This window comes from Mesorhizobium sp. Root102 (assembly GCF_001425625.1).
Taxonomy (GTDB): domain Bacteria; phylum Pseudomonadota; class Alphaproteobacteria; order Rhizobiales; family Rhizobiaceae; genus Mesorhizobium.
Map to the genome: position 1 here is coordinate 1 of NZ_LMCP01000048.1, position 112,637 is coordinate 112,637.

The 112,637-nt window shown below is 63.0% G+C and carries 108 protein-coding genes and 2 pseudogenes (1 of these 110 running past the window's edge); 59 read left to right on the forward strand and 51 right to left on the reverse strand.

Annotated features, from left to right (window positions below):
- Positions 1–573: 573 nt before the first annotated feature.
- Positions 574–819 (reverse strand): hypothetical protein, encoded by a 246-nt coding sequence (locus ASD12_RS31160; RefSeq protein WP_056596034.1) that lies wholly within the window; start codon positions 817–819, stop codon positions 574–576.
- Between the two features lie 221 nt (positions 820–1,040).
- Between ASD12_RS31160 and ASD12_RS31165 the strand changes: the two genes are divergently transcribed.
- Positions 1,041–1,472, forward strand: coding sequence for a cupin domain-containing protein (locus ASD12_RS31165; protein WP_056596036.1), 432 nt, complete (start codon positions 1,041–1,043; stop codon positions 1,470–1,472).
- 91 nt (positions 1,473–1,563) lie between these two features.
- Here ASD12_RS31165 and ASD12_RS31170 read toward each other — a convergent pair whose 3' ends face one another.
- The gene (locus ASD12_RS31170; RefSeq protein WP_056596039.1) at positions 1,564–2,019 is read right to left on the reverse strand and encodes a carboxymuconolactone decarboxylase family protein; all 456 of its coding nucleotides are present in this window, start codon (positions 2,017–2,019) and stop codon (positions 1,564–1,566) included.
- Positions 2,020–2,274: 255 nt separating this feature from the next.
- Between ASD12_RS31170 and ASD12_RS31175 the strand changes: the two genes are divergently transcribed.
- The gene (locus ASD12_RS31175) at positions 2,275–3,033 is read left to right on the forward strand and encodes a copper homeostasis protein CutC (RefSeq protein ID WP_056596042.1); all 759 of its coding nucleotides are present in this window, start codon (positions 2,275–2,277) and stop codon (positions 3,031–3,033) included.
- Positions 3,030–3,527 carry a GNAT family N-acetyltransferase gene (locus ASD12_RS31180; protein ID WP_056596045.1) on the forward strand — a complete coding sequence of 166 codons (498 nt, stop codon included), beginning with the start codon at positions 3,030–3,032 and terminating at the stop codon, positions 3,525–3,527. Before ASD12_RS31175 ends, ASD12_RS31180 begins: the two co-directional genes overlap by 4 nt.
- A 43-nt stretch (positions 3,528–3,570) precedes the next feature.
- Here the strand turns inward: ASD12_RS31180 and ASD12_RS31185 are convergent, their stop codons facing one another.
- From ASD12_RS31185 to ASD12_RS31200, 4 genes are all read right to left on the reverse strand, one after another.
- Positions 3,571–4,593, reverse strand: a complete 1,023-nt coding sequence (locus tag ASD12_RS31185) for an acyltransferase (protein ID WP_056596048.1) — start codon at positions 4,591–4,593, stop codon at positions 3,571–3,573.
- A 392-nt stretch (positions 4,594–4,985) separates the two neighbouring features.
- A complete protein-coding gene (locus ASD12_RS31190) occupies positions 4,986–5,783 on the reverse strand; it encodes a xanthine dehydrogenase family protein subunit M (protein ID WP_056596051.1) in 798 nt (265 codons plus the stop codon).
- Between the two features lie 11 nt (positions 5,784–5,794).
- Complete coding sequence (locus ASD12_RS31195) at positions 5,795–8,146, reverse strand: xanthine dehydrogenase family protein molybdopterin-binding subunit (RefSeq protein WP_056596055.1); 2,352 nt, start codon at positions 8,144–8,146, stop codon at positions 5,795–5,797.
- 129 nt (positions 8,147–8,275) lie between these two features.
- Positions 8,276–8,776, reverse strand: coding sequence for a (2Fe-2S)-binding protein (locus tag ASD12_RS31200; protein ID WP_056596058.1), 501 nt, complete (start codon positions 8,774–8,776; stop codon positions 8,276–8,278).
- 264 nt (positions 8,777–9,040) lie between these two features.
- Between ASD12_RS31200 and ASD12_RS31205 the strand changes: the two genes are divergently transcribed.
- Positions 9,041–10,225 (forward strand): FIST signal transduction protein, encoded by a 1,185-nt coding sequence (locus ASD12_RS31205; protein ID WP_156398686.1) that lies wholly within the window; start codon positions 9,041–9,043, stop codon positions 10,223–10,225.
- Positions 10,226–10,239: 14 nt separating this feature from the next.
- Entirely contained in the window at positions 10,240–11,580 is a 1,341-nt protein-coding gene (locus ASD12_RS31210; RefSeq protein WP_056596061.1) for a hybrid sensor histidine kinase/response regulator, read from the forward strand.
- A gap of 33 nt (positions 11,581–11,613) precedes the next feature.
- Here the strand turns inward: ASD12_RS31210 and ASD12_RS31215 are convergent, their stop codons facing one another.
- A complete protein-coding gene (locus ASD12_RS31215; protein ID WP_056596065.1) occupies positions 11,614–12,297 on the reverse strand; it encodes a response regulator transcription factor in 684 nt (227 codons plus the stop codon).
- A 174-nt stretch (positions 12,298–12,471) separates the two neighbouring features.
- Between ASD12_RS31215 and ASD12_RS31220 the strand changes: the two genes are divergently transcribed.
- From ASD12_RS31220 to ASD12_RS31230, 3 genes are all read left to right on the forward strand, one after another.
- Entirely contained in the window at positions 12,472–13,167 is a 696-nt protein-coding gene (locus ASD12_RS31220; protein ID WP_056596068.1) for a fumarylacetoacetate hydrolase family protein, read from the forward strand.
- Positions 13,168–13,171: 4 nt separating this feature from the next.
- A complete protein-coding gene (maiA, locus tag ASD12_RS31225) occupies positions 13,172–13,822 on the forward strand; it encodes a maleylacetoacetate isomerase (RefSeq protein WP_056596070.1) in 651 nt (216 codons plus the stop codon).
- Between the two features lie 120 nt (positions 13,823–13,942).
- Complete coding sequence (locus ASD12_RS31230) at positions 13,943–14,983, forward strand: zinc-dependent alcohol dehydrogenase family protein (RefSeq protein ID WP_056596073.1); 1,041 nt, start codon at positions 13,943–13,945, stop codon at positions 14,981–14,983.
- Between the two features lie 27 nt (positions 14,984–15,010).
- Here ASD12_RS31230 and ASD12_RS31235 read toward each other — a convergent pair whose 3' ends face one another.
- On the reverse strand, positions 15,011–15,874 hold the full coding sequence (locus tag ASD12_RS31235; protein ID WP_056596076.1) for a DMT family transporter: 864 nt from the start codon (positions 15,872–15,874) through the stop codon (positions 15,011–15,013).
- A gap of 105 nt (positions 15,875–15,979) precedes the next feature.
- On the opposite strand from ASD12_RS31235, the pseudogene ASD12_RS31240 reads away from it, so the two are divergent.
- A pseudogene (locus ASD12_RS31240) lies at positions 15,980–17,382 on the forward strand (PLP-dependent aminotransferase family protein).
- Here ASD12_RS31240 and ASD12_RS31245 read toward each other — a convergent pair.
- Positions 17,351–18,280 (reverse strand): LysR family transcriptional regulator, encoded by a 930-nt coding sequence (locus tag ASD12_RS31245; protein WP_056596871.1) that lies wholly within the window; start codon positions 18,278–18,280, stop codon positions 17,351–17,353. The pseudogene ASD12_RS31240 and the gene ASD12_RS31245 overlap by 32 nt on opposite strands.
- A gap of 128 nt (positions 18,281–18,408) precedes the next feature.
- Between ASD12_RS31245 and ASD12_RS31250 the strand changes: the two genes are divergently transcribed.
- On the forward strand, positions 18,409–19,863 hold the full coding sequence (locus ASD12_RS31250; RefSeq protein ID WP_056596079.1) for an MFS transporter: 1,455 nt from the start codon (positions 18,409–18,411) through the stop codon (positions 19,861–19,863).
- Positions 19,864–20,050: 187 nt separating this feature from the next.
- Here the strand turns inward: ASD12_RS31250 and ASD12_RS31255 are convergent, their stop codons facing one another.
- From ASD12_RS31255 to ASD12_RS31265, 3 genes are all read right to left on the reverse strand, one after another.
- Positions 20,051–20,548, reverse strand: a complete 498-nt coding sequence (locus ASD12_RS31255) for a MaoC family dehydratase (RefSeq protein ID WP_056596087.1) — start codon at positions 20,546–20,548, stop codon at positions 20,051–20,053.
- 190 nt (positions 20,549–20,738) lie between these two features.
- A complete protein-coding gene (locus ASD12_RS31260; protein ID WP_056596091.1) occupies positions 20,739–21,167 on the reverse strand; it encodes a phasin family protein in 429 nt (142 codons plus the stop codon).
- Positions 21,168–21,277: 110 nt separating this feature from the next.
- The gene (locus tag ASD12_RS31265) at positions 21,278–22,549 is read right to left on the reverse strand and encodes a DUF445 domain-containing protein (RefSeq protein WP_162252308.1); all 1,272 of its coding nucleotides are present in this window, start codon (positions 22,547–22,549) and stop codon (positions 21,278–21,280) included.
- Between the two features lie 223 nt (positions 22,550–22,772).
- Between ASD12_RS31265 and rirA the strand changes: the two genes are divergently transcribed.
- Positions 22,773–23,237 (forward strand): iron-responsive transcriptional regulator RirA, encoded by a 465-nt coding sequence (gene rirA, locus ASD12_RS31270; protein ID WP_056596097.1) that lies wholly within the window; start codon positions 22,773–22,775, stop codon positions 23,235–23,237.
- Between the two features lie 41 nt (positions 23,238–23,278).
- Here rirA and ASD12_RS31275 read toward each other — a convergent pair whose 3' ends face one another.
- The 5 genes from ASD12_RS31275 to hemP form a co-directional block, all read right to left on the reverse strand.
- Positions 23,279–24,067, reverse strand: coding sequence for a heme ABC transporter ATP-binding protein (locus ASD12_RS31275; protein WP_056596101.1), 789 nt, complete (start codon positions 24,065–24,067; stop codon positions 23,279–23,281).
- Positions 24,068–24,074: 7 nt separating this feature from the next.
- Positions 24,075–25,172: an iron ABC transporter permease gene (locus ASD12_RS31280; RefSeq protein WP_056596106.1), complete on the reverse strand. Its 1,098-nt coding sequence runs from the start codon at positions 25,170–25,172 to the stop codon at positions 24,075–24,077.
- Positions 25,173–25,183: 11 nt separating this feature from the next.
- Positions 25,184–26,050 (reverse strand): hemin ABC transporter substrate-binding protein, encoded by an 867-nt coding sequence (locus ASD12_RS31285; protein WP_156398687.1) that lies wholly within the window; start codon positions 26,048–26,050, stop codon positions 25,184–25,186.
- Positions 26,051–26,121: 71 nt separating this feature from the next.
- Positions 26,122–27,183: a hemin-degrading factor gene (locus ASD12_RS31290; protein WP_056596112.1), complete on the reverse strand. Its 1,062-nt coding sequence runs from the start codon at positions 27,181–27,183 to the stop codon at positions 26,122–26,124.
- A gap of 22 nt (positions 27,184–27,205) precedes the next feature.
- Entirely contained in the window at positions 27,206–27,412 is a 207-nt protein-coding gene (hemP, locus tag ASD12_RS31295; RefSeq protein ID WP_056596115.1) for a hemin uptake protein HemP, read from the reverse strand.
- A gap of 197 nt (positions 27,413–27,609) precedes the next feature.
- Between hemP and ASD12_RS31300 the strand changes: the two genes are divergently transcribed.
- From ASD12_RS31300 to ASD12_RS31315, 4 genes are all read left to right on the forward strand, one after another.
- Complete coding sequence (locus tag ASD12_RS31300) at positions 27,610–29,790, forward strand: TonB-dependent hemoglobin/transferrin/lactoferrin family receptor (RefSeq protein WP_082525777.1); 2,181 nt, start codon at positions 27,610–27,612, stop codon at positions 29,788–29,790.
- A gap of 173 nt (positions 29,791–29,963) precedes the next feature.
- On the forward strand, positions 29,964–30,977 hold the full coding sequence (locus tag ASD12_RS31305; RefSeq protein WP_244483029.1) for a TonB family protein: 1,014 nt from the start codon (positions 29,964–29,966) through the stop codon (positions 30,975–30,977).
- A gap of 60 nt (positions 30,978–31,037) precedes the next feature.
- The gene (locus ASD12_RS31310) at positions 31,038–31,352 is read left to right on the forward strand and encodes an antibiotic biosynthesis monooxygenase (RefSeq protein WP_056596121.1); all 315 of its coding nucleotides are present in this window, start codon (positions 31,038–31,040) and stop codon (positions 31,350–31,352) included.
- Between the two features lies 1 nt (position 31,353).
- A complete protein-coding gene (locus ASD12_RS31315) occupies positions 31,354–31,725 on the forward strand; it encodes a VOC family protein (RefSeq protein ID WP_056596124.1) in 372 nt (123 codons plus the stop codon).
- A 114-nt stretch (positions 31,726–31,839) separates the two neighbouring features.
- On the opposite strand, the gene ASD12_RS31320 is transcribed toward ASD12_RS31315, so the two are convergent.
- On the reverse strand, positions 31,840–32,538 hold the full coding sequence (locus ASD12_RS31320; protein ID WP_056596127.1) for a hypothetical protein: 699 nt from the start codon (positions 32,536–32,538) through the stop codon (positions 31,840–31,842).
- Between the two features lie 262 nt (positions 32,539–32,800).
- Between ASD12_RS31320 and ASD12_RS31325 the strand changes: the two genes are divergently transcribed.
- Positions 32,801–33,517, forward strand: a complete 717-nt coding sequence (locus ASD12_RS31325; protein ID WP_056596135.1) for a Crp/Fnr family transcriptional regulator — start codon at positions 32,801–32,803, stop codon at positions 33,515–33,517.
- An 8-nt stretch (positions 33,518–33,525) separates the two neighbouring features.
- Here ASD12_RS31325 and ASD12_RS31330 read toward each other — a convergent pair whose 3' ends face one another.
- The gene (locus tag ASD12_RS31330; RefSeq protein ID WP_056596139.1) at positions 33,526–34,392 is read right to left on the reverse strand and encodes a hypothetical protein; all 867 of its coding nucleotides are present in this window, start codon (positions 34,390–34,392) and stop codon (positions 33,526–33,528) included.
- 239 nt (positions 34,393–34,631) lie between these two features.
- The gene (gene putA, locus ASD12_RS31335; RefSeq protein ID WP_056596142.1) at positions 34,632–38,243 is read right to left on the reverse strand and encodes a bifunctional proline dehydrogenase/L-glutamate gamma-semialdehyde dehydrogenase PutA; all 3,612 of its coding nucleotides are present in this window, start codon (positions 38,241–38,243) and stop codon (positions 34,632–34,634) included.
- 163 nt (positions 38,244–38,406) lie between these two features.
- Between putA and ASD12_RS31340 the strand changes: the two genes are divergently transcribed.
- Complete coding sequence (locus tag ASD12_RS31340; protein ID WP_056596145.1) at positions 38,407–38,859, forward strand: Lrp/AsnC ligand binding domain-containing protein; 453 nt, start codon at positions 38,407–38,409, stop codon at positions 38,857–38,859.
- 1 nt (position 38,860) lies between these two features.
- On the opposite strand, the gene ASD12_RS31345 is transcribed toward ASD12_RS31340, so the two are convergent.
- Together ASD12_RS31345 and ASD12_RS31350 are read right to left on the reverse strand one after the other, a co-directional pair.
- Entirely contained in the window at positions 38,861–40,060 is a 1,200-nt protein-coding gene (locus tag ASD12_RS31345; RefSeq protein WP_056596148.1) for a cytochrome c peroxidase, read from the reverse strand.
- 7 nt (positions 40,061–40,067) lie between these two features.
- Positions 40,068–40,517 carry a FixH family protein gene (locus ASD12_RS31350; RefSeq protein WP_056596152.1) on the reverse strand — a complete coding sequence of 150 codons (450 nt, stop codon included), beginning with the start codon at positions 40,515–40,517 and terminating at the stop codon, positions 40,068–40,070.
- Positions 40,518–40,668: 151 nt separating this feature from the next.
- Between ASD12_RS31350 and ASD12_RS31355 the strand changes: the two genes are divergently transcribed.
- Positions 40,669–41,595, forward strand: coding sequence for a sugar kinase (locus tag ASD12_RS31355; protein WP_056596877.1), 927 nt, complete (start codon positions 40,669–40,671; stop codon positions 41,593–41,595).
- Here the strand turns inward: ASD12_RS31355 and ASD12_RS31360 are convergent.
- From ASD12_RS31360 to ASD12_RS31370, 3 genes are all read right to left on the reverse strand, one after another.
- Complete coding sequence (locus ASD12_RS31360; RefSeq protein WP_056596156.1) at positions 41,592–42,614, reverse strand: aldose epimerase family protein; 1,023 nt, start codon at positions 42,612–42,614, stop codon at positions 41,592–41,594. The two genes, ASD12_RS31355 and ASD12_RS31360, sit on opposite strands and share 4 nt — an antisense overlap.
- Before the next feature lie 92 nt (positions 42,615–42,706).
- A complete protein-coding gene (locus ASD12_RS31365; RefSeq protein ID WP_056596159.1) occupies positions 42,707–44,164 on the reverse strand; it encodes an NAD-dependent succinate-semialdehyde dehydrogenase in 1,458 nt (485 codons plus the stop codon).
- Between the two features lie 225 nt (positions 44,165–44,389).
- Positions 44,390–45,337, reverse strand: a complete 948-nt coding sequence (locus ASD12_RS31370; protein ID WP_056596162.1) for an AEC family transporter — start codon at positions 45,335–45,337, stop codon at positions 44,390–44,392.
- Between the two features lie 130 nt (positions 45,338–45,467).
- On the opposite strand from ASD12_RS31370, the gene ASD12_RS31375 reads away from it, so the two are divergent.
- Positions 45,468–48,488: a caspase domain-containing protein gene (locus tag ASD12_RS31375; protein ID WP_056596166.1), complete on the forward strand. Its 3,021-nt coding sequence runs from the start codon at positions 45,468–45,470 to the stop codon at positions 48,486–48,488.
- A 97-nt stretch (positions 48,489–48,585) separates the two neighbouring features.
- Positions 48,586–49,134, forward strand: coding sequence for a histidine phosphatase family protein (locus tag ASD12_RS31380; RefSeq protein WP_056596175.1), 549 nt, complete (start codon positions 48,586–48,588; stop codon positions 49,132–49,134).
- Here ASD12_RS31380 and ASD12_RS31385 read toward each other — a convergent pair.
- Positions 49,131–49,601: a hypothetical protein gene (locus tag ASD12_RS31385; RefSeq protein ID WP_056596178.1), complete on the reverse strand. Its 471-nt coding sequence runs from the start codon at positions 49,599–49,601 to the stop codon at positions 49,131–49,133. The genes ASD12_RS31380 and ASD12_RS31385 overlap by 4 nt on opposite strands.
- Complete coding sequence (locus ASD12_RS31390; RefSeq protein WP_056596181.1) at positions 49,598–49,846, reverse strand: hypothetical protein; 249 nt, start codon at positions 49,844–49,846, stop codon at positions 49,598–49,600. Before ASD12_RS31390 ends, ASD12_RS31385 begins: the two co-directional genes overlap by 4 nt.
- 71 nt (positions 49,847–49,917) lie before the next feature.
- Here ASD12_RS31390 and ASD12_RS34530 point away from each other — a divergent pair.
- From ASD12_RS34530 to ASD12_RS31415, 6 genes and pseudogenes are all read left to right on the forward strand, one after another.
- Positions 49,918–50,055, forward strand: a pseudogene (locus ASD12_RS34530) (slipin family protein); the annotation flags it as partial.
- Positions 50,056–50,288: 233 nt separating this feature from the next.
- Positions 50,289–50,570 (forward strand): acyl carrier protein, encoded by a 282-nt coding sequence (locus tag ASD12_RS31395; RefSeq protein ID WP_056596184.1) that lies wholly within the window; start codon positions 50,289–50,291, stop codon positions 50,568–50,570.
- A 56-nt stretch (positions 50,571–50,626) separates the two neighbouring features.
- Positions 50,627–51,817: a beta-ketoacyl-ACP synthase gene (locus tag ASD12_RS31400; RefSeq protein WP_056596187.1), complete on the forward strand. Its 1,191-nt coding sequence runs from the start codon at positions 50,627–50,629 to the stop codon at positions 51,815–51,817.
- Positions 51,818–51,869: 52 nt separating this feature from the next.
- The gene (locus ASD12_RS31405) at positions 51,870–53,147 is read left to right on the forward strand and encodes a beta-ketoacyl-ACP synthase (protein WP_056596190.1); all 1,278 of its coding nucleotides are present in this window, start codon (positions 51,870–51,872) and stop codon (positions 53,145–53,147) included.
- Positions 53,148–53,183: 36 nt separating this feature from the next.
- A complete protein-coding gene (locus ASD12_RS31410; protein ID WP_056596193.1) occupies positions 53,184–54,212 on the forward strand; it encodes a zinc-binding dehydrogenase in 1,029 nt (342 codons plus the stop codon).
- Between the two features lie 13 nt (positions 54,213–54,225).
- Positions 54,226–55,212 (forward strand): lipid A biosynthesis lauroyl acyltransferase, encoded by a 987-nt coding sequence (locus ASD12_RS31415; RefSeq protein ID WP_056596881.1) that lies wholly within the window; start codon positions 54,226–54,228, stop codon positions 55,210–55,212.
- A 190-nt stretch (positions 55,213–55,402) separates the two neighbouring features.
- On the opposite strand, the gene ASD12_RS31420 is transcribed toward ASD12_RS31415, so the two are convergent.
- The gene (locus tag ASD12_RS31420) at positions 55,403–56,344 is read right to left on the reverse strand and encodes a hypothetical protein (RefSeq protein WP_156389007.1); all 942 of its coding nucleotides are present in this window, start codon (positions 56,342–56,344) and stop codon (positions 55,403–55,405) included.
- A 110-nt stretch (positions 56,345–56,454) separates the two neighbouring features.
- Complete coding sequence (locus tag ASD12_RS31425; protein ID WP_056596199.1) at positions 56,455–56,883, reverse strand: L,D-transpeptidase; 429 nt, start codon at positions 56,881–56,883, stop codon at positions 56,455–56,457.
- Between the two features lie 222 nt (positions 56,884–57,105).
- Between ASD12_RS31425 and ASD12_RS31430 the strand changes: the two genes are divergently transcribed.
- From ASD12_RS31430 to ASD12_RS31450, 5 genes are all read left to right on the forward strand, one after another.
- Positions 57,106–58,386 (forward strand): acetylornithine deacetylase/succinyl-diaminopimelate desuccinylase family protein, encoded by a 1,281-nt coding sequence (locus ASD12_RS31430; protein WP_056596202.1) that lies wholly within the window; start codon positions 57,106–57,108, stop codon positions 58,384–58,386.
- A 163-nt stretch (positions 58,387–58,549) separates the two neighbouring features.
- Complete coding sequence (locus tag ASD12_RS31435; protein ID WP_056596206.1) at positions 58,550–60,028, forward strand: ABC transporter substrate-binding protein; 1,479 nt, start codon at positions 58,550–58,552, stop codon at positions 60,026–60,028.
- A 13-nt stretch (positions 60,029–60,041) separates the two neighbouring features.
- Complete coding sequence (locus ASD12_RS31440; RefSeq protein WP_056596209.1) at positions 60,042–60,989, forward strand: ABC transporter permease; 948 nt, start codon at positions 60,042–60,044, stop codon at positions 60,987–60,989.
- Complete coding sequence (locus ASD12_RS31445) at positions 60,986–61,855, forward strand: ABC transporter permease (RefSeq protein WP_056596212.1); 870 nt, start codon at positions 60,986–60,988, stop codon at positions 61,853–61,855. Before ASD12_RS31440 ends, ASD12_RS31445 begins: the two co-directional genes overlap by 4 nt.
- Complete coding sequence (locus tag ASD12_RS31450) at positions 61,852–63,474, forward strand: dipeptide ABC transporter ATP-binding protein (RefSeq protein WP_056596215.1); 1,623 nt, start codon at positions 61,852–61,854, stop codon at positions 63,472–63,474. Before ASD12_RS31445 ends, ASD12_RS31450 begins: the two co-directional genes overlap by 4 nt.
- 105 nt (positions 63,475–63,579) lie before the next feature.
- Here ASD12_RS31450 and ASD12_RS31455 read toward each other — a convergent pair whose 3' ends face one another.
- On the reverse strand, positions 63,580–64,011 hold the full coding sequence (locus tag ASD12_RS31455) for a TerB family tellurite resistance protein (RefSeq protein ID WP_056596218.1): 432 nt from the start codon (positions 64,009–64,011) through the stop codon (positions 63,580–63,582).
- Between the two features lie 150 nt (positions 64,012–64,161).
- Here ASD12_RS31455 and ASD12_RS31460 point away from each other — a divergent pair, with 150 nt between their 5' ends.
- From ASD12_RS31460 to ASD12_RS31470, 4 genes are all read left to right on the forward strand, one after another.
- The gene (locus ASD12_RS31460; protein ID WP_056596221.1) at positions 64,162–64,947 is read left to right on the forward strand and encodes a TSUP family transporter; all 786 of its coding nucleotides are present in this window, start codon (positions 64,162–64,164) and stop codon (positions 64,945–64,947) included.
- Positions 64,948–64,999: 52 nt separating this feature from the next.
- Positions 65,000–65,170, forward strand: coding sequence for a hypothetical protein (locus tag ASD12_RS33855; RefSeq protein WP_023812274.1), 171 nt, complete (start codon positions 65,000–65,002; stop codon positions 65,168–65,170).
- 102 nt (positions 65,171–65,272) lie between these two features.
- On the forward strand, positions 65,273–66,103 hold the full coding sequence (locus ASD12_RS31465; RefSeq protein WP_056596223.1) for an AraC family transcriptional regulator: 831 nt from the start codon (positions 65,273–65,275) through the stop codon (positions 66,101–66,103).
- Between the two features lie 72 nt (positions 66,104–66,175).
- Complete coding sequence (locus tag ASD12_RS31470; RefSeq protein ID WP_056596226.1) at positions 66,176–66,592, forward strand: VOC family protein; 417 nt, start codon at positions 66,176–66,178, stop codon at positions 66,590–66,592.
- A 9-nt stretch (positions 66,593–66,601) separates the two neighbouring features.
- Here ASD12_RS31470 and ASD12_RS31475 read toward each other — a convergent pair whose 3' ends face one another.
- Together ASD12_RS31475 and ASD12_RS31480 are read right to left on the reverse strand one after the other, a co-directional pair.
- On the reverse strand, positions 66,602–68,077 hold the full coding sequence (locus tag ASD12_RS31475) for a cobyric acid synthase (RefSeq protein WP_056596229.1): 1,476 nt from the start codon (positions 68,075–68,077) through the stop codon (positions 66,602–66,604).
- Positions 68,077–68,691, reverse strand: coding sequence for a dimethylsulfonioproprionate lyase family protein (locus ASD12_RS31480; protein ID WP_056596232.1), 615 nt, complete (start codon positions 68,689–68,691; stop codon positions 68,077–68,079). Before ASD12_RS31480 ends, ASD12_RS31475 begins: the two co-directional genes overlap by 1 nt.
- A gap of 149 nt (positions 68,692–68,840) precedes the next feature.
- Between ASD12_RS31480 and ASD12_RS31485 the strand changes: the two genes are divergently transcribed.
- Both ASD12_RS31485 and mmsB read left to right on the forward strand, forming a co-directional pair.
- Positions 68,841–70,007 carry an isobutyryl-CoA dehydrogenase gene (locus ASD12_RS31485; protein WP_056596235.1) on the forward strand — a complete coding sequence of 389 codons (1,167 nt, stop codon included), beginning with the start codon at positions 68,841–68,843 and terminating at the stop codon, positions 70,005–70,007.
- 25 nt (positions 70,008–70,032) lie between these two features.
- Positions 70,033–70,917 carry a 3-hydroxyisobutyrate dehydrogenase gene (gene mmsB, locus ASD12_RS31490; RefSeq protein WP_056596238.1) on the forward strand — a complete coding sequence of 295 codons (885 nt, stop codon included), beginning with the start codon at positions 70,033–70,035 and terminating at the stop codon, positions 70,915–70,917.
- Between the two features lie 314 nt (positions 70,918–71,231).
- Here the strand turns inward: mmsB and ASD12_RS31495 are convergent, their stop codons facing one another.
- From ASD12_RS31495 to ASD12_RS31515, 5 genes are all read right to left on the reverse strand, one after another.
- Positions 71,232–73,667 carry an FAD-dependent oxidoreductase gene (locus tag ASD12_RS31495; RefSeq protein ID WP_056596884.1) on the reverse strand — a complete coding sequence of 812 codons (2,436 nt, stop codon included), beginning with the start codon at positions 73,665–73,667 and terminating at the stop codon, positions 71,232–71,234.
- 192 nt (positions 73,668–73,859) lie between these two features.
- On the reverse strand, positions 73,860–74,504 hold the full coding sequence (locus tag ASD12_RS31500; protein ID WP_056596888.1) for a cytochrome c oxidase assembly factor Coa1 family protein: 645 nt from the start codon (positions 74,502–74,504) through the stop codon (positions 73,860–73,862).
- Positions 74,505–74,586: 82 nt separating this feature from the next.
- Positions 74,587–74,952 (reverse strand): hypothetical protein, encoded by a 366-nt coding sequence (locus ASD12_RS31505; protein WP_056596899.1) that lies wholly within the window; start codon positions 74,950–74,952, stop codon positions 74,587–74,589.
- Positions 74,953–75,093: 141 nt separating this feature from the next.
- Positions 75,094–76,473, reverse strand: coding sequence for an aspartate aminotransferase family protein (locus tag ASD12_RS31510; protein ID WP_056596242.1), 1,380 nt, complete (start codon positions 76,471–76,473; stop codon positions 75,094–75,096).
- A 248-nt stretch (positions 76,474–76,721) separates the two neighbouring features.
- Positions 76,722–78,797, reverse strand: a complete 2,076-nt coding sequence (locus ASD12_RS31515; protein ID WP_056596246.1) for a prolyl oligopeptidase family protein — start codon at positions 78,795–78,797, stop codon at positions 76,722–76,724.
- A gap of 150 nt (positions 78,798–78,947) precedes the next feature.
- On the opposite strand from ASD12_RS31515, the gene ASD12_RS31520 reads away from it, so the two are divergent.
- Positions 78,948–79,517, forward strand: coding sequence for a hypothetical protein (locus tag ASD12_RS31520; protein ID WP_056596249.1), 570 nt, complete (start codon positions 78,948–78,950; stop codon positions 79,515–79,517).
- On the opposite strand, the gene ASD12_RS31525 is transcribed toward ASD12_RS31520, so the two are convergent.
- The 3 genes from ASD12_RS31525 to ASD12_RS31535 form a co-directional block, all read right to left on the reverse strand.
- On the reverse strand, positions 79,509–80,669 hold the full coding sequence (locus tag ASD12_RS31525) for an MFS transporter (RefSeq protein ID WP_056596903.1): 1,161 nt from the start codon (positions 80,667–80,669) through the stop codon (positions 79,509–79,511). The two genes, ASD12_RS31520 and ASD12_RS31525, sit on opposite strands and share 9 nt — an antisense overlap.
- A gap of 111 nt (positions 80,670–80,780) precedes the next feature.
- Positions 80,781–81,956, reverse strand: coding sequence for an MFS transporter (locus tag ASD12_RS31530; protein ID WP_056596907.1), 1,176 nt, complete (start codon positions 81,954–81,956; stop codon positions 80,781–80,783).
- A 181-nt stretch (positions 81,957–82,137) separates the two neighbouring features.
- Positions 82,138–84,045 carry a phospholipase D-like domain-containing protein gene (locus ASD12_RS31535; protein WP_056596253.1) on the reverse strand — a complete coding sequence of 636 codons (1,908 nt, stop codon included), beginning with the start codon at positions 84,043–84,045 and terminating at the stop codon, positions 82,138–82,140.
- Positions 84,046–84,306: 261 nt separating this feature from the next.
- Between ASD12_RS31535 and ASD12_RS31540 the strand changes: the two genes are divergently transcribed.
- From ASD12_RS31540 to ASD12_RS31555, 4 genes are all read left to right on the forward strand, one after another.
- The gene (locus tag ASD12_RS31540; protein ID WP_056596256.1) at positions 84,307–85,884 is read left to right on the forward strand and encodes a trimethylamine methyltransferase family protein; all 1,578 of its coding nucleotides are present in this window, start codon (positions 84,307–84,309) and stop codon (positions 85,882–85,884) included.
- Between the two features lie 189 nt (positions 85,885–86,073).
- Entirely contained in the window at positions 86,074–86,535 is a 462-nt protein-coding gene (locus ASD12_RS31545; protein WP_056596910.1) for a DUF559 domain-containing protein, read from the forward strand.
- On the forward strand, positions 86,532–89,102 hold the full coding sequence (locus ASD12_RS31550; RefSeq protein ID WP_056596260.1) for an FAD-dependent oxidoreductase: 2,571 nt from the start codon (positions 86,532–86,534) through the stop codon (positions 89,100–89,102). The genes ASD12_RS31545 and ASD12_RS31550 overlap by 4 nt, the downstream gene beginning before the upstream one ends.
- Positions 89,103–89,111: 9 nt before the next feature.
- Positions 89,112–90,467 (forward strand): Xaa-Pro peptidase family protein, encoded by a 1,356-nt coding sequence (locus ASD12_RS31555; protein WP_056596263.1) that lies wholly within the window; start codon positions 89,112–89,114, stop codon positions 90,465–90,467.
- Here ASD12_RS31555 and ASD12_RS31560 read toward each other — a convergent pair.
- Together ASD12_RS31560 and ASD12_RS31565 are read right to left on the reverse strand one after the other, a co-directional pair.
- On the reverse strand, positions 90,432–91,259 hold the full coding sequence (locus ASD12_RS31560) for a PhnD/SsuA/transferrin family substrate-binding protein (RefSeq protein WP_056596266.1): 828 nt from the start codon (positions 91,257–91,259) through the stop codon (positions 90,432–90,434). The genes ASD12_RS31555 and ASD12_RS31560 overlap by 36 nt on opposite strands.
- 83 nt (positions 91,260–91,342) lie before the next feature.
- Complete coding sequence (locus ASD12_RS31565; RefSeq protein WP_056596269.1) at positions 91,343–92,353, reverse strand: fatty acid desaturase; 1,011 nt, start codon at positions 92,351–92,353, stop codon at positions 91,343–91,345.
- Between the two features lie 223 nt (positions 92,354–92,576).
- Here ASD12_RS31565 and ASD12_RS31570 point away from each other — a divergent pair, with 223 nt between their 5' ends.
- A complete protein-coding gene (locus tag ASD12_RS31570; protein WP_056596272.1) occupies positions 92,577–93,434 on the forward strand; it encodes a helix-turn-helix transcriptional regulator in 858 nt (285 codons plus the stop codon).
- A 131-nt stretch (positions 93,435–93,565) separates the two neighbouring features.
- Entirely contained in the window at positions 93,566–94,588 is a 1,023-nt protein-coding gene (gene bmt, locus ASD12_RS31575) for a betaine--homocysteine S-methyltransferase (RefSeq protein WP_056596275.1), read from the forward strand.
- Positions 94,589–94,604: 16 nt separating this feature from the next.
- On the opposite strand, the gene ASD12_RS34720 is transcribed toward bmt, so the two are convergent.
- From ASD12_RS34720 to ASD12_RS31590, 3 genes are all read right to left on the reverse strand, one after another.
- Entirely contained in the window at positions 94,605–94,871 is a 267-nt protein-coding gene (locus ASD12_RS34720; protein ID WP_244483032.1) for a hypothetical protein, read from the reverse strand.
- A 212-nt stretch (positions 94,872–95,083) separates the two neighbouring features.
- Positions 95,084–97,192: a VWA domain-containing protein gene (locus ASD12_RS31585; RefSeq protein ID WP_056596278.1), complete on the reverse strand. Its 2,109-nt coding sequence runs from the start codon at positions 97,190–97,192 to the stop codon at positions 95,084–95,086.
- Between the two features lie 2 nt (positions 97,193–97,194).
- Complete coding sequence (locus ASD12_RS31590; protein ID WP_056596281.1) at positions 97,195–97,755, reverse strand: RNA polymerase sigma factor; 561 nt, start codon at positions 97,753–97,755, stop codon at positions 97,195–97,197.
- Positions 97,756–97,911: 156 nt separating this feature from the next.
- Here ASD12_RS31590 and ASD12_RS31595 point away from each other — a divergent pair, with 156 nt between their 5' ends.
- From ASD12_RS31595 to ASD12_RS31620, 6 genes are all read left to right on the forward strand, one after another.
- On the forward strand, positions 97,912–98,235 hold the full coding sequence (locus ASD12_RS31595) for a metalloregulator ArsR/SmtB family transcription factor (protein ID WP_056596284.1): 324 nt from the start codon (positions 97,912–97,914) through the stop codon (positions 98,233–98,235).
- On the forward strand, positions 98,232–98,642 hold the full coding sequence (locus ASD12_RS31600; protein ID WP_056596287.1) for an SRPBCC domain-containing protein: 411 nt from the start codon (positions 98,232–98,234) through the stop codon (positions 98,640–98,642). The genes ASD12_RS31595 and ASD12_RS31600 overlap by 4 nt, the downstream gene beginning before the upstream one ends.
- Before the next feature lie 58 nt (positions 98,643–98,700).
- Positions 98,701–98,922, forward strand: a complete 222-nt coding sequence (locus tag ASD12_RS31605; protein ID WP_056596290.1) for a hypothetical protein — start codon at positions 98,701–98,703, stop codon at positions 98,920–98,922.
- 12 nt (positions 98,923–98,934) lie between these two features.
- Positions 98,935–99,375: a DUF1801 domain-containing protein gene (locus ASD12_RS31610; RefSeq protein WP_082525783.1), complete on the forward strand. Its 441-nt coding sequence runs from the start codon at positions 98,935–98,937 to the stop codon at positions 99,373–99,375.
- An 83-nt stretch (positions 99,376–99,458) separates the two neighbouring features.
- On the forward strand, positions 99,459–99,851 hold the full coding sequence (locus tag ASD12_RS31615) for a VOC family protein (RefSeq protein ID WP_056596293.1): 393 nt from the start codon (positions 99,459–99,461) through the stop codon (positions 99,849–99,851).
- 43 nt (positions 99,852–99,894) lie between these two features.
- Positions 99,895–100,302, forward strand: coding sequence for a DUF1801 domain-containing protein (locus tag ASD12_RS31620; RefSeq protein ID WP_056596296.1), 408 nt, complete (start codon positions 99,895–99,897; stop codon positions 100,300–100,302).
- A 34-nt stretch (positions 100,303–100,336) separates the two neighbouring features.
- Here the strand turns inward: ASD12_RS31620 and ASD12_RS31625 are convergent, their stop codons facing one another.
- From ASD12_RS31625 to ASD12_RS31640, 4 genes are all read right to left on the reverse strand, one after another.
- Positions 100,337–101,515 (reverse strand): NAD(P)/FAD-dependent oxidoreductase, encoded by a 1,179-nt coding sequence (locus ASD12_RS31625; protein WP_056596299.1) that lies wholly within the window; start codon positions 101,513–101,515, stop codon positions 100,337–100,339.
- Positions 101,516–101,615: 100 nt separating this feature from the next.
- Complete coding sequence (locus ASD12_RS31630) at positions 101,616–102,353, reverse strand: dienelactone hydrolase family protein (protein ID WP_056596302.1); 738 nt, start codon at positions 102,351–102,353, stop codon at positions 101,616–101,618.
- 106 nt (positions 102,354–102,459) lie between these two features.
- Positions 102,460–103,149: a 4Fe-4S dicluster domain-containing protein gene (locus tag ASD12_RS31635; protein ID WP_056596305.1), complete on the reverse strand. Its 690-nt coding sequence runs from the start codon at positions 103,147–103,149 to the stop codon at positions 102,460–102,462.
- An 89-nt stretch (positions 103,150–103,238) separates the two neighbouring features.
- Entirely contained in the window at positions 103,239–104,813 is a 1,575-nt protein-coding gene (locus ASD12_RS31640; protein ID WP_056596308.1) for a trimethylamine methyltransferase family protein, read from the reverse strand.
- Positions 104,814–105,088: 275 nt separating this feature from the next.
- Here ASD12_RS31640 and ASD12_RS31645 point away from each other — a divergent pair, with 275 nt between their 5' ends.
- Positions 105,089–105,787 (forward strand): B12-binding domain-containing protein, encoded by a 699-nt coding sequence (locus tag ASD12_RS31645; protein ID WP_027029468.1) that lies wholly within the window; start codon positions 105,089–105,091, stop codon positions 105,785–105,787.
- Between the two features lie 81 nt (positions 105,788–105,868).
- Here ASD12_RS31645 and ASD12_RS31650 read toward each other — a convergent pair whose 3' ends face one another.
- On the reverse strand, positions 105,869–106,009 hold the full coding sequence (locus ASD12_RS31650) for an entericidin A/B family lipoprotein (RefSeq protein ID WP_013531174.1): 141 nt from the start codon (positions 106,007–106,009) through the stop codon (positions 105,869–105,871).
- A 64-nt stretch (positions 106,010–106,073) separates the two neighbouring features.
- Between ASD12_RS31650 and ASD12_RS31655 the strand changes: the two genes are divergently transcribed.
- Complete coding sequence (locus ASD12_RS31655) at positions 106,074–106,706, forward strand: DUF1638 domain-containing protein (protein ID WP_056596311.1); 633 nt, start codon at positions 106,074–106,076, stop codon at positions 106,704–106,706.
- On the opposite strand, the gene ASD12_RS31660 is transcribed toward ASD12_RS31655, so the two are convergent.
- Positions 106,696–107,625 (reverse strand): NAD(P)-dependent oxidoreductase, encoded by a 930-nt coding sequence (locus tag ASD12_RS31660; RefSeq protein ID WP_056596315.1) that lies wholly within the window; start codon positions 107,623–107,625, stop codon positions 106,696–106,698. The two genes, ASD12_RS31655 and ASD12_RS31660, sit on opposite strands and share 11 nt — an antisense overlap.
- 120 nt (positions 107,626–107,745) lie before the next feature.
- Here ASD12_RS31660 and ASD12_RS31665 point away from each other — a divergent pair, with 120 nt between their 5' ends.
- From ASD12_RS31665 to ASD12_RS31695, 7 genes are all read left to right on the forward strand, one after another.
- Positions 107,746–108,321: a DUF4893 domain-containing protein gene (locus tag ASD12_RS31665; RefSeq protein WP_056596318.1), complete on the forward strand. Its 576-nt coding sequence runs from the start codon at positions 107,746–107,748 to the stop codon at positions 108,319–108,321.
- Positions 108,322–108,415: 94 nt separating this feature from the next.
- A complete protein-coding gene (locus ASD12_RS31670) occupies positions 108,416–109,198 on the forward strand; it encodes a formyl transferase (RefSeq protein WP_056596321.1) in 783 nt (260 codons plus the stop codon).
- Positions 109,199–109,401: 203 nt separating this feature from the next.
- Positions 109,402–109,704, forward strand: a complete 303-nt coding sequence (locus ASD12_RS31675; RefSeq protein ID WP_056596324.1) for a virulence factor — start codon at positions 109,402–109,404, stop codon at positions 109,702–109,704.
- Positions 109,697–110,308: a methylenetetrahydrofolate reductase C-terminal domain-containing protein gene (locus ASD12_RS31680; protein WP_056596326.1), complete on the forward strand. Its 612-nt coding sequence runs from the start codon at positions 109,697–109,699 to the stop codon at positions 110,306–110,308. Before ASD12_RS31675 ends, ASD12_RS31680 begins: the two co-directional genes overlap by 8 nt.
- Positions 110,305–111,396 (forward strand): methylenetetrahydrofolate reductase, encoded by a 1,092-nt coding sequence (locus ASD12_RS31685; protein ID WP_056596329.1) that lies wholly within the window; start codon positions 110,305–110,307, stop codon positions 111,394–111,396. The genes ASD12_RS31680 and ASD12_RS31685 overlap by 4 nt, the downstream gene beginning before the upstream one ends.
- A gap of 81 nt (positions 111,397–111,477) precedes the next feature.
- On the forward strand, positions 111,478–112,452 hold the full coding sequence (locus tag ASD12_RS31690) for a methyltetrahydrofolate cobalamin methyltransferase (protein WP_056596333.1): 975 nt from the start codon (positions 111,478–111,480) through the stop codon (positions 112,450–112,452).
- Positions 112,403–112,637 carry the 5' end (the start) of an ASKHA domain-containing protein gene (locus ASD12_RS31695; RefSeq protein WP_056596336.1) on the forward strand. It continues 1,916 nt past the right edge of the window, so the window shows 235 of its 2,151 coding nt (coding positions 1–235); it begins with the start codon at positions 112,403–112,405; its stop codon lies off the right edge, out of view. Before ASD12_RS31690 ends, ASD12_RS31695 begins: the two co-directional genes overlap by 50 nt.

Here is a 112,637-nt window from a genome sequence, read left to right on the forward strand (position 1 = left end):
CGTCGCCCTGCGATGCGAAAAGACCGCACGAAACTTCCGCTCAATCGTAAGCTTCGCCGCAGGCCTATGCTTGATCAAATTCGTCCACACGGCCTAGTGGCGACCGGGCAATAACAAGCACGCCGTTGCACGCGCGGAGCGATCTTGCAAAGCTTGTGCCGCCCAATCAGCCCTTGCCGGTCGACGCCGGCCATCTCCTCTCATCATCAATCCACCCAATTTAAGTCAGGGCGCTGTGCTTGAAAGCGCAATGATTCCTGCTACTTGCGGCGTGGGGACAATGTGTTTGGGCTGGGCAAGAATTGGCAATGACTTCAGTGAATATGGAATGCCTTCGCTGTCATGGCAGCGGCAGGGTTTTCGATTGTTCCAAATGGTATGCGTCAAACGGGCATTGCTGCCCGCAAGGGACCCATCGGACCGGTTGCCCCGGAAAGACGATCGCCTGCTCGGGATGTGCCGGCCTGGGGAAGCTGGCGGAGCCGCTGCTGAGAGCCGTCGCATAGCCCATGATCGGGTCGCATGCCGCTGATGACGAGCGCGGCCCCGACGCGCCCGGCCGGCTGGCTTATCTTACTCCACCGGTGGTTCTTCAGGTGGTGGCGTCAAAACCGTGATGTCCATCCTGGCGATCTTGGATGCCGCGCGACCTTGCGCATCAGCATCCACGTCGCCGGTTGCGGCAACCATAATTTTGGCGAGATGTCCCACGGAGTCTGCGCTGCGACCTGGCGCAAAACCTTCGCCCGTTTCGGGCTTTCCCACTGCTGTTTGTTTTTCCGGCACTTGCCGATGTTGAGTTGCGATCGCGGAAACCATTGAAACCTCCTGTGGTAACGCCTCGAACCTTATATTAGCCATGGCTGTTGCGAGGCTGGCCTGGCGGCCCCTGTGCCAGCAGCCGCACTCATCGCCGACTCGCAATTGGCCGCCAGCCCAACTCTGCCGCACCGCACGAGGTCCACTGAACCCGGCGCTTGGCGCTACCTTGCACGCAACTGGCCGCCGCGCGATGCTTGGTGCCAAGGTTGGAGAGAATCATGCGAAAAAATCTGATGTCGGGGCTGCTGCTCGCGGTCGCCCTTGCCGCACACCCCGCTTGGGCGCTGGACAGCAGCGGCACGCCGGTCGTGGTGACGCCCCTGGCATCACGCACGACGACGGCGTCCGGCCAGCCGATCACCCTGCCGCAGAAGAACGTGCAGGTGCTGGTGTCGACCTACGACGTCGCGCCAGGCGCGACCTTGCCGGTCCACAGACACCCCTTCCCGCGCTACGCCTATGTGCAGGCCGGCACGTTGAAGGTCACCAATGTCGAGACCGGCAACAGCAACACCTACAAGACTGGCGATTTCATCATCGAAATGATCGGCCAGTGGCATCAGGCCACCAATATCGGTGATATCGAGGTCAAGCTGCTGGTGATCGATCAGGTCGAGGAAGGCGCCAAGAACACGGAGTTGCGCCAGTAGCGGCCAAGGCCGGTATCGGTGGCCTGAGGCCGGGAGGAGGCGCTCCGCGCTTCACCACATCGTTGCGTACAACCTACCTGCCCCAGGCGCCTCACCCCCAGGCGCCGACCATCTGCCGTGTCGTGGCGTTCAGCCGGTTGAAGGCATTGATGAGTGCGATCTGGATGACCAGCGCGGCAAGCGCCTTTTCATCATAGTGCCGGGCGGCCTCGTCCCAGACATCGTCCGGCACCGCGTCCGGCCTGTCGGCGAGCCGTGTGCCGGCTTCAGCCAGCGCCAGCGCCGCGCGTTCCGCATCAGTGAAGTAAGGCGTCTCCCGCCATGCCGCCAGCGCAAAGATGCGCTCGTCCTTTTCGCCTGCCTTCTTCAGTTCGCGCGCATGCATGTCAACGCAGACGGCGCAGTTGTTGATCTGGCTGGCGCGCAGATGGATGAGCTTGCGCGTGACATAGGGCACGTCGGCCGCCTCGGTCGATTTGTCCAGCGCCAGCAGCGCCTGCACGGATCCGGGAATGAGCACCACCGGGTTTTTGATCCTTGCTTGCATGGTCTTTATCCTTCGAGTGTTTCATCAGGGGGGTGTTTTGCCGGCTCGGATGCATGCATCCGGACCTGAGAGTTTGAAAAGATCTCTCGGCAGCCAATCTATAACCAATTGGCTATGGATTATTCATAACTATATGGTTATGAGAGTGTCAAGTGGAGAAATGTCGCTTGGCCCAAATGGCGGCGCGCTGTTCATGCTTTCGCGCCAACCGGCCTGATGCTAGGGCTGTCGGCGACATCATGGATCGGGTAGCCCTTGACCAGAGAAACTCGCCTGCCGCTGATCGAAATCTGTGTCGAAGGCATTGACGGCTTTTTGGCCGCGCAAGCTGCCGGCGCCGACCGGGTTGAACTGTGCGCCAGCCTCATCGAAGGCGGCATCACCCCGAGCCTTGGCACGGTGCGCGCCGCGCTCGAGCAGGCAAGCGTGCCGTTTCACGTCATGGTGCGGCCGCGCGGCGGCGATTTTCTCTACAGCGACACCGAATACGCCTCGATGCTGGCCGATGTCTCGGCACTGCGCGATCTCGGCGTGCCCGGCGTGGTGTTCGGCTGCCTGAACGCCGACGGCACCATTGACGAGGTGCGTATGAGCGAACTGACGCACGCCGCCGGCGCCTTGAACGTCACCTGCCACCGCGCCTTCGACATGACGCGCGACCCGTCCAAGGCGCTCGAATCGCTGATCCGCTGCAAGGTCGGCCGCGTCCTGACCAGCGGCCAGCGCGACACGGCAGTCGAAGGCGTTTCACTCCTGGCGCATCTGGTGCGGCAGGCCGGCGACCGCATAGTCATCCTCGGCTGCGGTGGGCTCGATTTGCACAACATCGCCGAAGTGCGCAGCAAAACCGGCCTGTCCGAAATGCATTTCGCCGCCCTCAAGGATGTGCCGAGCGCCATGCACTACCGCAATCCCCATGTCGGCATGGGCGGTTCCGACCTCGACCGCGAGTATCGCAACACGCTGACTGACACCGACCTCGTGGCAGCTACCATCGCGGCGGCCAAGGCATGAGCGCGGCTCCTGCCCCGATAGTCCGCGTATCGGCCGAAGACGAAGCGGCGATCCTGGCGCTCAACAATGAGCACGCCGCCGAACTGTCGTGGCTGGAGGCTGAGCGGCTATCCTTCCTGCTTGGCGAAGCATTTTACGCGCGCCGTATTGGGGACCTCGAAGCCTTCATCATGACCTTCGACCAGGACGCCCGCTACGACAGCCCGAATTTCTTGTGGTTCGGCGAACGCTACGAGCGCTTCGTCTATGTCGACCGTGTGGTGGTGGCGGCGCAAGCGCGTGGCCGCGGCCATGCCCGCCGTCTCTATCAGGACTTGTTCGAACATGTCGTGCGTGCCGGCCACACGCTGGTTACCTGCGAGGTCAACACCGACCCGCCGAACCCCGCCTCGGATGCCTTTCACGCCGCCCTCGGCTTCACCGAGGCCGGTGACGCGGTGATCCATGGCGGTAAGAAAGCGGTGCGCTACTACGTCAGATCGTTGCAGGCATAGAGGGCCGAGCGCGCCGCAAGGTGGCCTGAACGGCCCTAATGCCTCACCAGTTGCGGTTGAGCCATTCGCGCGCCGGGCGCTCGATGAGGTAGTAGCTGCAGAGCGCGCAGGCAAAGACGCCCGCCAGCATCGGGATCGGCGCGCTGCCTTGCTCATGGACGAATTTGTAGAACGGCTGCTGCCACAGATAGAGCGAGTACGACCACAACCCCAGCGTCGCCATCGGCCAGGAGGACAGCAATCCGGAAAAATACCGGAGGCTGAAATCGAGCATATTGACGGCCAGGGCGAGCAGCGGCACAGCGAACAGATAGTGGATCGGCGTCGGCACCGGATCGAAGAACAGCAGAACGGCGCAGATCGATGCCGCCAGGGCCACATGCTTGCCTCGCAAGGCCGCCGGCAGCCTGCCATCGGCCTTGAGCAGGCAGATCGAAGCCGACAGCAGGATCGACGCGATATGCACGTCGGTGCGCCAATAGGTGGTTTCGTAGTCCATCCCGAAGACCCAGTACGAAACCGCGCCGTTGGCCATGGCCAGCAACGCCAGCGCCAGAAGCAGCACGACGACGCGAGAGCGACTTGAAACGATGACGCTGATCAGCGCCAGGATGATATAGGCGTGCTCCTCGATGCAGAGCGACCAGATATGGTCGAGCGCCCCTGCCCGCGTCACGAGAATGCCGGCATAATTGTAGGTGAATGTCAGCGCCGTCAGCGCCGCCTTCCATTTGAAGGCGATGAACGTGCCGGAGAGCGCAATCATCGCGACGACCACGAAGATCAGGAGCGCCGGATAGATGCGGGAAAAGCGGCGCTTGAAGAATTTCTTCAGCGGGTAGCGTTCGATGAACAGGATTTCGCCCATCAGCCGGCCGCTGAGCACGAAGAAGAATTCGACGCCCAGCACGCCGAGATTGATTCCGGGAACGGGAAAGAAATGGCCTATCAGCACCAGGGCGATCGACAGGCCGCGCCAGCCGTCGAGATAGGCCAGTCTTGTTCTGGCCGGTCTGTCGACTGCGGACCGAGATGGAACGGCATGCGTCGCGGAGATGTCGGTCATGCCGATCCTTTTGCATTAGGCATGCGAAAGGGCACGGCGGTACACTCCGAACCCGGCTCGCATTCCCCGCCCCAGCCATATTGCAGTGCAAGATAAATTTGTGCAAGCGCGAGATCGCTGCCGGGCCAGTGCCGGGCGAAGTATCGGGTGGAATTGCTTCAAGGAGACAATTGCTGCACGGCGGCGATTCCATCAGCAACTGGACGGGTACAGGTCACCACACACGAAAAAGGGCCCGAGGGCCCCTTTCCTTGTCTGCAACTCATCGTGTCAGAGAGTCATTTAGTGATGGTTTCGAGAACCGGAGCGCAGCGGACATTTGGGTCCGCGAGCACCGGAAGCGCAGAAAACGCCATCAGATGGCCGCCAGAGTAGAGTTTCCAAACAGTTTCTCAGGCGTTGGCGGCAGCCACCGCGCGCTTGGCCATCACCGCGATCAGATTGGCGCGATAGTCGGCCGAGGCGTGGATGTCGGTCATCAGATTCTTCGCCGGCACTTTCACGCTGTCGAGCGACGAGGCCGCGAAATTCTTAGCCAACGCGGCCTCGATCTCCTTCGAACGGAAGACGCCGTCGTCGCCGGCGCCGGTAACAGCGACGCTGACGCCATCCTTGCCCTTGGCCACGAACACGCCAACGATGGCGTAGCGCGATGCCGGGTTGCGGAACTTTTCATAGGCCGCCTTGGCCGGCGCGGTGAAGGTGACGGCGGTGACGATTTCGCCATCCTTCAACGAGGTCTCGAACAGGCCCTTGAAGAACTTGTCTGCCGCAATCTCGCGCTTGTTGGTGACGATGGTGGCGCCCAACGCCAGCAGCGCCGCCGGATAATCGGCCGCCGGATCGTTGTTGGCGATCGAGCCGCCGATCGTCCCCTTGTGGCGCACCGCCGGATCGCCGATCAGCGATGCCAGATGCGCAATTGCCGGACACGCTTTCTTCAGCTTCTCGTCGTTGGCAACGGCGTGATGCGTGGTGGCAGCGCCGATGGTGACCGTCTTGCCCGACACCTTGACGCCCTGCAGCTCCTTGATCCGCGACAGGTCGACCAGGTCTGAAGGCGCGGCGAGCCGCGTCTTCATCGCCGGGATCAGCGTCATGCCGCCCGAAAGCAGCTTGGCGTCACCTGTCTTGATCAGCTTGGCGGCATCGGCGACCGAGGCGGCGCGGTGATAATTGACCGAATACATGCTCGTCCTCCTCAGTGTTTCGTCGTCGCGCGGATCGCTGCCCACACGGTGGACGGCGAAGCCGGCATGGCAAGATCGTTGCTGCCGATGGCGTCGGTGATGGCGTTGATCACCGCCGGCGGSGAGCCGATGGCGCCGGCCTCGCCGCAGCCCTTGATGCCGAGCGGATTGCCCGGGCACGGCGTGTTCGAGGTCGAGACCTTGAACGACGGCAGGTCGCTGGCACGCGGCATGGTGTAGTCCATGTAGCTCGCGGTCAGCAATTGGCCGCTATCGTCATAGTGGGCGCCTTCGAGCAGCGCCTGGCCGATGCCTTGCGCCAGCCCGCCATGCACTTGGCCCTCAACGATCATCGGGTTGATGATGTTGCCGAAATCATCGGCGGCGACGAACTGGATGATCTCGGTCATGCCGGTTTCCGGGTCGACCTCGACCTCGCAAATGTAGCAGCCGGCCGGGAAGGTGAAATTCGATGGATCATAGAACGCCGTCTCCTTCAGCCCCGGCTCCATGCCGCCCGGCAGATTATGGGCGGTATAGGCGGCGAGCGCCATCTGGAACCACGGAACGTTCTTGTCGGTGCCGGCGACTTTCAACGCGCCGTTCTCGATAATGATGTCGCCCTCGTCAGCCTCAAGCAGATGTGCCGCGATCTTCTTGGCCTTGGCCTCGACCTTGTCGAGCGCCTTGACGATGGCCGACATGCCGACCGCGCCGGAACGAGAGCCATAGGTGCCCATGCCCATCTGCACCTTGTCGGTGTCGCCATGGACGATCGAGACGGAATCAAGCGGCACGCCGAAGCGCTCGTTGACCAATTGCGCGAAGGTCGTCTCATGACCCTGGCCGTGGCTGTGCGAGCCGGTCAGCACCTCGATCGTGCCGACGGCATTGACGCGCACCTCGGCACTTTCCCAAAGGCCGACACCGGCGCCCAGCGACCCAACCGCCGCGGACGGCGCGATGCCGCAGGCCTCGATGTAGCAGCTCATGCCGATGCCGCGCAGCAAGCCCTTCTTGGCGGCCGCCGCCTTGCGCTTGGCGAAGCCGGCATAGTCCGACGCCTTCATCGCCGCGTCGAGCGAAGCCGCGTAGTCGCCGGCGTCATAGCACATGATGACCGGCGTCTGATGCGGGAAGGAGGTGACGAAATTCTTGCGCCGCAACTCGGCGGGTGAAACGCCGAACTGGCGCGCAGCGGTCTCCATCATGCGTTCCATGACGAAGGTCGCTTCCGGCCGCCCTGCCCCACGATAGGCATCGACGGGCGCGGTGTTGGTGTAGATCGCCTTCACATTGGCGTGGATGGCGGGGATGTTATACTGGCCCGAGAGCAGCGTCGCGTAGAGGTAGGTCGGCGTCGCCGACGAAAACAGCGACATATAGGCGCCGAGATTGGCTTTGGTCTCGACCTTCAGGCCAACAATCTTGTGGTCCTTGTCGAAGGCCATTTCTGCATGGGTGTGATGGTCGCGGCCATGCGCGTCGGTGAGGAAGCTTTCGGTGCGATCGGCCACCCATTTGACCGGCACGCCGGTCTTCTTCGACGCCCACAGGCAGACGATCTCTTCGGGATAGATGTAGATCTTCGAGCCGAAGCCGCCGCCGACATCGGGCGCAATCACGCGCAGCTTGTTTTCCGGCGCGACGTTGTAGAAGGCGCTCATCACCAGCCGCGCCACATGCGGGTTCTGCGAGGTCGTCCAGCAGGTGTAGTGGTCCTCGGCCTTGTCGTAATGGCCAAGAGCCGCACGCGGCTCCATGGCGTTGGGAACCAGCCGGTTATTGATGATGTCCATCTTGACCACATGGGCCGCCGTCTTGAAGGCCGCGGCCGTGTCGTCGGCATTGCCGATGTCCCAGTCGAAGATCAGATTGTTGTCGGCTTCGGGATGGATCTGCGGTGCGCCCTTGTCCATCGCCTTGGAGGCATCGACGACGGCCTTCAACTCCTTGTAGGTGATCTCGACCGCCTCGGCGGCATCGCGCGCCTGCCCCTTGGTCTCGGCCACCACGACCACGACGGCGTCGCCGACATAACGGACCCGGTCGAAAGCCAGTGGCGACCACGCCCCCATCTTCATCGGCGAGCCATCCTTGGAGTGGATCATCCAGCCGCAGATAAGGTTGCCGATACCGTCGGCCTTGAGTTCCTTGCCGGTCAGCACGCCTATGACGCCGGGCATGGCTTGAGCCTTCTTGACGTCGATCTTCTTGATCTGCGCATGCGCGTGGGGGCTGCGCACGAAGGCGGCGTGCTTCATGCCGGGAACCACCATGTCGTCGACATAGCGGCCGGCGCCGGTGATGAATCGTTTGTCTTCCTTGCGCGCGACCCGAGCGCCAACACCTTCAATGCCCATCAGAAATTCCTCCCGAAATGCTGAAATAGCGAATAGTGAGTAGCGAATAGGGAGTAGTGAAAATGGAGAGCCGCGTTCAGTCAGTGGAATACTGACTATTCGCTACTCCTATTCGCTGCTCCCTTCATCTCACGCAGCCTGTTTTGCCTTGCCCTTCGCCACCTTGGACATCGTCTTCGATGCGGCGAGGATCGCCTTGACGATGTTGTGGTAGCCGGTGCAGCGGCAGATGTTGCCTTCGAGTTCGGCGCGCACCGTCGCCTCGTCGAGGCCTTCGGGGTGGCGGTTGATCATGTCGGTCGCCGTCATGATCATGCCCGGCGTGCAGAAACCGCACTGCAGCCCGTGATGTTCCTTGAAGGCGGCCTGCATCGGATGCAGGTCGGCGCCATTGGCCAGGCCCTCGATCGTCACCACGGTCGAGCCGGAGGCCTGCACCGCGAGCATCGTACAGGATTTGACCGCCTTGCCGTCGACATGGACGACGCAGGCACCGCATTGCGAGGTGTCGCAACCGACATGCGTGCCGGTAAGGCCGAGATTTTCCCGCAGGAAGTGAACCAGAAGTGTTCGGTCCTCGGCAGCACCGCTGACCCGTTTTCCGTTCACCATCAACGAAACGTCCGACATGAATCCTCCCTGGGTATCAACCTTGGTCATCACGCTACCGACGCGGTGTCGGCGCGTCAGTCATGCGTTATTCGTACACCGCACAACGCACAAAAAACAGCACGTCGCAAACGCGGCACATTGTACTTTCGGTCATGGCCGAGCCCAAACGCGAAGTCCCGGTCGCCCCATTGCCAAAATACCGATTGAGGGCAACAATGTTGGCCGACGCCCGCGCGCCAGAAGCATGTAAAAGCAGCCGCGCACAAAAAAAGCGTCGGAGGAATGCGGAGAACATCGCTGGCCAGTTCACGGACGCGCTATGCATGCGGCCTGTCGGCGCTCACCACGGATGAGCCCGACATGGATACGTTCGCCAGGGCGATCGCGCTGGAAGCAGCCGCCATCGACGCCGGCTTTGCCCTGCTGTTCTTTTCCCAGAGCCTGGTCGAGGCCGGCGCCCTTTCCCAGGCGCTCATGACCCACGCGCCGGCGCTCCACCACGCAGGCTGCTCGACCGCCGGCGAGATCACGCCACAAGGTCTCGAGGACGGCCACGTGCTCGCCATGCTGCTTCCGTCCGCCGCGTTCACCGCCGTCAGCGTGATGGTCGACAATTTGTCGTCGTCTGGCATGGACAGGATCACCAGCGAGGTCGAGGCCTTGCGGCGATCGCTGCGCATGCGCCTGGGTTGCGATCGGACCCAAGGCACGTTCGCGCTCTGCTTCATCGACGGGCTCTCCTATGCCGAGGAAGCCGTAAGTTCGGCCATCCATTGGGGCCTCGACGACATACCGCTGCTCGGCGGCTCGGCCGGCGACGACCTGAAGTTCGAGACGACGCGCCTGCTCTCGAACGGCAAGGTCACCTCCGACAGCGCCATCATCGTGTTGATCGCCACCGAAATTCCCTTCCATGTCTTCAAGACCGACAATTTCGTCCCCACCGATGAAAAACTGGTGGTGACGGCGTCCGATCCCGATCACCGCATCGTGCGCGAGTTCAACGCCACGAATGCGGCGGAGGAATATGCCGCCTCCGTCGGCATCGTCGCGCAGACGCTGACGCCGCTGAGCTTTGCGTCGCACCCGGTGGTGGTGAAGGTGGGCGGCGAATATTACTGCCGGTCGATCCAGAAGATGCATCCCGATGGCTCGCTGTCGTTCTTCTGCGCCATAGACGATGGCGTCGTGCTGTCGATCGCCCAACCCAAGGACATGGTCGAAGCGACGCGCGCGGCACTGCGCGATGTCGAGGAGAGGCTTGGCAGCATCGACATGATCATCGGCTTCGATTGCGTGCTGCGCCGTCTGGATGCGCGCAACCGGCAGGTGTTTCGCGATATCTCGGAGCTCTACCGGGTCAACAATGTCATTGGCTTCGGCACCTATGGCGAACAGTACCGGTCGATGCATCTGAACCAGACTTTTACCGGCATCGCCTTTGGCGAACGCCAGGCGGCGGAATAGGACGGCGCAACAAGATGCCGCTGAGGGACATAAACGATCTTGAAAAGCTGAAGAAGATCAACGCGGCGCTGGTCAGCCGCGTCGAACGGTCGATGGACCAGCAAGGCAATGCCTTCTCGCTGTTCCAGACCGCGATTTCGCTGGAAAATCGAGTGCGCACACGCACCGAGGAACTGCATTCGACGCTGCGGCGGCTGGAGCAGTCGAACATCGACCTCAGCGCCGCCAAGGAAAATGCCGAACTGGCGAACCTGTCGAAGACCCGCTTCCTCGCCGCCGCCAGCCACGACGTGCTGCAGCCGCTGAACGCGGCCCACCTCTCGGTTTCGGCGCTCGCCGAAGTGCAGACCAGCGACGAGGGCAAGAAGCTGGTGCGGCAGGTCGAGCGCTCGCTGGAGACGATGGAGGACCTGCTGCGCACGCTGCTCGACATCTCCAAGCTCGACGCCGGCGTGGTGCAGCCCGACATAAGCGACGTCAGCCTGGAGGCGCTGTTCTCGTCGCTGCGCTCGGATTTCCTGCCGGTGGCGGAACTGAAGGGGCTGTCGCTGAAATTCCGGCAGGTCAATGCCGTGGTCCGCTCCGACCGCACGCTGCTGCGCCGCATCCTGCAGAACATTCTTTCCAACGCGCTGGGCTATACACGCTCGGGCGGCGTGCTGGTCGGCACCAGGCATCGCGGCGACACCATCCGCATCGACGTCGCCGACACCGGTTGCGGCATTCCCGACGACCAGCGCGAGGCGGTGTTCGAGGAATTCCACCGCGGCACCTCGCCGGCCAATGCAGAGCTGGACGGCGGCGGCCTCGGTCTCGGGCTCGCCATCGTGCGCCGCATGGCCAGCGCGCTCGGCCATCCCGTGACATTTTCATCGAGGGTCGGACGCGGCACGATCTTCCACATCGATGTTCCCGTCGGCATCGGCGCCCCGGCCGACGCCATCGCCAGCCTTGCCGACATGGAACGGCCGCGCGGCTACGGCCTGTTCGGCACCAAGGTGCTGCTGGTCGAGAACGATGTCGAAGTGCTGCAGGCCATGACCTTCCTGCTCGAACGCTGGCAATGCCTGGTGCGGGCCGCGACCTCGACCGACGATGCCCTCGACATGCTTGGCGACACCGACTGGGTGCCCGACATCGTGATTGCCGACCAGCATCTCGACGGCGGCGATCTCGGCACCGCCACCATCGCCGAAGTCCGCGATTATCTCGGCCGCGCCGTGCCGGCGCTGATCGTCACCGCCGACAGTTCCGAAGCCGTCGCCAAGGCGGCGCGCGCCGGCGGCATAGAACTGATGCGCAAGCCGCTGAAGCCGGCGCAACTGCGCGCCCTGCTGGCGCATTTGCTGGCATAGCTTGATACCCTCCCACAACTGGGAATGTCAGCCTCAAAACCCTGCCTGATCCCGAAACAGCTCCGCATTGTCCAGCTTCGAAACCTCGATCACCGCTTGCGTCCGGCTATAGACATTGAGCTTGCGCAGGATTTCCGAGACATGCGCCTTCACGGTGGTCTCCCCCACCTGCAGCTCGTAGGCGATCTGCTTGTTGAGCAGGCCCTGGCGCAGCATCTGCAGCACGCGCAGCTGTTGCGGCGTCAGCGTCGACAGGCGCTGCACCATGTCGGCGCGGTCGACGCTTTCGGCGTCGGGCGTGCGGCCTTCATAGGTTTCCGGCACGTAGATCGCGCCTTCCATCACCGAACGGATGGCGGCGGCCAGGTCGCTCTTGCGCGCCGATTTCGGAATGAAGCCGGCTGCGCCATAGGACAGCGCCTCGGAAATGATCTTCGGCTCCTCATGGCCCGAGACGATCACCACCGGCAGGCGCGGATAGCGGGTTCGCAGCTGCAGCAGTCCTTCGAAGCCGTGCACGTCGGGCATCGAGAGGTCGAGCAGCGCGAGATCGAACGGCTTGGCGCCGGCTAGCAGATCGAGCGCCTCGGTGATCGAGCGCGCCTCCACTGTGTCGACTTCCGGATAGGCCATCTGCACCGCGCTGTGCAGCGCCTCGCGAAACAGCGGGTGGTCGTCGATGATCAGGAACCGGGCGCGATCGTGGATTGCGGTCATGGGGTTCATTTCAGTTCGTGGGCGATTAGAATAACCTCGCCACCATGGCCAGATTATTGCCAAATAGTATATCGCCATCTCCGGCGGAAAGTGCGGCCGGCACTTTCTCGACCAAATCGCCTTGTCCGGGCGCCCAAATCGGTCGAATGTTCCGGCAACCAAGCAGAGACCCACATGACAGACTTCGTCCTTCCCTCGCCCGCGATCGCATCGGTGGCCGTTGCGGGCTCACTCGAGCGTTTCGCGGTGCGCCGCATCTTCTGCGTCGGCCGCAACTACGCGGCGCATGCCCGCGAATTCGGCAATGACGAGCGCGATCCGCCCTTCTTCTTCACCAAGCCGGCCGACGCGGTGGTCGATTCCGGCGCGACGATTCCCTACCCGCCGCTGACGGCCAATCTGCATCACGAGATCGAACTGGTCGCGGCGATCGGCAAGCCCGGTTTTCGCATTCCCCGCGACAAGGCGCTGGACCATGTCTGGGGTTATGGCGTCGGCATTGATCTCACCCGCCGCGATCTGCAGGACGAGGCCAAGAAGGCCGCCCGGCCGTGGGACTGGTCGAAGGCGTTCGACCGGTCCGCGCCTTGCGGCCCGCTGACCCCCGCGGCGAAATCCGGCCACCCGCAAAAGGGCCGCATCTGGCTCGCCGTCAATGGCCAGGTCAGGCAGGACGCCGACCTCGCCGAGCTGATCTGGCCGATATCCGATATCGTGTCGATCTGCAGCGAGGCGATGGAACTGGAAGCCGGCGACTTGATCTTCACCGGCACGCCGGCCGGTGTCGGTGCGGTTCGTGCCGGCGACACGATGACGGGCGGCGTCGACGGCATCGGCACGATCGAAGTGACCATCGGCCAACCGAAGTGAGCGCATGAGCGAACTCGTCCTGCACAACTACTATCGCTCCTCCACCTCCTATCGGGTGCGGATCGCGCTGGAGATGAAGGGGCTGAGCTATGACTATGTCCCGCATCATTTGCGCCATGGCGAGCATCTGGAACCAGCCTATCTCGCGGTCAATCCGCAAGGGCTGGTGCCGGCGCTGATCCTCGGCGACGGCACGCTGCTGACGCAATCGCTGGCGATCATCGAATTCCTCGACGAGACAAGACCGGAACCACCGCTGTTGCCGAAGGATGCGGCCGGCCGGGCACGGGTCAGAATGCTGGCGCAGATGATCGCCTGCGACATCCATCCGGTGAACAATCTGCGCGTGCTGACCTCGCTGCGCACCCTGTTCGGCGCCGGCGATCAGGACATCACCAACTGGTTCCGCCACTGGGTGAACGAAGGCTTTCAGCCGCTTGAAAAGATCCTGGCTTCGTCATCCGAGACCGGAACATTCTGCCATGGCGACGCGCCGGGGTTGGCTGACATCTGCCTGGCCGCGCAGATTGCCAGCAACGCCCGCTTCGGCGTCGACCTGACGCCCTACCCAACAATCGCGCGCATCAATGCTGCCTGCATGGCGCTGCCGGCCTTCCTTAAGGCGGCGCCTCAGAACCAAATCGATGCCGAGTAGGTTTCATCGGCCCACATGTGGCGTCGGCGCCGGAACAGTGTGGTTGGCGGAATCGATTTCCGCTTGAGCGGACAGGGAATCGGCTATCGTTTCCTCAGGTGCAGCAGGGTGGAGTGACCTATGAGAGCCGTCGTCTTCGAGAAATTCGGCGAAGCGCCGACAATCCAAACCGTTCCCGATCCGAAGCCGGCCGCCGACGGCGTCGTCATCAAGGTCGAGGCGACCGGCCTGTGCCGCAGCGACTGGCATGGCTGGATGGGTCATGACGACAGCATTACGCTGCCGCACGTGCCGGGCCACGAACTGGCCGGCATCGTTGTCGCCGCCGGCAGGCAGGTCACCCGCTGGAAGGCCGGCGAGCGCGTCACTGTGCCGTTCGCCGTCGGCTGTGGCCGCTGCTTCGAGTGCAATTCGGGCAATCACCAGGTCTGCGAGCACCAGACCCAGCCTGGCTTCACCGGCTGGGGCTCGTTTGCCGAATATGTCGCCATCGAACACGCCGACACCAATCTCGTGCGCTTGCCCGACGAGATGGAATTCGCCACCGCCGCCAGCCTCGGCTGCCGGTTCGTCACCTCGTTTCGCGCCATTGTCGATCAGGGCCGGGTGAAACCGGGCGAGTGGGTGGCGGTGCATGGTTGCGGCGGCGTCGGCCTGTCGGCGATCATGATCGCCAGTTCCATGGGTGCCAATGTCATCGCCATCGATCTCACCGACGAGAAGCTGGATTTCGCCAAAAAGATCGGTGCCGTCGCCACCATCAATGCGTCCAAGACGCCGAATGTGGTCAAAGCGGTCAAGCAGATCACCAATGGCGGCGCGCAGATGTCGATGGACGCGCTCGGCCACCCCACTACCTCGTTCAACTCGATCGCTAATCTGCGCCGGCGCGGTCGTCACGTGCAGGTCGGCCTGATGCTGGGCGAGCATGCCCGGCCGCAGGTGCCGATGGACAAGGTGATCGCCTTCGAGCTCGAGATCCTCGGCAGCCACGGCATGCAGGCGTACCGCTACCAGGCGATGATGGACATGATCCGCAATGGCAAGCTCAAGCCCGAATTGCTCGTCGGCAAGAAGATCAGCCTCGACGAGGCGCCGGCGGCCTTGATGGCGATGGGCGGCTTCGAAGGCATCGGCATCGGGGTGGTGACGAAGTTTTAGCCGGGAGCCGGCCTCCGCCCGCTGGATCTACCGCGCAAACTTCTTCGCCCCGAACACGCACGCCACCACGCCGAGCGTGACGACGACCATGAGCGAGCTGACCTGCTCGTGCAGCAGCGTCGCCGCCAGGGCGAGGCCGAAGAACGGCTGCAGCAGCTGCAGTTGCCCGACTGCCGCAATACCGCCTTGCGCAAGGCCGCGGTACCAGAACACGAAGCCGATCAGCATGCTGAACAGCGAGACATAGGCAAGCCCGATCCATGCATTGGAGCCGACGCCGGCAAAGGACGACGGCTGCGTCGCAAAGGTCAGCACCAGCATGATCGGCAACGACAGTACCAGCGCCCAGCAGATCACCTGCCAGCCGCCGAGCCTACGCGACAGCGCGGCGCCCTCGGCGTAGCCCAGGCCGCAGGCGATGATGGCAGCCAGCATCAGACCATCGCCCACCGGCGAGGCGGTCACGCCCTGCGCCAGGGCAAAACCCGCGACCAGCGCGCTGCCTATGCATGAAAACAGCCAGAATGCCGGCCTTGGCCGGTCGCCGCCGCGCAATACGCCGAAGATCGCGGTCGCCAGCGGCAGCAGGCCGACAAAGATAATGGAATGAGCCGTGGTGACGTGTTTCAGCGCCAGAGCGGTCAGCAAGGGAAAGCCGACCACCACGCCCAGGGCAACGATCACCAGCGACAGCATATCGCCGCGCTCCGGGCGCTTCTGCCGGAACAGGAGCAGCAGCGCCAGGCCAAGCAGCCCGGCAATCGCCGCTCGGGCCGACGTCAGGAATGTCGGATCGAAATCCTTCACCGCCACACGCGTCGCCGGCAACGAGCCACTGAAGATCAACACCCCGATGAACCCGTTCACCCAGCCGCTCGCGATCTTGTCCATTTTATGCTCCGTTTGTCGGCTCTGTATCGAGCGGAACCCGTTGGCGTCGCCAGAGACAATGCGGTACAGTTAGACAAAACTGTCATGGGCAAGCGAGCAGTACGGATGGACAAGCAGGTCCCTGGAAGCGAGAGCAGCGGAACGCTGGTTGAAGGCGTCATGGCGACGATCCGCCAGCGGATCGTGGCGCGCAGCCTGACGCCGGGAGCACGACTGCCCTCGATCCGCGCCTTCGCCAAATCCATGCAGGTGTCCAAATCCACCGTGGTCGAAGCCTATGAGCGGCTCGCCGCCGAAGGCGCGATCCGCTCGCGGCCGGGCTCCGGTTTCTATGCCGCCGGCTCGCTGGCGCCACTGTCGCTGGCGCAGATTGGGCTCGCCTCGACCGCGCCGTCGATCCGCTCTGGATCTCGCGCCAGTCTCTGGAAGCCGGCGACGACATGCTGAAGCCCGGCTGCGGCTGGCTGCCGGCCCCGTGGATGCCTCAGACAGGATTGCGCCGGGCGCTGCGCACGGCGGCGCGTGCCGACGATATCGCGCTAGCCGACTATGGCACGCCGCTCGGGCTGCCGCCGCTGCGGCAATTGCTGGTGCGACGCATGGCTGGGCACGGCATCGAAGCCTCGCCCGAGCAGATCATACTGACGGAATCGGGCACGCAGGCCATCGACCTGTTGTGCCGGTTCCTGATCGAACCCGGCGATACGGTGCTGGTCGACGACCCCTGCTATTTCAATTTCCATGCTCTGCTGCGCGCCCACCGGGCCAAGGTCGTCAGCGTCCCCTACACGCCGTCGGGGCCGGATATCGAGCTGTTCGCGCAGGCGCTGGCCGAGCATCGGCCGCGCCTCTACATCACCAACTCCGCCATCCACAACCCGACCGGCGCGGTCCTGTCGCCGGTCACCGCGCACCGGCTGCTGAAACTCGCCGACCAATCGGAATTGACCATCGTCGAGGACGACATCTTCGCCGATTTCGAGCATGCGCCCGCCCCCAGGCTGGCGGCGTTCGATGGTCTCAACCGCGTCGTCCATATCGGCAGCTTCTCCAAGACGCTGTCGGCTTCGGTTCGCTGCGGCTTCATCGCGGCACCGCGCGACTGGGTCGAGCCGCTGACCGACCTCAAGATCGCCACGACCTTCGGCGGCGGACGGCTGGCGGCCGAACTGGTGCTGACCCTGCTGAAGGACGGCAGCTACCGCAAGCATATGGATTTGCTGCGCGCGAAGCTTGCGCGCGCCATGGGCGAAACGAGCACCCGCCTGAAGGCAATCGGCGTCACGCCCTGGATCGACCAGCCGGCCGGCCTGTTCCTGTGGTGCAGCCTGCCGGACGGGGTGGATGCGGCCGAAGTGGCCCGCCGCGCGCTGGCCGACAACATCGTGCTGGCGCCCGGCAACGCATTCAGCCTGTCCGGAACGGCCAGCCGCTTCCTGCGCTTCAACGTTGCCCAATGCGCGGACGAGCGGATTTTCAAGGTGCTCGAGGCGGCGATGGCACGTTGATTTCCGGTCGCCGGGCCGCACAGACCTCTCGCACGCAGTCGCGCAGCCAGCATTGCGCCGGATCAGCATCGAGGCGCGGGTGCCACAGCATGGAGATGGTGACCTCCGCGGTGACGACCGGCAGGGGAAAACTGTGCATGCCGGCGCGTGCGCCTTCGGTATGCCGCTCGGGCACGCTGGCGATCAGGTCTGATGTGCGGGCCATGGCAAGGGCTGCCGAGAAACCGGAAACCATGCACACCACTGTCCGCTGCAGCCCCAGCCCGCTCAAAGCCTCGTCGATCGGCCCTTTCTCGCGGCCACGCCGTGAAACGCTGATGTGCCGGCCTGCCGCATAGCGCTCCGGCGTCACCGCGCCCCCACTCAAGGGATGGCCCGTTCGCACGGCGCCGATGAAACGGTCGCGAAGCAATGCCTGAATGCGCACCTCCGGTCCGGTCTCGCCAGCGACGCCTATGTCCAGGTCGATCGCCGCGTCGCGCAGCGACATGACATCCTTGTCGGACTTCGGTGCAAAGCGCAGCCGCACGCCGGGCGCATCGGCCTGGATACGGGCGACGAGACGAGGCGCGAATTCTTCGACGAAACTTTCATTGGTGCGCAGCGTGAAGACCCTGTCCAGGCTCCGGAGATCAAGCAGGGTGGCAGGACGCAGCAAAGCTTCCGCGTCCTGAACGACACGACCAACCTGCCGTCGCAGTTCTTCCGCACGCGGCGTCGCCACCAGGCCGCGACCGGCGCGAACCAGCAGCGGATCGCCCGTCGCCTCGCGCAGCCGCGCCAGCGTCCGGCTCATCGCCGAGGGACTGAGGCGCAGACGGCTGGCGGCGCGCGCCACGCTGCCTTCGGTCAGCAGGACGTCGAGAGCGAACAGCAAGTTGAGATCGGGCGATGTCATCGGCGGATCATGGCATGGTATGGCGCCAAGCGCACGAATAAGATGCAAATGCTGCGCCTTCCGCCACGTCAGCCAAGGGGCTAGATCTCCGATAACTCCGGTTCTGGAGCCGATGGAAGGAGATCGCCGTGGCAATCACAGAGCAAAATCGGGACGGGCGCGCATCGGCGCTGCCACGGATGCAATCCGCCCGCTGGGCGCTGGCAAGCCTATCGCTCGCCACGCTGCTGTCGTCGCTTGGAACCAGCATTGCCAGCGTCGGCCTGCCGTCGCTGATGCAGAATTTCGGCGCGTCGTTCCAGTCCGTGCAATGGGTTGTGCTGGCCTATCTGCTCGCCATCACCACACTGATTGTCAGCGCCGGACGGCTGGCCGACATGTTCGGGCGCCGACCGCTGCTGCTTGGCGGCATCGCGCTGTTCACATCGGCATCGGTGCTCTGCGGCCTGGCGCCGACGCTCTGGCTGCTGATCGCCGCGCGGGCCGTGCAGGGACTTGGCGCGGCACTGATGATGGCGCTGACGCTGGCCTTTGTTGCGGAAACGGTGAGCAAGGACCGGACCGGCAGCGCCATGGGCCTGCTCGGCGCCATGTCCGCGATCGGCACGACGCTTGGTCCCTCGCTCGGCGGCCTGTTGATCGCCAGCTTCGGCTGGCGCGCGATCTTCCTCGTCAATGTCCCGCTGGGCTTGCTCACCTTCGCCCTCGCCTGGCGTGCCTTGCCGGCACGCAACAAAACCGCGCAGGTCGACCGAGGCACGTTCGATGTCATGGGCACTGCCCTGCTGGCCCTGACGCTGGCCGCCTATGCGCTGGCCATGACGCTTGGAAGAGGCAATTTCGGCTCACTCAACATCAGCCTGCTGGTCGCCGCAGGCATCGGCGTTTTTCTTTTCGCCGCCGTGCAGGCGAGAGTAAAAAACCCGTTGATCCAGCTTGCCAGCTTCCGTGATCTCCAGCTCAGCGCCAGCCTCGTCATGAGCCTGATCGTCGCCACGGTGATGATGGCGATCCTGGTGGTGGCCCCGTTCTACCTGTCCCGCGGGCTCGGGCTGGATGCCGCAATGGTTGGCGCAGTGCTGTCGACCGGGCCGCTTGTCTCGACCCTGTCGGCGCTGGTGGCCGGACGCCTGACCGATCGCTTCGGCGCCCACAGGATGGTGATCGCCGGCCTGCTCGGCCTTGCCACGGGCACGTTCCTGCTGTCGCTCGCCATGTTGAGGCTCGGCATTGCCGGCTATGTCGTTCCGATCACCGTCACATGCATCGGCTACGCGCTGTTCCAGACGTCGAACAATGCAGCCGTCATGACCGGTGTTGACGCCGGCCAGCGCGGCGTCGTTTCCGGCCTTCTCAATCTTGCGCGCAATCTCGGCCTCATCACCGGCGCATCGTTGATGGGCGCCATCTTCGCCGTTGCATCGGCCGAAGGGCACTTAGGCATTGGTCTTCTGAGTTCCGAGGCGGCCGCCCGGGGAATGCAGGTCACCTTTCAGACGGCGACCGTGCTGGCGCTGGTCGCGCTGCTCCTCGCACTGGTCTCGACCCGCGCCGTAGGCCGCGCAGAATCCAGGGTTTCGTGACGCGCCACCTGTTTGGCGGCAGGCGATCCTGTCGCACACCGCTTAGAGACTGTCTCGAAATTCGCTCTGGCGATTCATATGGTGGTGGTTTCGAGAACCGGAGCGGAGCGGACATTACGTCCGTGAGCACCGGAAGCGCAGAAAACGCCATCAGATGGCCGCCGGAGTAGAATTTCCAAATAGTCTCTCAGGCGCCTGCCCGCTTGCGACGTTCATAGAGCATGACCAGCGTTTCAGCCATCAGAGCAGGCTTTTCCTCGCCTTCGATCTCGACCGTGTTGGCCGCCTTCATCAGATACTGGCCGGGGCCCCTGTCCTCCATGGACAACAGCGTGGTGCGCAGCCTGATGCGCGCGCCGACCCTGACCGGCGCCAGGAAGCGCACCTTGTCGAAGCCATAGTTGAATGCGGCCTGCGTGTTCTCCGGCACGATTCCCATGCCGAGCGCCAGCGCACCGATGATCGACAGCGTCAGATAGCCATGCGCGATCGTCGTGCGGAACGGGCTTTGCCGCCGCGCCCTTTCAGGATCGACATGAATCCATTGATGGTCGCCGGTGCATTCGGCGAACTGGTCGATGCGGTTCTGGTCGACCGTCGTCCATTCCGACACACCGAGCTCTTGCCCGGCCATCGTCCTCAACTGGTCGAAGGTCGGCGGCGTTTTAGGCCGTATTTCAGTCATTCCTGCTTTCCCGATCGCTTGCAAAGCCTCCGGACCACGAACTGACGGCCTCTGTCAATTCGCCCTGCGCGAATCCGTTCCGCCGAATCCGGCCTCAATCGCGCCATGCCGCGAGCGCAGTCGCAGGTTAAATCGGGATTTCCAGGCTTCAGCGCAGCCGGCAGCAAAGAGCTGGCCTCGGCCACATCTGCTACTTCTTCTCGTAGCCGGCGCGGATTTCCTCCATCGCCTCCTTGATGCGCGTGCGCAGGATGTCGACCGATTCGGTGCCCGATTTCTTGACCAGTTCAGCCACTTCGCCGGCATTCTTCAATGCGACTTCGAAGGACTTTCTGGCAAACTCCGTCTGTTTGGCCATCAGTTCCTGCGGATTGCCCGGCGCCCTGTAGCTTTGCGCCATCTCGGTGACCTCGCGCAGCGTGTCCTGCAGCATCTCGCGCTGCCTGGACAACAGCGAGGACGCGCCGGCCGCACCGGCCCGTGCCGATTTCTCCAGCGCTTCGAGGTTCTTGCGATGATGGGCGAGGATCGCCTCGACATCGACATTGGGCACCTTCAGGTCGCGGCCGAACCTGCCGAACATGTCCATGAAGGAATCGGATTCCGGTTGTTTTGCCATGCTCGTTTGCTCCCTTTGCCGCGGATGCGCGCGCCCTCGGCAGGAGAATAGCACTCGCGTGCCGTGAGTCCATTCGGACGCGGTGGAATGAGCGCCAGCCTCGCCAGGCCTCAATTCACGAGGAACAGCCGCTCAACCACATAGAGCACGATACCGGCAAGCCCCCCGATGATCATGCCGTTGAAGCGGATGTGCTGCAGGTCCCGGCCGATATTCATCTCGATCAGCCGCGTCAGCTGCGCAAGGTCCCAGCGCTTGACCTGGTCGGCGATGAATGTCGACACGCCGCTCTTCTGGCTCTCCACGAAGGACGCGAGCGCCACCACGAACCCCTGGTTCATGTCGGCCCGGATCTGCGCATCGCCGGCAAGATGGCGGCCGACCTCGACGAACATGTTGGCAAGATGCGCGCGGATAACCGAATTCGGCGCCTTGGCGTCCTGCTCGATGAACTGGCTGAGGCTTGTCCACATGTCGCCGGCCAATCCCCTGACCTCCGGCCGAGCCAGGAAATCGCGCTTCAGCTTCTCGGCGCGTTTGGCATATTGCTTCGATGTCCTCAGCTTCTCGATGAAGCCTTGAGCAAAACGGTCGAACTCGGCGCGCATCGGGTGGTCAGGATCGGCCCTCACCTCATCGAGCAGCGAGCCGGCCGAGGCGACGATCTTCTTCAGGAGATAGGCGTCGGCTCTGAACAGGTTGAACAGCGACGGCAGTTCCTCGCGGATTTTCTCGCGCATCGTTGCCAGCGCCTGTTCGTCGTTGAGGAACCGTCCGATCACTTTGGTGAATTCGTCGAACAGTTTCTGGTGGCGGCGGTCGTCGGTCAGGGCTGAGAGCAGCTCGGCGGCCAGCGGCGCGAGCGGGACCTTTTCGATCTGTTCGAGCATGCGGCTGGTGACGAAGCCACGCAGGCCGGATTGCTCTATCGCCGCAAGTGTCTGCGGCACCAGCCGCACGACAAAGCGCGACAGGCCGGCGGCACGCTCGGTATCGGCCAGCCAGTCGGCGACCAGCGCCGAGAAATCGACCTCGGCAAGCTTTTCACGCACCGGTTCAGGGGCCAGGAAGTTGACCTCGATGAAGCGGCCGAGATTGTCGGCGATGCGGTTCTGGTTCTCGGGGATGATGCCGGTGTGCGGGATCGGCAGCCCCAGAGGTCGCCTGAACAGCGCCACCACCGCGTACCAGTCGGCCAGGCCGCCGATGGTCGCGGCCTCGGCAAAGGCAGCGACGAAGCCGAGCCACGGATAGCTGTGCTCGAACGACTTGGCCACGGCGAACACGAGAACGCACAGCGCCAGCGCGGCTGTTGCCGCGAATTTGGTACGCCGCAGCGCCGAAAGCTTGGCGTCCGCATCGGTATCGATTCGCGAGGTCATGGCGTCGGCCGATTGTCCCAATGGTTGAGCTGCTCCTCGTCGGTCTTGCGGGCTAATCTAGTATCTCGCTTGCCCGAATGCCCGCGCCATCCCGCGCGGTCAGGTTTTCCCTGGCCTTGCACATAAAGTTGACGAGAATATTCACCTATTGTGTCGCGCTAGTCTGGAATTATTCCAAGGTATGGGCCATATTCGATTCAACCTATTGCTTTGCGAGGACAAAATGCGGTTAACGCGCCAGACCAATTATGCCATGCGCATCTTGATGTATTGCGCGGCAAACGACGACCGGTTGAGCCGCATCCCCGAGATCGCGGCTGCCTATTCGGTGTCGGAACTGTTCCTGTTCAAGATCCTGCAACCGCTGGTCGAGCACGGCCTTGTCCAGACCGTGCGTGGCAGGAATGGCGGCGTCAAGCTTGGCCGCGCGGCCGAAGCCATCAGCCTATTCGATGTCGTGCGCGTGACGGAAGAAAGCTTCGCAATGGCTGAGTGTTTCGAGAACGACGCCGCCGAGTGCCCGCTGATCGACAGTTGTGCGCTGAATTCGGCGTTGCGTGAGGCACTGAACGCGTTCTTCGCGGTGCTGGCTCGTTACACCATCGCCGATCTCGTGGCGGCACGCCCGAATGTGCGAAACTTGCTCGGCATCGACATGCTGATGGAGCGTCGCGCCCCGGCTGCCTGAACTTGGCCACGTCTTGGTCTGGCTAGACCTACTGCAATAACCTAAGCCGCTGACTGCGGCAGCACGAACGGCATGTTTCTGGCCGGCAGCACACCGACCCTGAGCCGGCAGTCGAACACTTTTTCGATCAGATCATCGCTCAGCACGTCCTGCGGCGACCCGGTTGCGGCCAGCTTGCCACGATGCATGACGAAGATCCGGTCGGCATACATGGCCGTCAGATTGAGGTCATGCAGGATGGCAACCACGCCGCCGCCCCTTCTGGCGAAGTCGCGGGCAATGTCCATGATGATCAGTTGGTGCTTGATGTCGAGGCTGGAAACCGGCTCATCGAGGAAGAGATAGCGCGGCTTGCCGTCGTGCACCGGTGCCCAGACCTGGCACAGCACGCGCGCAAGCTGGACGCGCTGTTGCTCGCCGCCCGAAAGCTCCTGGTAGAAACGTCCGGCAAAGCCGTCGAGATCGACGCGCGCCAGCGCCCGTTCCGGCAGCCGCGTATCATCGCCCGGCAAGACGCCCGAGCGGCCGCCGACAAGGCCAAGCTTGACCACTTCTCGCACCGTGAACGGGAACGACAGCGTCGTCGCCTGCGGCAGTACTGCCCTATGGACCGCGATCTCGGCCGGCTTCATCGCCGAGAGATCGCGGCCGTTGAGCGCGACGCGCCCGGTGTAGGCGAGTTCGCCGGAAAGCGCCTTGAGGAAGGTCGTCTTGCCCGAACCATTGGGGCCGACGATGGCGGCGATCTCGCCGGGGCGTGCGTGGAAATCGACATCGGCGACAATAGGCTTGCCGGCGACATCAACCGAAACGTCCCTTGCCTCGATCATCCAGGCCTCACAGGTCGACTATGCCGCGTTTGCACAGCAGGATCCAAAGGAAGAACGGCGCGCCTGATATCGCGGTGACGATGCCGATCGGCAATTCGGCCGGCGCCACGATGGTGCGTGCGACCGCATCGGCCAGCAACAGCAGCGAGGCGCCGAGCAACGCCGACGCCGGCAGAAGATAGCGATTGTCCGGACCGATCAGCAGGCGCAGCAGATGCGGCACCACGATGCCGACGAAGCCGATGCCGCCACTGACGGCGACGGACGCGCCGACCGCCGCCGAGACGCCGATGATGGCCGTGTATTCCAGCCGCTGCACCGGAATGCCGAGATGGCCGGCGGTCGCCTCGCCCAGCGCCAGCGCGTTGAGGCCGCGTGCCAGGAACGGCATCGCCGCCAGCGCCAGCACGATGATCGGCCCGACGGAAGCAATCTTCGCCCAGGTCGCGCCACCGAGCGATCCGAGCTGCCAGAAGGTCAGGTCGCGCAACTGGCGATCATCGGCCATGAAGATGAGGATGCCGGTCAGCGCCATGGCGAGCGCGGCCAGCGCGATGCCGGCGAGGAGCATGATGGCAACCGAGGTTTGCCCCCGCCGCGTCGCAACCTGGTAAAGCACCAGCGTGGTGGCGAGCCCGCCACAGAAGGCCGCCAGCGGCAGTGCAAGCGTGCCGAGTGAGGCTGTCACCGGAGCCAATATTGTGGCGCCGAGCACGATAACGGCAACCGCGCCAAGGCTCGACCCGGCCGAAACGCCGATCAGGCCGGGGTCGGCCAGCGGATTGCGGAACAGCCCCTGCATGACCGCGCCGGAGACCGCGAGCGCCGCGCCGACCAGCATGCCGAGGATGATGCGCGGCAAACGGATGTCGTAGACGATCAGGCTGTCGCGGGCGCTCAACGCGGCGTTGTCAGGCACTGTGCCGAACAGCCAGCCGCCGATGACGTTGACGGTCGATGCGTCCGACGCCCCCGATGTCAGCGACAGAAAAACGGCAGCCGCGAGCCCCAGGCACAGCAGAAGAATGACGATGCGGGCGCGGCCCGACCGGTCGCCCTCGGATGCGCTCGCCATCACCGGACCTGCGATCGATTGATCGACCATGATCTGCCTGCTCAGTCTGTGACCTGCCCGCCATAAAGCGAGACGGCGAGGTCGTGGATGGCATCAGCCGTGCGTGGCCCGAAGCCGAGCAGATAGCCACCATCGATGCGGATCAGCTTGCGCGCGCTTCCGGCCGGCGTCGAGGCGATCGACGGATTGCCGAACAATTCGTCGTCCGATACCGGAGGCCCGGCATTGCTCATCATCAGGATCACATCCGGCCTGGCGGTGATAACAGCCTCGTCGGACATTTGCTTGTAGCCAGAAAAGCCCTCGACTGCGTTGACGCCGCCAGCCAGCTTGACCATGCCGTCGGCGGCGGTCTCGCTGCCGGCCGCCAGGATCTTGCCGCCCTGTATCGACAGCACGAACAGGATGCGCTTGCGCTCCTTGATCGACGCCGTCTGCTGTTCGGCGGCCGTGAGCTTGGCATCGAGCTCCTTGGCCAGCACTTCGGCCTCGGCGTCGACGCCGAGCGCCTTGCCAACGATGCGGACCTTCTCGAGGATGCCTTCGTGGCTATAGTGCTCGGGCACCTCGATGAACGGGACGCTCGTCTTCTTCAAGACATCGACGGCTTCCTTGGGACCGCTGCCATGCAGCGCCAGGATGCCTGTCGGATTGACCGAGAGCACGCCTTCCGGCGAGAGCGCGCGCATGTAGCCGACATCAGGGAGCTCAAGCGCCGCCTTTGGGTACCGGCTGGTGGAATCGCGCGCCACCAGATGCTTCTCCTGGCCGAGCGCGTAGACGATCTCGGTGATCGAGCCGCCAATGGCGGCAATCTTCGAGGGATCGGCAAATACGGCCGTGTCTTCGGTGGCGCCAGCAGGTTGCAGCGCCACAAAAGCCAGGGAAAGACCGATCGCCGGCCTCATTGCCGCCCTTAGAACGGGCGCCAAGCTGAGGACAGGCGGCAGTCTCGAAAAAGAAACCATTTCTATAGTCCTCAGGCTGCTGTCGGGCTTGGGATGCGCGGCAGGTTTTCCGCCAGGAATCGCCAGTCGCCACGCTCGCTTTCGCCTTCATGACGCTTGCCGAAGAACTGGATGATCATCTTGCCGTCGACGTCATAGATCTCGAGCGAGGTGACATGACCGTCCTTGGTCGGCTTACGCACGGCCCATACCTCGTGGATGTGGTCGGTTCGCAGGGGCAGGTGGAAGGTTTCGTCCAGCACGTTGATCCATGATCCCATCGACTTGATGGATTTGATCGGACCGGAATGGATCTGGATGCAGCCGCGGTTTCCCACAAAGCACATGATCGGCATCTCGCCCTCCGCGGCGTGATGGAACATGGCCCGGACGGCATCATTGTCGAGCAGCCAGGCATAGTCCTGGCCGACCATGCGCACCGCCTGCCGGCGGCTGAGCTTCAGCGTCTTCAGCATGCCGAAGAACTGGTGCACGTCGGTCAGCCGGCTCCAGCGGTCGCGCAGATCGTCGAGATTGGCGTTCGCTTCGTCACCATGGGTGTCGTCATCGGGGAGCGGCCCTGAAATGTCGACCGTCGGCTCCTGATTGGACGATTCGAGCGCGGCGACCAGCTTCTGATAGGCATAGAGACTGGAGGCCGGCCGCAGGTGCACCTTGTGCACGGCCTCGCCTGCCGCGTCGAAGAACTGCAGGCTGCGACGGATCTCTTCGCCTTCGCGCTTTTCCACGGCAAAGCCGTGTGCCCACACCTTCGGGAAGATGCGCAAATCGATGTTTTCGCCAAGCACCATGGCATTGTGGTTGCCGGTGACGACCTTGTCATAGACGCCGATCTTTTCGTGCACCGCGCTTTCATTGCGGGTCAGCGCCATGACCTCGCCGACGGCTTCAAGGCCGGTCAAAAGATCGTTGACGCGTGGCTCGATGCGGACGACGCCGTCGCCGCAATGCGCGGCGACCAGATCGGCCTCCGAAATGCCGAGCTGAGCAGCCAGATCACGCTCGCGCGCCTTCGGATTTTCTGTTCGTGCCCGCCGGATTTCATGCGGGACGGGTTTTACGCGCTGGTCCATGTCTCGTCCCTCCTGCCTTGTCTTACTTGTTGAGAATGAGCTTGCCCTGGCGGGTGATCTTCAGCCGGTAGAGCGCGCCGTGATGCTCGATGCCGATCTCGTGCTCGCCCTGGAACAGGGTGTTGCTGGACAGGGTTCGCACCGCCAGCGGAACCCGGTCGAAACGGGCGGAGGCATCGTCGGAACGGCGGACGCGATAGAGAAAATCGTTGGGATTGTAGGTGTTCATCTGGATCGATCCCTTTCATGTGCCGGGCGTCTGGCTAGGCGTTGCGTAATCCGATTAATTCTTGACTTGAGTAATCATGTTTATTAGTCAGTGCAATACTGGATTAAATGAGTCAAGATTTAAGACTCCGGACACGATCAAAAATGCCAGCCAGCCCCGGGCCAGCCAGCATGAAACCTGGACTTTGGAGTTGGGGCATGGGGTTGGTGAATTGGGAATGGCGCGGCCGGTCGGCCGCGAACGGCGCGGCGGCTTTGCTGGCAACCGTGGCGGCGATCGCCTTGTCGGCGCAACTGGCCAACGCTCAGCAGGCGGCGGACCAGCAGACAGATCAAACGAAGAAGGCTGACGAAGAGAAGGCCGCACCAGCGGGCGCAACGCTGCTCGACAAGATCCTCGTCATCAGCCGCACCGGCGAGACGGCGATCGAATCGCTCGCCTCTGCCAGCCATGTCGATCAGGAACAGCTCGATCGCCGCATGGCGACGACGCCGAACGAGATGCTGCTCGGCGTGCCCGGTGTCGCCGCGCAGGCCGACGCCAGGCGCGTCAGCACCAGCATCAACATCCGCGGTTTGCAGGATTTCGGTCGCGTCGCGGTCATCGTCGACGGCGCCCGTCAGAATTTCCAGCGTTCCGACCACGGCACCCAGTCGACCTTCTATCTCGACCCCGAGCTCGTCGAATCCGTCGACGTGATCCGCGGTCCTGTCGCCAACACCTACGGCTCAGGTGCCATCGGCGGCGTCGTCTTCTTCGACACCAAGGACGCCGAGGATTTCCTCAAGCCGAACGAGACATGGGCCGGTTCCGTCACGGGACGTTATGAGAGCAACGGCAAGGGCTGGACATCAAGCGCATCCGGCGCCTACCGCTTCAACGAGAACTGGGATGCGCTGGGCAACATCGTCTACCGCAACTACGACGACTACAAGGATGGCAGCGGCGACACGGTCAAGGGCACCGGCTTCGACGTGCTCAGCGGCCTGCTCAAGACCACCATCCGCCCAACTGACAACAGCGAACTGAAGCTCGGCTGGGTCGGCTCAAGCGACGGTTGGAACGAGATCAGCGGCGGCGTGCCGGTCAATGACGTCGACCTGAAGTCGAACACCTTCACGGCCCGCTACAACATCACGGATGAGGACAAGAGCTGGCTCGATCTCCACGTCAGCACCTCTTACAACAGGACCAATCTCGATCTGACCAGCCTCGTCCCTCTCAACCGGTTCGATCCAACCACTGGCCTTCCAATCGTGCTGCCGGCAGGCTCAACGTCGACCTTCGACATCGGCACGACCAGCATCGACATCTGGAACACGTCCCGGTTCGAGACTGCCGGCATCGCGCACGAACTGACCTATGGCGGCGACTGGGTTGGCGACAACGTCAAGACCGGCGGCACCGCCGGCGGCGACAGCTTCTACACGCCGTCCGGCAAGCGCAACGTCTCCGGCGCCTATGTCCAGGACAAGCTCACCTGGGAGTGGCTCGAAGTCATCGCCGGGCTGCGCTACGACAATTACAGCCTCAAGGATGACACACACGAAACATCGGGCGACCGGTTGTCGCCGCGCATCACCGTCGGCGTCTCGCCGTTCGAATCGGCAGGCCTTGCCGGCCTTCAGTTCTACGGTACCTATGCGGAAGGCTATCGCTCGCCGTCGATTACCGAGACGCTGATCAGCGGCAATCACCCGGCAGGCGTGAGTTTCCCGTTCCTGCCCAATCCCAATCTGCGGCCTGAGACCGGCAAGACGACCGAATTCGGCTTCAACTACAAGCAGAACGACATTATCGAGGCTGGCGACGCGTTTCGTCTCAAGGCAGCGTATTTCAACAACGATGTCGACGACTATATCGAAGGCGTGACGCTGTCGGCATTCGATCCGACCAGCGGCTGCCCGTTCGGCCCAGGGATCCCGATCTGCTTCCAGTATCAGAACTTCGCCAAGGCCAAGATCAACGGCTTCGAAATGGAAGGCGTTTACGACGCGGCGTGGGGGTATGCCGGACTTTCGGCCTCCATCATCAATGGTCACACCATATCGTATGAAGGCGACCGCGCAGATCTCGCCACCATCCCCTCCTCCCAGGTCACGGCGCAGCTCGGCTTGCGCTTCCTCAAGGACAAACTGACTGTCGGCGGCGAAGTGCAGTACAACGGCAAGCCGAAGGGCAATGCGGTGGCCAAGGACTACACGCTGGTCAATGCCTTCGCGAGCTATCAGGCGACCGATAATCTCAAGATCGATTTCCGCGCCGAGAATCTGTTCGATGTCAAATACGCCAACCCGCTGAACGGCAGCACGACAGTTGCGGTCTATGAGCCGGGCACAACGCTCAAACTGGCGGCAACGATGCGGTTTGGAGGCTGATGACCATGACGAGCTTGACGACATCCCTTCGTCTGCGCAAGCTGAAGACGGACACCAAAACCGGTATCGCTTTCGGCGCCTGAGGTGGGACTGCATCCCGCACTCCGGGAAAACTCCGTGGCGTGGCCGCCGGCCGGTTCTATGCGCTGTCGTTTGGACCAAGCGATCTTGATTTGACAATTCTGCTCTTGTCGCTGCAGGTCTCGCGGCGAGACATGCAGGATATCAACCCCCTCCCGGACGCCAGCGCCGAGCTGGCCATAGAACCAACCGAGCCGCTTGCGCTGCCGCGGCCGTCGGCCTGGAACCGCAAATGGACGGCAGCGATCGTCGTCTCCTGTCTGCTCCATGCCGCGGTGGCAGCGGCTTTTCTGATCTCGCCTTCAGGGACATCCAGTTTGGAGGATGCAATGCAGTCGGAAGGCAGTGATCAGTCGGGCACCAACGTGGTCGGCAGCGCGCTGGATAAGGATCCGGCAGCAATAAATGTTGCTCTGGTGCCGAACCCGCAACCGGCCAAACCACAGCCGGCAACGCCGCCCAAGCCGTCGCCGCCAATGGAGCCTTCTCAGCCAGCCGAGCAAGCGGCAAAGCCGCCGCTCATGCCTTTGCCGGAACCTGTCAGACAGCAGACGGTCACCCCAGACATATTGGTGGCCGGCGCGCCACGATCCGATGACCAGAGCGTGGCTCCCAAGAGCGAAACGCCGGCGCAGCCGACCGTTCAGGCCGAGAGCGCCGAAGTGCCTGTCGCCGTTCCAGAGCAGCCGCCGATCCCCAGCGCCAGGCCAATTCCGGCAGCTGCCCCTTCGAAGGCGGCGGATGAGAAACGCGGCACGGCGGATGGTCAGGACCGGTTGGCGCAGGCCGCCAGCAAGGGCAAAAAACAGAAAGAGGCAGGCAGTGCCGCGGAAGACAGCTACCGCGGCGACGTCATCAGAAAGCTCAGCCGTGTCAATCGCGCCGTCCCGCCTTCTGTGCAATTGACCGCCCGCAACAATGCCGTTGTGACATTCGTCATCGGCAGCCGTGGCGGTATCGATGAGCTGCGCATTCTGCAAAGCTCCGGATCGCCAGATTTCGATCAGGTCGTGCTCGGCATCGTGCGCAAGGCGGCACCCTTCCCACCCATTCCGCCAAAGGTCGGCGACAGTCTTGTCTTCACCGGCGCAATCGGTCCGTTTTAAGAACCTCCGCCGTCCAAGCCAACAATCAACCATAATTCATCAACGCTGAAAGGAACCACCATGTACATCGCCATGAACCGCTTCAAGGTGCAGACTGGCTCGGAGAGCGACTTCGAAGCCGTCTGGAAGAACCGCGACTCCAGCCTCGCGGAGATGAAGGGTTTTCGGGAATTCCACCTGCTGCGCGGCCCAGTCAACGAGACCGAAGGCTACACGCTGTTTGCGTCGCACACGGTGTGGGCGAGCCACGATGATTTCATCGCCTGGACCAAGTCGGAGAATTTTCGTGCCGCCCATAGAAATGTCGGCACGACAAAGGTCCACTATCTCGGCCACCCCCAGTTCGAGGGTTTTTCGGTTGTAGAAGGCGCCTGAAATGGCAACGCCGGCCGAGGACCCTGCGCGCAGCATCCCGATCCTGCCCTCGCCCGACTTTACGGCGACACGCGATTTCTATCGCGATGAACTCGGCTTCGGTGTCGTCGGACCGGAGATGGACGACTATCTGATCGTGCGTCGCGGCGAGATCGAGATCCATTTCTGGAAGAGCGACGACCGCAAGCTGCCCGAGGTTTCATCCTGTTACATCAGGGGCGGCGAGGTTCCGTCGCTGCACGCCGAATTTTCCGCGCGCGGCGTCACGGCGCTCGGTCCGTTCACCGTCCGGCCCTGGAACATGAAGGAATTCTATATCCGGGATCCGCACGGCAATTCGCTGAAGTTCGGCTGCGCACCCGAAGAGGTGTGAAGACAACGCGAGTTCAGCGCAGGACGGACCCCGAGCTGCTGCTCCCCAACCCACAGGCGACGAAGGCCGACCAGAAGCGTCGCCGGCTGGCTGGCCGGCGACGCTTGCGCCATATCAGTTGTCCTGGAACTGGTTCTGTTCGGTGAATACCACCGTACGGTCGGTCACGCCCTGGAAGACCACTTGGTAGGCGTTGGACGAGGTGGCCGTGTCGATAACCTGGCCCTGAACGTACGAGCCGGCAATGATGTAGTAGGTCGGCTTCGGCGTGAACTGGTACAGCAGGTTGGGCAGCGCCTGCACAGCAATCGTCGGCTTGGCATTCATCGCGATACCGACATTGACGCTGACAGACTGGCTCGCCTGAACGATTGCCGTCGGGATTGTGGTATCCGACTGCACGCTGATCAGCCCCGCCTTGCCGTTCGTCGGGCCGACCGGAAAGGCCGGCGCACCATAGGGGAACGGTCCGAGATACGTAACGCCAATCGAATTCTGGGTGTTGATCATCACGTCGGCGTTGGACGCCGTAGTGAAGCGTCGGGGGTTGGTAGTTGTTCCCTGATCCTGGATGTAGCCAGTGTTGACCTGGTAGTTGATTTCCCAGGAAAATACTGACTGGCTCGGGTTGCTGATGCTGCCGGGCGCTGCCCCGCCGAGCATCCACGCCAAAGATACCGGATTGACCGAGGGACCGACGATGTCCGGGATCGTCTGGAAAAGGGCAAACTGCTGGAATTTGCTGTTCTGGTTAAGGACGGTCAGCGAATAAGGCTGCCCAGCCTCTACCTTGGCATTGACCATGGTGCCCATCAAGAATCTCATTCTGGTAGCTCCTCGTTGTTGGGTTTGACCGCGGTGTCACCGGTGGCCGATGCAGCCAGTCCGGTCACTTTGGGTGCAATCCGCCGCAATCAAAGATTGCGCAATATGGTCTGCACAAGAACAAGGTATTAAAATTTATATTATTTAACTGTATCCTAGGTGACACCAAAATATTCTTTTTCAACACTAAAATTCCTATGTATATTTATGTTGTCTAAAGTTAAGTTTCGCTGACATAGGCCGAGCATACATGTCGAATAGTGCGAAGAATGCGGTTCGGATCTCAGGGCTTCTATCGGCCAATATCTTTGGGGACTTCAATCAGAGCCAGCTAACGGAAATCGCGCAAACGGCTCACGAATACCGCTATGAATCGGGCCAGGTGATTTTCCAGCCGGGCGACCCATGTAACCAGCTCTCGATCATCACATCCGGAAGCGTCAATGTTTCCTTCAATTCGGAAGACGGCAAGGAAGTGATAGTTGCCGAATTGCGGGTCGGCGACACGATCGGCGAAATGGAGTTGCTTTCGAATTCGAAGCGGCTGACCAACTGTGTTGCCAGCCGCAAGACGCATCTCCTTGCACTCGACAAGCCGATCTTCGAAGGGCTGCTGACCAATCCGGCCTTTACCAAGGGGCTTCTCGAAACGATCTGCCGCCGACTTCAGCAATCGCTGTTGTTCGCCGAGGGCCTGTCAATCCATTCCCTGGAGACGAGGCTCGCTCGCTTGCTGGTTTCCATGAGCGAAACACATGGCCGACGTGTCGGCGATGGCGTTGTCATCGACCGCGCTATATCTCAAAGCCTGATCGGTCAGATGATCAACGCCAGCCGGCCGAGGATCAACGTTCAACTTCAATCCTGGAAACACGAAAAGCTTATCCGGCTCAGCGGCAACCGTATCACCATTCTCGATGAAGGGGCGATACGAAACATTTCGCGATCGCCGCTGGCCGACAGCTAGAACCTCACTCAGTTGCACCCACCCTTCACGAAGGCGATCATCGCCTCTGTGGTCGCGGTAAGGGCCGGGCCAGTCATCGCCAGCGTCTTGCCCTGCATGATCTGCGCGGACACCACGCTGACGAGGCTGTTGTCAGGCGCGAACCATGCCCCGCCACTGGCCCCCGTTCCGAATTCAGTTGGCGCGGCTAGATAGGTGCCGCCAACCTGCGCTAGCTTCGTCGAGTCCTGCTTGTACATATACTTGCCGTCACCAAAATTGCCGGGGTACCCCATCATGCTGACGGCGGTGAAACTGCCATCCTGGCTGAGCACGAACTTTCCGGCATCTGAATTTGCCGTGGTGCGCAGCGCAGCATAGTCGAGAGCGCTTTTCTCCGCGCTTGGCGGATCGGGACTGACTGGAATCCAATCCGTCAGCACCGCGGCCTGGTCAACGATAAACCTCGTCCCGGCGCCATCTTCATAAGCAGGGTAAAACACGACGTTCACCGCATGCTTATCGCCGCGCCACATGCTGTGCGCCGCGGCCAGCAGAACGTTGTCTTCCGAGACGAATTGCGCGCTGGCCGTATAGTCGACTCCGTCGCGGGTGTAGAAGAGCTTGCCGCCATATTCATAAGGCGGCTGAGTCACGTCGACTCGTGCGGTGGCCGCAAGCCCCTCAGGCTTGGGTGCGGTCACGTTGCCGCCGTCGTTTTCGGAAACGGCCCGGTCACGCCGCTCCTTGGTCCAGTAGCCTTCACCCGCCTCATCGGCGGCCAAGACAGTCTTGTTGGGTTGCCAGCAAGCGAAATCGGCGGCGTCGGCGCCGCTGCAAGAAATCAGCCCGCTCAGCAACGCCAATGAGCCTGATACGATCGATCTTGAAGCCATCTTCGTCTCCTCGTCCTTGCCTCAATCGGATTGGCGCCACCACCACGATTTGGCGATGAGAAAACCCGGTTGGTGTCGGACCATCCGACATCGGCAAGACTACGTGGCACCGAGACGATCGGCAGTTCCGCAGGCTACAGTGGAAACGAATTTCTGATCTTGTGCCCGAATTCACCAAGCCGGCAACGCCTTACGTTTGCCGGCTTCTCCCCTTGCGGCGCCGAATACCCGCCAGCTCTCTAGGCAGCGGCCAGCAGGCTCGCATTGCCGCCAGCGGCCGTGGTGTCGACGCAGACAGCCCGTTCATGTGCATAGGCCGCCGGGTTCAGCACCTCGCTGACCAGCGGCACGATCGGGCCGGAGCGCTCAGCGATAACCTTGCGCACGATGCGCGCGGCCTCGGGCGTGCCCGAGAAGGCAACGACATCGACGCGCAGCGAGCGCGCTTCGACCGGATCCGGCCGGCCGTCTATGGCGGCCAGCGGTAGACCCTTGCCGGTGAGCGCCGAGAGTGCCGACGGCGCACCGGGCGCCACGGCCAGCACCGCATTGCCGGCGGCGAGTGCCTGGATCGTCTGCGCGAGCAGCGTGTCGCCATCAGGACCAAGGCACAGCACCCGTCCGCGCGGCGACAGCGACAGCGTGTTGGCCTCGCCGGTCGGCCCGGGCAGGTCGACCTGGCCGAAGTCGATGCCGGCGGCGGCGCCTATGGCCGCGGCACCCTTGCCGCGCAGATGCTTCCTCAGAATGGCGATCCGGTCCGGACGCGTCGACCAGCCGCCAAGTGTGGGATCAGGCAGATTGTCGGCAAGTTCGGTCGCCGTCACCTTATGGCCATCCTGCAAATGGGTACCGGCCTCCGGCCCCTTGCGGAAGCGCCTGAGATAGTGCGGACCGCCGGCCTTCGGTCCAGTGCCCGACAGCCCCTCGCCGCCAAAGGGCTGCGAACCAACGACGGCGCCGATCTGGTTGCGGTTGACATAGATGTTGCCGGCATGGATGCCGTCGACGAAATGCTGTACGCGGCCCTCGATGCGGGTGTGCAGGCCGAAGGTCAGGCCATAGCCCTTGCGGTTGATGGCGGCGATGACCGCATCGATCTCGTCGGCGTCGAAGGTGGCGACATGCAGCACCGGCCCGAACACTTCGCGCTCCATGTCCTCGATACCCTTGACCCGGAAGACGTGCGGCGCGACGAAGCGACCCTCCTTGGGTGCCTCGAGCTTGGCGATCAGCCGGCCCTGCAGGCCCATCTTCGTGCAGTACTCGCGGATCGAGCTTTGCGCCTCGTCGTCGATGACAGGGCCGACATCGGTCGAAATCCGCCAGGGATCACCAATGCTGAGCGCCTCCATGGCGCCTTTCAGCATCTCCAGCATCTTCTTCTCGACGTCCTTCTGCACGTAGAGCACGCGCAGCGCTGAGCAGCGTTGGCCGGCACTCTGGAAGGCCGAGGCCAGAATGTCGCGCACCGCCTGCTCGGGCAGCGCGGTGGAATCGACGATCATGGCGTTGAGGCCGCCGGTTTCGGCGATCAGCATGGCGTCGGGCGCGGCGGTCTCGGCCAGTTGTTTTTCGATCAGCTTGGCGACCTCGGTCGAGCCGGTGAAGCAGACGCCGGCAATGCGCGGATCGGCGGTGAGTGGCCCGCCGACCGATGGGCCGTCGCCAGGCAGCAACTGAATAACGTCTTCCGGCACGCCGGCCTCGCGCAGCAGTTCGACGGCGCGAAAGGCGATCAGCGGCGTCTGCTCGGCCGGCTTGGCGATGACCGAATTGCCGGTGACAAGTGCTGCCGCGATCTGGCCGGTGAAGATGGCGAGCGGGAAATTCCATGGCGAAATGCAGACGATGGCGCCGCGCGCTTGCGTGCCCGCCTCCGCATTGGCCGCCTCGGTGGCGTAGTAGCGCAGGAAGTCGACGGCTTCGCGCACCTCGGCCACACCGTCGGCCAGCGATTTGCCGGCCTCCCTTGTGGCCAGTGCAAAGAACTCGACGGCATTCGCCTCATACAGATCGGCGGCGCGGTTGAGGATGGCGGCGCGCTCGGCCACGGGACGCTTCGCCCAGGCCGGTTGCGCTTCCACCGCGATGCGCACGGCGGTCGCGACTTGCTTGGCAGCGGCCTCGCTGACCGTGCCGACCACTTCGGAAGGCTTTGCCGGATTGACGATCGGGCGCTGCTTGCCGTAGCCGGCGGCACGGGTGATCGGCTTGGCATGCCAGCGATCCGGCCCGGCGAAAGCGGCCTTGGCCTTGTCGATCGCCGCCAGCGTCACCGTGTCGGTGATATCAAAACCCTTCGAGTTGCGACGGCCGGCGCCAAAAATCTGGGAAGGCCGGGCAATCGCCGGATTGGCGGCCGGACCCTGGCTCTCGACGGTTTCGAGCGGATCGCGGGCGATGTCCTCCGGCTCGACGTCCTCGTCGGTCAGTTGGTGCACGAAAGAGGAGTTGGCGCCGTTCTCCAGCAACCGGCGGACCAGATAGGCAAGCAGATCGGAATGCGCTCCGACCGGTGCATAGATGCGGCAGCGTGTGCCTTCGGCCTGGCGCACCGTCTCGTGCAGGGCCTCGCCCATGCCGTGCAAGCGCTGGAACTCGAAGGCATCGCGATTCGTCGCCATCGACAGGATCGCGGCGACGGTATGCGCGTTGTGAGTGGCGAACTGCGGATAGATGCGGTCGGTCATGCCAAGCAGCTTCTTGGCGCAGGCCATGTAGGAGACGTCGGTGTTGGCCTTGCGGGTGAAGACGGGATAGCCTGACAGTCCCAGCGTTTGCGCCCGCTTGATCTCGGTGTCCCAATAAGCACCCTTGACCAGCCGCACCATGATGTTGCGGTCGTATCTCTTGGCCAGCGCGTAGAGCCAGTCGATGGCGAAGGCCGCGCGTGGCCCATACGCTTGCACCACGACACCAAAGCCGTTCCAGCCGGCAAGCTCCGGCTCGGCCAGCACCCGCTCGATCACGTCGAGCGACAGATCGAGGCGGTCAGCCTCCTCGGCGTCGATGTTGAGGCCCATGCGCGAATGGCGCGCGGCCAGCGCCAGCGACAGCAACCGCTCGGCCATGACAGGCAGCATCTCGTCCCTCTGCGCCACCTCATAACGCGGGTGCAGCGCCGAAAGCTTGACCGAGATGCCGTGGTTCTGCCTGATATCAGGGCCGTTGGAGCCGGCATCGAGCGACGAAATCGCGTCGGCATAGGCCTTGTGATAGCGCAAGGCGTCGGCCTCGGTGCGGGCTGCTTCGCCCAGCATGTCGAAGGAATAGAGATAGCCCTTCTGCGTCATCGGTCGGCCGCGCTTGACAGCCTCGGCGACGGTGCGGCCGAGCACGAACTGCTCGCCCATCTCGCGCATGGCGGCTGCCACCGCCTTGCGGATGACCGGCTCGCCCAGCCGGCGCAGCATCGAGCGCAGCGTGCCCTCGATGCCGCCCTCGCCCTCATCGAGAACGCGGCCGGTCAGCATCAGCGCCCAGGTCGAGGCGTTGACGAAGATGGAGCTCGAGCCGCCGGAATGCGCCGACCAGTCGTGCGGCGCGATCTTGTCGGCGATGAGGTCGTCCATCGTCTCGGTGTCAGGCACGCGCAGCAGCGCCTCGGCCAGGCACATCAGCGCCACGCCTTCCTTGGTGGAGAGGCCGTAGGCCGAGAGGAAGACTTCCATCAGCCGAGGATCCGACGAGCCGCGTACCGCCCGCACCAGATCGGCGGCCCGGGCCGAGATCGCCTTGCGGTCTTTCACTGGAAGGCCCGTCGCCTCGGCAAGCCGCTGCACGGCCTCGTCTTCATCGGGCAGGTAGTTGGCGCGGATCTGCTGGCGGATGGCATCAAGCGCTGGCATGGCGGTCCCATGGATCGAGCAAAGGGGATCGGGCCGGCGGTCACCGGACCGAATGGCGCAAGCTAGCACAGGTGCGAAATTTCGACCGGTCCAAAGAAATCGACATCACAGGCCATTCGGTCTATCTTGGTAGGAAAAACTTATCATACGGACTGTAGACTCGATGACAGAAGACCAATTGGACCGCATCGACAGGAATATCCTCGCCGCGCTGGCAAGCGATGGCCGGCTTTCCATGTCAGAACTGGCGGCAAAGGTCGGCCTGTCGAAGACGCCGGTGCAGGCGCGGGTGAAGCGGCTGGAGAAGGACGGCTACATCAGGGGCTACCAGGCGATCATCGACCGCGAGCGCATGGGCGAAGGCCATGTCGCCTTCGTCCAGGTGAAATTGTCCGACACCCGATCCGCCGCGCTCGACGCCTTCAACCGGTCCGTACAGGCCGTGCCCGAGATCGAACAGTGCCACATGATGGCATCGAGCTTCGATTATCTGCTGAAAGTCCGCACAAGGGATATCGCCGCCTACCGCCGCGTCCTGGGCGAGCGCATCTCGGCGCTCCCCCACGTCGCCCAGACCTCGACCTTCGTGGCGATGGAGACGGTCAAGGATCGGTAATTCACTCCGCCAACGTCTTCAGGAACGCCACCAGCGCTGCACGCTCTCGGTCTGAAAGCTCCAGCGGGTGAACCTCTGACACCCCTTCGACGCTGGGAGCAGCCTTGGCGTAGTGCGCCACCACCTCGTCGAGCGACGAGAACTGCCCGGCATGCATGTAGGGCGGCCGCGTTGCCGCTCCGCGCAGCGACGGCGTCTTGTAGGCGCGGATCAGTTGCGGCGCATCCTTGACCATGAAGCGGAGCTCGCCGCAGGCGCCGGCGTCGCCATCGCGGAAGGCACCAAGGCAGTTGAACGGGTCGGCCTCGACTTGGCGCACGGCATCGATGCGGCCGCGATCCAGCGGCAGAACCGCAACGGGCGGCACACCGGTGTTGTGAAAACCGTTGTCGGTGAAGCGGGGGCCGTCGTGGCAGGTCACGCAATTGGCCTTGCCGATGAACAGTTTCAGCCCAAGGATTTCCTCCTTGGAAAAGACCGCATCGCCTTTCGGCTCGGCGCCGGTGGCGAGATCCAGCGCGAAGCGATCGAAGCGCGTCGGCGCCGGCTCGATCGACCGTTCGAACGCGGCGATCGCCTTGCCGATATTGGCAAAGACGCCGTTGATGGCGTCGCGCTGCGCACCGCTCATCGCGTTCCAGGCAGCCTTCTCGGCATCTGTTCCAAGTGGGCTGGCATTCAACGGCATGTCGGAGAAGTCGGGCAGCGGCCCGAAGATGCGCTCATAGCGCTCGCCGAAGCGCGCCTTGATGTAATGCGCGTAGGCGGCGCGGTTTCCCGCCTGCTCCAGCGGATTTTCGAGCGGCGTCAGCGCTTGCGCCCACAGGCTGTCGCGGCGGCCGTCCCAAAAGAACCAGGGATCGCGCGCCACGCCGGCCAACGGCATGGTGCGCCGGTTGGTGTGGCCGACACCGACCGCTTGCGGCAGGTCGTCCTGGAATTGCCGGTCGATCTTGTGGCAGGTCGAGCACGACACCGTGCCGTCGCGGCTCATGCCCAGATCGAAGAACAGCGTCGAGCCGAGTGCGGCGGCGGCCGGCACGTCGGCAAAGCGGTTGGTGGTGTCGGGCTTCAGCGCCGGCAACCTCGACAGCGCCAGCGAGGCGATGGTCTTCTTCTCGGCGTCGGAAAAATCCGGCTTGCCGCAGCCGACGAGGCTGACGGCGACCACCAGCGCCAGAAAGCAGAAAAGGCGCTTCATCGATCGCTCACAGCACCACGTTGAACAGTACTGTGTCGGAGCCGGCGCCGGACGAGATGGCGAAACGAAGTTGCCACCAGCCGCTCATGGTGAATTTCAGCCCCTCGACTCGGTAACGGCCTTCGCCCAGGTAATCGGTGACCTGCGGGCTGGTCGGCAGGCCGTGATTGTGTTGCGGCATGCCGCCGGAGATGGCGATCGCGGCGCGCTCCACCGAAGCCCCTGTCTTTGTTTTCAGGGTCAGCAGCCAGGATTCCAGTTCGCCCTGCCGCACCACGCCCCGTTCCGGCACGAAGCTCGCCATGTACAGCCCGTTGTCGCTTTTCTTCGTCCGCGCGACATCCGGGCCGGCAGGCTGCGCCGACCGCGGCGCCGTCAGATAGACGACCGCGAGAATGCCGACCAGCAAGGCAGCCAGACCAAGACCTGCTAAGAGATAACGCCATAGTGATGCCAAACCGGTTCCTCTTGTGCAGACAACGCTCTGCCGAACGGATTGCATCCCGCCAGCCTGTGGGAAAACGCTGTGGCGGAAAAAACCCTGCTTGCCAAGCATGGCGCTGCCGATGGCAAAAAGCTACAGCACCGAGATCACAGGAGGACTGTACATGGCGGGAACCGGCGTCGCCTCGATCGGCGAATGCATGCTCGAACTGTCGGGCCAGACGGGACCGAACTGGCGCATGGGCTTTGCCGGCGACACGTTCAACATGCTGTGGGCGCTGCATGCGTTAAGTGCAGACCGGCCGGCAACCTATGTCTCGGCCTTCGGCGACGATCCCTTCTCGCAAGGCCAGATCGATTTCTTCGCCGAGAACGGCATCGGCATCGGCTCCAGCCCGGTCATAGCGGGCGCACGGCCCGGCCTCTATGCCATCACGCTGACCGGGGCCGAGCGTTCCTTCACCTACTGGCGTTCCGACGCTGCTGCCCGGCAGCTCGCCTCGAATCCGGCCGCGCTGTCGAAAAGCCTGGAAAACCAAGCGCTTGTATACTTTTCCGGAATCACTTTGGCAATTCTGGACGATGCCGCTCGCGCCACGTTGCTGGCGGCCGTCGCCAAGGCGCGCTCGGCTGGTTCACTTGTCGCCTTCGACCCCAACTACCGGCCACGGCTCTGGCGCAATCGCGTGGAGGCGCAGGTAGCGATCGTCGAAGCCCTTGCCGTCACCGACATCGCATTGCCGACCTTCCCCGACGAGCAGGTGCTGTTTGGCGATGCAACACCGCAAGCGACCGCGGAGCGGCTCGGGCAACTCGTCGGCGAGATCGTCGTCAAGAATGGCGAAGCGCCGGCGCTGATTGCCCAAGGAAGAATACGGCGCGAGGTCCCGGCGATCCATGTCGCCGCTCCCGTCGACACGACCGGCGCAGGCGATTCCTTCAACGGCGGCTATCTTGCGGCCCGTCTTGCCAGCCATGACCCGCTGGAAGCAGCGCGCCGTGCCCATCGTGTCGCCGCCGCCGTGGTGCAGGTGCGCGGCGCGCTGGCGCCGTTCGACACGCTGCGAGCGGCATTCGCCGGATATCGTTAAGGCAGGCGGAAGCGGTATTCCGTGACGTGGTGGTAGATCGCGCCCGGCCACAGCGTTGCCTGCGGGAAATAGGGCCGGTTCGGCGCATCCGGCCACACCTGCGGCTCGAGGCAGAAACCGCAAAAGGCCTTGTAGTTCCGCCCCTCCAGCCCGGTGCGCGGCGTCACATACTGGCCGGTATAAAGCTGAACGCCGGGCTCGGTTGTCCAGACCTCCATCTCGACGCCGGAACTGGCGCCTTGCGTCCATGCCGCCTGCTTGAGCGGCCCGCGTGTCGAAGCAAGACAGAAATTCTGGTCGTAGGGCAGCTGCTCACCCTCGGTCTCCATGCGCAGCGGCCGCGCCTGGCGGAAATCGAACGGCGTGCCGTCTACCGGCTTGACCACCCCGGTCGGGATCATGTCGCCATCGACCGGCAGATAGGCGCCGGCATTCAGCATCATCCTGTGGTCGAGAATGTCGCCGGCGCCGCCATCATCCAGGTTGAAATAGGAATGCTGGGTGAGATTGCACAGCGTCGGCTCCTCGCAGGTGGCGGTCAGCTCGACGCTGAGCGTGCCGGGGATCTTCAGCCGGTAGGTGCAGGTGACGTCAAGCGCGCCGGGAAAACCCATTGTGCCGTCGGGATCGTGCAGCGTCAGCGTGACGAAATCCCTGCCATGCAGGGAAACCGTCCACGGCCGGCGGGAGTAACCTTGCGAGCCGCCATGCAGCGTATGCTTGTCGAGGAAGTTTTGCTCGGTCTGGTAGCGGTTGCCGCCAATGGTGAAGCGGCCATCGCGGATGCGGTTGGCATAGCGGCCGACGACCGCGCCGAAGAAGCCCGTATCCGTCTCGTAGCCTTCCAGACGATCATAGCCGAGCACCAGCGGCGCATCGTGCCCGGTCAGGCGCAAATCCTGGATGATTGCGCCCAGACCGATGATGTTGGCGGTGATACCGCCGCCCCTGATCGTGAAGCGACGCACCGGTTCGCCTGCCTGCGTCGTACCGAAAACCTCGCCGTCCTTCATCGCCATGCCCGTAAATGCCAGTTGATCCAGAAGACTTCGGCTGGTTTTCCCATGAGAGATGGGCAGGCCATTGGCCTCCCCTTCTCAGAGATAGCCTATCAGAGGCCGAGGCCGCCGATGCAGACATATTTGGTGTCGAGATAGTCCTCGATCCCCTGATGCCCGCCTTCCTTGCCGAGACCCGATTCCTTGACGCCGCCGAACGGCGCCTCCGGCGTGGTGATGAGGCCTTCATTGACACCGACCATGCCGTATTTCAGCCCTTCCATGACGCGGAAGGCGCGGCCGAGATCGCCTGTGTAGAAATAGCAGGCGAGGCCGAATTCAGTGTCGTTGGCGAGCGCGACGGCTTCCTCTTCGGTCTCGAACTTGAACACGGGTGCGACCGGGCCAAAGATCTCTTCCTTCATGAAGCGCATCTTGGGTGTCGCGTTGGCGATGACCGTCGGCTGGAAGAACGAACCGCCGAGCGCATGGCGCTTGCCGCCGGCGACGATCTTGCCGCCCTTGGCGGTGGCGTCGGCGATCAGTTCCTCGACCTTCTCGACCGCCTTCTCGTCGATCAGCGGTCCCTGCTGCACGCCGTCCTCGAGGCCGGAACCGACCTTCAGCCCGTTGCTCGCCGCAGCGAGCTTCTCGACGAACTTGTCATAGACACCAGCCTGGACAAGGAAGCGGTTGGTGCAGACGCAGGTCTGGCCGGAATTGCGATACTTGGCGGTGATAGCGCCGGCGACGGCACGCTCGAGGTCGGCGTCGTCGAAGACGATGAACGGCGCGTTGCCGCCGAGCTCCATCGACACCTTCTTGACGGTGACCGACGACTTCTGGATGAGAAGCTTGCCGACCTCCGTCGATCCGGTGAAGGTGATCTTCGACACCAGCGGATTGGCGCAGATCTCGTCGCCGATCTCGCTGGCTGAACCGGTCAGGATGTTGACGACGCCCTTGGGAAAACCGACTTCCTCGGCAAGCGCGCCCCAGGCGAGGCCGGAGTAAGGCGTCTGCGAGGCCGGCTTGACGACCGCGGTGCAGCCGGCGGCAAGCGCCGGGCCGAGCTTGCGGGCCAGCATCGAGGATGGGAAATTCCACGGCGTGATGGCGGCAATGACGCCGACCGGCTCCTTGGTCACCAGGATGCGGCGGTCCGCCCATGGCGAGGGCACGACGTCACCATAGGTGCGGCGGCCTTCCTCGGCGAACCACAGGATGTAGGCCGCGGCAGAGCCGATCTCGCCCTTCGATTCGAACAGCGACTTGCCCTGCTCGATGGTCAGCAGTTCGGCCAGCACGTCCTGATTGTCCATCATCGCGTCGTGCAGCTTGCGCAGCAGCTTCGAGCGCTCGAGCGCGGTCGTCTTGCGCCACGACTTGAAGGCGGCGGCGGCGGCCTCGATGGCGCGGCGGGTCTCGGCCTTGCCCGACTTCGGCACGGTGCCGATCTTGAGACCGGTGGCCGGGTTGTTGACGTCGACCGTCTGGCCGCTGTCGGCCTGCACCCATTCGCCATTGATGAGATTGGCCTGCCGCATGAAATGGCTGGTTTTCTGAAGCATGGTCTATCCTCCGTTCGGCGCGCTGACGGGCCGGTCTGTGAAGTCTTCGGTGAGCGTGCGCCATGGACTGAAGCCGGCACGCCGGAGCCACTGCTCTTTACCTAGCGCAAGGCCCGCAAGCAATCGCAAGATGGCATATAGGGGTTGGACCAGCCCGCGGCGAGAGCAGGCCGACTATGACACCCCCATCGCGGGCCGGCATCATCTGAATATCGACATACCCCATCAGAAAACGTGCAGCACCACCGTCAGCCAGAACGCGGTGGTGAGGGCGGAGCAGGCCGTGGCGATGGTCATCTGGTTCGACGCCAACGCCTGGCCGGTGTTGAAGTGGACCGCGATCAGATAGGAATTGACGCCGGATGGCATCGCGGCCACCATCACCGCCACCTTGGCCGTCAAGGGCGGCAGGCCGAGCAGCCAGACGAAGGCCAGAACCAGCGCCGGCATCAGCAATAGCTTCAGCACCGAAAGCACCAGCGCCGGCCTAACATTGCCCGAAATGCCGAAGCGGCGCAGGCTGAGTCCCATGGCAAACAGCGCCACAGGACCGGCCGTATCGGCCAGAGCATCGACCAGGCGTATGGCGACATCCGGCAGCGGCGCACCGGTGACGCGCCATGCGAGACCCGCCAGAATGCCGATGATCAGCGGATTGATGAACAGCCGCCTCAGGAACCTACGGATGATGCGCAAGGGATGCACGGGTTCGCCGCCGCTCCGGCCGAACATCTCAAACAACACGATCGAAGCCATAAGCATGATCGGCAGATGCACCGACACCAGCAAGGACAGCACCTCGAAACCATCCGCTCCGAATATGCCGAGGATAAAGGGAGCCCCGAGCAGCACGATATTGGAAAAGGCAGACGAAACCCCGCCGACGACGCCGGCGCGTGCATCCCGTCCGAAGATCCGGGTGGTGACGAGATGGCCGGCGGCCCAGGTGATCGCCACGGCCGCGAAATAGGCGCCCCACAGCGGCCAGGGTGCCACGCCGTGGAAATCGGCATTCACCATGGTTCGGAACAGCAGCAGCGGCATCGCCACTGAGACCGCGAAGTCGGCTATCCCCTCGCCGCTCGCCGGCTTCAAATAGCCGGTCAACCCGGCGAGGTAGCCGAGCGCGACAAGGCTGAAGACGAAAAGAACGGTTTCGGTGAGCGGAGACATTTTTACCGTGACGGGCGAGTTTCCCGTGATAGGCGAGCCACGGCCGCGACGCAATCGCGCCCGAATTTGATCATCGTCGGCTGGCAGCGTTATAGAGGGTTTGGATCATCAGGGCGGGCACGAACGACAAATGGCCTTTGTCGAAGCCACGAAGCGTACTCTTTTGCGGCAGGCGTGGCTGACGGCTTTCGTCGCCGCACTGCTTTGTCTTGCCGCGACCCCGCTTGCAGTTGCCGAGACGAAAAGCCTCAAGGGCGTGGCGCTGATCATCGGCCAGTCGAAATACGAACACATCGCCGCCCTCCCCAACCCCGCCAACGACGCCCGCGACATGGCCAAGATGCTGACCGACCTCGGCTTCGATGCGCGCAGCGTCACCGATCGCGACGCCACCAAGCTGAAGCGCGACCTCGAGCGTTTCACGGAAGATGCCGAAGGCGCCGATGTCGCCTTCATCTATTATTCCGGTCACGGCATCGAGGCCGGCGGCGAGAACTATCTGGTTCCGGTCGATGCCGACGTGTCGTCATTGAAAGATGCCGACCAAGCGCTGGTGCCGATATCCGCCGTCATGGATGCTTTAAAAGCGACCGTGCCGGTGACGATCGTGCTGCTCGACGCCTGCCGCACCAATCCGTTCCCGCAGGATGCCGTGGTGCGACGCGCACCGACCGCTTCCGCCTCGCCGATTGGGGCCGGCGGGCTGGAACCGGTGCGCGGCGCCAAGGCGCTCGGCAATGCGCCGGCGGCCGACGCGAGCCTGGGCACGGTGGTCGGCTTTGCCGCCGAACCGGGTCGTCCCGCGCTCGATGGCGCCGCTGGCGAAAACAGCCCTTACGCGTCCGCCCTGCTGCGCCACCTCGCGGCGATGAAGGGCACCGAGTTCGGCTCGGTCATGCGCATGGTGACCGAAGAAGTCTACCTCGACACCAAGGCAAGGCAGCGCCCCTGGGTCAATGAAAGCCTGCGCCGGCTGCTCTATTTCGGCGTCGCACCAGCGGAGCCGACCGGCGACGACGGGCTGATCACCGGCGAGCGGCGTCAGCTCCTGCTGACGATTTCCGACCTGCCCGACCCGAAACGGGCGCAGGTGGAACTGGCCTCACTGCAGGAAGGCGTGCCGCTCGATGCGCTCTATGGCGTGCTGAAGGCGCTCGGAACGGACAAGATCCCCGAGGATCCGTCCGACCTGCAAAAGGTGCTCGACGCCCAGGCCGAGCGCCTGAAGAAAATGATGTCCGAACGTGCCGCGCTGCGCACCGACGATCCGGAGATCAAACGCCTGGTCGCCTCCGCCGACAAGGCGATCGGCCAGGGCGCCATCGTGACGGCGCGCAAATTCCTCGACGATGCGGTCGGCCGGGTCGAACAGAGCAGCGATGCGGTCGATGAGGCCGAGGATCTCGTCAAGCAGAAGCGCCTTGCCGATGCCGCGATCTACGCCAGACGCGCCGATGCCTCGGGGCTGGTGTTCGATTACAAGTCCGCCGCCGGCGACTACGCCAAGGCGTTTTCGCTGGCCGAAAAATGGGACGACAAGCTACGCTGGAACTACAAGAACCAGGAAGCCGAGGCGCTGAACGCTTACGGCTACGCCACCGGCGATCTGGATGCGCTGCAGCACTCCATCGACGCCTATCGCACCATCCTGAACTTCATCCCCAATGGCGAACAGAATCGCGACTGGGCGATCACCCGCAACAACATGGCGGTGGTGCTGCAGACCATCGGCGAGCGCGAGACGGAGACCGCGCACCTCGAAGAAGCGGCTCAGATCTTTGGCGATTCCCTTGTCGTGTTCGAGCGCGAGAAGGACGATCTCAACTGGGCCGCCGCGCAGAACAATCTGGCCAATGTGCTGTTGAAGATCGGTGAACGCCAGAGCGACCCGAAGCGCCTGAACGAGGCGGTGGTGGCAATGCGCGCGACGTTGAAGAAGCGCCCGCGTGAAAAAGTGCCGCTCGACTGGGCCGCTTCGCAGAACAATCTCGGCCTGGCGCTCTATGCGCTGTCCGAGCGCGAGGCCGCCGGCGAACATCTGACGCAAGCCGAGGCGGCCTACCGGCTGGCACTTGAGGAATACACGCGCGAAAAGGCGCCGGTTGAATGGGCGATGGTTGAGAACAATCTCGGCAACACGCTGGTGTCGCTTGGCATTCAGCTCAACAACAAGGCGAAGATAAACGAGGCGGCCGACGCGTTCCGTGCCGCACTCGAGGTGCGAACCCGTGAAACCTTCCCGGTCTCGTGGGCAACCAGCCGGCTCAACCTCGGCAACGCGCTGAGCGGTGTCGCCCGCTTCGATATGGGCACCGGCGCGCTCGAAGAGGCAGCTGCAGCCTATGACGATGCGCTGACGGTGTTTACCCGGCTGCGTTTCCCGATGGACTGGGCCTCAGTGCAGAACAATCTCGGTTCGATCTACCAGACGCTTGGCCAGCGCACCCGCGACGCGGCCAAGCTGGAGCAGTCGGCCGCGGCGTTCCAGGCCGCCCGGCAGGTCTATGTCAGACGGAAATTCCCGCAGGACTGGGCAATGAGCCACTACAATCTCGGCAACACGCTGCAGCTTCTGGGCGGCGTCACCGACAAGCCGGAACATTACGGTGAGGCCATTGCCGCCTACCGCGATGCATTGCGCGAGTACAAGCGCGAGACGAACCCGCGCCAATGGGCGCTGGCCCAGGCCGGCCTCGGCTCGACGCTGCACTGGCTGAGCATGAGCAATGCCGACCCCAGGACCTTGCTAGAGTCCGTCGCAGCCCGCAGGGCAGCCCTCGAAGTGCTGACCATCGACGCGGCACCGGTCGACTGGGCCAACGCCCAGAACGGCATCGGCATGAGCCTGCTCAACCTCGGCAATCTCGAACGCACCGACAGATATCTCGGCGATGCCGAGGCCGCCTTCACGGCGACACTGAAGGTGTTCACCAGGGAAAGCCTGCCCATGCAATGGGCCTTCGCGCAGAACAATCTCGGCGACGTCCACTGGAACAGAGCCAGCTATGGCGGCGGCAAGGCCGAATATCAAAAGGCGATCGAATTCTTCGAGAACGCCAAGCAGGGCTTTACCGAAGCCGGCTACACGATCCCCATCCCGCTCACCGACCAGAAGATCGATCTGGTGAAGAAGCAGATGGCGAAGAAGTAGTGCTCCACCCTACCGCGCCTTGTCTTTCGGCTGGCTTTGCCGTCCCTATATGTCCCGTCACCGGAACCCATTGCCGGGAACCGGAGAAGGATAGCGGATGATTCGATTTGCCTTGGCGTTGTTCCTGCTTGTTGTTCCCGGCGTGGCTCACGCCACGGATGCAGGCTGGGCGCTGCTGCGCGATGGCGGCCATGTCGTGCTGCTTCGCCATGCCATGGTCACCGGCACGACCGACCCGGCCAATTTCGACGTCGACAGCTGCGCCACCCAGATGAACCTGTCAGCGCGCGGCAAGCAGCAGGCGAGCAAGATCGGTGCTCTGTTTGCCGCCCGGGCGGCACCGATCGAGCGCGTGCTGTCCAGCCGCTATTGCCGCTGCCTCGACACCGCCCGCATCGCCTTCGAGGCCGAGCCGGAACTGTTTGCACCGCTGGATCTCCTGAAGGGCGACGAGACGCAGAAGGCCGCGCAGATCGCCGCGATCATGAAGGAGATCCGCGCCTATTCCGGCTCCGACAATCTGGTCATGGTCACCCATCTGGAAGACATCGTGGCGCTGACCGGTGTTTCGCCGCGCGAAGGCGAGGCTGTGGTCGTCGAACCGCAGGGTGACGGCCTGCGCGTGCTCGGCCGCGTCACCTTTTAGGCGTGGCGATGTCCGGCTGACGCGCCGGTGAGCAGCCACGCATCGATGCGGACTTTCCATGCTTCGATCATGTGCGCGAACGCATCCTGCGTCAGTCCGGACAGATACGACCTTCCCGCCGCGTTCAAGGCCGTGAACGTATAGGCAATCGACGCTTCCGTGCCGCCGTCGGTCGCCTGGCGGCAGGCCACCTCGACAAATCCGAAACACGTATCCGGTGTGACCCTGACATAGCGGACACGATGCCCGGCAGGATCCCAGTCGGCGCAGGCCCAGAGTGTCTTCTCATCACCGTGGACGGTCCGGAAGACCATGCCTTGCTGCGTTTCTCCGCTTTGCGGATGCAAGAACTCCGGCTCCCAGCCATCCACCCACAAGGTCTCGCCAATCGGCGTGAACAGCGGGAAGACGCGATCGATCGGCCCGGAAAGGACAATGCTATGGCTGCGTTCAAGATGGCTCGTCATCCGCCTTCCTTCTCAGTCAGACGGTGGCTGTCCGCCGCACCGAGCTCCAGCCCGTAGATGCGCTTCAACTGGCTGATCGTTTCCAGGGTCGCTGGTGAAAACGGCGTCTGCCCTTCGAAAGCATGCAGCACGATGCCTTCGATTAGATCGCCGAGGCTCATGTCGCGATGCTCGGCCAAGGCCTTGAGCACTTTCACCAGTCGTTTTTCCAGGCGGACCCCGGTCTGCACGCGTTCGATGGTCATAACCTATTGGTATCATGGTACATTGGTACCATCAAGTGTTGCTGAAATGCCGCCATTGAAAGCAGCCGCAAATGGCGGAAAACCCGGTGATGCTGGGGCTGAAGGAGCTCGAGGCTCTGGAAACCATCGCCGGCAAGGTCGAGCGGCTGACCGTCCACAACGGAACGGGCGGGCTGCTGAACGACCTGGTCAAGCTCCGCGACAGCTGATGCATGTCGCCCAAAAGCGGTACCGGTTTTGGGAAAACGACATGCATCGAAACAAAGACTGACGTAACGGTAACGGGAAGGGCCGCCGGGTTGACCGGCGGCCCTTCTTGCGTTTCCTAGGCACGCTTCCCATCTGCGCCCGGACTATCAGGCCTTTTCCTGCCGGGAAAAACCGATTAGACAGCGCCCAAACAAGATGCGGACAGATTCCGCCCGCAAAGAAGGAAAAGCCCTTGTCCACCACGTTCGACAAAGTCGCCAAGATCATTGCCGACACCAGCGAGATCGATATCGACACCATCACGCCCGAGAGCCACACGATCGACGATCTCGGCATCGACAGCCTCGATTTCCTCGACATCGTCTTCGCCATCGACAAGGAATTCGGCATCAAGGTGCCGCTGGAAAAGTGGACCCAGGAGGTCAATGACGGCAAGGCTTCGACCGACGATTACTTCGTCATGAAGAACCTGTGCGCCAAGATCGACGCGCTGGTTGCCACCAAGACCGCCTGACGTCAGTTGAGCGCGCGATCTTGACGCGCTCTGCCGCCTGACCCACAAAGCCGCCCATGAGCAGCCCCCGCGACGTCGTCATCACTGGTATCGGCCTTGTCTCCTCGCTGGGGGAAGGTCCTGATACCCATTGGCAGAAGCTCGCCCAGCCGGGCTTTCAGCCGGTGCTCGAAGCGACGCGCTTTGCACCTTATACCGTCCATCCGCTGCCTGAGATCGACTGGAACCTGCAGATCGCCAAGCGCGGCGATCAGCGCCAGATGGAAACCTGGCAGAGGCTCGGCACCTATGCTGCCGGCCTTGCACTGGACGACGCTGGCATCAAGGGCAATGACGAACTCTGCGCGACCATGGACATGGTAGTGGCCGCAGGCGGTGGCGAGCGCGACGAGGCGGTCGATGCCGCCATTCTCGCCGCTTCGGAAAGCCGCAATGACCGAGATGTGCTGCTCAACGAGAAATTGACCACCGAATTGCGGCCGACACTGTTCCTGGCCCAGCTGTCCAACCTGCTCGCCGGCAACATCTCCATCGTCCACAAGGTCACTGGCTCGTCCAGAACCTTCATGGGCGAGGAAGGTGCCGGCGTCGCCGCCGTCGAAACTGCCGCCGCACGCATCCGCTCGGGCCAGTCGACGCACATCCTGGTCGGCGGTGCCTTCCAGACCGAACATTCCGACATGCTGCTCGGCTATGAACTAGCCGGCTATCTGCATCGCGGCCCGTGGAAGCCGGTCTGGCAAAGACAAGGCGCCGAGGGCGGCGGCGTTGTGACCGGATCCGGCGGCGCCTTCCTGGTGCTGGAGCAGCGCGAACATGCAACGGACCGGGGTCGGAAAATCTATGCCGAACTTGGGCCGGTCGTCTCCGGCCGCGCCAGGCGGTCGCGCGGAGAGCTCGACGCCGAGATCGCCGCATTGCTCAGCCAGGCGGCGCTGCCGAACGGCAAGCTGCTTGCGATGTCAGGCGCCTCGGGCGCGCATGCGGCAACCACTGCCGAGAAAGCCGCGCTCGATGCCAATCCGGCGATCGCCGCGCGCGGTTTCTCGACGCTGACCGGGCACATGAAGGAAGCGCAGTTTCCGTTCGCCGTGGCGCTCGCCGCACTGGCCGTCGACCGCAAGGCCGCCTACCCTGTCTTTGATGCCACAGCCGAGACACCGTTCGAAGGCGTTCCCGCAACCGTCCTTGCAACGGCGATCGGCTATCACCAATTCGAGGGCATGGCGCTGGTCAACGCCGCGTAAGGCGGGCGCTGACTGATCCATGCTGCAACGATAAACGCTCGAGGGCTCCCGGATGGCCAATCTGAATGATCACATGGGCAGGCCGATCGTCGCCGTCACCGGCATCGGCGTGGTGACCTCGCTTGGCGTCGGCAAATCAGACAATTGGGCGGCGCTGACCTCGGGCAAGTCGGGCATTCACCCGATCACCCGCTTTCCAATCGATCAACTGAACACCCGCATCTCCGGCATGGTCGATTTCCTGCCATCGAGCTCGAAAGGTGCCAGCCCACTCACCTATGAGCTTGCCGAGCTTGCGGGCCTCGAAGCGGTGACCGAAGCCGGTCTTGATTCCAGCGATTTCGGCGGACCGCTCTTCCTGGCATCGCCCCCGGTCGAACTTGATTGGACCGAACGCTTCTCGCTCTACAATTCTGGCAAGGACAAGGACGACACCGCCGCCGAAAGACTGCTTCGGGTCGCGCGTAGCTTGAAAGAGCTGGATATTTTCGAGACCACCCAGTTCGGTTCGATCGCCGACCGCCTTGCCGATCGTCTTGGCACACGCGGTCTGCCGATCACGCTGTCGACGGCTTGCGCTTCGGGTGCCACTGCGATCCAGCTCGGAGTCGAGGCGATCCGACGCGGCGAATGCGACCGGGCCCTGTCGATCGGCGCGGACGGGTCTGCCACCGCCGAGGCATTGATCCGTTTCTCATTGCTTTCGGCGCTCTCCACGCACAACGACATTCCCGAAAAGGCATCGAAGCCTTTCTCCAGGGATCGCGACGGCTTCGTGTTGGCCGAGGGATCCGGGGCGCTGGTGTTGGAATCGCTTGAGGCGGCATTGGCTCGTGGCGCGACTATTCTCGGCGTCCTGGGGGGGTGCGGCGAGAAGGCCGACGACTTCCACCGCACCCGCTCGAAGCCGGACGCTTCGCCGGCCATCGCCGCGGTTCGCGCCGCCCTTGCCGATGCCGGCCTGAGTGAAGACGAGATCGACTATGTCAACGCCCACGGCACGTCGACTCCGGAGAACGACAAGATGGAACATCTGGCGCTGTCGACCGTGTTCGGCGAACGGATCAGCTCGATGCCGGTTTCGTCGAACAAGTCGATGATTGGCCACACGCTGTCGGCGGCGGGCGCGGTCGAGGCGGCGTTCTCGCTGATGACAATGCGTGAAAGCGTCATTCCGCCGACCATCAACTACGACAACCCCGATCCGGCGATCGTGCTCGATGTGGTGCCGAACAAGAAGCGCAATGCCGAGGTTCGCACCGTTCTGTCGAACTCCTTCGGCTTCGGCGGCCAGAACACTTGCCTTGTCATGGCGCGGGAACCGGTCTAAGCGAACTTTTTCAGCCAGACTGAACCGACAGGCCCCATGCGCGCATTGCAACTTATCGAGGACCGCCGTCTCGAGACGGTGGACCTGCCGCCTCCCCCACCGCCGGCACTCGGCGAAGTCACGCTACGCATCAAGGCAGTGGCGCTGAACCACATCGACGTCTGGGGCTGGCGCGGTATGGCCTTCGCCAAGCGCAAGCTGCCGCTGGTCGTCGGCGCCGAAGCCTCCGGCGAGGTCGAGGCGGTTGGCCCCGGCGTTTCCAGCCTGCTGCCCGGACAATTGGTGTCGATCTACGGCGCGCGCACCTGCGGCCTTTGCCGCGCCTGCCGCGAAGGCCGCGACAATCTCTGCGAACATGTTTCGGGCGTTCACGGCTTCCATCTCGACGGCTTTGCGCAGGAAAAGATCAACCTGCCGGCCCGCCTGCTGGTTCCTGCCCCGCCCGGCGTGACCGACATCGGTGCGGCGGTGGCGCCCGTTACCTTCGGCACCGTCGAGCATATGCTATTCGACAACGCCAGGCTGCAGCCCGGCGAAACCATTCTCATCCATGCCGGCGGATCCGGCATCGGCTCGGCCGCCATCCAGCTGGCCAAGCGAATGGGTTGCACGATCATCACCACGGTCGGCTCCAACGACAAGATCGACAAGGCCAAGGCGCTCGGCGCCGACCATGTCATCAACTATCGCGACGATCGTTTCGAGGGCGTCGTGCGCAAGCTGACCAAGAAGAAGGGCGTCGATGTCGTCTTCGAACATGTCGGCGCCGACACCTTTGCCGCCTCGATGCTGTGCCTGAAGCGTGGCGGCCGCCTGGTGACGTGCGGTTCGACCTCGGGCGTGTCGACGCAGATCAACCTGATGCAACTGTTCCAGCAGCAATTGAAACTGCTCGGCTCCTTTGGCTGCCGCATGGAGAACATGGCCAACGCCATGCAGAAGATGGCGTTGGGACAGGTCGCACCGGTCATCGACACCGAAGTCGACTTCGATGGTATCGATGGGGCGCTGAAGCGCATGGAAGGCCGCGACGTGTTCGGCAAGATCATCCTGCGCGTCGGCTAGAGCCTTGACCTCTGTGTTCAAGAAGTTCCGCCGGGACCTCAAATTTCGTTACGGCAGGCAGCTGCGCCAGTTGAACTACTGGCTGGTGGCGCGCGCGGCTATGATGATCATCTCGGTTCTGCGTCTGCTGCCGGCCGACAGTGCGCTGAACTTTGCCGACCGCGTCGCGCGCCGCGTTGGCCCCTGGGTGGGACGCCATCAGGTCGCTGTCGACAATTTGCGCAAGGCCTATCCGGAAAAGAGCGAAGCCGAAATCAAGGCAATCGCCTCCGACATGTGGGGCAACATGGCCCGGCTCGCCGCCGAGTACATCTTCCTCGATGCCCTGTTCGACTATGACCCCGCCGCCACCAAGCCCGGCCGCGTCGAGGTCAAGGGAGTAGAGCACTTCACCGAAATCGCGGCCGAAAAGCAGCCGCATATCGTCTTCACCGGCCATCTCGGCAATTTCGAACTGCTGCCGGTCGCGGCGGCGACCTTCGGCATGAACATCACGGCGCTGTTTCGACCGCCCAACAACCCCTACCTTGCCGACTATATCCTGTCGACGCGCCGCTCGACCATGGGAGCGCTGCTGCCGTCGATGGCCGGCGCGTCGTTTGCGTTGGCGGGGGTGCTGGAAAACGGCGGCAACATCGGCGTCCTTGTCGACCAGAAATTCTCCAATGGCCTGGACACGACATTCTTCGGCCGTCCCTGCCAGAGCAACCGGGTGCTGGCTACCCTTGCCCGTCACTACGACTGCGACGTCTATCCGGCGCGCTGTGTCAGGCTGCCCTGCAACCGCTTCCGGCTCGAGATCGAGGACAAGTTGACATTGCCGCGCAACGCTGACGGCAGCGTCGATGTCCACGCCACCACCCAGTTGCTCTGCGACGTGGTCGAACGCTGGGTACGCGAAGACCCCGGCCAGTGGATGTGGTTCCACAAAAGGTGGGAGATCGGCGGCGGGCGGAGAAAGCGGCCCCCACAGGCAAAAGCACCTGCCATCAGCGCCTGAGCTCGTCCATTGGCGAGCGCCCCTGCGCTGACCGCAACTCATGGGTCAGCAATGGCTGGCGACCTTCGAGCAGACAAAACCTTCGCCGGATCCTTTCGCGATCAATTGGAGACAAGGAATAGCCGCAAGGATCGCTCCTCGCGGCTAGGGCAATCGATCTTTCTGTCAGGCCCGGAAAAGCCCGCCAGCGCTACAAAGCCGGTAATGGCAGGATGAAATTGGGCCGATAGGTGTCCATCGTGGCGCCGTTGCGGTCTTCCTCGAGCAGCGTGTTCGAACCGAAGCTCGCCCGCAGGCCGATCACGTATTTGTGGATGTTCAGATCGGTGCTCTCAACCGACATATGATCCAGCTGATAGCGTCCAAACACCGAGAACGGCGTGCCGGAGAACCGGTAGTTGGCCTGCAGCGCCGCGGTAATGGTGTCGAGATGATCGCCGAACCCTGACAGTCTCGCAAAGCCAAGCTCGCCGTCGAAGCGAAGATTATCTTGGGCGAAGTAGCGCACCACGGCGCGCCCGCCCCATTGGTCATAGTGCTCGGATTCGCCGTTGGCCCGCAGCTGGCCGTAGTAGGCCTGGCCGTAGACGGTCACGTTGCCGAAATAGGCCTGGGCTTCGGGGCCAACCGTGAAATTGTAAATCTTCGGACCGCCAATGTCCCCACCGTAGCGTGTGAAGGTCGCGAACCCGCCGAGCGCATGGCTGCTCGGGTCACGCCAGTAGCCGTGGATCGCGCCACCATAACCATAAATGTTGCTGCCCTCGACCCAAAGCGAATCTATGTTCGCATCGGTTTGGATGTTCCAGCGTGCGTCGATCGGGAAATTGACCCGACCGGCACCGCCAGCTGTCGTCGCAGAGAGATGTCCACCATCTGCCGACAGATACAATCCGCCAAGATAAGCTTCGACATAGCCGGAAATATGCGGCTGTGCGAGTTCCTGATCCATGACAATTGGCTCAACCGCATCGGCGGCGAAGGCCGAAGTAGCGGTGACGGCAATCGCCGCCCCAAGAAGAAGTCTGTACATTAAAGCCCCTCGCAAGTTATCTGCTTGAAAGCTAACATAATCGCGTTTTGGCAGAAACCATTCGCCGGGCCCAAGTGACGCTACGACACCGTTTCCCAAGCCAATGCGCTATTCCTGCAACATTTTTAAAGCAAAGCGCCCGAGATTCAGGCAATTGCAGCCGATCCCGCCGCAAAAAACCACGGTGGAATCAACAGCCGGTCTAAGCCCTAATTGGTGACGACAATCCGCGTGTTGCCGAACCCCACTTCCCGCACCATCGAGTAGAAGGCAGCGGCATTTGCCGTATGAAGGCGCACGCAGCCATGCGACGCCGGGCGGCCGAGCTGCCTGACCGCGCCTGTTCCGTGGATGGCATAGCCGCCATGGAAGAACACGGAATAGGGCATCGGCGACATGTCGTATTTGCGCGAATACCACATCCGCGCCGTCCGTTGAGGCCGATAGCTGCCGCGCGGCGTAATGTAGCCTTTGCGCGCGGTGGAGACGCTCCAGCGGTAAACCGCCGCACCATATCTGACCGTCATCGTCTGCGACGACACGTCTATGTTTGCAACGAGGCTGGCTGCCCAGCCCTGCCCCGAAGCACCGAACAGCATCGTGACAAACACGGCTGCCATGAGAACTATCTTTTTCATGCGATCAAACCCCTTTGATTGCCCCTTACTTGCCTGCCATCACGTTGTTTTTCATCTTTTTAATGGCAGGTGAATGAGGTAGCACACACTCCTTGACCAATTCGCCAATCCAAAGCAGCGAATTTGAACGATTTCCCGCGATAGTTGCCGCAACGACACGCCGCACGGGCTTGATCACCAGCGGGCTTGCAAAACCAAGTCGATCGCTGCTCAACTCCGCGCATGAACGAGCGACTCCTCCAGGCAATCGATGACAGGCGCGACGATGTCGTCGCGCTGACCGCCGAGCTGATCCGTTTTCCGACCATCAATCCACCCGGCGAGGCCTACCGGCCATGCGCCGAATATCTCGGCGCGCGGCTGAAGAAGAGCGGTTTCGAGACCGAATTCATCCGCGCCGAAGGCACGCCCGGCGACACCGATCGCTACCCGCGTGTCAATGTCGTTGCTCGTTTCGACGGAAAGTCGCCCGGCGCCTGCGTCCACTTCAACTCGCATATCGACGTGGTCGAAGCCGGTGACGGATGGACCGTCGATCCCTTTGCCGGCATCGTCAGGGACGGCAAGGTCTATGGCCGTGGCGCCTGCGACATGAAGGGCGGTCTTGCCGCCTCGATCATCGCCGCCGAAGCCTTCTTGGAAGTGTTTCCCGACTTTCCCGGCGCTATCGAAATATCTGGCACCGTCGACGAGGAGTCCGGCGGCTTCGGCGGCGTCGCCCATCTGGCCGGGCTCGGCTATTTCTCGAAACCCAGGGTCGACCACGTCATCATTCCCGAGCCGCTGAACAAGGACCGCATCTGTCTCGGTCATCGCGGCGTGTGGTGGGCGGAAATCGAGACCACGGGCGAGATCGCTCATGGCTCGATGCCGTTCCTCGGCGACAATGCGGTGCGCCATATGGGTGCCGTGCTGCGGGCTTTCGAGGACGAACTGTTCCCCGCACTCGACCGCAAGATGACGCGCATGCCGGTCGTGCCCGAAGGAGCAAAGCGCTCGACCATGAACATCAATTCGATCCATGGCGGCCAAACCGAGGATTTCCGGCCCGGCCTGCCCTCGCCCAACGTGCCCGACTCCTGCCGGCTGACCATCGACCGCCGTTTCCTGCTCGAGGAAGATCTCGACACCGTCAAAGGTGAGGTGACCGGCATTCTCGACCGGTTGAAGCGCGAGCGCAAAAAATTCGACTATGAAATCCGCGACCTGATGGAAGTGCTGCCGTTGATGACCGAGCGCAACGCCCCAGTGGTCAAGGCGGTTGCGCAAGGCATCATGGCGATCTTCGACCGCGAACCCGACTACGTCATTTCGCCGGGCACCTATGACCAGAAGCACATTGCCCGCATCGGCCATATCTATGACTGCATCGCCTATGGCCCTGGCATTCTCGACCTCGCCCACCGGCCGGACGAATGGGTCGGGATATCGGACATGGTGGAATCGGCCAAGGTGATGGCGATCGGGCTCAACGTGCTGCTGCGCGGCACAGCCACCGGATAAGGCACGCACTGCGACAAGCTTCGACCTGCTGATGAGGCCGCCAGGACAAAAACATTCCCGGCCACGCTGACGGGCAGAACGAAACGCAATTTACTCCGCGGCGAAATCACGCTTCTATCGCTCGGGTTTGAGCACGTGTCTGAAACGCATGGGGAGTTGCACGATGAGATTGTGGAAAACCATCCTGGCCGCCGCAGTGCTGTCACTGGCCGCCGGCACCTCCGCGTTTGCCGCGCGAACCGACCTGGTCATCGGCATTCCCCTCGAACCCCCGCATCTCGATCCGACCGCCGGTGCCGCCGCGGCGATCGACGAGGTTCTCTACGCCAATGTGTTCGAGGGCCTGACGCGCATCGGGCCGAATGGCGAGGTGCTGCCAGATCTGGCCGTAAGCTGGACCATTTCCGATGACGGCAAGGTCTACACCTTCAAGCTGCACACCGGCGTGAAATTCCACGACGGCACCGATTTCAACGCGGACGACGTGAAATTCTCACTCGATCGCGCTCGCGCCGACAATTCCGTCAACGCGCAAAAGGGCCTGTTCGCCGGTATCGACAAGGTCGAGGTTGTCGATCCGGCGACCGTGAAGGTCACGCTGAAGAACCCGCAAGGCTCCTTCCTCTACAATATGGGCTGGGGCGACGCGGTGATCGTGGCGCCTGAATCGGCCGACACCAACAAGGAAAAGCCAATCGGGACCGGTCCGTTCAAGTTCCAGAGCTGGGCAAAGGGGTCGTCGATCACGCTGGTGAAATCCGACCATTACTGGGGCACGCCGGCGTCTCTCGACAAGGCCGAATTCCGCATCGTGCCCGATGCTGCGGCCGCCGTGCCGGCGCTGCTCTCCGGCGATATCCAGGCCTTTCCCTTCTTTGATCCCGACAGCGTCGCGCAGGTCAAGGACGACCCACGCTTCAAGGTGGTGATCGGCTCGACCGAGGGCGAGACCATCCTGTCGATCAACAACAAGAAGCCGCCCTTCGACAAGCTGCAGGTGAGGCAGGCGATTTCCTACGCGCTCGACCGCAAGGCGATCATCGACGGCGCTTCGGCGGGCCTCGGCCTGCCAATCGGCTCCCACATCTCCCCGGCCAGCAAGGACTGTGTCGACCTCACCGGCCGCTATCCGCATGATGTCGCCAAGGCCAAGGAACTGTTGAAGGAAGCGGGCTTGGAGAGCGGCTTCAAGGCAACACTGAAACTGCCGCCGCCGTCCTATGCACGGCTTGGCGGCGAGATCATCGCTTCGCAACTTCGTGACGTCGGCATCGATCTGGAAATCATTCCGGTCGAATGGGCACAGTGGCTGGATCAGGTGTTCACCAAGAAGGATTACGACCTCACCATCGTCTCCCACACCGAACCCAACGACATCGATATCTATTCGCGCAAGGATTATTACTTCAACTACGACAACCCGGCCTTCGACAAGGTGATCGCCGACCTCAACCTCACCTCCGACGAAGCCAAGCGCAAGGAATTGCTGGGACAGGCGCAGAAGATCTTGGCCGACGATGCCGTGGTCGGCTTCCTCTACGAACTGCCGAAGGTCGGCGTCTGGGACGCCAAGCTGCAGGGGCTATGGGAAAACGCGCCGATCCAGGCCAATGACCTGACCAAGGTGAAGTGGAGCGAGTGATCCCCCGCCTTCCATGACAGCCTATCTCCTAAAACGCCTCGCCATCGCCATCGCCACGCTGGTGCTGGCTTCGATGGTGGTGTTCGCCGTCCTGGAGATCCTGCCCGGCGACCCGGCGCGGCTGATGCTGGGCATGAACGCCAGTGCCGATCAGGTCGAATTGCTGCGCAACCAGATGGGCCTCAACGCGCCGCTGGCTTGGCGCTATCTGCACTGGGCCGGCGGTCTGCTCAGTCTCGATTTGGGCCGCTCCTACACCTATTCCGTGCCGGTCATCGATCTGGTGCGCGAGCGGCTGGCCGTCTCGCTGCCGCTGGCGCTAATTGCGCTTGCGCTCTCCACCATCATCGCGATTCCCGTCGGCCTGTTTTCCGCCAGCCGGCGTGGACGGGTCGGTGATACGATTTCCATGGGCGCCGCACAGCTTGGCGTCGCCGTGCCCAATTTCTGGTTCGCGCTGATGCTGATCTATGTCTTCGCCGTCTGGCTGCGGCTGGTTCCGGCCGGTGGCTTTCCCGGCTGGAGTGCCGGTATCTGGCCAGCCTTGAAATCGCTGCTGCTGCCCGCCGTGGCGCTTGCCTTGCCGCAAGCGGCGATCCTGGCGCGCGTCACCCGCTCGGCGCTGATCGAGGTGCTGAACGAAGACTATATCCGCACCGCCCGCGCCAAGGGCTTGCCCTATCGCGCCGTGCTGTGGCGGCACGCGCTGCGCAACGCCATGATCCCGGTGCTGACCATTCTGGGCCTGCAGTTCGCCTTCCTGCTTGCCGGCACCATCATCATCGAGAATGTCTTTTATCTGCCCGGCCTCGGCCGGCTGGTGTTCCAGGCAATCACCCAGCGCGACCTGATCGTCGTCGAAAGCGTCGTCATGCTGCTGGTCGCGGCCGTCATCGCCGTCAACCTCCTCGTCGACCTCTCCTATGCGATCGTCGATCCGCGCCTGAGAAGCCGGCAATGACGCTGCACGTCGACATCCCCGAGGAGACGTTCAGCAGCATCCTGGCCAAGGCATTCAGGAACACCGCCTTCGTTGCCGGTTTCGTCATCACCTTGCTGATCCTGGCCATGGCGATCGTCTCCTATGCCTGGACGCCTTACGACGTCACCAAACTGGTGATATCGGACAAGACACAAGCCCCCTCGCTGGCGCACTGGTTCGGCACCGACCATTTCGGCCGCGACATACTGTCGATGGTCATGGTCGGCGCCCGCAATTCGATTGCCGTGGCGCTAGTCGCGGTCGGCATCGGCATGGGGGTCGGCGTGCCGCTCGGCACCTTTGCCGCCGCACGCGGCGGCCTCGTCGATGAGATGCTGATGCGGCTGAACGACCTCGTCTTCGCCTTCCCGGCTTTGCTGTCGGCGATCATGATCACCGCCATCTTCGGGCCGGGCGCCGTCAACGCCATCATCGCCATCGGCATCTTCAACATCCCGGTCTTTGCCCGTGTCGCCCGGGCCGGCGCGCTGGCGATCTGGCCGCGCGAGTTCATTCTAGCCGCGCGCGCCGCCGGCAAGAACAGCACGCAGATATCAATCGAACATGTGCTGCCCAACATCGCCACCCTGCTTCTGGTGCAAGGCACCATCCAGTTCGCGCTGGGCATCCTGGCCGAGGCCGGGCTGTCCTATCTGGGCCTCGGCGCCCAGCCGCCGATGCCGAGTTGGGGCCGCATGCTGTTCGACGCGCAGACCCGCATGGTGGTGGCGCCATGGATGGCGATCTTTCCCGGCATGGCGATCGTTGTCGCCGTGCTCGGCTTGAACCTACTGGGCGACGGCATCGCCGACATCCTCGATCCGAAATCGCGGCGGCAGCGATGAGCCTGCTCGACATCCAGAACCTGTCACTGGCCATCGGCGACACGCAGATCCTCAGGGATGTGGAGCTTTCCGTCGCGCCCGGCGAGGTGATGGGGCTGGTCGGCGAATCCGGTTCGGGCAAGTCGATGACCGCGCTGACGGTGATGCGGCTTCTGCCCTATGCCGCGCGCGCCACCGGGCGCGTTGCTTTCGACGGCATCGACATCCTGGCAGCAACCGAGGACCAGATGTGTGCGCTGCGCGGCGACGACATCGGCATGGTGTTCCAGGAGCCGATGACGGCGCTCAATCCGGTCAAGACCATCGGCGAACAGGTCGCCGAAGGCATACGCTGGCACACCAAGGCCAGCCGCGCCGAGGCCGAAGACCGGGCGCGAAAAATGCTCGACCGTGTCGGCTTGCCCGAAGCGAAATTCCCAATGTCGCGCTATCCGCACGAACTGTCCGGCGGCCAGCGCCAGCGCGTCGTCATCGCCATCGCTTGCGCGCTGAAGCCGAAGCTGCTGATCGCCGACGAACCGACGACGGCGCTTGATGTGGTGCTGCAGGCACAGATCCTCGACCTCTTGCGCGACCTCGTCGCCGAAAGCCGCATGGGCCTGCTCCTGATCTCGCACGACCTCGCCGTGGTGACCGAGATGGCGGACCGCATCACCATCCTGCGCCGCGGCGAGGTGATGGAGGCCGGGGACACGGCGCGCACGCTGTCCGAACAGTTCCATCCCTACACGCGCCAGCTGGCGCAGGCCTCGATGCATGTGCCGGCGCGCGCCAGGCCGCATGGCGTCGAGACGGGCCATCCCTTGCTTCGGGTCGAGGGCGTGACCCGCGACTATCCCGGCCGGCGCATGTCGCTGTTCAGGCGCGCGCCTGGTATCCGCGCCGTCGACGATGTCTCGCTGTCGATGGCGCCGGGTCAGTCTGTGGCGCTAGTCGGCCGCTCCGGTTGCGGCAAGTCAACGCTCGCCCGCATGATCCTGGCCCTGGATCGGCCGACATCGGGCACGATCCGGTTTCGCGGCGAGACCATCACCGGCAAGAGCGAAGCCGAGCTGAAGCCGGCGCGGCGTGACATGCAGGTCGTTTTTCAAGATCCCTACGGATCCTTCGATCCTCGCCAGAAGGTTGAAAAACTGGTCGCCGAACCCCTGCATGTACTGGAGAGAAAGCCGACGCGCGCCGGGCGCCGCGAGATGGTGGCGCATGCCCTGCACGAAGTCGGCCTCGACCAGCGCGACATGGACAAATACCCGCACGAATTTTCAGGCGGCCAGCGTCAGCGCCTGTCGATCGCCCGCGCCATCATCACGCGCCCCAAGCTGGTCGTCGCCGACGAGCCGGTCTCGGCGCTCGATGTCTCGATCCGCGCCCAGATCCTCGATTTGTTCGCGGAGCTCAACCAGAAGCTCGGCATCGCCTACCTCTTCATCACCCACGACCTGACCGTCGCCCGCGCCATCACGGACGAGGTGCTGGTCATGCATGACGGCAAGATCGTCGAACGCGGCAAAACCAGCGAGGTGCTCGACCACCCGCAGTCCGAGGCAGCCAAGGCGCTTGTCACCGCCGCCCCTGATTTGCACCGGGCAATCGCTCGGCGAATGCAGGAACAAGGGTGAGCGACCGGTTCGCGAAGCGAATCCGTCGTGCCAGTGGCACGATGGAAGGTCGCGAACGCCGGGGAGTTGCCGCAGGCAGCGAGCCCCGGCCGGCAGCCCGTTATCCTACTTTTCCGGCTCCACCATATCGACCGGGCTGATGTCGAGCAGGTCGAGCGTGCGGCGCAGCAGGCGCACCTCGCTCTCGGCCAGTTGCGAATCCGCCTTGGCGATTTCCGCCATATGGCGGGCCAATTGCTTACGGCGTTCGATGTCGAGATCGCGGAACAATGCAATCGCCTGCGAGCCATTTGTCTCGTAGCCGAACTCGTTGAGATATTCGATGACGCTATCGATGCTGGTTTCGGCAATGCCGAAGGCGTCCTTGCAGATGCGCCGGAAGGCAACCATCTCGCTCTCGCTGACCGAACCGTCGGCCAGGATCATGCGAAACAGCATCAGCAATTCCGCCGACAAGACAGGATCGTCCGCCACCTTGCGCACGCCCGGGTCGCCGTCGAAGATCTGACGTATCTGGTCCAGCAATGCGAATGCCATCAGGAGCCTCTTTTCGGGTTAACGACACACAAACACAAATCCAAGCGCGATGCGCTTGGATAGAGGTAGCGCGGAATCGACCTTGCGCAAACAGGGCGGTCGTGGTCGAACGCCCGTTGTCTCAGCCGGCCGGACTCCTCCATACATCAGATGATCGACCTTAGCATCCAGACCGTCGCCATGCTCGCCTTCGCCGCCTTTGCGGCGGGCTTTGTCGATTCGATCGCCGGCGGCGGCGGGCTGATCACCGTGCCGGCGCTGCTGCTTGCCGGCTTCACGCCGGTCCAGGCGCTCGCCACCAACAAATTGCAAGGCATGTTCGGCTCGGGCTCGGCGACCATCCACTACGCGTCGAAGGGTCATGTCGACCTGCGCCGACAATTGCCGTCGGCGCTTTTGGCCCTTGTCGGCAGCGCCATCGGCGCCTTGCTGGCGACGATCGTGCCGGGTGACATTCTGCGGGCCGCCCTGCCCATCGTGCTGATCGCCACCGCGCTCTACTTCGCGTTCAAGCCGAACATGAACGATGTCGACCGCGCCGAGCGCCTGTCGCCGTTCCTGTTCGGACTGACCCTGGTGCCCGCCATCGGCTTCTATGATGGCCTGTTCGGACCAGGTGCGGGCTCCTTCTACATGCTGGCCTTCGTGGCACTGGCCGGCTACGGCGTGCTCAAGGCGACGGCGCATACCAAACTGCTCAACTTCGCCTCCAACATCGGCGGCTTCATCGTCTTCGCGGGCTTCGGCGTCGTCTACTGGAAGATCGGCCTGATGATGGGCGTTGCCCAGTTCCTCGGCGCCCGTGTCGGCGCCAGCCTGGCCATGCGCATCGGCGCAAAACTGATCAAGCCGCTGCTGGTGATTGTCTGCCTGGCGCTGGCGGTGAAGCTGCTGGCGGACCCGGCGAACCCGCTGCGGGCCTTGATTGGTGTGTGATCACGCGCCCTGATAGAATGCCGCTGTTCGAATCATGTTGGAGGAGCCACACATGAATCTTAGCGCACCTACCCAGATCGTTTTTATCATCTCCGTTGTCATCGCCATCATCGGCGTTCTCGCCGCGCTTGGCGTTCTTGCGTTCATTCCACTCGCATCGGTGTGGATCGTGCTTATTGCTTTCATCGTGCTTGCCGGCGGCTGCTTGATGCGCGGCGCCTGACCATTTCACTTGAAGTGGGGACGAGGAGCGCCCGGCCAAAAGCCGGGCGCTTTTGATTCCGGCCCCGGGTCTGCTAGATTTGACTTGGCGCAAGGATGGCCGATGCCAGTCACGATGCAACCCCAGCAAGAGCAAGACCGATCCGTCGCCGGGCGGTTCGAGATGCGCTGGCGCCTGCCCGATCCTCGACTTCAGGGCATTGTGTCGGACATTTGCGGTTACCGCGAAACAGCGCCCGGCCATCTGCGCAACGTCGAATACGCGTCGCTCACCGTACCGCTGGTCATCAGCTTCGCCGAACCCTTCGCCATCGGCCTCGGCAAGGCGCCTGATGACAATGACCGCTTCGCCAGTTTCGCCGCCGGCCTCTATGCCGGACCGGTGGTGATCGAATCCTTCGGCGGCGCCTGCTGCGTCCAGGTCAACTTCACGCCGCTTGGCGCACGCCGTTTCTTCCACCTGCCGATGAGCGAACTGGCCGACAGCATGGTCGTCCTAGACGACGTGCTTGGCGCGCAAGGCTTGGCGCTGCGTGAACGGCTCGGCAACGCGCCGGACTGGGCAACGCGTTTCGACATGGCCGAAGCCTTCGTCGCCGCCCGTCTCGAGAACGCCGCGGAGACGCCGCTCGAAATCGCCTGGGCCTATGACCGCATCATCACGTCTGGCGGCAGAACCCGCATTGCATCGATCGCCGAAAGACTGGGCTGGAGCCGCAAACATCTCGCCGCCAGTTTTTCCAACGCCATCGGCATCGGCCCCAAGACGCTGTCGCGCATCGTCCGCTTCAACCGCGCGCTCGGCCTGTCGAGGCAGCAAACCGTCGACTGGGCGGATATCGCCGCCGATTGCGGCTATGCCGACCAGGCGCATCTGGTGCGCGAGTTCCGCGACCTTGCCGGCGAGACACCGACCGCGCTCTCTGTCAGGTAACATTTCTTCAAGACGCTGGAACGGCCTTCGACCAGAGTGGGGGTATCGACCAACCCAATTGAAGGAGCTCCCATGCCCACCACCGAAGCACCGCGGCTTTACCCTGCCCTGCGCTACAAGAACGCGGCAAAAATGATCGACTGGCTGGGCGAAGCCTTCGGCTTCAGCATCCGTGCTCGCTATGGCGAAGGCGATGTCGTGCACCATGCCGAACTGGTCTTCGGCTCCTCGATGATCATGCTTGGCACGGTGCGCGACGACGACTACGGCAAGATGGTTGGCGAACCCGGCTCAGGCGGCGGCAAGTCGATCTACATTGCCGTCGATGATGCCGATGCCGCCTATGCCAAGGCCAGGAAGGCCGAAGCCACGATCATCCAGGAATTGACCAACCGTGACTACGGGAGCCGCGAGTTCATCTGCCGCGACCCGGAAGGCAATGTCTGGTCGTTTGGCACCTACTGGCCGGAGGCCGGCGAAAAGGCGTGAACTGGACTTTTAGCGCGCCAAACCAAAGATCGCGTCGCAGTCGAGATGGGTCTCCAACTCGGCTGCGACCTCGTCCAGCGCCCGCTCGACCTCGGCCCGGTAGTCGATGCCCCCGCCCTTGATGCCGAGGCTTTCGAGGAATTTCCCGCGAAAGCCGTCGGCGCCAAACAGGCCGTGCATATAGGTGCCGATCACCTTGCCATCGGCCGATATCGCCCCGTCATCGATACCATTGATGACGGCGGAAGGCCGCAGTGTATCCGGCCCGGTGGTGCGGCCGAGATGGATTTCGTAGCCTTCGAGTGGCAGGTCGAACGGCACCGAACGGGCACTGACATTGCGCACGGTCTTTTCCGGTTCCATCACCGTTTCGATGTCGAGAAGGCCAAGCCCTTCGGCCTCGGTGACGCTGCCTTCGATGCCGTCGGGATCGCGCACGATACGACCAAGCATCTGGAAACCGCCGCAAATGCCGACGACATGGCCACCGCGCTTGCGATGGGCCTGCAAGTCGCGATCCCAGCAGTTTTCGCGGAATTTCAGGAGATCGCCAATCGTCGACTTCGAGCCTGGAATGACCACCAGCCCGGCATCGGCGGGCAGCGGCTTTCCCGGCGGCACGAACACCACCTCGACCCGCGGTTCGGCCTTGAGCGGGTCGAGATCGTCGAAATTGGCGATGCGGCCAAGCACCGGCACCGCCACCTTCAGCGCGCGCGCTTCGCCGGACGCCAGCCGTTCCAGCACCACCGAATCTTCCGAAGGCAGGCGTGCCGCCGCCTTCAGCCACGGTACGACACCGAAGCAGCGCCAGCCCGTGAATGTCTCGATCGACCTGATGCCGTCGTCGAACAGTGAAACGTCACCGCGAAACTTGTTGATGAGGTAGCCGACGATCATCCGCCGGTCCTCTTCCGGCAGGATCAGATGCGTGCCGGCGACCGAAGCGATGACGCCGCCGCGATCGATGTCGCCGACCAGCACCACCGGCACGTCTGCGCGCGTGGCAAAGCCCATATTGGCGATGTCGCGGGTGCGCAGGTTGATCTCGGCCGGCGAGCCGGCGCCCTCGACGATGACCAGATCGGCGCCCTCGCCGACCTTGCCCCAGGAGTCCAGAACGGCATCCATCAGCCGGCCCTTCATCGCCTGGTAGTCGCGCGCCCGCGCTTCGCCGAACACCTTGCCCTGCACGATGACCTGCGCGCCGACATCGGTCTGCGGCTTCAGCAGCACCGGGTTCATGTGGACCGAGGGTGCCACGCCGCAAGCGATCGCCTGCAGCCATTGCGCGCGGCCGATCTCGCCGCCGCCGGCACTGTTGTCGCCCGGAATGTCGGCGACGGCGGCATTGTTCGACATGTTCTGCGGCTTGAATGGCCGGACCTTCAGCCCACGCTTTTTTGCCGCGCGGCAGAGGCCGGCGACCAGCACCGTCTTGCCGACATCCGAACCCGTGCCTTGCAGCATGATCGCTTTGGCCATCAGCCCCTGCCCTGCGCCAAGGTTCCGGTGATATCGGATTTCTGCGCCAGCGGCCCGCCGCGCCAGATGTAGAGCGCCAGCAATGGGTCTTTGCCGGTGCGCATGGCGTGATTGACGTTGGATACGTGGTGGACGACCTCGCCAGCCGTGCGCATGCAAAAGCCGCTCTCGCCCATGCGCCATTCGGTGCCGCCGGTCAGCGGAATGTAGATTTCCTCGGCAACGTGATGGTGGTCGGGATAGACGATATCGGGTCCAAGGATCAGCAGGCCGGCGGCGACCACGTCATTGGCGAAGTGGCCTCGGGTGCCGAACACTTCCAGCCAGCCGTAATTGTCGATGAACTCTTTTCCGAAATCCGCCTCGCTGTAGGTCTGCCCCCAACGAAAATCATTCCGACGCTCGGCAAGCAGTTGCACCAGCGGCTTGGCATCCGGCGGCCCCAGTTCGGCGGCGCGATCGAGATGGCGCAGGCAGGCAAGCGTGTGCGGCTCCAGCGTGCGGGCCGGCATGTTCCAGTCGATCCGGGCCACGGCATCGCGCACCAAAGCGTGATCGACGGACGCAAGGTATGCGCGGAACCGGCCCAGCAGTTCATCGAATTTTGTCGTCACATCTTGCTCCGGACATGCATTGGTGCACAGCCGCTCCCCAAATGGCCGGTGACGGGGTCGGGTTGCGCGGCGGCATCATTGGTCTAGATTGGTGCGCGCGCAAAGCCAAAAACGACAGGCCAGCAGGTCGAAGATATTAGGAGCACGCCATGGACGCCGCGGTCGATGCGAGCACCAGCCAGTTCGAACTCAACGAGGAGCAGCGTGCCATCCAGGAGATGGCGCAGGCCTTCGCCGCCGACCGCGTCGCGCCGAATGCGCTCGATTGGGACCGCAACAAGCATTTCCCGGCCGATGTGATCCGCGAGACCGGACCGCTCGGTCTTGGCGGCATCTATATCAGGGATGATGTCGGCGGCTCGGCGCTTGGCCGGCTCGATGCCGTGCTGATCTTCGAGGCGCTGTCGCACGCCGATCCGGCCTTTTCGTCCTTCATCTCCATCCACAACATGGTGGCGTCGATGATCGACCGTTTCGGCAATGACGAGCAGCGCCAGCGCTTCCTGCCGAAGCTCACCTCGATGGAATGGCTGGCGAGCTATTGCCTGACCGAGCCCGGCTCCGGTTCCGATGCCGCGGCGCTGAAGACGCGCGCGGTCAAGAGCGGCGGCGACTATGTCCTCAATGGCACCAAACAGTTCATCTCCGGCGCCGGCGACAGCGATGTCTATGCCGTCATGGTTCGCACCGGCGCTGACGGGCCGAAAGGCATTTCCACCATCGTCGTGCCGAAGGACGCACCAGGCCTCTCCTTCGGCGCCAACGAGCACAAGATGGGCTGGCACATGCAGTCGACCCGCCAGGTCATTTTCGAGGATTGCAAGGTGCCGGCGGAGAACCTTTTGTCCGGCGAAGGTGCGGGCTTCGGCATTGCCATGGCCGGCCTCGACGGCGGCCGGTTGAACATCGCCGCCTGTTCGCTGGGCGGCGCGCAGTCGGCGCTCGACAAGGCGCTTTCCTACACCGCCGAGCGCAAGGCCTTCGGCTCGAAGATCAACCAGTTCCAGGCTTTGCAGTTCAGGCTGGCCGACATGGAGACCGAGCTGCAGGCAGCGCGCATCTTCCTCTATGCGGCGGCCTCGAAACTGGACCGCAAGGCACCGGATGCCGGCAAATGGTCGGCGATGGCCAAACGTTTCGTCACCGACACCGGCTTCACCGTCGCCAACGACGCGCTGCAACTGCTCGGCGGTTACGGCTACCTGCACGATTACGGCATCGAGAAGCTGGTGCGGGACCTGCGGGTGCACCAGATCCTCGAGGGCACCAACGAGATCATGCGCGTCATCATCGCTCGCGCGCTGATTGGCCGTTGAAGCCAGCAACTCTGGGAGACAGACAATGACGACGATCGCCTTCATCGGCCTCGGCAACATGGGCAATCCAATGGCCGCCAATCTGGTCAAGGCTGGGCACCAAGTGCATGGCTTCGACCTGATGCCGGAAAATTTGACCGTCGCGCGCGAGCACGGCGTCGTCATCATGGCCAACGGGCCGGCCGCGGTGAAGGATGCCGACGTGGTGATCACCATGCTGCCTGCGGGCAAGCATGTGCTCTCCGTCTACGAGGACATCGCGCCCAAGGCGAAAGAAGGCGCACTCTTCATCGATTCCTCGACCATCGACGTCGAATCGGCGCGCAAGGCGCACGCCATTGCCGCCAAGCACGGCCTGCTGTCCATCGATGCGCCCGTCTCGGGCGGCACCGGCGGGGCTGCGGCCGGCACGCTGACCTTCATGGCAGGAGGCTCCGGGGATGCCTTCGTCGCCGCCGAGCCGATCCTGAAGCCGATGGCCGGCCGCATCGTCCATTGCGGCGGCGACGGCGCCGGCCAGGCGGCAAAGATCTGCAACAACATGATCCTTGGCATCTCGATGATCGGCGTCGCCGAAGCCTTCGTCCTGGCCGAAAAGCTCGGCCTGTCGCATCAGGCGCTGTTCGACGTCGCCTCGACCTCGTCGGGGCAATGCTGGTCCCTGACCACCTATTGCCCGGTGCCCGGCCCGGTGCCGACTTCGCCCGCAAACAGGGACTACAGCCCAGGATTTGCAGCTGCCTTGATGCTGAAAGACCTGAGGTTGTCCCAGGAAGCCGCGCAAAGCGCCGGCGCAGTGACGCCGCTTGGCGCCGAAGCAGCCCAGCTCTATGCCTTGTTCAACGCCCAGGGACATGGCGGCGTCGATTTCTCCGGCATAATTAATTTTCTCAGGGGTAACCCAGCGTAACCAACGGATTTGGCTGACTTTTTCCGATTTTCTTCGGCAGAAAAAAATGCAAATTTAGATTTGCTTAAGCTCTCGATAACCCCCCGGTAACGATGTCCCTATAAAACGGATTGCGAGGCGGACATATCGCATCCGCCCGGCGCTCCGGATCAGGTCTCGCGTACCGGAGCCCGTAAGTTTCGCCAAGTGTTCGAGTAGCGAAGCGCCATGCGTATCTGGCAAAGCCGCGTTCCCGATGGAGCGCGGTTTTTGCGTTTTGCCCTGCTGCACGTTTTGAGACATCGATAAACCCAGAAACTGTACTCCGGGATGCCTCACATACGCCTACGGGCGCCTTCCGGATCATAAGGTGAGTCCGCGATCACTTTTGCCGGGCGGCGCTCGCCAAGGACGGAAACCTCGAGCTCGGTGCCAGGCGACACAAGGTCCAGAGGCAACAGCGCAAGGGCGATGTCGTGACCAAAAGTATAGGAGTAGCCTGCAGAAGTAACGTGGCCGACAAGCTCGCCTTTGCGGTAGACGCCCTCGAAGGCGAACGCGCTCGCACCGTCCGTATCGATCGACAGCGTGACGATCCGGCGTGCCTCCTGCTGCTGTTTTGCGACCAGTGCCGCGCGGCCGATGAAATCCCCCTTGTCGAGGCTGACGAAGCGGTCGAGACCGCTTTCCCAGGCTGATAATTCGAGATTCATATCGCGATACATGGCGCGGTAGGATTTATCGAGACGAAGCGATTCCAGCGCTTGAAGTCCGACCGGCCTCAGCCCGTGCGCCTCTCCCGATGCCAGCAGTGCATCCAGCAAATGCCGCTGATAGCAGAGTGGATGATAAAGTTCCCATCCGAGTTCGCCGGAGTAGTTGACGCGCAGCAGTCGCACGTCACTGGCCAAGCCGACAGTCCCGGATTGCACGCTGAACCATGGGAAGGCTTCGTTGGAGAGATCCATCTCCGTCAGCGGCTGCAATATGTCGCGCGCCTTCGGCCCAACCACTGTGAAGCTGCCGCGATCGTCCGTGACGTTGCGCAGATGCACGCTGCCGTCCTTTGGCAACAGCCGGCTGAGATCGTCAAGGTTCCAGCGCTCGGCGCGCGGCGTGGATATGAGGTAGAACAGGTCGCTCTGCAGCCCTGCCACCACATACTCGGCCTGCACGCCGCCGGCCGGCGTCAGATGATGGGCAAGAACGACACGACCGGGACGAGGCAGCCTGTTGGCCAGGATTCCGTCGAGCCAGCCCTCGGCGCCCGGCCCGCCGACCTCGAACTTTGTCATTGGTGTCATCTCGACCAGCCCGGCGGCCTGGCGGACAGCCTGGACCTCTGCGCCGACGTGGTTCCCTTTGGGGGTCCAGCGCCAGCTGTAGACATTGCGCGGTTCGACACCCGCGGGCGCAAACCAGCTCGGCATCTCCCAGCCGTTCAACACATCCCATACCGCGCCGAGCTGGCTTAGACGGTCGTAGGACGGGGCCGTTTTCTGTGGTCGCGCCGCAGGCATGTCCTGGCCAGGATAGTGCTGTGCGGCGTGGGTGCCCCAGGCTTCCCGGACCTTTGCCCGTGTCCAGTTCTTGTTGGCATATTGGCCGAACCGGCGGGGATCCAACTCAGCCGTGTCGATGCTGTTGCCACCCTCCACGATCCTTTCGGAGAGGTAGTAGCCAATCGCACCACCCCAAAGGATGCCGCCAGGCACCCCTTCGGCGAGCCAGACATTCTCCAGCCCCCACGCCTGCCCCATCAGCGGCAACTCATCTGCCGTCATCTGGAAAGGTCCCCGCACATTCCGCTTGATGCCGGCGCGTCCGAGCGCGGGGACCAATTCGGTCGCGCGCTCCCAGTTCCAGGACACGGCGTCGAAATCCTGATCGAGCAGATCGGCGCCGAACCATTCGGGGACGCCGTTTTCGGCGAACAGCTTGAGCTGTTCGGTACGCTCATAGGGACCGAACATCAGCCCGTCCCCCTCTTCACGCAGATAGCCCTCGTAACCCTCGTCCCTGAGGATCGGCATCTCCGGAAGACCAAGCCGTTTGCGTTCCACGATTTCGGGAACCGCCTCGGTGATCCAGTACTGATGCAGGATCGGGATAGCGGGAATGTCCAGGCCCAGCATGGCGCCTGTCTGGCGTGCGTAATTGCCGGTTGCAAGGATGACGTGTTCGCAGACGAAGTCACCGCGTGAGGTCTTGACCCTCCACTCGCCGCTCGGCATCCGCTCGAAACCCACAACCTCGGTATCAAGATGGACCTTCGCGCCGAGGTCGCGTGCACCCTTGGCCATCGCCTGGGTAACGTCCGCCGGTGCAATGTGACCGTCATCGGGATGGTAAAGCGCACCCAGCATGCTGTTGTTGTCGAGCAGCGGCCAGATCTCTCGCGCCTCCGCGGGCGATACGATCCGGGCCCGCACACCCTGGACCTCGGCGACGTCCATGTAGCTTCTGTACTCGTCCAGCCTGTCGCGCGTGTTGGCAATGCGCAGCTGGCCGCATTTGTGCCAGCCCACGTTCTGGCCCGTCTCCGCCTCCAGGCCCTCATAGATTTCGATCGACCTGGCGATCATGCGGCCGACATTGCGGCTGCGCGCGTAGGAGGGGATGAGCCCCGCGGCATGCCATGTCGACCCGGCCGTAAGCCGTGTTCGCTCCAGCAGCGCCACATCGGTCCAGCCGCGCTTTGCTAGGCCGTAGAGAATGCCGGCACCCACACAGCCGCCACCGACCACGACCGCACGAACAGAACTCACCATATGCGCGTGCCCTTGTATGAAATTGCCACCGGTCCACATGAACGCGTCCGCATACTGTCAGACGGCATCTGGTTTTTCAGCACTTTTCCTTGAGGGGAACGCAGCAGAGGTCACCCGCGTGTTGGGCCACAAAGCCAGCCGAACCGTCAGCCGTCGCGCCGCCTATAGGCCGCGATTTTGCGTTTTGCCCTGCTATATTCCGATTGCCGCATTCGGGATCGGGACATGATCTTCGTTGATCAGCACGATCGGTGCATCGGCTCCCTCGACCCTGACGACCAGCAGGCGCAGGCTCCATGTGCCGGCTGTGCGGACAGCGGTTGAGTAGGCAGTGCCCTTTCCCTTGGCGCCGTGGACCGGAATGCTGAACTGGGCGTCGCCCGCCCCATTCGCATTGACATTGAGATGGCCACCGACCCAGAAACTGTCGGCCAAATCATCACCCAGCGCCGCCTTGACGCGGTCGTCGGCGCGAAGCCGGTCCATCGTCATGTGGTAGGCATCGCTGCCTTTCAGGACGTAGGGGATGCTGCCGACCATCGTTGCGCAGCCGCCGATCCCGACCACCCAGACGGCAAGCCCGGCGATTGCCCAGTTGCGTTGCGTCTTGCGAAACTGTTCGGCATCGCGCCAGGCGCGGTTCTGCCAGGCCCAGCGACTGCCGCGCGCGCCCAGCACGATGATCATGATGATGTTAACGATCGGAATCAGCGCCAGCAGCGCGATGAAGGTGCTGTTACCGATGCCCCAGATCCAGTTGAGGAAGAAGGCGCCCCAGTTCCAGCGGTCGAGTTCGGCTGGAATTTCAGCCGGCTGGTTGAGCGGTTGTCCGGCCATCGTGTCCCCCATCGGTAACTGCACCGACTGGTTCTAGCCCATGCGCTCCTCGATGCGCAAAATCAAAGTTCTGCAACCTCGGTCAGGTCTTGTTGGACAGCCGGCGAAAATTCGCTTTCACGGTACGGCTTGCCGGCTTCAGCGCGGCGCTGATCGAGCGTTCCGCGGCGACACCGTTGAACAGCGACGGCGTGCGGCCGGAAAAGACTTCAGGCCAGAAACGCGATGCCGACTGCAGGAAAGACATTTGCGCCGCAAACGCGCCTTCGGCCATGGCGGCGGTCTTTTCGTTCACCGCACGCGCGGTCTCCGTGCTCCATGGCTGGCTGCTCCCGCCATCCATGGCCATCAACGGCAGCCGCATCATCGCCACCAGCGGCGCCAGCATCAGGTCGCCGCTGATGCTGGCCGCTTCTTGCGTCCGTCGGCTCTTGCCGGTCTTTCTCATGAAAACAAACCCTTGTCGCAGCCGAATCAGCCGCTGCCCCATACACTACGCGCTGGGGATGGGATTCGTTCCCTCTTCGCTTCAGCATGGACCTGGAAGCCGGTCGTTCCCACCAGGAACGCCCGGCCGAGGTTCCGAGCCCTACCGCTTGCGCAAATCGGCTTGCGCCAGATCCAGCGCCTTCGAGATGCGGTCGCAGGCCATGTCGATGGTGTCGCGAGTCCAGATCAGCGGCGGCGACAGGATCATCGTGTCGCCGGTGGCGCGCAGCATCATGCCGTGCGCGATCGCGTGATCACGCACGATCACCGCAGCACTTCCAGCCGGCAGGAAGCGCTCCCTGGTCGCCTTGTCCTTGACGATCTCGATCGCGCCCATCAGTCCGATCGAGCGCACTTCGCCGACCAGATCATGCCCGGCGATGCGCTCCTGCAGGGCCTTGGCGAAATAGGGACCGGTGTCGTTCCGGACGCGATCGACCAGCCCTTCCCGCTCGATGATCTCAAGGTTCTTCAGCGCCACGGCACAGGCCACCGGGTGGCCGGAATAGGTGTAGCCGTGATTGAACTCGCCGCCCTTCTCGACCAGCGTCGAGGCGATGCGGTCGCCGACCAGCAATGCCGACAGCGGCTGGTAGCCCGAGGTCAGCGCCTTGGCCGTGGTGATCGTGTCGGGCTCGATGCCGAGCGTCTGCGCAGCGAACCACTCACCGGTGCGGCCATAGCCGGTGATGACCTCGTCCAGCATCAGCAGGACATCATATTTGCGGCAGATGCGCTGCACCTCAGGCCAGTAGCTGGCCGGCGGGATCTTCACGCCGCCCGCCCCCATCACCGGCTCGCCGATGAAAGCGGCAACCTTGTCGGCGCCCGCTTCGAGGATCGCATCCTCGACAGCCCTGGCCGCGCGCAGGCCGAAATCATGGTCGCTCTCGCCAGGCAGCGCCAGCTCATAGGCATAGGGCATCATGACATGGACGATATTGGGCACCGCGCCGCCGAGCTGCTTGTGCATGCCGTCCATGCCGCCGAGCGACGTGCCGGCAACGGTCGAGCCGTGATAGGCCATCTTGCGCGAGATGATGCGGTTCTTCTCCGGCTTGCCCTCCAGCACCCAGTAGTGGCGCACGAGACGCAGCGCGGTGTCGTTGGCTTCCGAACCGGACGAGCCGTAGAACACCTGGTTGACGTGCTTCGGTGCGATCTCCGCCAGTTTCTTGGACAGCAGCACCGGCGTCGGTGTCGAGCATTTGAAGAAGGAGTTGTAGTAAGGCAGCTCCTTCATCTGCGCATAGGCAGCCTCGGCCAGTTCGTCACGGCCATAGCCGATGTTGACACACCACAGCCCCGCCATGCCGTCGAGGATTTCGGCCCCTTCGGAATCGTAGATGAACGGCCCATTGGCATGGGTGATGATGCGCGAACCGGCTTCGCGCAGTTCCTGGTGGTCGGTGAACGGATGGAGATGATGCGCGGCGTCGATCTGCTGAAGCTGCTTCAGCGAATAATTCTGATAGGTCATGAATCTGATCTTTCCTCTGGCTTCTATCCGGCTCAAGCCGGGGCGAATGCGTCAGAGGCAGACAGGTGGCGAATAGCCGATGCGGGCGCATAGCCGCAAAAGCTCGGCGCGCAGCGTGCGCGATGACGGTGTCACCGCGACCCGAAATGCACGAGCTGATAGTCTAGCGAGAGCCATGGAAGGCACCTTAGAGCAAAGGGCGGTCGAGGTGAACCACCCTTTGCGTCGGCAATGCTTCCCTCCTCCGGTTATGCCTTCCCGGCCAGCGCCCTTTGGAGAAAGACATATTTCATCGCCGTTTGCGCTGCCTGCGGCCGGCGGTCGCCCCGGCCGCCATGCCCGCCCTCGGTCTCCTCGAAGAACATCGTCTTGGCATGACCGGCTTCCTGCAGGCGTGCGGCCATCTTGCGCGCATGGCCGGGATGGACCCGGTCGTCAGCGGTCGACGTCGTCAGCAGCACCGGCGGATAGGCCGCATCGGCGTCGACATGCTGATAGGGCGAGTAGGCTGAAAGCCACTTCGCGTCTTCCGGTTTCGACGGATCGCCATATTCGGCCATCCACGAAGCGCCGGGCGGCAATTCGGTGTAGCGCAGCATGTCGAGCAGCGGCACCTCGATGATGACGGCGCCGAACAGCTCGGGATGCTGCGTCAGCGAAACGCCCGTCAGCAGGCCGCCATTCGAACCGCCCTGGATGCCGAGCGAGGCTGCTGTCGCAATCCCGCGTCGAACGACATCCTGCGCAACCGCGGCGAAATCGTCGAATCCGTTCTGGCGATTGCCCTTGAGCGCCGCCTGATGCCAGGCCGGGCCGAACTCGCCGCCGCCGCGGATGCAGGCTTGCACATAGGCATTGCCCTTCTCCAGCCACAGCCGGCCGCGCACACCGGCATAGCCTGGCAGCAGCGGCACTTCGAAACCGCCATAGCCGTAGAGCAGTGTCGGCACCGGACCGTTCTGGTCGCGCCGCCTGACGACGAAATAGGGGATCATCGTGCCGTCCTTCGAGCTCGCCTCGAACTGCTCAGAGATCAGCGGCGAGGCATCGAAACGCGCCGGCTGCGACTTCACGGTGGCGAGCGTCTCGCCATTGTCATCAGACCAGATGATTGAGCTCGGCGTCAGGAAATCGGTGAAGGAGAAGGAGACGGTCGAGCCGAAGTGCTCAGCATGGCTGATCCCGACATTGCCGTTCTCGGGCAGCGCGACCGGTTTCAGCGACCAGCTGCCATCCTCGCGCTCGCAGACGACGACCTTGCCGCGCACATTGTCCATCAGGTTGATGAACAGCCGGTCCTGCGTGCGGGCAATGCCGGCGATGGAAACGCGATATGCCGGCTCGAACAAGGTTTCCACAGGTCCGAGCGCGCCGGTCTCGACCCAGTGCGCCAGATCCAGCGAATAGAGGCCGTCAGGCTTGCAAACCGTGCCGTCGGGCGCCGTCCATGGGCTGCGCACGCCGAAGACGAGCTGATCCCTGAAGATTGCGGTGTCGGTCATGTCGTCCGGCAGTGGCAGCTGTTTGTTTTCGCCGGAAGGCAGCCGCAGGAAGATGTGCGAAGCGAAGAAATTCAGCGTTCGGGCCAGGATCAGGTAACGCCTGTCACCGTCGTACTCGACGGCGGCACCAACGGCGAGATCCTCCTTCTGCGCCTCGAAGATCGGTGTCGCGTCTTCAAGTTTGGTGCCGCGCTTCCAGAGCTTGATCACACGCGGATAACCGGAGTCGGTCTTATCGGACTCTTCGAACGCGGCGGAAACAATCACGGTGTCCTTGTCCAGCCAGCTGAAGCTCGACTTCGACGCCGGCGCGCGGAACCCGTCCTCGACAAACGACTTGGTCGCGATGTCGAATTCGCGCATCTCGCTGGCGTCCCCGCCATCGGGCGACATCGAGACCAGGCAAAGGTTGAAGTCCGGATAGAGCCGGCTGGCGCCGCTGAACACCCATTTGATCCCCTCCTTGGCCGCAAGCTGGTCGAAGTCGACGATCGTTTCCCAGTCGGGCTTCTCGGTCTTGTAGGAAGCGACCGACGTGCGGCGCCAGAGGCCGAGCACATTGGTCTTGTCCTGCCAGAAATTGTAGACGTGACCCGCAATGGCGGCGCCAACGGCGATGTTGTCCTCGGCTGTCATCAGGTCGAGCGCGGTCTGGAACGCCGCCTTATAGGACGGATCACCCTGCAGCTCGCCAACCGTGACCTCGTTCTGGCGATGCACCCAGTCGAGCGACTGCTTGGCTGTCCTGTCCTCCAGCCAGAGAAACGGATCGTCGGTCGAAGGAGCGGAATTTGGCAGGCTCTGTGCGGTCGACTTGGTCATATGGTCTCCGGTAAACTCGTCAAGGCTCGGTGTCGCAAACATCGTCATGCCACTACCGAAATTCAATTGGAACGCGCGAAAGAAGCGACCCCGCCATATCGCATCAACTGCGAAACCTTATCCAGCCATGTGTCGCTACGAGGAAACCTCATGCAATTTCTCTACCTTGCGAAAGCGAGATTTGGTCCGTCCAGCGGCACGGAGTGGACGAAATACGTCGAGTGGTCAGGCCTCACCCAATTGACCGAGGTCGTCACACTCGATGGAATGCTCGGCCCGGTCGTGCTTGGCGAGACAAAGGACAGCTACTGGCCCCACATTGTGAACGAGGATTGGATGCTCGATTTCTTTGTGGATCTGGATTTCCTGCTTTCGGAACTGGCGGATACGAACAAATTGAACATGTTAAGCGTGATCCGAAAACCGTCGGCGGACGTGCGGTCGGTTGATTGGGGCGGCTTCACCTTCCTGGGCTACGACTTGTTGGATCAAGAAGTTGCCGTAAGTGCGTTGACCAATTGCGGCGGCTTCCCCGACGTATTTGCGAATTCGGAACTGTCCCACGTTGGGCTGATACCCGACTTTGATCGTGCCGCTGAAATTCAGGACATGCTGCGACGGATGCACCCTGAGGAACGTCACGCCGATTGTGACATATGGGCAATTTCGAGATGGCAAGGCGATGACCGGCTGCCGCATCCCACGATCGCATCAGGCTGACCTTCGGCCAACGACGCTCGCGATCGCCAGCGCAAGGCACATCAGGCCGAGCGTGATCGGCAGACCTCTTGCGCCTAGAATGTCCATGGCGGTGCCTGCCAGCGGCGGCACGGCGATGCCGCCGACGCCCCACATCAGGGAGAAGGCGGCGTTGCCGGCGACCAATGCCGAGCCGGTGAAGCGCTCGCCGAGCTCGATAATCGACATCGTGTAGATGCCGTAGGAAACGGCGCCCCAGACAAAGATCATCGGCCAGATCAGCGGCAACTCGATGAGAAGCGGCAGGAGCAGGCAACCGAGCACCGTGATCGCGACGCAGGCAAGCCGCACCAGGCACGCGGAAAGCCTTTCGGCCAGCAGGCCGAGCGGCACCTGCATGGCGATGTTGCCGGCAATCATCACCGACAGCAGCGCCGACATGCGGACCTCGGCGATTCCGTGATGAGTGCCATAGACCGGCAGCAAGGCCAGCGCGCCCTGTTCGAAGCCGGCGGCAACCACGACGGCAAACAACAGCAGCCATGCCAGCGGCACGAAGCCCAGGACGGAAACCTGATGCCCGGCCTCGTCGACCTTCGGCAGGCGCGGCAGCACCGAGGCCAGGCAGATGCCGCACAGAACAAAGGCGAAAATGCCCACGAGGAAGGGCGGCCATCCCTGCGTGCCGACGGCAAGCAGGCACAGCGGCCCGGCCGCGAAGCCGGCCGAGATGATCGTCGAATAGACACCCATGACACGGCCGCGCCGGGCCGACGGCGCCAGCGCGATCACCCAGATCTCGCTCAGCACGTAGAGCGGATTTGTCACCACGCCGATCAGGAAGCGCAGCGGAAACCACAGATAGACATTCTGCGTCCAGCCGATCAGCGCCAGCACGATCGCCGACAGGGCAGCACAGGTAAGCGCCGTGCGCCCTGCCCCGAAACGCCGCGCCAGCGCCGGGATCAGCGGCGACGACAGGATGAAGCCGACCGGCGTCATCGCCGCCGACAGGCCGATCATCGCCGGAGAAACGCCCTGGCGCTGCAGGATGAAGCTCAACAGCGGATAGGACAGCCCCTGCGCGATGGCGAACACCGAGACGGTCGCGATCACACCGGTAATCGCGGCCCATTGCATTGTCTCGTCGTCGTTCGATTCCGCCAGAGTCATTGTGCGCACCGCCATCGGGCTGCAGGATTAGCGACTGAGTTGGATGGTGGTAAGCCCCCGGCGGGCAAAAACCGCTTGCTCCAGACGATGCTTGTCAGGAGGCTGAGCCTGTCAGGAAGCTCGGCGCACCGACGAGCGATACAGCGCGAACAACACCAGCACCGCATCGAGGCCGGCGATCACAACCGGCAGGCCGAGCGGGCCGATGCCTTGCATGAGCAGGCCGGCGCCGGGCGGACCGACGATGCCGCCGGCGCCCCACATCAGCGCAAAGGCAGCGTTGCCGGCGACCAGCACCGAGCCCTTGAACCGGCTGCCGAGCTCGACCAGCGCCATCGTGTAGACGCCGTAGCCGACGGCCCCCATCACCAGCAGCACCACCCAGATCAGCGGCGTCATGATCAGCAGCGGCAGCAGAAACGCGCAGGCGCTCGTTGCCAACGCACAGACGATGATCATCGCACGGCCGCCAAAACGCTCCGCCAGAAGGCCGAGCGGAATCTGCAGCAGGATGTTGCCCAGCGACAGCGCCATCACCAGCGAGGCCAGCACGGCTTCCGCCAGACCATAGCTGGAGCCGAAGACCGGGACCAGCGCATAGGTGCTCTGCTGGACCGCGGCCGAGACGAGCACGGCAAGCAACAGCGCCGGCGCCATTTTGGCAAAGCCGGCAAGGCCGCTGGCAGGCTGGCCGTCATCCTCGAAACCGGTGAGCTTTGACGAGACGGCGTGCAGGATCACCGCGCAGAGCGTGAAGCCCGCGACACCGACAAGGAAGGGCGCCCAGCCCGAGGTGCCCAGCAGGGTCAACGCGAATGGCCCAGCCGCGTAACCGGCGCCCAGCAGCGTGTTGAACACACCCATCACCCGGCCGCGCCGCGACGGCGGCGCCAGCGACAGCGCCCACACCTCGCCAAGGATGTAGAGCGGGTTGATGACGACGCCGATGATGAAGCGGATGACGAACCAGGCCACCCAGTCCTGCAGACAGCCGATGCCCAGGAAGCAGAGCGCGCCAATCAGCGAGCAGCCGACCGCCAGGTTGCGCGCGCCGACCAGCCGCACCGCCGCCGGTACGAAGGAAGCCGACAGGATCAGCCCGAGCGGCATCATCGCCGCCGACAGGCCGATCAGAGCCGGCGACATGCCTTGCTTCTGCATCAGGAGCGTGAACAGCGGCGAGCTCAGCCCTTGCGCCGCGCCGAACATGGCAAGTGCCGCGGTGACGCCGGCAAGCGCTGCCCATTGCGTTCCCGCTTCGCCTTCGCTGGAGCCGGTCGCGACCATGCTGATGCTGTCATCCATATAAAGTGCTGGCCATCCGGCCAGCAAGCCCGACTAGCTACTGGTTCGATCCGGGGAAAGGAAGGGCCGGCCGGCGAAATCCACTTGCTCCAACGAGCCGTCCGGTTGGCTGAAGCCGAACAGTTCCGGATTGAATTGCGGCGAGTGCCTGGCTCGGCCGACGCTACGGAAAATACCGGGCGATCGCGCCCTTCTTGCCGTCGGCGTAAGGCTTCAGCCACTTGTCGTCAGTGGCGATCCCGTCATCGTCGGAAGGTCCCTTGCCGATCGTCCGGCGCCAAGCGCGGAACTTGTAGTGATCGAACACGTCCAGCATGTGCACCGCGTAGGCGGCGGCGAAGGTCTTGTCGCCCTCGACGATCACCAGGTTCTCGTCATTTTCGTAGGACGCCTTGTAACCGAGATTGTGGCTGCCGGTGATGACGGTGGCGTTGTCTTCCATCGGATCGATGATGACGATCTTGTCGTGCACGATCGCATGGCCGACGGTCAGCACCTCCGCCTGGAAGTCGCGGGCGATCGTCGCGCCGGTCAGGTTCGCCGCCCGCACGATCGAGACGTTCGGCGCGTCCCAGACTTTCTCCGGAAAGACGAATGGCGACTTGCCGTCCTTGTTCGACTTGTGGGTGACCGGATCCTTGGTTGGCGCGACATAGTTGGGCATGGCGGTTTGATCGCTGATCGCGCCCTGCACGATCAGCTTCGGATCGGCCATCGCTGCCGCCACCGCCTGGTCGACGATCGAGTTGTTGCCCAGCAATGAAGGATTGAACACCAGGAACAGCACCGCGCGCTTCGCCGCCTTGATGCGGGCAAAGACGTCCTCGAGGTCGACTGGCCCCACCGAGATATCCTTCTTGTTGCGGTCGGGGTCGTTGGGTGAAAACCATACCGTCATGCCGTCCAGCGCCGCCGTGGCGCCGTTCAGCGGATTTGGCCTGTGGTTTTCCCGGCGGAACGGCACGCCTTGCGTCTGCGCGACATGACCGGCAGCGCTTTCCGAGGCCGGCGGCGGGAACACATCGGCCTTCATGCGCTGCCAATAGGCGTCGAAGATCTCGGCCATATCAGGGTCGTCGCGGATGAAGGCGTTGTTGGACTGGCCGCAGATACCCGTCGACGTCCAGTTGGTGCTACCGGTCATCACTGCTTGCGCCTTGCCCTGAGCATCGCGGTAGACGGCAAACTTGTTGTGGCCAATGTGGTTGTTGTTGAACAGGCGATCCGTCACCACCACGCCCGCGTCGTGCAAGCGCTTCCTGTATGGCGCGTTACCGGCGTCCCAAGCCTTGGTCTGGTCGTCCCTGCCCGAATTGGAGAGGATAACCTCGACGAGATCCTTGGCGGCGACGATGGCGTCGCACAACGCGTCGTCGCCAAGCTCATAGAGGGCAAGCCTGACGGTGCCGCCCTCGGCCTTGGCCCGTTTCATCAGGCTGGTCAGCACGTCAGGCACATCGCCTTGCAGATAGGCGCGTATCTTGCTGGTTGGATCCTGCAGCACCGCCCTGATCTTGTCGCGCTGCCCGACCTTGATGCCGGCCTCCTGCAGCGCATGCGACATCCATTGCGTCGACAGCACGCCGTTGGTGAAGGCAACCCGCGCCTTGCCGAACATCTGCCCGAGGAAGATCGGCGGACTGACCGCGCCGTGGCCGAGATAGCCCAGCGGCCGCGCCGGCCCGGTATAGGCGGGTTTGCCATCGACGACCTGATCGGGGCGCACCGGCACGGGATCGAGGCCAGGCTTCATGTCGCCGACCGGACGCACCCGGTAGGCGATCATCTCGCCGTCTGGCCTGACGTCGATGCTGTCGCGGCGCCTCCGCACGGTGAGATCGCGCCAGAATGTCTTCTGCACCGGCCAGACGCCGGTATCCTGTGCGATCCATCGCGGATTGCGCTGCCCCTTGAAGGGCACCCAGGATGCCAGGCAGCGTTCTTCCCCCTTGTCGGGGTAGATGCGCACGATCTCGAAACCCAGGCAGCCCGGGATCATGCCGTCTATATCCCAGGAAAGGAATGCGACCTCGTTGTTCGTCGCGGCGCGCACTTTGACGACGTCAGGCATGATTGTCCCTCCAACGACGTTGAACTCGCAAGTATATCAGAAGCAAAAGACGGAAGTGTAACGCACTCCACATTGGCGCATTCAGCCGACGGCTGCTCTCGGGCACTTCCGGGCGCATCAGCGTGGCCAAGCCGATGTCGCGGCCGCGCGGCTGCCGTTCCGGCATGTCGCTTCCCTCGCCCTAGTGGTCGCCGCCTCCGCAATGGCTGGACCGCCGCCGGTCCATTATGGCGCCCGCTATCGCTTCGTACGAGGACCATCATGACCGCCGCCCTACTACCCGCAGAACCGGCCCTGGCACCGGACCGTGCCCGCCGCGGCGGCCGCGCCGGAAAGCGCGCCGGCGGCTCGGCCGCGTTCGAACAGCCGGCTTTCCGCCAGATGCGCAACCCACTCGCGCCGACGAAGCTCGTTTCCGAGGACGAACTGGAATCGATCCACCTCGCCTCCTTGCGCGTGCTGCGCGAAATCGGCGTCGATGTTCTGCATGACGAGGCTCGCCGCATCATGAAGGCGCATGGCGCCGACGTGCGCGAAGGCTCGGAGCGGGTGCGCTTCGACAGTGACATGATCCTCGACCTGGTGTCGCACTGCCCGTCGGAATTCACCATCCATGCCCGCAACCCGGCGCACAATGTGCGCTTCGGCGGCGACAACCTGATCATCTCGATGATGGCGTCGGCTCCCAATTGCTCGGACATGGATGGCGGCCGCCGCCCAGGCAACCAGGCGGATTATCGCAATTTCCTGCGCCTTGCGCAGATGCACAACATCCTGCACTGCACCGGGGGCTATCCCGTCGAACCGACCGACATCCATCCGTCCGTCCGCCACCTCGAATGCATTCGTGATCTTGCCACGCTGACGGACAAGGTGTTCCACATCTATTCGCTAGGCAAGGAACGCAATGTCGACGGCATCGAGATCACCCGCATCGCGCGCGGCGTCAGCCACGAGCAGATGCTGGAGGAACCGTCGGTCTTCACCATCATCAACACCAATTCGCCGCTCAAGCTCGACGTGCCGATGATGGAAGGCATCATCCAAATGTCGAGCAAGGGCCAAGTGGTGATCGTCACGCCGTTCACCTTGTCGGGCGCGATGGCCCCCGTGACCATCGCCGGTGCGCTGGTGCAGCAGAATGCCGAGGCACTGTCCGGCATCGCCTTCGCCCAGATGGTGCGCACGGGAGCGCCGGTCGGCTATGGCGGCTTCACCTCCAATGTCGACATGAAATCCGGCTCACCCGCGTTCGGCACGCCCGAATACATGAAGGCGCAGCTCGTCGGCGGCCAGCTTGCCCGCCGCTACAACATCCCCTACCGCACCTCCAACACTTGCGCCGCCAATACGGTGGACGCGCAGGCGGCCTACGAAAGCGTCTTCTCGTTGTGGGGCGCCATCCAAGGCGGCGGCAATCTGATGATGCATGCCGCGGGCTGGCTCGAGGGCGGCCTGCGCTGCTCCTATGAGAAGACCATTCTCGACATCGACCTTCTGCAGATGGTGGCCGAATTCCTGACCCCGCTCGACCTGTCCGACGAGGCGCTCGGCTTCGACGCCATCCAGTCGGTCGGCCCCGGCGGCCACTTCTTCGGCACCCAGCACACACAGGACCGATACAAGAACGCCTTCTACTCGCCGATCCTCTCCGACTGGCGCAATTTCGAGACCTGGGCCGAGGCCGGATCGCCGACGGCAATGGAAAAGGCCAACAAGGTGTGGAAGGAACGGCTGGCGTCCTACGAGGAACCCTACATGGATCCGTCCATCCGCGAGGAACTCAACGCCTTCGTCGAAAAGCGCCGCTCCGAAGGCGGCGCGCCGACCGACTTCTGATTGGCCGTGTTGGTTGATGAATTGATCGTTCGTATGGATTTGATGAACAGTCGACCCCCACTCCGTCGAGCTGCGCTCGACACCTCTCCCCCGATCGACGGGGGAGAGGAAAGGCGCAAACTTATGCAGGCTGGCTCCCTTCCTCTCCCTCCGGAGGGGGGAAAGGTGGCGCCGCGAAGCGGCGACGGAGTGGGGGAAGCCCGCCCCGCAACACGCGGCCGCCGCAAAACGGGCACCACCCGGCGAGCCAGAAAACTCAGGCAAGATGACAACCAGGCCGAAGCGCTGCTTTGGCTGGAGTTAAAAACCCGCAGACTTGGCATCTACAAGTTCACGCGACAGTTCTCTATCGGACCATACTACGCGGACTTCGCCTGCCGCGAAAAATGGCTTGTCGTGGAAGTCGACGGGCCCCAACACGCCGGCAGTTCCTATGATCGCCGCCGCGATGATTTCATGCGCGCTCAAGGCTATTCGATCCTGCGTGTTTGGAGCGATGACGTACTGAGACAGCGTACCTCGGTCTGTGAAACCATCCTCGCCGCGCTTGATGGCAGGCTGGTCGAGAACATCGCTGCATCCGATCTCCGCTTTGTTTTCATGCCGCACTCACCCGACTCAATCTCTTCAAAAACGGACCCATCTAGATGAAATCTCATGTAAAAGCGGTTGTCATCGGCGGCGGCGTCGTCGGCTGCTCGGTTCTCTACCACCTGGCCAAGGCCGGCTGGACCGACATCATGCTGATCGAGCGCTCCGAACTCACCTCTGGCTCGTCCTGGCACGCGGCGGGCGGCTTTCACACGCTGAACGGCGACCCCAACGTCGCCAAGCTGCAGGCCTATACGGTGCAGCTCTACAAGGAGATCGAGGAGATATCAGGCCAATCCTGCTCGCTGCACCTGACCGGCGGCGTGATGATGGCCGATACGCCCGAGCGCATGGACTTCCTGCGCCTTGCCCACGCCAAGGGCCGCTATCTCGGCATGGACACCGAACTGATCACCCCGTCCGAGGCCAAGGCGATGTTCCCGCTGATGGACGAGACCAATTTCGTCGGCGCCATGTGGGATCCGGTCGAAGGGCATCTCGACCCGTCAGGCACCACGATCGCCTACTCCAAGGCGGCCAAAAAACTCGGCGCCGAAATCGTGCTGCGCAACCGCGTCGTCGAACTGACGCAAGAGGTCGACGGCACCTGGAACGTCGTCACAGAACAGGGCACGGTTAAGGCCGAGCATGTCGTCAACTGCGGCGGCCTGTGGGCACGCGAGATCGGCCGCATGGTCGGCGTCGAGCTGCCGGTGTTGGCCATGGAGCACATGTATCTCCTGACCGAGCCGATGCCGGAGGTCGAGGAATTCAACAAGTCGACCGGGCGCGAGATGATCGGCGTGCTCGACTTCAAGGGCGAGATCTACACCCGCCAGGAGCGCAACGGCATCCTGCTCGGCACCTATGAGAAGGCCTGCAAGCCGTGGTCGCCAATCAACACCCCTTGGGATTTCGGCCATGAACTGCTGCCGCCGGACCTCGACCGCATCGCGCCGTCGCTGGAAATCGGCTTCAAGCATTTCCCCGGCATCGAGAAGGCCGGCATCAAGCAGATCATCAACGGCCCCTTCACCTTCGCGCTCGACGGCAACCCGCTGGTCGGCCCGGTACAGGGCCTGACCAATTTCTGGTGCGCCTGCGCCGTGATGGCCGGCTTCAGCCAGGGCGGCGGTGTCGGTCTGGCGCTATCCAACTGGATGGTGCATGGCGACCCCGGCTTCGATGTCTGGGGCATGGATGTCACCCGCTTCGGCGAATGGGCAGGCCTGCGCTACACCAACGCCAAGGTGCGCGAAAACTATTCGCGTCGCTTCTCCATCCGCTTCCCCAACGAGGAACTGCCGGCCGCCCGGCCGGCGCAGTCGACGCCGCTCTACGACACGATGCTCGCCAACAATGCCGTCATGGGCGACTCCTGGGGTCTCGAAACGCCGCTCTGGTTCGCACCGAAGGGCAAGGAACCGAAGGACATTGTATCCTTCCACCGTTCCAACGATTTTGGGCCGATCGGCGAGGAAGTGCGCGCCACGCGTGATCGCGTCGGCGTCACCGAGATCGCCAACTTCGCCAAATACGAAGTGTCGGGACCTGGGGCGGAAGATTTCCTCAACCGGCTGATGACCAACCGCATGCCGAAGACCGGCCGCATCGTGCTGACGCCGATGCTCAACGAATTCGGCAAGCTGATTGGCGACTTCACCATCGCCAAGGCATCGGAAGACCGTTTCATGATCTGGGGCTCGTCGGCGGCGCAGAAATACCACATGCGCTGGTTCGAAAAGCATCTGCCGAAGGACGGGTCGGTGCGCATCCACCGCTTCGACCAGACGCTGGTCGGCCTGTCGATCGCCGGGCCAAGCGCGCGGGATTTGCTACAAAAGCTCGTGGACGTCGACATCTCGACCAAATCCTTCCGCTTCATGGATTTCCGCGAGATGGCGGTTGGCGGCGCGCCGTGCCTGGTCAACCGCATCACCTACACCGGCGACCTCGGCTACGAGATCTGGATGGCGCCGGCCTACCAGCGCCTCGTCTATCATCAGATCAAGGACGCCGGCGAGGAATTCGGCCTCGTCGATTTCGGCATGCGCGCTCTGCTGTCGATGCGCCTGGAAAAGAACTTTCCGACCTGGTTCCGCGAGTTGCGGCCGATCTACGGACCGTTCGAAGGCGCGATGGACCGCTTCATCAAGCTGGAGAAAAACGATTTCATCGGCCGCGAGGCTGCCGCCAAGGAACAGGCCGAGGGACCAAAACTGCGCCGCGTCTCCTTCATCGTCGATGCCGCCGATGCCGATGTGATGGGCGACGAGCCGATCTGGGCCAAGGTCAGCAAGGACTATGGCACGGTGGAAAAGCCGCATGGCTACGGCGCGCCGCGCTTCGACAAGGCCGGCAAGGAAATACGCGGCTCCAAGGCTGCCGAAGGCGCGTCCGCCGTGCGCGGCATCGTCGATGGCGACTGGCGTGTGGTTGGCTGGGTCACGTCGGGCGGCTACGCCCACTATGTGCAGAAGTCGATGGCGCAAGGCTATGTGCCGGCAGCCCTTGCCGAGGACGAAAGTGCGGGCCTGTTCGAGATCGAGATCCTCGGACACCGCCGGCCGGCCCGCATCAATGTCGAGGCGCCCTTCGACCCAAGCGGCGAGAAGATGCGGACGTGAGGTTCGGCCATGGAGAACGGGGCGCCAAAGGGCAGTTTTGGCCGCCATCGCAAGATCATGCCGTTCGAGCCAGGCTCGATCGAGGCTCTCCGCGACGCCTCCCGTCACAAGGCGGCGTCGCTCAACCAGCATGTGCTGGGCTATGGCGCACAGGCAGAGGCTGAATGGTTCGCGGCAGGCATTGCCGCTCCCGATCTGCCCGTCATGCGCCAATATCGGCTGGACCGCATCCGCGCCGAACTGAAGCGCCGTGGCTATGCCGGCGCCTTGCTCTATGACCCCGTCAACATCCGCTACGCCACCGACAGCACCAACATGCAGCTGTGGGTGGCCCACAATCCGACGCGGCATTGCTTTGTCGCCACTGAAGGCCCGGTGGTGCTGTTCGATTATTTTTCCTGCGAGCACCTGTCCGATCATTCCGGCGTGGTCGACGAGGTGCGGCCAGCGGTGTCGTGGATGTATCTTTATGGCGGCGAGCTGACCGAGCAGAAAGTCCGCCGCTGGGCCACCGGTATCGCCGATCTGGTCCGGGAACATGGCGGCGGCAACAGCCGCATCGTGGTCGACCACATCAACCCGGAAGGCGTCGAGGAACTCGCCCGCCTCGGCATTTCCATCGGCAATGGCGAAGCGGTGATGGAAAACGCGCGGCTGATCAAATCACCCGACGAGATCCTTGCCATGCGCCGGGCGATCGTCGCTTGCGAGGCGGCGATGGGCGAGATGGAACAGGCGCTGAAGCCTGGCATTTCCGAGAACGAACTGTGGGCGGAACTTCATCGCGGCAACATTGCGCGCGGCGGCGAATGGATCGAGACCCGGTTGCTGACGTCGGGCCCGCGCACCAATCCGTGGTTCCAGGAATGCTCGTCACGCAAGATCGAGGCTGGCGACCTCGTCGCGTTCGACACCGACCTGATCGGCCCCTACGGTTTCTGCGCTGACCTGTCGCGCACATGGCTGTGCGGCGATACAAAGCCGACCAATGAACAGCGCGACCTGTTCCGCATCGCCGCCGATCAGATCGAACACAACACGGCTCTGATGCAGCCCGGCATCTCTTTCCGCGACCTTGTCGAACGCTCGGCGGTGCCGCCCGGCGACTGCTTCTCGACGCGTTACGGCGTGCTCTATCACGGCGTCGGCCTGGCCGATGAGTATCCGACGCTGCCGCATGCCAGCGACTGGACATCAGACACGCCGGACGGCCTGCTGGAACCCGGCATGGTGCTATGTGTGGAGAGTTACATTGGCCGGCTTGGCGGGCACGAAGGTGTCAAGATCGAGGAGCAGATCCTCATCACCGAGACCGGCAACGAACAGCTCTCAACCTACCCGTTGGATGCGAGGCTGCTCAGCTAGCCCAGCAATGGCCTCACGCAGCGCCCGGACCGTCTTTTCCGGCGTTGTTGCGGCGGTGATGTAAGGCAGGCCTTTGCGCCGTCCCGTCCAGCCGACGACCGCCACTTTTTTCGCCGCTTGATCGAAGCGTTGCGCCAGCGCCCAGCTCTCGCAGTCGATCGCCGCAACATCGGCGCTGCCTTCGGCAACGGCGATGATCGAAGCACGGTGGCCGTCGCTTTCGCTGCGAGACGAGAAGATGTCCAGGCTTTCGCCGGCCGCTTGCAGGTCGCGCGTCAGTCCGAGGAATCCCGACATCGAATCGAGGCTGTTGAAGGTGAAGCGCTTGCCACGGATCAGATCCAGCGGAAGCAAGGGGCTGCCATCCGCAGACGATCGAACTTCCGGCCCCTCGCCTTTCCGCATCACCAGAGCGCTCGAATAGAGTTCGCCCTGCCCGCCTTCATAGGCGTCGTAGCTCGGCTGGCAGACCACCTGCACATGCTTGGACAGGCCGAACTCCATCGGTCCCCAGCAGGTCTGAGCGAACAACAGTGCTGGGTGCAGCCACAGTCTGTGAAAATCGAGTTCGTCCGGCGGCAATGTCGCCGGGTCGGGCGCAACGAGTTTCCCCTCAGCATCGCGAATACCGCCCGGCACCGGTGGCAGGTCACCATTGCAGCGCACCAGGGTTTGCGGCGCGTCGATGCCCTTTTGCCGGAAGGCATCGCGCAACCGCGCCCACTGGGCGTCGACCTCGTCGCGCACTTCGGGCCCATCATACATCGGCAACGCCGCAATCAATTCGCTCATGTCGGAATCTGACCATTATGCCCGGGATTGAAGGGAACCGACCGCAGCCAGTCTAGCAGGCAGCACATGGCTGCCGCAAAAACTCATTCCTTGGGCGGCTCGGCGGGGACCGGCGCGCTGCCAAGCCCGCTGATGCTGCGCGCCCTGATGCGCGGCTTGAAGGCCCTGCCCGGTTCCGGTGCGCGCCGCAGCACCGGGTGCACGATCGGTTCTTTCGCCTTGAAGGCATAGGCTTTGATCAGCGCGAAATAGTTCGGATAGGCATAGCCATTGTTCATCCGCAGCCATTCCTCACGGCGGTCACGAAACAGCTTGGGCAGCTTGTACCAGGCTACGGTCGGCGTCTTGTGGTGGACGAAATGCAGATTGTTGTTGAGGAACAGGAACGACAGCGGCGAGCGCTCGACGATCACCGTGCGGCCTTCCGGATGTTCCGACCATTGATGCTCGGCGAAAGTGCGGATCGAGATCAGCGACTGGCCGAGCCAGACCGGCACCAGAATGTAAAGCCACAGCGGGATGCCGAAGCCGAACTGGACGATCGGTATCACGATGGCAAGGCCGATCGCGTGCAGCAGCCACGCCTTGCGGATCGCCTGGTCGCCGGCGATCATTTGCCTGGCGTCGTCGATGAAGAAGCCGACGCAGGACAGCCAGGGGCCGAGCACGAAACGGCCGGCCATGGTGTTGTTGATCTTGAGCAGGAATTTCATCGTCGGCGGCAGCTCGTCATGCTGCCAGAGGGCTTGATAATAGCTCTCGGGATCGTCCAGCGGATCGGTCAGCCGCTCGTCGGCGTGGTGGCGCAGATGGATGGTCTTGAAACGGCGGAATGGCCAGACCAGACCGATCGGCAGGAACACAAAGGCTTCGTTGACCCGCGCGTTGCGCGTCGGATGACCGTGCAGCACTTCGTGCATGATCGAGGACTGCAGTGCGGCGGTGAAAGCCAGGACGGCGAGTGCCAGGACGGGGTAGGATGGCCAGAGCAGGAAACCCGTGGCGAGCCATGCTGCGTAACAGAAGAAGGCGAGTACCACGGTCGGCCACTCGATGGCCGGTACGCTGTGTCGCCTGATGCTCTTGCTCGTCATGCTATCGACCACTGTCCCTCAGTCGCCGGAATTGGTTCCTGACAGCATTGTGTCAGGAGAAATGATTCCACTCAACGAGACAAAGTGCACAAACTGTTGCGATTGCGCATTTTTGACCGCACATGTTATATATTGTAAACAGACTTAGGGATTAATTTACGCCTGAAGCAGCCCCAGAGCGGCTTCGGCGCAAATTTTTCCTCAATCGGCCTGGAGCACGGACATGGACAAGCGCGACCTGTCGACGATCTTCCGCGAACGCCTGAAAATGCTCTTGACACGCTCCGACCTCAACCAGTCGGCCTTCGCGACCGCGGTCGGCATCGACCGCTCGGCGCTGTCGCAGCTGCTGTCGGGCGCCTCGACCCGCCTGCCCCGCGCCGAAACGCTGCTCAACATCGCCGCCGAGTTCAAGGTGTCGCTGGACTGGCTTCTCGGCCTCAGTCAGGACGAAGGCCTCACCGGCGAGATCCGCGAGAGCCTGGAGATCGAGGAAGCGCCCGACGGTTTCGACCGCACGCTTCTGGCCAAATGGCACGCCGAGGCGGCAGGTACGAAGATCCGCTACGTGCCGGCCGGCATTCCCGACCTTCTGCGCACCGAAGCGCTGGTCGACTACGAGGCGGGCATCGCCAACAAGAGCCGCCTGGCGCAGGCCGGAGAAACGCAATACCGCATCGATTATAACAGGCGGCCGGAAACCGACATGGAAGTCTGCATGCCGCGCCACACGCTGGAGATCTTTGCCCGCGGGCTGGGTGTCTGGGACCGTTTCCCCGAAGCCGACCGGCGCGCGCAGCTGCTGCACATGGCGACGCTGCTCGACGATCTCTACCCGACCTTCCGGCTGTTTCTCTATGACGGGCGGATGCGCTATTCGATCCCCTACACCATCTTCGGGCCCTATCGTGCCGCCATCTATGTCGGCGACATGTATCTGGTGCTAAACGCCACCCAGCCGATCCAGACGCTGATCCAGCACTTCGACAATCTCATCCGCGCCGCCGACATCAATGCACATGAGGCGGCCGGCTTCGCGCACAGACTGGCCGGCATGTCGTTCCCAACAGGCACTGTCTGAGCTTCCGCAATCATGATCCCTCGGATGGAAACCCGCCGCCGCATTGGCGGCCGCGCTGCCGTTATTTCATTGACTACACATAAAGACTTCTTTATATCCTTATTCGACTTCGAAACATGAAAGCCCATCCGATGACGACCACCAACCCGATCGATGCGCTGCTGGCTGAAAAGGGCGTGCTGTTGGCCGATGGCGCCACCGGCACCAATTTGTTTGCCATGGGTCTGGAGGCCGGCGAGGCACCCGAGCTGCTGAACGAGACGGCGCCTGACACCATCACCAGCCTGCACCAGAATTTCGTCGATGCCGGCGCCGACATCATCCTCACCAATTCCTTTGGTGGCACCCGTCACCGCTTGAAGCTGCATCATGCGCAGGATCGCGTGCATGCGCTGAACAAGCGCGCCGCCGAACTCGCTCGCGCCGTCGCCGACAAGGCCGGCCGCAAGGTGATCGTCGCCGGCTCGGTCGGCCCGACCGGCGAATTGCTGGTGCCGCTTGGCGCCATGACCTATGACGAGGCGGTCGACGCCTTCGCCGAGCAGATCGAGGGCCTCAAGGAAGGCGGCGCCGAAGTTGCCTGGATCGAGACGATGTCGGCTCCCGATGAGATCCGCGCCGCCGCCGAGGCTGCCATCCGCGTCGGCCTGCCCTACACCTACACCGGTTCCTTCGACACAGCCGGCCGTACCATGATGGGCCTGCTGCCGAAGGACATCCACGGCGTCACCGATGGCTTGTCGCAGACGCCGCTCGGCGTCGGCGCCAATTGCGGCGTCGGCGCGTCCGACATCCTGGCCTCGCTGCTCGACATGACCGAGGCGAAACCGGAGGCAACGGTGATCGTCAAGGGCAATTGCGGCATTCCCGAATTCCGCGGCACCGAAATCCATTATTCCGGCACGCCCGAACTGATGGCCGACTATGTCAGGCTCGCCGTCGATGGCGGCGCCAAAATAATCGGCGGCTGCTGCGGCACCTCGTTCCAGCACCTTGCCGCCATGCGCAAGGCGCTCGACGCGCACACCAAGGCGGATCGTCCGACGGTTGCCGCGATCGTCGAGCGCATCGGTCCGATGCGCAACAAGGTGGCGACGGAAAACACCGTCGAAACCAGCGAAGCCCGCCGCGAGCGCCGCCGCAGCCGGGCCTGACCTTATCGGTTTTCGATTATTCGCTGTTGTCGGCGTAGCTTGACTGCGCCGACTTGAAATCGACCACATTGTCGCCGCGCCTCGTCATCAGCGCGCCGGATGAAACCGGATCGGTTATCTGCTCCAGCATAACGCGGAAGCGGTCGTTGGTCAGCGCCGACATGGCGGTGTTGCGCGCCTGTGCGACATCGTCACTGATACGCCTGGATTCTGATGATGGGGCTGATGAAACCGAGACGTCCCGTGCCGGGGGCATCGAGTTGGCGATACTTCTGATCTGCAATTTCGGCTCCCTCAAGCCCAGTACACCTGTCCCGTGTAGCAAGAGGGAGTTGCGATCCGGTACCGGAAATGCCGTGCAATTTAACGACCAGGAAATTCCTCAAAAAAAGGCCGGCAAGAGAATGAACCCCTCGCCGGCCTGCCTCACCCGCCCGTTGGTCGGTTTCCCGTATCAGAACGATCCCATCTGAAAGAAACCGGCCTTCATCACCACTACCGGTTACCGCCCAGCGCCGAGGCAAGGCGCACAAGCGAGAGGAACTCGGACCTGTACCCAAACGGGTCGGCTCCTCGAGCGGCAGTGGCGATCTCCATGATCTTGTCGTAACCGAACTTCGCGGTCGCATCCTCGTCGCGCAGCTTCTGGCCGAAGGCGGCGACAGCGACCGAGAAACGCTGGTCGGTGCTGGCCTGGTCGAAGGACGAAATCTCGTTGGCGGAGGTCACCGGCGTGGTGATCAGCTTCGAGACGTCTTCATTCGGCAGCTTGTAGCGTATCTTGACGAAGGCATATTCGTCCGCATTGGCGACGCCGCCACTATTGACCGTAGCCTGGCCATAGCGCAGCGGATCGATCCGCTCGCCGCCACTGCCCTTCGGCGTGATCTCGTAGATCGCGGTGACCGAGTGGCCGGAGCCGATATCGCCCGCATCGACGCGGTCATTGTTGAAATCCTCGCGGTTCAAGGCGCGGGTCTCGTAGCCGATCAGGCGATATTCGGAGACCTTGTTCGGGTTGAACTCGACTTGGATCTTCACGTCCTTGGCGATGGTGAACAGTGTCGAGAAGGCGTCCTCGACCAGCACCTTTTCCGCTTCGGCCAGCGTGTCGATGTAGGCGGCGGTGCCGTTGCCGTTCTGGGCGATGGTCTGCATCATCTGGTCGTTCAGATTGCCGCGGCCGAAGCCGAACACCGACAGGAAGACACCGGTCTTGCGCTCCTTTTCGATCAACCGCTTCAGATCATCGTCGTCGCTCTGGCCGACATTGAAGTCGCCGTCAGTGGCAAGCATCACCCGGTTGACGCCATCCTTGACGAAGGATTTTTGCGCCAACCTGTAGGCTTCCTTGATGCCCGCCTCGCCGGCCGTGCTACCGCCTGGCGTCAAATTGTCGATGGCACTGAGAATCTTGTCCTTTTCAGACGCCTTGGTCGGCTCCAGAACTGTGCCGGCGTCACCCGCATAGGTGACGATCGAGATGGTGTCGTCCGCCTTCAGCTTGCTGACCAGCAGCCGGAAAGCCGATTTGAGCAGCGGCAGCTTGTCCGGCTCGTCCATCGAGCCCGAGACATCGATCAGGAAGACCAGATTGGCCTTCGGCTGCTCGGCCGGCTTGACGTCAAAGCCCTTGATGGCGACATGCATCAGCCTGGTCTGCGTGCTCCACGGCGTCGGCATCACGCTGACGGTCGAGTTGAACGGTGTCGATGCAGAATCCGGACCCTTCCAGTCATAGGGGAAGTAGTTGATCATCTCCTCGACGCGCACCGTATCGGCCTGCGGCAGGGTGCCCTGCTTCAGCGAGCTGCGCACAAAGGAATAGGAGGCCGTGTCGACGTCGATCGAGAAGGTCGAGACTGGATCCTCGAGTGCCGCATGCACCGGATTGGTCTTGAAATCCTCGATGCGGTCGCGGTTTTCCGGTTGCGGCTGCATCTGGTCGGCCGGCGCCATGGCCGGTTGCTGTTGCACCATCAGCTTGGACTCGGCCGGCATGCGGGCCCGCGACGTGCTGGGCGCACTTGTCGTGCCATCGAGCGCAAACCCACCAGTCGGGGCTGGCGTGGGCGCCTTCTTGTTGGTCTGCAAAGTGCCGTATTCTGTTTCGTTGATTTTCGCCGGAGCTTCGGATTTCGGCGGCGAAGCTGGCGCAAGCAGCGCGTCAGCAGCGTCTCGGCTTTCCGCATCCGCGTCGGCCTTCTTGTCCTTGTCCAACTCGGTGCGGACCGGCTTCGGCTCGGCGGTCGTCGGCTTCACGGTCGCCGGCTTGTCGGCCAGCGTCTCGCTGATCTTCTCGTCGCCGCCGAATTTGGGCGGCTGTTCCCTCAGCAGATGGAAGGTGGCGTATCCGGCGATCGGCAGGGCGACGAGCCCGGCAAGGGCCGGCGTGGCAATGAGTTTCTTTTGCATGATCTCGCTCCAGAGCTTTTGTGCTCGCTCTGTGAGACGAAGCCCGCCAACCGATCCTTGGGTGACAGAAGAAATATTTTCCTGATCGTAGGCGCGCAGGGCGGCGTCGAAGGCGCGCGCCTTCGCGCCCTCGCCCGGTGCCGGTGCTGCGATGTCGCGCAGTCTCTTGAGTTCGTTGTCGTCGACCATGGTCACACTTCCCCGGCCGAGCGCATCAGCGTCTTCAGCCGTTTCTTCGCTTCATGGATGTGCCAGGAAACCGTCGTCTCCGAGATCGCCATCGCCTCGGCGGCGGCCGCGTGGCTCAACCCTTCGCCATAGACCAGCAGCACCGCGTCGCGTTGCTTGTCGGGCAATTGCCGAACCGCTACCCAGAGCGCTTCGGCCGGGTCCTCCGGTTCGACTGAGGCCTCGCCCGAGATCAGCGCATGGACGCCGTAGGCCTCGGTCTTGACCGTCTCGCGTGCGGTCTTGCGCATCATATCGCGCGCGGCGTTCATCGTCACGGAATAGAGCCATGTCGTGAAAGCGCCGCCGCCGCGATAGTCGCGGATCGCCTTGCCAAGCCTGACGCAGACTTCCTGGGCGATGTCTTCGGCATCGGCCTTCCTGCCGCACCAGCGATAGGCGGCGCGATAGACGAAGTCATAGTGCCTTTCCAGCAATGTGCTGAAGGCCCCCCTGTCTCCGCCCTTCGCCCGCCCGATCAGTTCGGCGTCGGAGGCTTCGCTTTCATCCAGCATCATTGCCATCATTTGCCTGTTGGACGAAGGCTAATGGCCAATCCTTGGGGCAATGGAAAGATTTTTTTGGAAACGGCCGGATCGTGCCCCATCGACGCCCCGCTTGACACATACATATCTCGACGGTTATACGTCGATCAATAGCCACCGGGTTATCAATCCCAAATGACCAACGCTCACGATGTCCTCTTCAGAACGCTCTCCGATCCGACGCGTCGGGCGATCTTCGAGCGCCTGTGCCAGCAAGGCGAGCAGACCGTTGGCGCTTTGACGGCTCAGTCCGGGGTCTCGCAGCCGGCGGTGTCGAAACATCTCGGCGTGCTTCGGCAGGCCGGGCTGGTGCGCGACCGCCATGAGGGACGGCAGACCCATTATAGCGCCCAGCTGGCAGCACTTTCCCCACTGACCGACTGGACGAACCAGATGAACGCTTTCTGGCAGAGCCGGTTCGACGACCTCGAAAATTTGCTCAAAAGAATGGACCAATGACCAACACTGCGACCGAAACGCGCTCCGTCGTCGTCGAACGTGAGATCCCCTATCCGCCGGAGAAGATCTGGCGGGCGCTCACCCAACCGCATCTGATCGAGGAGTGGCTGATGAAGAACAACTTCAAGCCAGTCGTGGACCACCGCTTCAATCTCAGCGCGGACTGGGGCGGCGTCGACTGTCAGGTCCAGACGGTCGAGCCCAACAAGACGCTGTCCTACACCTGGGACACCAAGGATCTCGAGAGCGTGGTCACCTGGACGCTCACCGCTACGAACACGGGAACCCATCTGCGCATGGAGCAGACGGGCTTCCGGCCGGATCAGCAGCCATATTTCCGCGGCGCCACGGTCGGCTGGCAAAAGTTCCTTACTGCCCTGGAAGGCGTCTTGGCGCGGCTGGATTGAAACCGCCGGCAGGCGGATCGATGGATCCGCTTCGGCTCTGCTTTAACGGGAGGTGTCATTGGACTGGAACAAGTGGATCCGGCAAATTCATCGCTGGCTGTCGATCATCTTTACGCTGACCGTCATCGCCAACTTCGTCACCATGGCATTTGGGCAGCCTCCCGCCTGGGTGGTCTACTCGCCGCTCTTGCCGCTCTTCCTGCTGCTGTTCAGCGGCCTGTACATGTTCGTGCTGCCCTATGCCGCCAAGGAGCGCGGCGTGCAGCGTGCCGGCGGATAGGAGTGGGCGGGAATGGCCAAGACGTTGGGACAATCGACCAAGGCCAAGGCTGCGCCGGTCCTGCTCTCGGGCGGCAACCCGCAAATCGCCAAGAGCGAAGGCGACGCCCCGGTGCAGGCCTACATCGCCGCAATGCCGGGCTGGAAGCGCGGCCTCGGCGAGCGCCTTGAGGCGCTCATCGTGCGCAACGTGCCCCATGTGCGCAAGGCCGTGCGATGGAACTCGCCGTTCTACGGCATCGAGGGCCAGGGCTGGTTCGTGTCGTTTCACGTTTTCACCCACTACGTGAAGGTGACGTTCTTCAGCGGCGTGTCGTTGCGACCGATACCACCCGGCGGCACAGCGAAAAGCAAGGACGTGCGCTGGATCGACATCCGCGAAGACCAGTTCGACGAGGCTCAGATGGCGGGCTGGGTGAAACAGGCCGCCGCCCTTCCCGGCTGGATCCCGTAGCGGCCGCAACGAAGTCTGCGAGCAAAATTCAAATTCTTTCCTGCCGAAAGGGCGGGACCGAAGACGACAAAGGAGAAGTAGCGATGAAGATCAAGCTGACCAGCGTGTATGTGGACAACCAGGAAAACGCACTGCGCTTCTACACCGACGTGCTGGACTTCACCAAGAAGGCCGATTTCAGCAATGGGCCTTTTCGCTGGCTGACCGTGGCCTCGGCCGAAGATCCTGATGGAACCGAGCTGCAGCTCGCGCTCAACGACAACCCGGCTGCCAAGGCCTATCAGGAAGCCATCTTCAAGCAGGGTCAGCCCGCGGTCATGTTCTTCACCGACGACGTCAAGGGCGACTACGAGCGCATCAAGGCGAAGGGTGGCGCGTTTATCAAGCCGCCGACCGAGGTCACCGGTTCGACCATCGCCCAGCTGAACGACAGCTGCGGCAACCTCGTTCAGATCACCCAGCTGGCGCGCTGGTAGTAGGACAGCGGTTGAAACGCGTCGAGGCAGAGGAAGGCAAACAATGAACCCGTCCGAACAGATCGACCAGTTGATCGCCGGCCTCACGGACTGGCGAGCCGAGACGCTCGCCGGTATCCGCAAGACCATCCTTGCAGCCGACCCGGACATCGTCGAGGAGTGGAAGTGGATGGGCAGTCCTGTATGGTGCCTCGACGGGAACATCGTGGTCGGCAACGCCCACAAGGACAAGGTGAAGCTCACCTTTTCCCATGGTGCCGGCCTGCCGGACCCCGACAAGCTGTTCAACAACGGTTTTGGCGGCAAGGTCTGGCGGGCAATCGATATAGTTGAGGGCGATAGGCTCGATGAGCGTGCCCTGAAAGACCTCGTCCGTTCCGCCATCGATTACAACCAGGCCAAAAAGAAGAAGAAAGCGCCTGCGGGGACTCGAGCGAAGGTGCAGAAGTAGCATCATCGCAATTTTCGAATTGACGCGTTTGACCCTAAGCCGCCTGGCCCGCCACCCAGCCCGACGACCACGCCCACTGGAAATTGTAGCCACCCAGCCAGCCTGTGACATCGACGGCTTCGCCGATGAAGAACAGGCCCGAAACGGATTTCGCCTGCATCGTCTTCTGGTCCAGTCCGTTGGTGTCGACCCCGCCCAGCGTCACTTCGGCGGTGCGGTAGCCCTCGGAACCGGCAGGCTTGATGCGCCAATCATTGACCGCGGCGGCGACAGTCTTGATCTGGGCGTCGGAAAGATCGGCGAGGTTGCCGTCGATCCCGGTTCGTTCAGTGATCGACTGTGCAAGCCGCTTCGGCAGATGATTTGCCAGCACGGTCTGCACCGCCTGCCGCCCATTACCGCGCTTGGCGATACGAATGAGGTCCGCCACGTCAACTCCCGGCAGCATTGCGATGCGGATTTCGTCGCCCTCGCGCCAATAGGACGAGATCTGCAGGATGGACGGTCCGCTGACGCCGCGATGCGTGAACAGCATCGCTTCGGAAAACCGCGTCTTGCCGCAGGCGACTTCCGCATTGACGGCATTGCCGGCCAGCGGCGCCAGCCGCTCGAGCGTGTTGGCATCGAAAGTCAGCGGCACCAGTGCCGGCCGCGTTTCGACAATGGCGAGGCCGAACCGTTCGGCAAGCTCATAGCCGAAGCCGGTCGCCCCCATCTTGGGGATCGACTTGCCGCCGCAGGCCACAACAACGGACTGGCAGAAAACCGTACCCGTGGAGAGGGTGAGCACAAATCCCTCCACGGTTTTGCGAACATCCTCAACACTGGTCGACAGTGCCAGCTCCACGCCCCTGCCCTGCATTTCCGAGACCAGCATGTCGATGATCTGGCGCGCGGAGCCGTCACAGAACAATTGTCCCAGCGTCTTTTCGTGATAGGCGATGCGGTGGCGTTCGACGAGCGCGATGAAATCGCGCTGCGTATAGCGGCTGAGCGCCGAAATGCAGAAATGCGGATTGCCCGACAGAAAGTTCTTTGGGCTGGCATGGATGTTGGTGAAATTGCACCGGCCGCCGCCGGAGATGCGGATCTTTTCGCCAGGCATTGCCGCATGATCGAGGATCAGCACCGAACGGCCGCGCTTGGCCGTCTCCACGGCGCACATCATTCCGGCGGCACCCGCGCCGATGATTACCACATCAAAGGATTGCATCAGGCTATTCGTTCCCGCTCGACCCGCTCATCCGGGGTCGCGCCATTTGTGCTGCCTGATAGCGCGAACGGGCCAGACAGCCAACAGCTGAACGAAGGGCTCAGATCAGTGTTTCGGCGAACAGCGTCGTCAATCGCTTCCAGTGGCGTTCGGCACCCGCGGCATTGAAAACGCTATGATCGGGTACGCACCAGCCATGTGCCACGCCGACATAGTTCTCGATGACATGGTCGACTTCCGCGACCCTGAGCGCTTCGGCCAGGCGCGCCGACTGTTCCGGCGGGAAACTCCTGTCGACGCCGGATGTGCCGACATACACTCGCGCCTTAATGGAGGCCGCCATGCGATGCGGGCTGTCGGCGGCGTCGCTGGCCAGATTTCCACCATGGAAGCTCGCGGCCGCCTTTATCCTCTCGGGATAGATTGCAGCCGCATTCAATGCCCGGCCGCCACCCATGCAGTAACCAACGGTGCCGACCGGTCCGGTGACACCTTCAGCCGAGAGCGCGTCGAGGAACGCACCGCTGTCGCTGATGGTCATATCCTGTGAGGTGCCTGTGACCAACGCCATCAGCGCCGCCTTGGTCTTTTCCTCTACGAAGGCGGTCTTGGCGTCGAAGGGCCGGTAAGGCGCATTACGGTAGAACAGATCGGGCACCAGCACCGCATAACCATCATTCGCCAGCCGCTCGGCCATGCTGTCGAGCGCCGGCCGCGGACCGAAAGCGTCCTGATAAAGAATGACACCAGCCTTGGCCGAAGATGCGTTTGCCGAGCGGAAAAGCCCTGCATTGGCGACGCCATCCCTGGTCTTGATCTGGAGGTCCTGCTGCGTCATCGCCCGCTCCGTTCCGTTGTCGTGCGATACATATCCGGCCAAACCAATACGGCAAGGCGTTCCCTGAACGCGGCGGTCAACATTTCGTGCAGGATTGCGTGACGGGTTACAGAACCGCGAATGCTGCCATATGAAAAGCCTGGACCTCCGGTGGGTAGCGATAATCGGCACCATAGGGACAGGCATTTCGATCAAGGCAACCGCCGGTCCGGCAGGGTTCGCCATTCGCTCCCCGCACATGCGCCAGGCAGGACGGGTAGACGAATTCCTGCGGAGAATAAGCGTCTACCGGACAGGATTTCAGGCACGGTTTTTCGACACAGGTATCGCAAAGGTGGGGCGCTGGCTCGGCGGCTTGAACCGGAAGCTCGTACCCGAACAGCAGCGCGCCGCGATAGGCGTGCCAGAGCCCGTATTGCGGGTGCATGAGGATGCCGAGCGGTGAAGGCTTCAGCCCCTCCGCCCGCATCGCCCATTGCTGGAACGGCAGATAAGGTCTGTCAGATGGCGAAACGGCCCTCGCCCCGAATGTGTCCGCCACGGCGCCGATCACTTCGCGCGACCACGTGTCGAGCGGATTGGCGATGCTCCGTGGTTGCTTTTCCCGCCAACGCAGGAAATGCGGCCAGGGTGCAGCGCCCGCCTGCCCCACCAGCAGGACGGCCGCTGCCGGTGCACCTGATGATCCTGTTGGCGGCGCATCGCCTGGGGCAAAATTGAAGCCGCCACGAAGGACAAGGCCGTTGGCGTGAAGCGCCGCAGCAATGCGGTCAACGCTGCCGGCGGGCACAATCATTCCTTCTTGATCGGATCGGAGAACGCGCTCCGCCAGACTTCCTTGTGGATGATGTTGGCGACTTTAGCCCCGCCTGACTCGGGCTCCTTTCAAGTGAAGGCGTCGGGCATCGACCCCTTCTTCTTGGCGATGAAGTCCTTCAAGGCTTCGTCGATGCTCGGATCGAGATGCGGCGCCTCGTAGCTTTCCAGCCAGCGGCGGGCAAGTTCGTTGGCGCGCTGCGGCGCGGTCTTCTCGCCTTCGGCCAGCCACTGCTCGTAGGAATTGTTGTCGGCGATGTTGGAGCGGTAGAAGGCGGTCTGGAAATTGGCCTGGGTGTGGTCGCAGCCGAGATAGTGGCTGCCTGGCCCGACCTGGCGGATGGCGTCCATCGCCTGGCCGTTTTCCGACAGATCGACGCCCTCGGAGAATTTCTGCGTCATGCCGAGCTGGTCGATGTCCATCATGAATTTTTCGTAACAGGAGGCGAGCCCGCCCTCGAGCCAGCCGGCCGAATGCAGCACGAAATTGGTGCCGGCCAGGATGGTCGAGTTCAGCGTGTTGGCACTTTCATAGGCTGCCTGCGCATCTGGAACCTTGGACGCGCAGAGTGAACCGCCGGTGCGGAACGGCAGGCCGAGGCGGCGGGCCAGCTGTGCGGCGCCGTAGGAAACCAGCGACGGCTCCGGCGTGCCGAAGGTCGGTGCGCCCGACTGCATCGAGATCGACGAGGCGAAGGTGCCGAACAGCACCGGTGCGCCGGGGCGGATCAGCTGCGTGAACGACGCGCCGGCCAGCACTTCGGCCAGAACCTGCGTCAGCGTGCCGGCGACCGTCACCGGGCTCATCGCACCGGCAAGGATGAACGGCGTGACGATGCAGGCCTGGTTGTGGCGCGCGTAGACCTTCAGCGCGCCGAGCATGGTCTCGTCGAACACCATCGGCGAGTTGGCGTTGATCAGGCTGGTCAGCACCGTGTTGTTCTCGACGAAATCGTCGCCGAACACGATCTTGGCCATGGCGACGGTGTCTTCGGCGCGTTCCGGCGCGGTCACCGAGCCCATGAACGGCTTGTCGGAATATTTGATGTGGCTGTAGATCATGTCGAGATGGCGCTTGTTGACCGGCACGTCGACCGGCTCGCACACTGTGCCGCCCGAATGATGGATCGACGGCGCCATATAGGCGAGCTTCACGAAATTCTGGAAATCCTCGATCGTCGCGTAACGCCTGACACCGTCGAGGTCACGCACGAAGGGCGGGCCGTAGACCGGCGCGAAAACGGTGGCATTGCCGCCGATCTGCACCGAACGCTCGGAATTGCGGGCGTGCTGGGTGTAGATGGAGGGCGCGGTCTTCAGCAGTGAGCGGCACAGACCCTTCGGAAAGTGCACGCGCTCGCCCTTGACGTCGGCGCCGGCTTCTTTCCACAATTGCAGCGCCTCCGCATCGTCGCGGAAGATAATTCCGATCTCCTCGAGCACTGTATCGGTGTTCTTCTCGATCAGCGCCAGGCCTTCTTCGTCCAGCACCTCATAAACGTTGATCTTGCGCTTGATGTAGGTGAGCTGGGTACCCGGACCGCCGCCCGAACGTGCTGCCCGCCGGGCAGCAGCCCCGCCGCTGGCGCCGCGCCCACGTCGCGCGTTTGACGCTTCCTGATCGACTGCCGCGTGTTCGCTCATGGTGGTTCTTCCCTGAATCTGTTCTTGTCTGGAATCCATAGCGGCTGCCTCTCGCCGCTTCTTGCCAGATCGTAGCCATGCACCCTATTCGAAACGGCCCGCTAGCGCCAACGCCTGTCGCAAAATCGACAAGAATTCCAAGAGAGTTACGGTCGCTTTCCTTTTGCGGGAAGTCGCAAATCAGCTATGGATACATGCCCCCAGCGGGTTAGGTATGAACGCGAATATTTTGTGCCTTGCGACATGGTCGCGATGCCGGCAGGAGCTCGATACAAATGTCCGACGACGAGATCATTCTTTCCGAACTTTCCGACGACGAGTTGGTGCAGCAGATGCACGACGATCTCTATGACGGGCTGAAGGAAGAGATCGAAGAAGGCACCAACATCCTGCTCGAGCGCGGCTGGGTGCCCTACAAGGTGCTCACCGAGGCGCTGGTCGAGGGCATGCGCATCGTCGGCGAGGATTTTCGCGACGGCATCCTGTTCGTGCCCGAAGTGCTGTTGTCCGCCAATGCGATGAAGGCCGGCATGTTCATCCTGCGCCCGCTGCTCGCCGCCACCGGCGCGCCCAAGCAGGGCAAGATGGTCATCGGCACCGTCAAGGGCGACATCCACGACATCGGCAAGAACCTCGTCGGCATGATGATGGAAGGTGCCGGCTTCGATGTCATCGATCTCGGCATCAACAATGCGGTCGAGAAATATCTCGATGCGATCGAGCAGCACCAGCCCGACATCATCGGCATGTCGGCGCTTTTGACCACGACCATGCCCTACATGAAGGTCGTCATCGATACGATGAAGGAAAAGGGCATTCGCGACGACTATGTCGTGCTGGTCGGCGGCGCGCCGTTGAACGAGGAATTCGGCAAGGCCGTCGGTGCCGATGCCTATTGCCGCGACGCGGCGGTGGCGGTCGAGACCGCCAAGGACTTCATGAAGCGCAAACACAATGTGCGGGCTTCGGCCTGATTGGCCGGTTCGGCACTGACAAAAGCCGCGCCTTGCAGCGCGGCTTTTTGTTCCCAGATGATGGAGAAGGCCGCGAGCGGATCAGGGCTTGGTGACGGTGTCCTCGACCGCCTTGGCAGTTGATTTGACATCCCTGCCGACGCCACGGACGGTGTTCGCGCAAGCAGCAAGGGCCAAGGCGCAGGCCAGGATGGCAATCGGCGTGATGCGTAGCAGTTTCATGGACGGTGTCTCCCTCAACAGATAATTTAGCGCCACAGCAACGAAGGCCGGCTCGACGGGTTCCATGGCCAAGACGCAAAAAACGAAACCGAATCAAGACGACGGGCTGCTCGTTATCGCCTGCGGGATGATTGCGCGCGAAGTTCTGGCCGTCAAGGAACAGCTCGGACTGGATCACCTCGATCTGACCTGCCTGCCGGCGGAATTCCATTTCTATCCCGACCGCATCGCTCCGGCCATGGACAAGGCAATCGAAAAGGCCAAGGCCGAAGGCTACATCAACATCTTCGTCGGCTATGCCGATTGCGGCACCGGCGGCCTGCTCGACCGCATCTGCGAAAAGCACGGCGTCGAGCGCATGGCCGGCCCGCACTGTTTCGCCTTCTATCAAGGCATGGAGGCCTACGCGAAAATCGCCGATGACGACATGATGTCGTTCTACATGACCGACTTCCTCTGCCGGCAGTTCGACGCTTTCTTCATGAAGCCGCTCGGCCTCGACAAGCACCCGGAGCTGATCAAGGACTATTTCGGCAACTACGAGAAGCTGATCTACCTTGCCCAGACCAACGATCCGGAACTCGACAAGGTCGCCGAAAAGGCCGCCAAAATGCTCGGTCTCGTCTATGAACGCCGCGCCACGGGCTATGGCGACCTCACGGCCGGAATGGCACACGCCGCTGCTGTCACGGGCTAGGCAACCCCTCTTCCACCCGCAGCGCCGCAAGCACATCGGCAAAGCTCGTCTTGCAGACAAAACCCAGCCTGTCCCTCGCACGCGACGCGTCGTAGACGCGGTCGATGGAAGAAAACATCGTCCAGCCCTTTCGCGCGTAAACCGTCGGAAAGTCCGGGAAATAGCGCGCGACGACCGATGGAGCGTCGGCGATCAGCGCCGCGCTATCATCGGGCCGGAAAGGTGTCAGCGCCGAGACGATGAAAATGTCAAATCCCAGTTGCGGCGCCTTCTCCAAGGCTGCGACATGAGCCTCCGCCGCATCTTCCACCGTCAAGCGCCGAAATAGCAATTCGTTCGCCTTGGTATTGGCATCCGACTGTTCGATCGCATGCGCCATGTCGTCGACTTCGGGAAAGAAGCGGGCCGTGCGCAGCACCATCACCGGCAACCCGTGCTGGATATGATAGAGGCGGCACAGATGCTCAGCCGAAAGCTTGGTGACGCAATAGATGTTGCGCGGCTCGGGCGACATCGCCTCCGCCAGCCATGCCGCTTTCCGAGCACCACCGCTGAACCCGTCGCGTATCGCTTGCGAAATCATCAGCGAGGTCGTCGAGGTGAAGACGAAGCGCTGCACGCAGGCCGCCACCGCCGCGTCGAGCAGGTTCAGCGTGCCTTGCACGTTGGTGGCAACGAAATCGCTGTTGGCGCGGTTCTCGATGTTGGGCTTGTGCAGCGCGCCGCTATGGATGATCGCCTCGATCCGGTTGTCGCGGACGGTGCGCATGACAAGGTCGCGGTCGGCAATTGAGCCGATCATCTGCGTTTGCGCCGATGGAACGGGATCGATCCCGGTGACATCGTGCCCAAGTGCGCGCAGACGCGGCGCCAGCGCGCTGCCCAGCCAACCCGACGATCCCGTGAGCAAGATTCGCATTCGTCACACCATGATTTTTGACCGTGACGCTGTTAAGCACGGATGACAGGCGCCAGCGACCCGATAAACTATGCACCAGATGGCAGCGCGCTGCGCCAGACATCAACCGGGAGGCCTCCGATGACACTTCGCCCTCTGCTCGCCCTTGTCGGCCTGCTCTGCTGCACTCTCCCCGCACTCGCCGATGGCGAGGTGCAGAAACTGATCACCGCCGCCGACAAGGCGCGGCTCGACAAATATGGCGAGACCCGCAAGGCAGCGCTGGCCGAAGCGAAAGCCGGCGACCCCGCCGAGGTCAGGCAACTCGATGCCTTGCTGACAAAGCCGCTGGTGGCCTTTTCCGACAAGGACCTGACCGGCAACTGGCGGTGCCGCACCATCAAGGCCGGGGGACCTTTGCCGCTCGTCATCTATGGCTGGTTCAAGTGCAAGGTGACCGATGACGGTTCTGGCTGGCGGCTGGAAAAGATCAGCGGCTCGCAGCGCACCAAGGGCCGTTTCTTCGACGATGGCGAGAAACGCTCGATCTATCTCGGCTCCTTCTATGTCAACAGCGATCCGGCAAAGCCCTATGGCAGCGGCCCGCAGACCGACCAGGTCGGCTATGCCTTCCGCAACAGCGCCAAGGAATGGCGCATTGAATTCCCGGCACCCTATTACGAATCGAAGCTCGATATCATCGAATTCAAGCGCTGACCGTGTATCGAAGAGCTGATCACCAAGGATTAACCCGGACGTTCTAGCATCCCGCCCATTGTCGAGCACGGGTCGCTTGGAGGGGGAGAGATCCATGGCAGCGTCGCAATCCAGTCCGCGACCGATCGTGATCGTCACCGGAGGCGGCCCGCATGTCTGGGCTATCGTCAACGCGATCGCCGACCGCGTCGGCCCTGTCAGCGTCGTCCTCGAAACGCCTGAATCCAAAAAGCAATTGCTGCGTGGCCGCGCTCGCCGCCAGGGCTGGATCTCCGCCATCGGCCAGCTCGGCACCATGGTGCTGAGCAGACTGGGCAAGCGGCTCCTCGCCGGCCATGCCGCTCGGCTGATAGCCGAGGAGAAGCTCGAGATCGAGCCGCGGCGAGGCCAGGAGATCATCCATGTTGCTTCCGCCAACGGGCCGGAGTGCCTCGCGGCGATCGAGAAGCTCCAGCCTGGCGTTGTCCTGCTTAACGGCTGCAGGCTGTTGTCGAAGGACATGTTGGCCAGGATGCCTTGCCCGGTGCTCAACTATCACGCCGGCATCACGCCGAAATACCGCGGTATGAATGGCGGCTACTGGGCGCTGACATCAGGCGATCCGCAGAATTTCGGCACCACCGTTCATCTGGTCGATGCCGGCGTCGATACGGGCGCCGTGCTGAAACAGGTACGGGGTCAGCCAAAACGCGGCGACACCATTTCCAGCTATGCACTTCGCCAGGCCGCGTTCTCGCGCGACATTTGCGTCGAGGCGGTCGGCGACGTGCTGGCCGGAAAACTCACTACCGTCGACCCGGGCCTGCCATCGCAACAATGGTACCACCCGACGATCTGGTTCTACCTCTGGACAGGCCTGAAAACCGGCATCTGGTAGCGCGTCCTTCGTCCGGAACAACATGCCGCGCGCCGGCTTTTCGGATGCGTCGACTGGGCCATCGACACACGCCGCAAACGAATAAACCCACCTTTCATTTTACGACATCCAAATGCGTCGCTTTTGAATGCGCGCGCGTCGTCCCATAACAAGCGGCCCACCTGCGCTTCCGGCAATGCTCCGATATCGAGGAGTGAGAATTCATGGCCGATCTGATCGTCGTCTACTGGCGCGACATCCCTGCCCAAATCATCGTCAAGAAGGGCCGGCAGAACGCCAAGCGCGAACTGCCGCTGCGCTTCACCGAGGCGATCGACATGTGCGCCATGCGCACCGGCGCCGGCGGCACCGACGACTATTTGGCCGAATGGCGCAAGGCTGATCCCATTCCGGTCGGCGATGACCTCGAAGCCGAAGTCGAGAAGGCATTCAGCGACATCGACACCAAATACGACCGCGAGCGGCTGGTCGCTCTGGTCAAGGCGGGCGGCAAAGAAAATGTCTGAAACCACCCCGGCGGTTACCCAGGCCACTCTGGTCAAGAAGGCAGCGCCGAAATCCGACTACAAGCCGGCCGACGTATCGCCGCAGCGGCGCGTGCAGCGTTCCTTCGCGGTCCGGCTTTGGTCGGTCAGGCATTCGCGCCTGCTCGAATGGTTCTATGCCAAATTCGCCGACATGTTTCTGCTCCTTCATCCCCTGTGGAAGGGCATAGGTTACGGCCGCGTCGAAGGGCCGATCAAATTTGTCGAGAAGCGCGTCAAGGGCTTCATGTTCGACTGCCGCATGTGCGGCCAGTGCATATTGTCGTCGACCGGCATGTCGTGCCCGATGAACTGCCCCAAACAATTGCGCAACGGCCCCTGCGGCGGCGTCCGCGCCAACGGCAATTGCGAGGTCGAACCCGATATGCCCTGCGTCTGGGTCAAGGCCTGGGAAGGCTCGCAGAACATGGTCCACGGCGACAGTATCCTGACGGTGCAGAAGCCGGTCGACCAGTCGCTTCGCGAAACCTCGGCCTGGCTGCGGGTGACCGCGCAGGCGGCCGCCGCGCGCGAAGCCGCCGCTGCCGCCAAGAATGGGGCGGCAAACACCGGGGCACCGGCATGATCGGACGCCAGCGCGACGAGAATCCGGACGGCATCCACCTGCCGCTCGCCCCCCTGCCCGGCCACACCTCGCGCGGCCGGCTGGAGCGCGTCCTTCGGCGCGGCGAGTTCGCGGTGACGACGGAGCTCAATCCACCCGACAGCGCCGATCCGGAAGACGTCTATAACAGGGCGAAAATCTTCGACGGCTGGGTCGACGCCATCAACGCCGTCGATGCGTCGGGCGCCAACTGCCACATGTCGTCGGTCGGCATCTGCGCGCTTTTGACCCGCATGGGCTATGCGCCGATCATGCAGATCGCCTGCCGCGACAAGAACCGCATCGCCATCCAGGGCGACGTGCTTGGCGGGGCTGCGATGGGTGTCGCCAACATGCTGTGCCTCACGGGCGACGGCGTGCAGGCTGGCGACCAGCCAGGCGCCAAGCCGGTGTTCGACCTCGACTGCATGTCGTTGCTGGAGACCTGCCGCATCATGCGCGACAACGGCAAGTTCCTGTCCGGCCGCAAGCTGACGACGCCGCCGCAGCTGTTCCTGGGTGCTGCGATCAATCCGTTCGCGCCGCCGATCGACTTCCGTCCGCATCGGCTGGGCAAGAAGATCGCCTCCGGCGCGCAATTCGTGCAGAGCCAGTATTGCTTCGACGTGCCGATGTTCCGCACCTACATGCAAAAGGTCCGCGACCTCGGCTACACCGAAAAATGCTTCATCCTGGTTGGCGTCGGGCCGCTCGCCTCGGCCAAGACGGCCAAGTGGATCCGCTCGAACGTGCCGGGCATCCATATTCCCGATTCGATCATCAAGCGACTGGAAGGCGCCCAGGACCAGAAGAAGGAAGGCAAGCAGCTCTGCATCGACATCATCAACGAGGTGAAGGAAATATCCGGCGTTTCCGGCGTCCATGTGATGGCCTATCGGCAGGAGGAATATGTCGCGGAGATCGTCGATGAATCGGGCGTGCTGAAGGGCCGCCAGCCATGGAAACGCGAGATCCGTCGCGACGACCAGATGGTCGCCGACCGGCTCGAAAGCATCTTGCACGACGACATTACCGAAACGCAGGTGGACATGGTGAAGACCGCGCACTGACGGCGCGGACGGCCACCCATTCGCTTGAACGAAAACAGACAACGATATAAAGAAATCTTTATATCATGGCGGAGAGACTTCATGACCCGTACCATCGTCGCCTCGGCGACACGAGAAATCATCATCGGCTTCGACCAGCCGTTCTGCGTGATCGGTGAACGCATCAACCCGACCGGCCGCAAGAAGCTGGCCGCCGAGATGATCGCGGGCAATTTCGAGACAGTCATCCGGGACGCGCTCGAGCAGGCAGCCTGTGGCGCCACCATGCTCGACGTCAATGCCGGTGTCACTTCGGTCAACCCGAACGAGACCGAACCTGGCCTTTTGGTGCAGACGCTGGAGATCGTGCAGGGCCTGGTCGACCTGCCGCTGTCGATCGACAGTTCCGTGACCGCCGCGATCGAAGCAGCTCTCAAGGTCGCCAAGGGCCGCCCGTTGGTCAACTCCGTCACCGGCGAGGAAGAAAAGCTCGAGGCCATCCTGCCGCTGGTCAAGAAATACAACGTGCCCGTCGTCGCCATCTCCAACGACGAGACCGGCATTTCGATGGATCCGGACGTGCGCTTCGCCGTCGCCAAGAAGATCGTGCAACGCTGCGCCGATTTCGGCATTCCCGCGCATGACGTCGTTGTCGATCCCTTGGTGATGCCGATCGGCGCGCTGGGCGACGCCGGCCGCCAGGTGTTCGCGCTGCTGCGCCGCCTGCGTGAAGAGCTCAAGGTCAACACCACCTGCGGCCTGTCCAACATCTCGTTCGGCCTGCCGCATCGCCACGGCATCAACGCCGCCTTCATCCCGATGGTGATCGGCGCCGGCATGACATCAGCCATCATGAACCCGGTGCGCCCGCAGGAGATGGAAGCCGTGCGCGGCGCCAATGTGCTGAACGGCACCGACGAGAACTGCACCAACTGGATCCGCACCTACAAGGACTACAAGCCGGCCGAAGGCGGCCAGGCCGTTGCCGCCCCGACGCAGGTCAATACGCCGGGCGACGGCGCCAGCAATGGCGGCCGCCGCCGTGGCGGCCGTGAAGCCCGCATGGGCCGAGGATAAGCGCGCAATCGTGAATTCACCTGCCAACATCACCGACCCGCTCGTGCTGTTCATGCCGTCGGGCAAGCGCGGGCGGTTTCCTGTCGGCACCCCGGTGCTCGATGCCGCGCGCCAGCTTGGCGTCTATGTCGAAAGTGTGTGCGGCGGACGCGCCACCTGTGGGCGCTGCCAGATCGAAGTGCAGG

Excerpts from the sequence above, each read along its gene's own strand:
- ASD12_RS31160 (WP_056596034.1), bottom strand. The coding sequence starts at position 819 with ATGGTTTCCGCGATCGCAACTCAACATCGGCAAGTGCCGGAAAAACAA.
- ASD12_RS31165 (WP_056596036.1), top strand. The coding sequence starts at position 1,041 with ATGCGAAAAAATCTGATGTCGGGGCTGCTGCTCGCGGTCGCCCTTGCC.
- ASD12_RS31170 (WP_056596039.1), bottom strand. The coding sequence starts at position 2,019 with ATGCAAGCAAGGATCAAAAACCCGGTGGTGCTCATTCCCGGATCCGTG.
- ASD12_RS31180 (WP_056596045.1), top strand. The coding sequence starts at position 3,030 with ATGAGCGCGGCTCCTGCCCCGATAGTCCGCGTATCGGCCGAAGACGAA.
- ASD12_RS31185 (WP_056596048.1), bottom strand. The coding sequence starts at position 4,593 with ATGACCGACATCTCCGCGACGCATGCCGTTCCATCTCGGTCCGCAGTC.
- ASD12_RS31190 (WP_056596051.1), bottom strand. The coding sequence starts at position 5,783 with ATGTATTCGGTCAATTATCACCGCGCCGCCTCGGTCGCCGATGCCGCC.
- ASD12_RS31200 (WP_056596058.1), bottom strand. The coding sequence starts at position 8,776 with ATGTCGGACGTTTCGTTGATGGTGAACGGAAAACGGGTCAGCGGTGCT.
- ASD12_RS31205 (WP_156398686.1), top strand. The coding sequence starts at position 9,041 with ATGCGGAGAACATCGCTGGCCAGTTCACGGACGCGCTATGCATGCGGC.
- ASD12_RS31210 (WP_056596061.1), top strand. The coding sequence starts at position 10,240 with ATGCCGCTGAGGGACATAAACGATCTTGAAAAGCTGAAGAAGATCAAC.
- ASD12_RS31215 (WP_056596065.1), bottom strand. The coding sequence starts at position 12,297 with ATGACCGCAATCCACGATCGCGCCCGGTTCCTGATCATCGACGACCAC.
- ASD12_RS31220 (WP_056596068.1), top strand. The coding sequence starts at position 12,472 with ATGACAGACTTCGTCCTTCCCTCGCCCGCGATCGCATCGGTGGCCGTT.
- maiA (WP_056596070.1), top strand. The coding sequence starts at position 13,172 with ATGAGCGAACTCGTCCTGCACAACTACTATCGCTCCTCCACCTCCTAT.
- ASD12_RS31230 (WP_056596073.1), top strand. The coding sequence starts at position 13,943 with ATGAGAGCCGTCGTCTTCGAGAAATTCGGCGAAGCGCCGACAATCCAA.
- ASD12_RS31235 (WP_056596076.1), bottom strand. The coding sequence starts at position 15,874 with ATGGACAAGATCGCGAGCGGCTGGGTGAACGGGTTCATCGGGGTGTTG.
- ASD12_RS31245 (WP_056596871.1), bottom strand. The coding sequence starts at position 18,280 with ATGACATCGCCCGATCTCAACTTGCTGTTCGCTCTCGACGTCCTGCTG.
- ASD12_RS31255 (WP_056596087.1), bottom strand. The coding sequence starts at position 20,548 with ATGACTGAAATACGGCCTAAAACGCCGCCGACCTTCGACCAGTTGAGG.
- ASD12_RS31260 (WP_056596091.1), bottom strand. The coding sequence starts at position 21,167 with ATGGCAAAACAACCGGAATCCGATTCCTTCATGGACATGTTCGGCAGG.
- ASD12_RS31265 (WP_162252308.1), bottom strand. The coding sequence starts at position 22,549 with ATGACCTCGCGAATCGATACCGATGCGGACGCCAAGCTTTCGGCGCTG.
- rirA (WP_056596097.1), top strand. The coding sequence starts at position 22,773 with ATGCGGTTAACGCGCCAGACCAATTATGCCATGCGCATCTTGATGTAT.
- ASD12_RS31275 (WP_056596101.1), bottom strand. The coding sequence starts at position 24,067 with ATGATCGAGGCAAGGGACGTTTCGGTTGATGTCGCCGGCAAGCCTATT.
- ASD12_RS31280 (WP_056596106.1), bottom strand. The coding sequence starts at position 25,172 with ATGGTCGATCAATCGATCGCAGGTCCGGTGATGGCGAGCGCATCCGAG.
- ASD12_RS31285 (WP_156398687.1), bottom strand. The coding sequence starts at position 26,050 with ATGAGGCCGGCGATCGGTCTTTCCCTGGCTTTTGTGGCGCTGCAACCT.
- ASD12_RS31290 (WP_056596112.1), bottom strand. The coding sequence starts at position 27,183 with ATGGACCAGCGCGTAAAACCCGTCCCGCATGAAATCCGGCGGGCACGA.
- hemP (WP_056596115.1), bottom strand. The coding sequence starts at position 27,412 with ATGAACACCTACAATCCCAACGATTTTCTCTATCGCGTCCGCCGTTCC.
- ASD12_RS31300 (WP_082525777.1), top strand. The coding sequence starts at position 27,610 with ATGGGGTTGGTGAATTGGGAATGGCGCGGCCGGTCGGCCGCGAACGGC.
- ASD12_RS31310 (WP_056596121.1), top strand. The coding sequence starts at position 31,038 with ATGTACATCGCCATGAACCGCTTCAAGGTGCAGACTGGCTCGGAGAGC.
- ASD12_RS31315 (WP_056596124.1), top strand. The coding sequence starts at position 31,354 with ATGGCAACGCCGGCCGAGGACCCTGCGCGCAGCATCCCGATCCTGCCC.
- ASD12_RS31320 (WP_056596127.1), bottom strand. The coding sequence starts at position 32,538 with ATGGGCACCATGGTCAATGCCAAGGTAGAGGCTGGGCAGCCTTATTCG.
- ASD12_RS31325 (WP_056596135.1), top strand. The coding sequence starts at position 32,801 with ATGTCGAATAGTGCGAAGAATGCGGTTCGGATCTCAGGGCTTCTATCG.
- ASD12_RS31330 (WP_056596139.1), bottom strand. The coding sequence starts at position 34,392 with ATGGCTTCAAGATCGATCGTATCAGGCTCATTGGCGTTGCTGAGCGGG.
- putA (WP_056596142.1), bottom strand. The coding sequence starts at position 38,243 with ATGCCAGCGCTTGATGCCATCCGCCAGCAGATCCGCGCCAACTACCTG.
- ASD12_RS31340 (WP_056596145.1), top strand. The coding sequence starts at position 38,407 with ATGACAGAAGACCAATTGGACCGCATCGACAGGAATATCCTCGCCGCG.
- ASD12_RS31345 (WP_056596148.1), bottom strand. The coding sequence starts at position 40,060 with ATGAAGCGCCTTTTCTGCTTTCTGGCGCTGGTGGTCGCCGTCAGCCTC.
- ASD12_RS31355 (WP_056596877.1), top strand. The coding sequence starts at position 40,669 with ATGGCGGGAACCGGCGTCGCCTCGATCGGCGAATGCATGCTCGAACTG.
- ASD12_RS31360 (WP_056596156.1), bottom strand. The coding sequence starts at position 42,614 with ATGGCGATGAAGGACGGCGAGGTTTTCGGTACGACGCAGGCAGGCGAA.
- ASD12_RS31365 (WP_056596159.1), bottom strand. The coding sequence starts at position 44,164 with ATGCTTCAGAAAACCAGCCATTTCATGCGGCAGGCCAATCTCATCAAT.
- ASD12_RS31370 (WP_056596162.1), bottom strand. The coding sequence starts at position 45,337 with ATGTCTCCGCTCACCGAAACCGTTCTTTTCGTCTTCAGCCTTGTCGCG.
- ASD12_RS31375 (WP_056596166.1), top strand. The coding sequence starts at position 45,468 with ATGGCCTTTGTCGAAGCCACGAAGCGTACTCTTTTGCGGCAGGCGTGG.
- ASD12_RS31380 (WP_056596175.1), top strand. The coding sequence starts at position 48,586 with ATGATTCGATTTGCCTTGGCGTTGTTCCTGCTTGTTGTTCCCGGCGTG.
- ASD12_RS31385 (WP_056596178.1), bottom strand. The coding sequence starts at position 49,601 with ATGACGAGCCATCTTGAACGCAGCCATAGCATTGTCCTTTCCGGGCCG.
- ASD12_RS31390 (WP_056596181.1), bottom strand. The coding sequence starts at position 49,846 with ATGACCATCGAACGCGTGCAGACCGGGGTCCGCCTGGAAAAACGACTG.
- ASD12_RS31400 (WP_056596187.1), top strand. The coding sequence starts at position 50,627 with ATGAGCAGCCCCCGCGACGTCGTCATCACTGGTATCGGCCTTGTCTCC.
- ASD12_RS31405 (WP_056596190.1), top strand. The coding sequence starts at position 51,870 with ATGGCCAATCTGAATGATCACATGGGCAGGCCGATCGTCGCCGTCACC.
- ASD12_RS31410 (WP_056596193.1), top strand. The coding sequence starts at position 53,184 with ATGCGCGCATTGCAACTTATCGAGGACCGCCGTCTCGAGACGGTGGAC.
- ASD12_RS31425 (WP_056596199.1), bottom strand. The coding sequence starts at position 56,883 with ATGAAAAAGATAGTTCTCATGGCAGCCGTGTTTGTCACGATGCTGTTC.
- ASD12_RS31430 (WP_056596202.1), top strand. The coding sequence starts at position 57,106 with ATGAACGAGCGACTCCTCCAGGCAATCGATGACAGGCGCGACGATGTC.
- ASD12_RS31435 (WP_056596206.1), top strand. The coding sequence starts at position 58,550 with ATGAGATTGTGGAAAACCATCCTGGCCGCCGCAGTGCTGTCACTGGCC.
- ASD12_RS31440 (WP_056596209.1), top strand. The coding sequence starts at position 60,042 with ATGACAGCCTATCTCCTAAAACGCCTCGCCATCGCCATCGCCACGCTG.
- ASD12_RS31445 (WP_056596212.1), top strand. The coding sequence starts at position 60,986 with ATGACGCTGCACGTCGACATCCCCGAGGAGACGTTCAGCAGCATCCTG.
- ASD12_RS31450 (WP_056596215.1), top strand. The coding sequence starts at position 61,852 with ATGAGCCTGCTCGACATCCAGAACCTGTCACTGGCCATCGGCGACACG.
- ASD12_RS31455 (WP_056596218.1), bottom strand. The coding sequence starts at position 64,011 with ATGGCATTCGCATTGCTGGACCAGATACGTCAGATCTTCGACGGCGAC.
- ASD12_RS31460 (WP_056596221.1), top strand. The coding sequence starts at position 64,162 with ATGATCGACCTTAGCATCCAGACCGTCGCCATGCTCGCCTTCGCCGCC.
- ASD12_RS33855 (WP_023812274.1), top strand. The coding sequence starts at position 65,000 with ATGAATCTTAGCGCACCTACCCAGATCGTTTTTATCATCTCCGTTGTC.
- ASD12_RS31465 (WP_056596223.1), top strand. The coding sequence starts at position 65,273 with ATGCCAGTCACGATGCAACCCCAGCAAGAGCAAGACCGATCCGTCGCC.
- ASD12_RS31470 (WP_056596226.1), top strand. The coding sequence starts at position 66,176 with ATGCCCACCACCGAAGCACCGCGGCTTTACCCTGCCCTGCGCTACAAG.
- ASD12_RS31475 (WP_056596229.1), bottom strand. The coding sequence starts at position 68,077 with ATGGCCAAAGCGATCATGCTGCAAGGCACGGGTTCGGATGTCGGCAAG.
- ASD12_RS31485 (WP_056596235.1), top strand. The coding sequence starts at position 68,841 with ATGGACGCCGCGGTCGATGCGAGCACCAGCCAGTTCGAACTCAACGAG.
- mmsB (WP_056596238.1), top strand. The coding sequence starts at position 70,033 with ATGACGACGATCGCCTTCATCGGCCTCGGCAACATGGGCAATCCAATG.
- ASD12_RS31495 (WP_056596884.1), bottom strand. The coding sequence starts at position 73,667 with ATGGTGAGTTCTGTTCGTGCGGTCGTGGTCGGTGGCGGCTGTGTGGGT.
- ASD12_RS31500 (WP_056596888.1), bottom strand. The coding sequence starts at position 74,504 with ATGGCCGGACAACCGCTCAACCAGCCGGCTGAAATTCCAGCCGAACTC.
- ASD12_RS31505 (WP_056596899.1), bottom strand. The coding sequence starts at position 74,952 with ATGAGAAAGACCGGCAAGAGCCGACGGACGCAAGAAGCGGCCAGCATC.
- ASD12_RS31510 (WP_056596242.1), bottom strand. The coding sequence starts at position 76,473 with ATGACCTATCAGAATTATTCGCTGAAGCAGCTTCAGCAGATCGACGCC.
- ASD12_RS31515 (WP_056596246.1), bottom strand. The coding sequence starts at position 78,797 with ATGACCAAGTCGACCGCACAGAGCCTGCCAAATTCCGCTCCTTCGACC.
- ASD12_RS31520 (WP_056596249.1), top strand. The coding sequence starts at position 78,948 with ATGCAATTTCTCTACCTTGCGAAAGCGAGATTTGGTCCGTCCAGCGGC.
- ASD12_RS31525 (WP_056596903.1), bottom strand. The coding sequence starts at position 80,669 with ATGACTCTGGCGGAATCGAACGACGACGAGACAATGCAATGGGCCGCG.
- ASD12_RS31530 (WP_056596907.1), bottom strand. The coding sequence starts at position 81,956 with ATGGTCGCGACCGGCTCCAGCGAAGGCGAAGCGGGAACGCAATGGGCA.
- ASD12_RS31535 (WP_056596253.1), bottom strand. The coding sequence starts at position 84,045 with ATGCCTGACGTCGTCAAAGTGCGCGCCGCGACGAACAACGAGGTCGCA.
- ASD12_RS31540 (WP_056596256.1), top strand. The coding sequence starts at position 84,307 with ATGACCGCCGCCCTACTACCCGCAGAACCGGCCCTGGCACCGGACCGT.
- ASD12_RS31550 (WP_056596260.1), top strand. The coding sequence starts at position 86,532 with ATGAAATCTCATGTAAAAGCGGTTGTCATCGGCGGCGGCGTCGTCGGC.
- ASD12_RS31555 (WP_056596263.1), top strand. The coding sequence starts at position 89,112 with ATGGAGAACGGGGCGCCAAAGGGCAGTTTTGGCCGCCATCGCAAGATC.
- ASD12_RS31560 (WP_056596266.1), bottom strand. The coding sequence starts at position 91,259 with ATGAGCGAATTGATTGCGGCGTTGCCGATGTATGATGGGCCCGAAGTG.
- ASD12_RS31565 (WP_056596269.1), bottom strand. The coding sequence starts at position 92,353 with ATGACGAGCAAGAGCATCAGGCGACACAGCGTACCGGCCATCGAGTGG.
- ASD12_RS31570 (WP_056596272.1), top strand. The coding sequence starts at position 92,577 with ATGGACAAGCGCGACCTGTCGACGATCTTCCGCGAACGCCTGAAAATG.
- bmt (WP_056596275.1), top strand. The coding sequence starts at position 93,566 with ATGACGACCACCAACCCGATCGATGCGCTGCTGGCTGAAAAGGGCGTG.
- ASD12_RS31585 (WP_056596278.1), bottom strand. The coding sequence starts at position 97,192 with ATGGTCGACGACAACGAACTCAAGAGACTGCGCGACATCGCAGCACCG.
- ASD12_RS31590 (WP_056596281.1), bottom strand. The coding sequence starts at position 97,755 with ATGGCAATGATGCTGGATGAAAGCGAAGCCTCCGACGCCGAACTGATC.
- ASD12_RS31595 (WP_056596284.1), top strand. The coding sequence starts at position 97,912 with ATGACCAACGCTCACGATGTCCTCTTCAGAACGCTCTCCGATCCGACG.
- ASD12_RS31600 (WP_056596287.1), top strand. The coding sequence starts at position 98,232 with ATGACCAACACTGCGACCGAAACGCGCTCCGTCGTCGTCGAACGTGAG.
- ASD12_RS31610 (WP_082525783.1), top strand. The coding sequence starts at position 98,935 with ATGGCCAAGACGTTGGGACAATCGACCAAGGCCAAGGCTGCGCCGGTC.
- ASD12_RS31615 (WP_056596293.1), top strand. The coding sequence starts at position 99,459 with ATGAAGATCAAGCTGACCAGCGTGTATGTGGACAACCAGGAAAACGCA.
- ASD12_RS31620 (WP_056596296.1), top strand. The coding sequence starts at position 99,895 with ATGAACCCGTCCGAACAGATCGACCAGTTGATCGCCGGCCTCACGGAC.
- ASD12_RS31625 (WP_056596299.1), bottom strand. The coding sequence starts at position 101,515 with ATGCAATCCTTTGATGTGGTAATCATCGGCGCGGGTGCCGCCGGAATG.
- ASD12_RS31630 (WP_056596302.1), bottom strand. The coding sequence starts at position 102,353 with ATGACGCAGCAGGACCTCCAGATCAAGACCAGGGATGGCGTCGCCAAT.
- ASD12_RS31635 (WP_056596305.1), bottom strand. The coding sequence starts at position 103,149 with ATGATTGTGCCCGCCGGCAGCGTTGACCGCATTGCTGCGGCGCTTCAC.
- ASD12_RS31640 (WP_056596308.1), bottom strand. The coding sequence starts at position 104,813 with ATGAGCGAACACGCGGCAGTCGATCAGGAAGCGTCAAACGCGCGACGT.
- ASD12_RS31645 (WP_027029468.1), top strand. The coding sequence starts at position 105,089 with ATGTCCGACGACGAGATCATTCTTTCCGAACTTTCCGACGACGAGTTG.
- ASD12_RS31650 (WP_013531174.1), bottom strand. The coding sequence starts at position 106,009 with ATGAAACTGCTACGCATCACGCCGATTGCCATCCTGGCCTGCGCCTTG.
- ASD12_RS31655 (WP_056596311.1), top strand. The coding sequence starts at position 106,074 with ATGGCCAAGACGCAAAAAACGAAACCGAATCAAGACGACGGGCTGCTC.
- ASD12_RS31660 (WP_056596315.1), bottom strand. The coding sequence starts at position 107,625 with ATGCGAATCTTGCTCACGGGATCGTCGGGTTGGCTGGGCAGCGCGCTG.
- ASD12_RS31665 (WP_056596318.1), top strand. The coding sequence starts at position 107,746 with ATGACACTTCGCCCTCTGCTCGCCCTTGTCGGCCTGCTCTGCTGCACT.
- ASD12_RS31670 (WP_056596321.1), top strand. The coding sequence starts at position 108,416 with ATGGCAGCGTCGCAATCCAGTCCGCGACCGATCGTGATCGTCACCGGA.
- ASD12_RS31675 (WP_056596324.1), top strand. The coding sequence starts at position 109,402 with ATGGCCGATCTGATCGTCGTCTACTGGCGCGACATCCCTGCCCAAATC.
- ASD12_RS31680 (WP_056596326.1), top strand. The coding sequence starts at position 109,697 with ATGTCTGAAACCACCCCGGCGGTTACCCAGGCCACTCTGGTCAAGAAG.
- ASD12_RS31685 (WP_056596329.1), top strand. The coding sequence starts at position 110,305 with ATGATCGGACGCCAGCGCGACGAGAATCCGGACGGCATCCACCTGCCG.
- ASD12_RS31690 (WP_056596333.1), top strand. The coding sequence starts at position 111,478 with ATGACCCGTACCATCGTCGCCTCGGCGACACGAGAAATCATCATCGGC.